Raw genomic sequence first — 112,950 nt, forward strand, 5'->3', positions numbered from 1 at the left:
CCCGGCCCTCGCGCAGGACGAGCACGCGGTCGGCCAGGCCCAGGACCTCGGGAAGCTCACTCGACACCAGCAGCACCGCCAGCCCGTTGTCGGCGAGCCGCCGTACCAGCGCGTACAGCTCGGCACGGGCGCCGACGTCCACCCCGCGGGTCGGCTCGTCGAGCAGCAGCACCCGGCAGCCGCGCAGCAGCCAGCGGGCCAGTACGGCCTTCTGCTGGTTGCCGCCGGACAGGGTCCGCACCGGCCGGTCCGGGTCGTCGGGCCGCAGCGACAGGTCGCGGGCGGCGGCGCGGGCGGCGGAATGTTCCGCCACGCGGTCCAGCCACCCGGCGCGGGAGAAGCGCGGCAGCGAGGAGACCGAGACGTTGCGGCTGACGGACTCCAGGAGCAGCAGCGCCTGCGACTTGCGCTCCTCCGGGGCGAGGCCGAGCCCCGCGCGTACGGCGGCGGGCACGCTTCCGGGGCGCAGCGGGCGCCCGTCCACGAGGACACGGCCCGCGGTGGGGCGGCGCGCGCCGAAGACGGTTTCCAGGATCTCCGAGCGCCCGGACCCGACGAGCCCGGCGAGCCCGAGGATCTCGCCCGGGTAGAGGTCGAAGTCCAGCGGCGCGAACTCGCCGCTCCGGGCGAGGCCTTGAGCGGTGAGGACGGGGGTGGGGGCGGAGGCAGAGGTGGGAGCAGGGGCAGGGGCAGGGGCGGGGGCGGAGGGGGCAGGGGTGGGAGCGGAGGCGGGGGCGGCAGTCGAGGCCGGGGCGGCAGCGGGAGCCCTGTCGTCCGTGGCGGCGGGGCCCTGCCATACGTTGAACTGCCGTACGTTGAACTGCCGTACGGGAAAGGTGTGCTCGACGGCGCGGCCCGTCATCAGGGTCACGATGTCCCGGGTACGGGTCGTCCGCGCGTCCAGCCCGCGGGCCGCGGCCCGGCCGTCCTTGAGGACGGTGACCCGGTCCCCGACCCGGCGGATCTCCTCCAGCCGGTGCGAGATGTACACGACCGCGACGCCCGCGCCGGTCAGGCCGTCGACGATCCGGAAGAGGTTGTCGACCTCGTCCGGGTCGAGAGCGGCGGACGGCTCGTCCATGACGATCAGCCGTACGTCGTGGGAGAGGGCCCGGGCCATGGAGGCGATCTGCTGCCCGGCGGCGGACAGCGAGCCCACCGGAGCACCCGGGTCGATCTCGGGGTGCCCGAGGCGGCCGAGGATGCCGGCGGTGGCGGCCCGGGCCGCGCGGGAGCGGACGAAGCCGGCGGTGGCCCGCTCGTGCCCGAGGAAGACGTTCTCGGCCACCGACAGGTGCTCCACCAGGTCGAGTTCCTGGTAGATGGTGGCGATGCCGAGCCGCATCGCGGCGGCCGGCGACTTCAGCACGACCGGTGCGCCCTGCCAGCGGATCTCGCCCGCGTCGGGCCGGTGGACACCGGCCAGCACCTTGATCAGGGTGGATTTGCCGGCGCCGTTCTGACCGAGGAGGCAGTGCGTCTCACCGGCCGTCACGTCGAGATCGACGCCGTCCAGGGCCCGGACTCCGGGGAAGGACTTGCTGATGCCGTGCATGGTGAGCAGGGGCCCGCCGGGACCCGGCGGTCCGGACGAGGGCCCCGGGCCGGCCGGGGCCGGCGGTCCGGGGTGGCGCTCTGGTGCCATGGCGTGCAGCCTCCTCGACGACGTCGGTGAACGGGCCGGGCGGTGGTGCGGGGCACTACGGGGCGGACGGGCGGGTGCGGGACGTACGGCGGGACGGGGGCGGTGCGACGGGACGGGAGCGGTACGACGGGACGGGAGCGGTACGACGGGACGGGAGCGGCGCGACGGAACGGAGGCGGTGCGACGGGACGCAGACGGAACGACGGAACGCAGACGGAACGACGGAACGCAGGCGGTACGACGGAACGCGAGCGGTGCGGCGAAACGGGGGCGGTGCGGCGGGTGGTGCCGTGAGCGGATGTCAGGCGGGTGAGAAGAGGTGGTCGCTGATGAGGCGGGCGGCGCCGGTGACGCCGGCCGCCTGGCCCAGCTCCCCCAGCACGATGGGCAGGTTGTTCGTCGCCAGCGGCAGCGACTGGCGGTAGACCTGGGTGCGGATCGCGGCGAGGAGGGTGTGGCCGAGGCCGGTCACCCCGCCCCCGATCACCACCAGCCCCGGGTTGAAGAAGCTGACGAGACCGGCGATGACCTGTCCGGTGCGGCTCCCGCCGGTCCGGATCAGGTCCAGTGCGACGGGGTCGCCTGCGGCGGCAGCGGCGGCCACCTCGGGCGCGCCGAGCGTACCGGCCGCCGCCAGTCGCGCCGCCAGCTCCGGCGAGGTGCCCTCGCGCGCGGCGGCCTCCGCGTCGCGGGCGAGGGAGGCGCCGCCGAAGTACGCCTCCAGGCAGCCGCGGTTGCCGCAGGCGCACGGGCGGCCGTCCGGTTCGACCTGGATGTGGCCGATGTCGCCGGCGCTGCCCGTCGTCCCGCGGTAGACCTCGCCGCCCACCACGATGCCGCAGCCGATCCCCGTACCGATCTTGACGAAGAGGAAGTCCCGCACGGTGCGGGCCACGCCCGCGTGCTGCTCCCCCACCGCCATCAGGTTGACGTCGTTGTCGACCATGACGGGGCAGCCCAGTTCCTGGCTGAGGGCCTCCCGTACGGGGAAGCCGTCCCAGCCCGGCATGATGGGTGGCGCCACCGGCACGCCTTCGGGGAAGCGGACCGGTCCCGGCACGCCGATGCCGGCGCCGTCGAACCCTTCGGCCACCCCGCTCGCCTTCAGTTTGCCCGCCAGCGCGAGGGCCTGCTCGAAGACGGCGACCGGGCCCTCGCGCACGTCCATGGGCTGGGTCAGATGGCCCAGCACCTCCAGCTCGGCATTGGTGACGGCCACGTCGACGGAGGTGGCGCCGATGTCGATGCCCAGGAAGCGCAGGGCGGGCGCGAGCCGGACGTTGTGCGAGCGGCGGCCGCCGCGGGAGGCGGCGAGGCCGTCGGCGACGACCAGCCCGGTCTCCAGCAGCCGGTCCACCTCCACCGCCAGCTTGGAGCGGGAGAGGTCGATGCGGTCGCCCAGCTGGGCACGGGAGTTGGGGCCGTGGTCGCGGAGCAGGCGCAGGAGCCGCGCCTGGTGCGCGTTGGCCGGCCTCGCCGTCATGCGCCTCACGCCACCCCTCCAGCCGTTGTCGGCCGTACGTGGTCCGGCACCGAGCGGCGCCGGGGCTTTCGAGGGGAACGTAGCAGCGCTTGTCCGGGCGGGGAAGAAGTACGGACAGGATCCCTGCCGACTTTCTCCCGTGTGAGGACAAAGCTCCCGGCCGCCCTCGATCGACAGCGGCTGGCGTCAGACGGTACCGGGCGGTACCGGGTGGCACCGGCCGACGTCGGGCAGCGGTCCGGGGAGAATGGGCCGGTGAACTACCGCTACCGCGTGCTCGGCGCCACGCAGGCGCGCCGCCCCGACGGCACCGAGGTGCCGGTGAAGGGGGCGCGGCTGCGTGCCCTGCTGGCCGCTCTCGCGGCGGGCGGCGGGCGGCCCGTACCGGCGGACCAGCTGATCGCCCAGGTGTGGGGCGCGGACGAGGAACCGCCCGCTGACGCCTCGGCCGCGCTCCAGGCTCTGGTCGGCCGGCTGCGCCGGGCCCTCGGCGGGCCGGCGGTCACCTCGTCGCCCGGCGGGTACGGGCTGGCGGCCGGGCCGGACGGCATCGACCTCTTCCGCTTCGAACGGCTGACGGCGGAAGGGACGGCCGCGCTGCGCGACGGCGCCCCCGCGCGGGCGGCCGCCCTGCTGATTGAGGCGCTGGCCCTGTGGCAGGGCCCCGCACTGGCCGACCTCCCGGGGCGGGACAGCGATCCGCTCGCCGTACGGGCCGAACGTCGGCACGGCGAGGCTCGCCGCGCCCGGCTGGCGGCCGAGGTCGCGATGGGCCGGGCGGCGGACACGCTGGCCGAACTGGCTTCGCTGGCCACGGCGGAGCCCTTGGACGAGCCCTTGCAGGCACTGCACATCCGGGCACTGTGGGCGGCGGGGCGGCAGGCCGAGGCGCTTCTGGCGTACGAAGGGGTACGGACGGGACTCGCGGAGCGGCTGGGCGTCGACCCCGGCGTCGAACTCCGCACCCTCCACGCGCATCTGCTGGCCGGGACCATGGAACCGTCCACCACAGCGGGGCCCTCCACCACGGGAACATCCGCTGCACCGGGCCCCTCCCCCACGGTCACGGGAACATCCGCCGCCCCGGGCCCCTCCCCCACGGCCACGGAATCGCCCACCGCACCGGGCCTCCCCAGCACGGCCACGGGGCCGTCCACCGCACCAGCCCCTTCCGCACCGGCCCCCGCCACCCCCACCCCGACCGGCCATCTCCGCGCCCGCCTCACCTCCTTCATCGGCCGATCCTCCGAACTGGACGCGCTCACCCGCGAGTTGACAACGCAACGTCTGGTGACACTGCTGGGCGCGGGCGGCGTCGGAAAGACCCGCCTGGCCCTGGAAGCGGCAGACGCGGCCGGTGCACAGGGCGCAGGGTGGCCCGACGGCATCCGGGTCGCCGAGCTGGCCTCCGTACGGGACGGGAAGAGCGTGCCCGAGGCCGTACTGACCGCGCTCGGCGGCCGGACGACCCAGGTACGGGCACCGGGCGCCGACGACCTGCGCGCCTCCGGGAGCCCCGCGACCCCTCTCGACCAGCTCGTGGAGCACTGCGGGCAGCGGCGGATGCTGCTGGTGCTCGACAACTGCGAGCACGTGATCGACGCGGCCGCCGAGCTGGCGGACTCCGTACTGGGCCGCTGCCCGGGCGTGACGATCCTGGCCACCAGCCGCGAACCGCTCGGTGTCCCCGGCGAGTCCGTACGCCCCGTCGAACCGCTGCCGCCGCAGGCCGCGCTCCGGCTGCTGGGCGAGCGGGGCGCCGCCGCGCGCCCCGGGTTCCGTACCGAGGACGACCCGGCCGCGTGCGCGGAGATCTGCCGCAGGCTCGACGGGCTGCCGCTCGCCGTCGAACTGGCGGCGGCACGGCTGCGCGCGCTGACCCCGCGGCAGATCGCGGAACGGCTGGACGACCGGTTCCGGCTCCTGACCGGCGGCAGCCGGACGTCCCTGCCCCGGCAGCAGACGTTGCGCGCCGTGGTGGACTGGTCCTGGGACCTGCTCACGGCGGACGAGCGCGCGGTGCTGCGCCGCCTGTCCGTCTTCTCCGGCGGCTGCGAGGCGGCGGAGGCGGAGTACGTGTGCGCCGCCCCCGCCCCCGCCCCCGCCGACGGCCACCACTCCTCCGCCGACGGTCCCCACTCCCCCGCCGACGTCCTGGCCGTACTCACCTCCCTCGTCGACAAGTCCCTGGTCACCGCCGCCCCCGAGAGTCCGCGCGGGATGCGTTACCGACTGCTCGAAACGGTCGCCGAGTACGCCGGTGAGCGGCTGGCGGGCTCCGGGGAGCGGGCGGCCGTGGAGCGGCGCCACCTGACGGCGTACCGGGAACTGGTCCGCACCGGCGAGCCCGATCTGCGCGGGCCGCGCCAGGCGGAGTGGCTGGAGCGCTTCGAGACCGAGCACGCCAACGTGCGGGCCGCGCTGAGCACGGCGGTCGCCCTGGCCGAGGAGCAGGAAGGGCTGTGTCTGGCGCTGTCCATGAGCTGGTTCTGGCAGCTGCGCAACCACCAGGCGGACGCCCGGCGCTGGGCCGCCGCCGTCGCGGACCTCGGCCCCGACCCCTTCGCGGACCCCGTACGGCCCGCCGAGCCACTGGCGGAGCGGTGCACGACGGTCCCTCCGCCCTGGTCGGGCGAGCGGCTGCGCGAGGCCCGGCGCGGCGTCCGGCTGCTGGTGCTGGCGAGCAGCAGCGACCAGGCCGGGCTGTCCGGGCCGGCCGCGCCGGTGCGGCCGGAGTCGGTGGTGGCCGCGTACCGGCCGGGGCTGCCGCAGACCGTGCGGCAGCCGGGCGTCATGTGGTTCTTCGCCCGGCTGATGACCGGCGGGTTCGCGGGGCTCGACGAGACCGTCGACGCCGTGGTGTGCCACTGCCGGGACCTGGGGAACGGCTGGGACCTCGGGTTCGCGCTGCTGCTGCGCACCAAGCTGCTCGGCGGCCGGCCGGGCACGCTGGAACGGTCGGCGCGCGACGCGGAGGAAGCGCTGGCGCTCTTCGAGGCGGCCGGGGACCTGTGGGGTACTGCCGAGTCCCTGTCCGCGCGCGGTGACACGTACGAGCGGCGCGGGCAGTACGCACTGGCGGACGCGGACTTCGAGCGCGCCATGGAGTCTTCCGCCCGGGTCGGGGCGGATGTGCAGGTGCCTGAGTTCAAGGCGAGGCTGGCGGCCGTACGGCTGGAGGGCACGTACGGGACGGGCGGCACGTACATGGCGGACATGTGCGGGACGGGCGACACGTACGGGGCAGGTGCAGAGGGCGGTACGGGCCTGGAGGACGGGACGGAGGACACGTACGGGGCGGGCAATGAGGGCGGGACGGGCCAAGAGAGCGGGACGGGCCAAGAGAGCGGTATCGCCGAAGGGATGGCCGGCGGTTCCCTCTCTCTACGGGTACGGGAGGCCGAGCGGCTGCTGCTGGAAGCCGTGGCCGAGTCGCGGCCCTCCTCCGGCGAGACGCTGAGCACGGCGCGCCTGCTGCTGGCCCGGCACTACGGCCGGACCGGGCGCACCGGCCTCGCCCGGGAGCAACTGCGGGAGGCCGAGCAGGCATTCACCACCGGCACCCCGGCCCTCTTCACCGGCATGGTGACCGGGCTGCACGGCTGGCTGGACTGTCTCGACGGGGAGTTCGTCCGGGCGCGTGAACACGTGCGCCGGGCCGTACGACAACTCGCCGACCTCGCGCCTCTGGTGGCTCCGCACCTGCTGACCCACCAGCTGCTCTGCGGCGGGTGGTCCATGGCCCACTCGGGCGCGGCCGAGGACGGCGCCCGTCTGCTGGGGGCGTACGACCGTCACGCGCCCGGCGCCGACGGCTTCGGGCTCCAGCCGCTGCCGCCCGAGGCCGAGGCCCGGGTCCGGCAGCAGGCCGGGGCGGCGCTGTGTGCCGTGCTGGGTACGGAGGCGTACCGGCGCGCCCGCGCCGAGGGCGGCGGCCTCGCGGTGAGGGAAGCCGCCGCTCTGGTCTGACGAGCGGCGCCGCCCGCGCTACCGCGCGTCGGCCAGCCGTTCCCGCGCGTCGGCCAGGTCGTCTTCCGTCGGCGCGTCGTCCTGGGTCAGCGCGCGCCGCCAGTAACCGGTGAAGTCGATGTCCCGCTTGTCCAGGCCGCGGTTCTCGACGAGGTGCCTGCGCAGCGCGCGCACCGCACCCGCCTCCCCGGCGAGCCAGGCGAACACCGACCCCGCCGGGAACCGCGCCTCGCGCACCGCCTCGACCAGCACCTCACCCGGCCCGGCCGTACCCGTACCCGTGCCCGTGCCCGGCCCCGCGCCCCGACCCGTTTCCCGGTGCAGCCAGTGCACCGTCAGATCCCCGCGAGTGACGAAGGTCTGCTCGTCCGCCGCGTCCGCGACCTCGATGTACGCCACCGCTCGGGCGCCTTCGGGCAGCCACTCGGCCAGGGTTCCGATGGCCGGCAGCGCGGTCTCGTCCCCGGCGAACAGCATCCAGTCGGTCGTGCCGAGCGGTACCGGCCTGGCGAAGTACGCCGACGGTCCGAACATGCCGAGCGTGTCGCCCGGCGCCGCGGTGTGCGCCCAGCGGGTGGCCGGACCGCTCGCCGATCCGCCCGCCGGGCCGCTCCCCTGGCCGCCTTCCAGACCACTCCCCTGGCCGCTCCCGTGGCCGCTCCCGTGGCCACTCCCGTGGCCGCTCCCTTGGCCGCTCTCCGGACCGCTCCCCTGGCCGCCCTCCGGGCCGCTCTCCGTGCCCGTACCGTGCAGCACGAAGTCGATGTCGATCGTGCCGTCCCCGGGGTGGTGCGCGCGGACGGTGTAGCTGCGCATCCACGGCCGCGCGTCCTCGGGGATCGCCTGGAACGCCTGGTACCACCGCATCAGGTCGCCGTCAGCCGGCGGTTCCGGGAGCCGCGGGGCACGCTGACCGTGCCGGGGGAAGTAGAGCTTCACCTGCTGGTCCGGCGCGTCGAGGCGGAACCCGGCAAGGTCGGGACCGCCGAAAGTGATCCTGACCAGGTGCGGCGAGAGGCGCCGGACCGCGGTGACCTGGACATACCGGACGGGGAGGGGCGCCGGCCGGGGATTCTGCTGCTGCATCGTTTCTCCTGAGGGCGGGCCACCGGCCGTCCACGGCGGTGGCCCGATGTGCGGGACAGGGAAACGACCGTCGCAGCCGCCGCCTACACGCTGCCTACAGCTCACCTGCACGGGCACGTACAGGCAGGCCACTGGCACGCACTCGCAGGCCCGGCCCCGTACGGGCGCGTACTGGCACGTACAGGACGGGCATGGACGCCGGCTCCCGCGTGCCCGGCACGGCCCAGCTATCCGGGTGATTCGCCGGCCGGGCCGTCACAGCGGGCGCTCCACCGTCAATACGTCTGCTGACAGGAAGAGCCGGCGCCGGCCACGTCCGGTGCCGCCCATCGCAGGCCGTCCCGCACGAGAACGGAACACCACACCATGTCCCTGCCCACGGACCGCCGCCGCCCGCACGCCCTAGCCTCGGCGGGCGCCATGGCCCTCGCCGTCGCCCTGGGCGCCGGAGCCGCCCTCGCCGCCTCCCCCGCGCACGCCATGCCGCAGTCCCCCCGGGACACGTCGGTGCGGGTGGGGACGGGCACCGCCGACTTCTGTCTCACCCCCGGAGCCACCCGCGCACTCGCCAAGGCCGGCATCCGCCTCACGGCGGTCGCTCCGGCGAAGCTCACCGGCCCGGCCGGGCGCCGGTGCGTGTCCGCGCCCGTCTCGGGCGGCGCGTTCGACCCCCGCTTCACCGCCGGGCACCTCACCTTCAGGGGCGGCTTCGACTTCGTACGCAAGGACAAGCGCCATCTGAAGATCGATTCCCTGCGGGCGGACCTCGCCACCTCGCGCGTCACCGCGAACGTGGGCGGCTCCAAGGCGCACCGGACCGACTTCCTGGGCTTCCGCGTGGACCGCAACCGGGTCAAGGTGGGCGGCGGACAGGTACGGGCCCAGCTGCCCTTCACCCTGACCGAGCGGGGTGTCGGCGCCTTCCGTGGCGCGTTCCAGGGACGTTCGCCGCTCGCCGCGGGCCAGCGGGTGTTCGACGGGGACGGTACGGTCCGGCTCGCCACCCCGGCTGCCGCCCACACGTCCCCCGGGACCTCCGGCACCGCGCGGAAGCAATCGCCCGGCGCCGCGCAGAAGCAGACACCGGGCACCGCCCAGAAGCAGACCCCCGGTACTCCTCAGAAGCAGACGCCGAGCACCGCCCGAAAGCAGACGCCCACCGCCGCGCAGAAGCAGACTGCCGGCACCCCGCGGAAGCAGGCCCCCGGCACCCCCCAGAAGCAGTCGCCCGGCACCCCGCAACAGCAGTCCCCGGCCGTCGCGCCCCGCCCGGTGAGCGACCCGTCCGTCGACCCGGTGAACGACGTGGCCATGAACCCACTGCGGCAGATGGTGTCCGACTGAGGCTCCGGCCGAGCGCCTCGGCCCCGTACGGCTCCGAAGCGCGCCTTCGAGGTGGCCTCCGATGCGCGCCCCGCACCGCGACGACGCGCGGCCGTCAGTCCCGATCGCGCTCGTGGTACGAACGCCGGGTGTGCTCGGTGTGCGCCCGCATGACGGCGGACGCCCGTGCCTCGTCCCGGTCGGTGATCGCCGCGATCAGCTCCCGGTGCTCGGCCCAGGACTGCCTTCCGCGCTGTCGGGCGACGGGCGTGTAGTACCAGCGCACCCGTCGCCCGACCTGCGCCGCCAGGCCGGCCAGTACGGCATTGCCGGCCAGCGCCATCACCTTGGCGTGGAACTCCGCGTTGGTGGCCACCGCGGTCTCCACCGCGTCGTCCCGTACCGCCTGTTCGCCCTTGTCGCACAGCGCTTCCAGCTCCGCGATGCCGGCCGACCCGGCGTTGGCGGCGGCGAGCCGGGCGGCCTCGGCCTCCAGCAGCGTCCGTACGGTGAACAGCTGGTCGGCCTCCTCCTCGGTGGGCTCGTGCACGAACGCGCCCTGCGCCGGGCGCAGATCGACCCAGCCCTCGGTGTTGAGCCGCTGGAGCGCCTCGCGGACCGGCTGCCGGGAGACCCCGAGATGGCCTGCCAGCTCGCTCTCGACCAGGTGCTGGCCGGGGCGCAGCGTGCGCGTGGTGATCAGCTCCAGGAGCGCTTCGTAGACGCGCTCGCGCAGCGGTCCGGGGCGTTCCAGCTTCGGTACGGCGCCCTGCGGCAGCCCTGTGGACAGCATCGAGTACCCCTCCGTGACGCGGCCGGGACGGTGTGCACGCGCGGGCGCCCGGTTCCCCGGACTCCCGGCGCCCGATTGGTTATCGTCTACAGTCTACCGATCGTCACCCGGCCCCGCCCCCACACGGCCGGCATGAGCGGCCATCGTCGGTCACCACGACCGGCCCACCGTCGGTCACCACGACCGGCCACCGTCGTCCGCCACCCCGGCCACCGTCGTCCGGCCCCCGGGCACCCGCAATTCCTGTAAAACTACGACCGCTTGCACACCCCCGAACCACCGCGGCTCCCTCGGGGCCGCCGAGAGAAGCGGGTTGCCGATGCACGGAGGAACGGTCGCCGTCGTGGGCGGCAGCATCGCCGGTTGCGCCGCCGCGCTCGCCGCACACCGGGGCGGCGCGGCGGAGGTCACGGTGTACGAACGGGCCGCCGGCCATCTGGCGGACCGCGGCGCCGGACTGGCCGTGCACAACGACCGTTACGCGGAACTGGCCTCGGCGGGCTACCTGGACACCGGTATGCCCTGGTTGCAGCTCTGCCGGCGCCGCTGGTACACGCGGGACGGTGAACTGCCGCTCGGCCGGCCGGTGGGGGAACTCCCCTTCCCGTTCCGTACGTACAACTGGGGGCCGCTCTGGCGTGAGCTGCGCGCCCGGATGCCCGAGACCGCCGTGTTCCGCGGGGACAGCCCGGTCCGTACGGTCGAGACCTCGCCCGACGGCGCGGCGGTGCGCCTTGAGGACGGCAGCACCCACCAGGCCGACCTGGTCGTCGGCGCGGACGGCTACCGCTCCGTGGTCCGTGGCGCCGCCTTCCCCGACGTACGGCCCGCGTACGCCGGGTACCTCGCCTGGCGCGGCGCGTTCCCCGCCGAGCGGCTGGCCGCGCTCGGCCCGGATCCGGACGACGCCTGGCCGGTCGAGGACTGCGTCTTCGCCGTCTTCACCGGCGGCCACGCCGTCATCTACCGCATTCCGGACGGCACCGGCGGCCACCGTGCCAACTGGGTGCTGTACGCCGTCCCGCCACCGAACGCCGCCCTCGGCCTGGACACCCCCACCAGCCTTCCGCCCGGCACCCTCAGCGAGGCACTGCACGCCTGCTTCACCCAGGTCACCGGGGAACTCCTGCCGCCCTACTGGGGTGGCCTGCTCCAGCTGACGCGGCCCGAGGAATTGTTCATCCAGCCGCTGTACGACTTCACGGCACCCCACTACGCCGCGGGCCGTCTGCTGCTCGCCGGTGACGCGGCCACGGTCGCCCGCCCGCACACCGGCGGCGGCGCGGTGAAGGCCCTTCAGGACGCCACCGCTCTGGAGGCGGCGTTCACCGCCGCGGACACCTGGTCCGAGGTGCCTGCCGCGTACGAGGCCGCGCGCGGTCCCGTAGGAGTGTCGATGATGGAGCTCGGCCGCCGGCTGGGCGAAGCCCTCGTCCTGCGGAGTCCGGACTGGCGGACGGTGGGTCAGGCACAACTGGACGCGCTGTGGGCCGGCGCGGGGGCGAGCGCGTTCGGCGGGCGGGGACTGTCCGGAGCGAGCGGTCCGGCGCCGCGCGCGGCGGGGCGGCGGACCCGGTACCGCACGTAAGGGGGCGGCAGGTCCGGCACCGCGCAGGACGGGGCGGTAGCGACGGCGGCCCCGTCCTGGCGGCGGGCAGTGGCCGGTGACGCGCGGCGGACCCCGTACGAGCAGCCAAGCGTGTACCGGACAATGGAACCGCCGAGACCGGCCCGCTGCCACGGGCCGGCGCACCAGGACGGACGGGACTGATCAGACATGGGACGGGTCACCGAGCGACGCCGCGTCATCCGCATCCGCGACGGAGCCGTGAGCACACGCCCGGACACCCTCGTCGGCGAGGAGCCGCTGGAGATCCGCCTCGGCGGCAAGCCGCTCGCCGTCACGATGCGCACACCGGGCGACGACTTCGCGCTGGCCGCGGGCTTCCTCGTCAGCGAGGGCGTACTGGGGAGCGCCGGGGAGCTGGCGAACATCGTGTACTGCGCGGGGGCCACCGAGGACGGGTCGAACACGTACAACGTGGTGGACGTGCAGCTCGCGCCCGGCGTCCCCGTCCCGGACATCTCGCTGGAGCGCAACGTCTACACGACGTCGTCCTGCGGCCTGTGCGGCAAGGCGAGCCTGGACGCGGTCCGCACGTCCGCCCGCTGGCATCTGGACCCGCCCGCCGACGCCGCGGCCCGCATCACGCCCGCGACCCTGTCCGCCCTCCCCGGCCGGCTGCGGGCCGCGCAGCGGGTGTTCGACCGGACCGGCGGGCTGCACGCCGCCGCGCTCTTCGACTCCGACGGTGAACTCCTCGACGTCCGCGAGGACGTGGGCCGCCACAACGCCGTCGACAAGGTCGTCGGCCGTGCCCTCCAGGAGGGGCGGCTGCCGCTGCGCGACACCGTCCTGATGGTCTCGGGCCGGGCGTCGTTCGAACTCGTGCAGAAGGCGGTCATGGCGGGCATTCCGGCCCTCGCCGCCGTCTCCGCGCCGTCCTCCCTCGCCGTCGATCTGGCCGTCGAGAGCGGACTGACGCTGGTGGGGTTCCTGCGGGGGACCTCGATGAACGTGTACGCGGGCGAGGAGCGGCTCGCACTGGGGGCGGCGGCGGGGAGGGCCTGAGAGCCCGGCACGGCTCGGGGCGGAGCGTCAGCCCGGCACGGCTCGGGGCGGAGCGTCAGCCCGGCACGGCTCGGGGCGGAGCGTCAGCCCGGCACGGCTCGGGGCGGAGCGTCAGCCCGGCACGGCTCGGGGCGGAGCGTCAGCCCGCCCCCGGCTCCCCCTTCGCGACCGCCCCCGGCTCCACCACACGCGCGAGCAGCGCCATCAGCTGCTCCCGTTCGGCGGGACTGAGGTCCGCGGTCAACTCGTCGTTGGCCCGGTCGCCCAGTTCCTCCGTACGCCGGAGCCGGCGCTCCCCCGCCGCGGAGATCTCGACGGCGTTCTTGCGCCGGTCCTTCGGGTCGGGGGTGCGGGTCACCAGCCCGTCGGCCTGGAGGTCGTTGACGACCGCGACCATGTCCTTGGGATCGATCCCCACACTGCGGCCCAGTTCGGCCTGCGAGACGGGCCCCAGCTCACCGACGGCCGAGAGCACCGCGTGATGCATCATCCGCATCCCCTCCTCGGCCAGCGCTTCCGCGACGAGGCGGTGGCCGCGGGCCGCCGCCCGGCCGAGCAGCCAGCTGGGGAGGGAGCGGATGCGGGAGGGGGCATACGGAGTCTCTGGCATGCCACCAGCCTACCCGGAAAACCATTGGTCTCCCCAATGGATACTGCTATCGTTGGGCCACCCAACGGCCCCCCGGTTCTCCTGGCTCTCCCGGCTCTCCCGGCTCTCCCGGCGCCCCTGGGGTGACCGTCCCTGCGTGGCGTCCGGCCCCTTCCCCTTCCCCTTCCCGTTCCCGTTTCCCGGAGGTGCCCGTGCGGCGAGTCCGTTTCCATTCCTACGGCGGCCCCGAAGTCCTGCGCGTCGAGGAGGCCGAGGCCCCCGAGCCGGGCCCCGGCGAGCTGCTCGTCCGCACGGAGGCCATCGGCGTGACCCTGCCGTCCGTCCGCCGGACGCGCGGCGACGGCACCGGCGGTGGCGTACCGCTGCCCGCCGTACTCGGCGGCGAGGTGGCCGGCGAGGTCGTCGGCCTGGGCCCGGACGTCACCGGTTTCGCGGTCGGCGACCGCGTCACCTCGCTCTCCTTCACCGGCTCGTACACCGAGGCGGCCACCGTGCCCGCCGCGATGGCCGCACGCATACCGGACGCCGCGTCCAGCGTGGACGCCGTCGCGCTGGTCCGCGGCGGGCAGGTCGCGCTCGCCGCGCTGGCCACCGCCGCCCCGGCCGACGAGGAGTCGGTACTGATCACGGGCGCGGCCGGCGCCACCGGGCACCTGGCGGTGCAACTGGCCAAGCTGCGGGGTGTGCCGCGGGTGGTGGCAGCCGTGAGCTCCGCCGCGAAGGCGGACTTCCTGTACGGGCTCGGCGCCGACGAGGTCGTGACGTACGAGGACGCGTCCTGGGGCGAGCCCGTCGACATCGTCCTCGACGGCGTCGGCGGGAACCTGCTGCCGCGCGCGGTGGCGGCCCTCGCGCCGGGCGGGCGGCTGGTCTTCTTCAACTCGGGCGGCGGCACGGTCCCGGCCTACGACCTTCTGGCGGGATCGAAGACGATCACCGGCCTCACCATGGCGCGGTTCGCCGCCACCCGCCCGGAGCGGTACGCGCGGCACGGCGCCGAGCTGTGGGACCACTTCTTCGCCGGCCGCCTGCGAGCCGCCGTGCACGCGCGGGTCCCGCTGGTGGAGGCCGCACGCGCTCACGAGATCGTCGAGGCGCGCGCCAACCTCGGCAAGATCGTACTGATCCCCTGACCGGCCTCGAAGCGAGGCCGCCCGTACGGATGTGCCCGCCGTGGCCCGTACGGGGGAAATCCGGCCGGGTGCGAAGAAGCGCCGCGCGTGGCTTGTGGCGGTGGCGGGGGTTCAGTAGCTTCCTGCGCACCGGAGCCGGACGTGGGACGTCCTATGTCCCACGTTGAACAGAGAACGCAACCCGTAGCACGCAGCACACACCGCCCCTCTCTCTTCCTCCTCCTTCTTCGTCTCTCCCCCACTCCTCCGACGCCTCGCCGATGCCTCGAAGGGCAGGTCGGATCATGACGTCACCACTCCGCGCCCATGACAACCACCGCCGCAGACCCGCCACCGGGACCGGCGGTCCCGCCCACGGCGGCCGCCGGCCCCGGGCCCGCACCCTGGCCGTGCTCGCCACGGCGGCCGCCGTCCTCGTCCCGGTGGCCACCGCCCAGGCCCGCCCGGCACCGCCCACCACCGCTTCCGGCACTACCACCCGTACCACCACCGGCTTCGAACAGCAGGTGCTGTTCAAGGCCTCCCAGGAGCGCGGTTACGCCTGCTTCCGCATCCCGGCGATCGTCCGGTCCGCCGACGGCACCCTGCTGGCCTTCGCCGAAGGCCGGGTACGGGACTGCGGCGACGCCGGCGACATAGACCTCGTACTGAAACGCTCCACCGACGGCGGCCGCACCTGGGGCCCCCTCCAGGTCGTCAACGAGGGCGGCGGGGACACCCACGGCAACCCCGCCCCCGTCGTCGACCGCGAGACCGGCCGCATCCTGCTCGCGGAGACCTACAACAAGGGCCGCCCCGACGCCGCGAACTGCGGCGTGCCCTGCGACCGCACCCCGCATCTCCAGTACAGCGACGACGACGGCGCCACCTGGTCCGCACCACGCGACCTGACCGCCGAACTCCGGCCTGCCGGATGGAACTCCTGGTACGCCACCGGCCCCGTGCACGGCGTCCAGCTTGCCCGGGGACGGCACGCCGGGCGCCTGGTCTTCACCGTCAACGCCGAGAGCTACGCGGGCGGCCGGATCACCGCCAACCACGCGGCGCTGATGCTCAGCGACGACGGCGGTGACCACTGGCGCGTCGGCGCCGTGGACAGCTACCCGATCGCCGCCGACGGCACGTTCCGCCAGAAGCCGTCCGAGATGAGTCTGCTGGAACGTTCCGACGGCTCGGTGTACGTCAACGCGCGCGAGCAGGACGGCACCGACCTCGGCCACCGCACGGCGGCCGTCAGCCACGACGGCGGCGAGAGTTTCGCCCGGCCCTTCCGCACCCTGCCCGGCCTGTACGCGCCGATGGTGCAGGGCTCGGTGCTGCGGCTGCCGCCCCACGGCTCCGGCAAGCCGGGCCGCACACTGTTCGCCGCGCCCGCCGATCCGGACCGCCGCCGCACCATGACCGTCCGCTCCTCCTACGACGAGGGCCGCACCTGGGAAGGCGTGGACCGGGGCGCCCGGGTCACCACCGACTGGTCCGGCTACTCCGACCTGGTGCCCGTCGCGCCCGGCCTGACCGGCCTGCTGTACGAGGGCGGCGCGGCCGACGCCCGCGACGAGATCCGCTTCGCGCGCTTCACCGACGGCTGGCTCGGCCCGCGCCGCGCGCCCGATCCGACGACGCCCGACCTCGGACGGCACGCCCGCGCGGCGCTCGTCCTGGGCGGCGCCCGGCCTGCCGCGGGCCGCTTCGGCGACGCGCTCTCCTTCGACGGCCGGGACGACGCCGTACGACTGCCCTTCCGCCGCTCGCTGCCCCTCGGCAGCGGCGACTTCACGTGCAGTCTCTGGTTCCGCTACCGCGCCACCGCCGGTGAGCAGCCCTTCCTGTGGATGGGCGGGGTGGGCAGCCGCAGTCCGCAGGTGGCGCTGCGCGGCGACCCCGCCCGTAACCGGGTCGTCGCCCACGTCACCGCGCTCGACGGTGCTCGGCCGCCCGCCACCGCCGAGGTCGCCACCACCGCCGCGTACAACGACGGCGCATGGCATCACCTGGCGCTGCGGCGCACCGGCGGACGGCTGACGCTCACCGTCGACGGCGCCGAGAACCGAACGGTCCCCGACGTGCCCGGTTCCGTGAGCCGCAATGCGGTCTTCGGTGTCCATGCGGGCCAGAAGGCGGACAGCCGCTCCCAGCTCTCCGGCGACCTGGACGAAGTACGGGTCTACGGACGCGCGTTGGACGACGACGAGCTGGCAGGCGTACGCCGGGACAACGCGCGCGTCCCCGGCCCCGTCGTCCTGCGCCTGCCGCTGGACCGTGTGGACGAGGAGGGCTGACGGTCCGTCACACCCCGCGCGCGCCGCCCGGATCGACGCCGAGCATCCCGTTCGCGATGCTCTTGCGTAGTCGTGCGGTCCGAGGACTAACGGGAGCCGCCCGCGTCGACGCTGTCGCCGCGCCGCGGCCGCACGCCCTCCCTCCGCTCGCCGGACCCGGGCAGAACGCCGGCCCCGTCCTCGGACTCGGCCCCGGATTCGTCCTCGGCCTCAGCCCCGTGCCCGCCCTCGGCCCCGGCCCCGGCTTCCCGCTCCTCGGGCGCCTGTGCCGCGTACCGCTTCGCGAGGACCGCGCAGACCATCAGCTGCATCTGGTGGAACAGCATCAGCGGCAGCACGGCCAGCCCGGCCTGCGCGCCGAACAGGACGCTGGCCATGGGCAGACCGGCGGCCAGGCTCTTCTTCGAGCCCGCGAACGTGATGGCGATCCGGTCGCCGCGGGCGAAACCGGCCTTCCTGGAACCGTAGGACGTGATCGTCAGCATCAGGGCCAGCAGAACGGCCTCGACGGCCAGCAGGCTCAGCAGGCGCCACGGCGAGACCTGGTGCCATATGCCCTGGACCATGCCCGTGCTGAAGGCGGTGTAGACGACGAGGAGTATGGAGCCGCGGTCGACGAGGCCGAGGATCTTCTTGTGGCGGGTGATGAAGCCGACGATCCAGCGGCGCAGCAGCTGGCCGGCGAGGAACGGCACCAGCAGCTGGCAGACGATCGAGACCAGGGAGCCGGCCGAGAACCCGCCGCCGTCGCCGCCCAGCAGGAGCGCCGCCAGCAGCGGCGTCACGACGATCCCGATGAGGCTGGAGAAGGAGCCCGCGCAGATCGCCGCCGCGACGTTGCCGCGCGCTATGGAGGTGAAGGCGATCGAGGACTGGACGGTGGACGGCACCAGGCACAGAAAGAGCAGGCCGGTGTAGAGGGGCTGCGTCAGGAGGTACGGAACGAGACCGCCGGCCGCCAGCCCCAGCAGGGGGAAGAGGACGAACGTGCACCCCAGCACCGTCAGATGCAGCCGCCACTGGCGCATCCCGTCCACCGCCTCCCGGGTGGAGAGCCGGGCGCCGTAGAGGAAGAAGAGCAGCGCCACGGCACCGGTCGACGCGTCGTCGGCGACGGTGGCGGCCGCGCCCCGGGCGGGGAGCAGGGCCGCGAGGCCGACGGTGCCGACGAGGGCCAGGATGAAGCCGTCCACGGGGAGCCAGGAGGGGATGCTGAGCTGAGGACGGCGCATGTTCTCTCTTCGCGGGTGGGGCGGGGGTGGACGGAGCGGAAGGGGCTGACGGTGCGGGTGGGGCGGACGGTGCCCTCTCCACCCTGCCTGGCGCCACAGCCATCGGGAAGCCCTCTTACCGTGGTGACTGTCATCATGAAGTGTGATGAATGGATGACGGGGTGCCGCTGTGTGCCGAGTGAGGGTGTGTGATGACCGACCAGGCCGGGACGATGTTCGACCCCGTGCAACTGCGCACCTTCCTCGCGGTGGCCCAGACGCTGAGCTTCACCCAGGCCGCGCACCGGCTCGGCCTGCGGCAGTCCACCGTCAGCCAGCACGTGCGCAAGCTGGAGGACGCGGCCGGGCGGCGGCTGTTCGCCCGGGACACCCATGCCGTGGACCTGACCGAGGACGGCGAGGCGATGCTCGGCTTCGCGCGCACCATCCTGGAGGCCAACGAGCGGGCCGCGACCTTCTTCACGGGCACGCGGCTGCGCGGCCGGCTGCGGTTCGGGGCCTCCGAGGACTTCGTGCTGACCCGGATGCCGGAGGTGCTGGAAGAGTTCCGGCGCGACCACCCCGAGGTGGATCTGGAGCTGACGGTCGAGCTCTCCGGGACGCTGCACGAGCTGCTGGCGGCCGGCCGCCTCGACCTCGTCCTGGCCAAGCGCCGTCCCGGCCCGGCACGCGGCCGGGCCGAGGCGCCCACCGGCCGGCTCGTCTGGCGGGACCGGCTGGTGTGGGTCGGCACGGACCGGCTGCGGCTGGACGCCCGGCGGCCGGTCCCGCTGGTGGTGTTCCCGCCGCCGGCGGTGACCAGGGCCCGCGCGCTGGAGGCGCTGGAGCGGCAGGGCCGCGACTGGCGCATCGCCTGTACGAGCGGCAGCCTCAACGGCCTGATCGCGGCCACCCGGGCCGGCCTGGGCGTGATGGCGCACAGCCTCGGCATGATCCCGCCCGGTCTGGTGCGGGTGCCGTCCCGGGCCGGTCTGCCGGACCTCGGCGGGGTGGACTTCGTGCTGCTGTACGGGGAGCGGGACGGCGCGGCCAAGGGCCCTGCGGACGCGCTGGCCGACGCGATACTGGCGGGCGGCGACCGGTTGCAATTGCCTTAGCGGCGCGCCCGGCCCTCCCCGGGGAGCTGCCGGGAGACGCCGGGAGACGCCGGGAGACGCCGGGAGACGCCGAGAAGTGCCGCGAGGTGCCGCGAGGTGCCGAAGGACGCCGGGAGCCACGGAGAGATTTGGTGCAGATCCGGTCCCGGCGTCGTGATCGTCGGGCGCGCGGCGCCCCCGACGATGTCCAAGCTTCTCCGGAGTAGCCCGTTTTCGCCGCATGACCAGCGACTACGCCACCGGCTCGGCCGGCTGGACGCCCCTCCCGCGGGCCCCGGTGTTGGGGTACGGTCTCGGCCCGGTGAGAAGCACGTCGAGGAGCTGGGTCATTGCGCGAGTTCACCGTCCCACCTTTGGCCACGGCGCCCCGCGTCGGCGGGTTGGCGGACGCTGTATTCGACCATGCCGACTCGGATCCCGGCCGGGTCGCGCTGGCCCGTAAGGACGCCGCCGGCCGGTGGCGGGACGTGAGTGCCGCGCAGTTCCGCGACGAGGTGCTGGCCCTGGCCAAAGGGCTGCTCGCCCAGGGCGTCCGCTTCGGCGACCGGGTCGGGATCATGTCCCGTACCCGCTACGAGTGGACGCTGTTCGACTTCGCCCTGTGGTCGGTGGGCGCCCAGTCCGTACCGCTGTATCCCACTTCGTCCGCCGAGCAGGTCTTCTGGATGCTGCACGACGCGGGGGTCTCGGCCTGCATGGTGGAGCACGAGGACCATGCGATGACCGTCGGCTCGGTCATCGACCGGCTGCCGCAGCTGCGCCGCCTGTGGCAGCTGGACGCCGACCCGGTCGCCGAGCTGACGGCGGCGGGCGCGCACCTGGAGGACGACGTGGTGCACCGCCACCGGATGGCGGTCACCCCGGACGCGACCGCGACGGTCATCTACACCTCGGGCACCACCGGCCGCCCGAAGGGCTGCGTGATCAGCCACGCGAACTTCATGGCCGAGGCCGACAACGTCGTCCAGCGCTACGAGACGGTGTTCCACTCCAGGCCCGGCGACGAGGCGTCCACCCTGCTGTTCCTGCCGCTCGCCCACGTCTTCGGGCGGATGGTGCAGGTGGCCGCCGTCCGCGGGCGGGTCAAGCTCGGCCACCAGCCGGACCTGTCGGCCGCCGCCCTGCTACCGGACCTCCAGTCGTTCCGGCCCAGCTTCGTCCTCGCCGTGCCGTACATCTTCGAGAAGGTCTTCGCGGCGGCCCGGCGCAAGGCCGAGGAGGAGGGCCGGCTCGGCCCGTTCGAGAAGGCCGTCGACGTGGCGGTCCGCTACGCCGAGGCGCTGGAGCACAAGGCGTTCGGCACCGCGTCCGGGCCCGGCGCGCCGCTGCGTATGCAGCACCAGCTCTTCGACAAGCTGGTCTACGGCAAGGTGCGGGAGGCGATGGGCGGCCGGGTGCGGCACGCCATGTCGGGCGGTTCGGCGATGGAGCGCCGGCTCGGGCTGTTCTTCGCCGGCGCCGGGGTGACCATCTACGAGGGGTACGGGCTGACGGAGTCCACCGCAGCCGCCACCGCCAACCCGCCCGAGCGCACCCGCTTCGGCACGGTCGGCTCCCCCGTCCCCGGGACGACCGTGCACATCGCCGAGGACGGGGAGATCTGGCTGCACGGCGGTCAGGTCTTCCAGGGCTATCTGAACAACGCCCGGGCCACCGACGCCGTCCTGCGCGACGGCTGGCTGGCCACCGGCGACCTCGGCGCGCTGGACGAGGACGGATACCTGACGATCACCGGCCGGAAGAAGGAGATCCTCGTGACCTCCGGCGGCAAGACCCTCTCCCCGGTCGTCCTGGAGGAGCGGGTACGGGCGCATCCCCTGGTCGCCCAGTGCATCGTCGTCGGCAACGACCGTCCGTACGTGGCCGCGCTGGTGACGCTGGACCCGGAGGCGGTCGGGCACTGGCTCAGGATGCGCGGCAAGCCGGAGCTGCCGCCGACCGACCTGGTGCACGACCCCGATCTGGAGACCGAGATCCGGCGGGCCGTCGTCGCCGCCAACACGCTGGTCTCGCAGGCCGAGTCGATCCGTACGTTCCGGATACTGGCGCATCAGTTCAGCGAGGAGCACGGCCTGCTGACGCCGTCGCTCAAGCTGAAGCGCAGGGCCATCGAGGCGGCGTACGCGACGGAGGTGGAGGCGCTGTACCGGACGTGAGGGGGTGCTGGGCGCCGTTACGGGTCACGCCCGCTCCTCCGCCGCGCGGCGGAGGCGGTTCATCCCCCGGCCGGAGGTGCCGTCCGCGCGCCGCCGGGAGGCTCGTGTCATGAACACCGATCAGCTCGTGGGCCGCCAGGTCCTCCTGGGGCGCGTGGCCGTCGCGGCCTGCGCCCCGTACCTCCTCCTGAAGCTGCTGTGGGTCCTGGGCCATGACATCGGCATCGTGGACGTGGGCAGGGTCGGCCGGGGCACCTGGATCGCGGGCAACGTCGTCACCTTCCTCATGGACGCCGTCGCCGCCGCCATCGCGTACACGCTCACCCGCCCGTCCGGCGTGCGGGCCCCCGCCTGGCTGCTCGCGCTGCCCCTGTGGATGGCGTCCGGGCTGCTCACCCCCTTGATGATCACCGTGCCCACCGGTTCCGCCGTCGCCGCCCTGACCGGCGCCGCGAACCCGATGGCGTCCGGCGACTTCCTCGAACCCTGGGTCTACGTCCTGGTCTACGGCGCCTTCATCGTCGAGGGCCTGACCCTGCTGGGCGCCTTCTGGTGCTACGCGCACCAGCGCTGGGGCACGCTGCTGCGCCGGCGGCTGGAGTCCGTACCCGCTCCCGCCCCTGGTGTACGGGCGGCACGGCGGCTGCTCGGCGTTCCCGCTGCGGTGCTCCTGGCCGTACTCGGCATCGTCGACGTGTTGTGGGGCCTCGGTGTGCCGACGGGTCCCGGAGCGGCGGCCCTGCCCGCGCGGAGCGTCGTGACGGCCACGTCCGGCGTGGTCCAGGGCCTGCTGGCGCTGGCCGGCGCGGCCGGACTGGCGGCCCTCCTCTTCCCCCGGTGGGGGCGCGTGCGGCGGCTGCGCACGCGGGTGCCGCTGGCGCTGGCCTGGCTGGGCTCCGCGACGGTGTTCGCGTGGGGCGGAACGATGTGGCTCTCGTGGGCCGTGGCCGACGCCCTGACCGGCGACGGCTCGGCTCCCACCCGCGGCCTGCCCGGCCTGGCGGGCGCCCTGGAACTGGTCGCGGGGCTGGTCGTGCTCTGCCTCGGTAGCCTCGCCCTCGCCGCGGAGACGGCCTGCCCGGTGCCCTCGTCCGCACCCGGGCGGAAACGTGTCGGCACCTTCTGAAGGTGCGCGGGAATGCTCCGTACCGGATGATCGTTGACGTTGGAGAACATGTACGACGACCTAAGGATCGAATCCGTCGTGAGCAAGGTCCCCCACATCACCCTCAACAACGGTGTCGCCATGCCGCAGCTCGGCTACGGCGTCTGGCAGGTGCCGGACGACGAGGCCGCCAAGGCCGTCGGCACCGCACTGGAAGCCGGATACCGCAGCATCGACACCGCCGCGATCTACGGCAACGAGGAGGGCACGGGGAAGGCGCTCGCCGCCTCCGGCATCGCGCGTGACGAGCTCTTCGTGACGACGAAGCTGTGGAACGACGAGCAGGGCTACGACTCGACCCTGCGCGCCTTCGACACCTCCCTCGGCAAGCTGGGCCTGGAGTACGTGGATCTGTACCTGATCCACTGGCCGATGCCCGCCAAGGACACGTTCGTGGACACGTACCGGGCGTTCGAGAAGATCTACCAGGACGGCCGCGCCAAGGCCATCGGCGTCTCCAACTTCCAGCCCGCCCACCTGGAGCGGCTGATGGGCGAGACGTCCGTCGTGCCCGCGGTCAACCAGATCGAGCTGCACCCGCAGCTCCAGCAGTCCGAGCTGCGCGCCTTCCACGCCCGGCACGGCATCGCGACCGAGGCCTGGTCGCCGCTGGGCCAGGGCAAGGACCTCCTCAAGAACACGACCGTCACCGGGCTCGCCGAGAAGTACGAGCGCACCCCCGCGCAGATCGTGCTCCGCTGGCACCTCCAGCTCGGCAACGTCGTCATCCCGAAGTCCGTGACCCCGTCCCGGATCAAGGAGAACGTGGACGTCTTCGGCTTCGAGCTGGACGACGCCGACATGTCCGCCCTCGCGGCCCTGGACTCCGGCACCCGCCTGGGCCCGGACCCGGACACCATGAACGGCTGAGACACCTCCCCGGACCCCGGTCCGGTGCAGCACCCTCCGGCGCCGCCGCCCCACCCGGGACGGCGGCGCCGCCTTTCCCCGCCCTCTCCGCTTCTCCTCCTCCGGTCCCTCCCAGCTCACGCCCGGTTTCCCGGTTTCCCACGCCCCGCGGGGGACGGGAAACCCCTTGGCCCGCCGCCCGGCACGGGACGAAGGTCAAGGTGCCGGGTCCGGGCAGCCGACGGTCCCGGCGCACCGAGAGTCACCCAACGGAGGAGACCCAGATGATCCGCATTCCTCGCGCCGCCGCCGCTCTCGCGGCCACCGCGGCCGTGTTCGCACTCGGCGGCGGCACCATGGCCACCGCCGCCGGTTCGGCCCCCGCCCGCCAGACCGCCTCGCCCGCGGTCCAGGCCGTCGTCTGCACCGTCAACGACAACGGCGTCAACTACCGCGGCGGACCGGGCACCGGCTACCCGGTCCTGGGCCAGGTCAACCGGGGCCAGAAGATGAACGCGCGGGGCACCGAGGGCTCCTGGGTCATGGGTGACCTGTGGGGCGGCCGTACCGGGGTGTGGATCCACCGCGCCTACCTGAACTGCTGAGGCTCAGCCCGCCGGCCCGGCCATCCGCCCTCGCCACGGGCCGGCGAGCTGATCACACGGCGGGGTGGTGGGGGTCTTCCCGGCCCGGGAGGGCCACCACCCCGCCCGGCACCGGCCGGCCGCCGTTCGGCCACGTCCTGCCCACCGCGCACGAGAGCACACCGACGGGGGCGTGCGCGGCGGGGCACGGACGTGGCTCCACGGGGGGCGGCGGCCGGGCGGTGCCGTCGCGTCCCGCCGCTCCCAGGGCGGGACGCGCGGGCGGCATCGTCGGCCCGGGCGCGGGCATCCACCGGGGGAGGCCGTGCGGTCAGGCCGCCCGTGCCGTGTGGAAGGTCTGAGCGGAGAGCCAGAAGAGGTCCGGGCGCAGGGCGATGCCCGCCGGGTCCTCCGGGTCGAGGAGGCGGGTGAGGATGGCGCGGTCCTCCTCGTCCAGGTCGTCGCCGGTCTTCTCGGCGAAGCGGGAGAGCAGCCCGGTGACCTGGGCGCGCTGGGCGGGGTCCAGCGGGGCGGGCAGGTCGAGCAGGAAGCTGCGGCTCAGCGGGGTCCGCAGGCCCGCGGCGGTCAGGAGGGCGGGCCAGTCCTCGACGACGGCCCGGGCGCCGGGCAGCGCGGCGCGCATCTGGGCGAACCAGTCGTCCTGCAGCGCGTCGAGACGGCTCTGGAAGCCGGGGCGTCCGACGCCGAAGTCGCGGGGCAGGAACCGGGGGGCGAGGCCGCCTTCGGACACGACGAGCAGCCCGCCCGGGCGGAGCAGGCGGGCCAGCGCGGCCACGGCGGCCGCCTGGTCGCCGACGTGGTGCAAAGCCTTGCTGGACCAGATGAGGTCCGCTTCCCCGATGCCGTCCATGTGGTCGGGCAGCTCGGCCACCCGGGTACGGAACCGGTCGCCGAGGCCCAGGTCTGCGGCGCGGTCCCGGGCGCGTTCGAGCAGCGCCTCGGTCGGGTCCACCGCCACGATCTCGGCCTGTGGGAAGGCCTGGGCGAGCAGGCAGCTGGTGACGCCGGGGCCGCTGCCGACGTCGAGCACCCGGCGGACCTCGTCGGGTCCGGGGCCGGGCGTCCGCGTCAGCAGGTCTCGGAGCCAGGCGGTGGCCTGTTCGAGGAGCGGGGTCTGGAACTCGGCCTCGCCTTCGAGGTAGGCGGCGAGGGCGTCCCAGTCCATGTGCGTGTTGTCGTGGTGGTGGCCGTGGCCCTGACCGTGGTCGTGGCCGTGCTCACGTGCCGGGGCGGTGGTGCCATGGTTGTGGTCCGTCATGGTGCGAGCGTCCGGCAGGGCGCACCATAAGGCAAACATCCTTGCCGGTCCGGCAAAGCACCCCGCCTCCGGGGGCGCCGGACCGCCCACCGTAAGGTTCTGCTCCGTGGGAACTCCAGGATGGATACCGCCGACCGAGACGGAACGGCGGTTGTGCGAGGCCGGTGCACGGGGCGACTGGGAAGGCCAGGTCGCGGCGGTGGCCGGTGAAGACCTGTATCTGGTGGTGCCCCAGCAGGGCCAGGACCCGCTGCCGGTCTACGAGGACCCGGCCGGCGGCGGTACGTGCATCCCCGTGACGACCCGCGGCATGCTGCCGCCGTGGCATCCGCAGCAGCTCTTCGACCGGGTCTCGGTGGAGGAGCTGGCCCAGGACTGGCCGAACGACAAGTGGAAGCTGGCGGTCAATCCGGGCACGCCGTGCGCCGCGTACCTGCCGGCCACCGCCGCGCACCGCAGCACCTGGACGCGGATCCGTGCCCAGTACGGTGTCCGGCCCGGCGGGCTGCTCACCACCCACCTCGGCGGTCCGCTGCACGGTCCGCTCGCCCAAGGACTCGCCTGCGGCGCACCGATCGCCGTGCACCACAGCGTGCCGTGGAACGAGCTGGGCACCGCCTTCCTCGACTACGCGGCCGACGCCCAGCTGCTGCACGAGCAGTGGTCGGTCACCGATCCGGCGTCCTGGCAGCAGCGTCTCGGCCAGTTGCTCGACGCCGGTTTCGTACCGGCCGAGACCGAGGCCGCGCTGCGGGCCCGCGACGGTGGGGAAGAGGCCGGGTCCGGCGGCGTACCGGAGCTGGTGGAGAAGTACGAGGAGCGCTTCCGTACGGAGGGGCTGCTGCCTGCGGACGGGCACGTGAAGTCGCTCGTCGCCCTGGACTACGCGCATGCCGTAGCTCTCGTCCGCTGGGGGCTCGGGGCCCGCTACTGCGCGCCCCCGGAGGCCGAACAGGCCGTGCTGCGCGCCGGTGAGCTGGCGCGCGCGGCGTACGGCTCCTGGCAGGAGTTCTCGGCGGGGTACGCGCTGGGCCGGGCGCTGGCCTTCGACAACGGCTGGTTCGGCACGGCGTACCAGGAAGCGGTGCACCTGCACCGGGTGCTCGGCCAGGATCCGGCCTCGCCGTGGGTGAATCTGCCGTTCGCCTGACCGGACGAGACACATGGCGGAGGTCCGTCAGGTGATGTCCGTGACGGTCACCGTCACGGCGACCTCGGGCGCGGCTTCGCCCGCCGTCCGCAGCGCCTCCTGGACCGCCGCCGTGACACGCGGCCGGACCGCGCGGACCACGTCCAGGGCCCGGTGACCTCGCCGGACCGCCAGGTGGACGCGGATCCGCCACGGTCCCGGACCAGGGCCGTGGTCGGCCCGTACGCCGGACACGCGGCCTCCCCGCCCGGGTGGGGAGGAGCCACCGCCGGAGCCGGTACCGGGGGCCGACCGGGAGCCGGAACCGGAAGCGGACCGGGAGTCGGGACCCGGGGCGGACCGGGAGCCGGAGCCCGTTCCCGCCGTCCGTGCCACCGTCCCCCGGAGCAGTTCGCCCAGGCCGGGCCGGAGGAAGGCGACACCGGGAGTGTCCTTGGCGGCCCCGGCGGCGGCACGGAGGACCGCCGCGTGCAGCTGCGCGTCGCCGCTCATGACCTGACTCATGACCTGCCCTCCTCGCGGGCTTCCGGATGCCCGCCGGAGCCCCCCGTCTCCCCCTCGGCGGCGTCCTCGACGAGGTCCACGACGGTGACGTCCACCTCCTCGACCTCCAGGCCGATGCCGTCCCGCGCCGCCGCGCGCACCCGTTCGCGTACCCGGTCGGCCAGCGCGGGCAGCGGCCACGCGTACCCGGCCGCCAGTTCGATCGCCACCTTCATGGGCCCCCGCGGCGCGAGCAGGGTGACCCGGCAGCTGCCCGCTTGAACGTCCGGCAGGGTCTCGGCCGCGGCGCGGAAGGACTTGGCCGCCGCGGCCTCGGTGATCCACGCGTCGTCCTCCGGGTCGCCCAGCGGCAGCGTCCTGCCGGGCCGGAGTTCGGTTCTGACCAGGTCCATCACCCGGGCCGTGAAGCGTTCGGTGCTCCGGTCCTCCTCGTCGCGGCCCGCCGCTCCCGCGGTCTGCCGGGCTTCGCGTACGTAGCGGTCGAGGACGCCGAGGCCCGCCAGCGCCTCCTGGCAGTACGGGCACCGGGCGGCATGCGGACCGCCCTGCGGACCGGCGTCCGGGCCTGCCTGCGGACCAACGTCCAGGGCACCGTCTCCGGCCGGGCCGCCCGCGAGGCCCGCTTCAACCGCTTCCTCCGCTTCGCTCTCCTCCCACACGGACGACAGCGCGCGGCCGCAGGGCAGGATCGGGTCGTCGTGCTCACCTAGCGCCATGCGCCCATCGCCTCCGTCAGATAGCGGCGTGCTCGGAAGACCCTGCCACGGACCGCCTGGTGGCTGATGCCCACCACCGCGGCGATCTCCTCGTACGGCAGGGCGTGCAGTTCGCGCAGCACCCAGCAGGCGCGCTGCTCCGGGGTGAGTCCGTCCATCGCCCGCATCAGCGCCTCGACGGCTGCGGTCGACTCGGCCGCCCGCACCGGTGACGACGCGTGCTCGGGCGCGCTCGGCTCGGGCACCGAGCCGAGGTCCTGGGTGGGTCTGCGGGCCCGCAGCAGGTTCAGGCACCGGTTGGTGACGATGCGATACATCCAGGTCGCGAACGCGGCGTCGCCGCGGAACTCCGGGATTCTGCGCCAGGCGCTCACGAAGGCGTCCTGCACGGCGTCCTCCGCGTCGGTACGGCTGCCGAGCAGCCGGGTGGCCAGGCGCAGGAGCTGAGCGCTGTGGCGGCGGACGAGCACCTCGAAGGCCCCCTCGTCCCCTTCCGCGGCACGTACGGCCAGCAGGGCGTCGCTGGGTTCGGGCACTCACCGGCTCCTTCCTTCCCCGACCATCTTCACCGGAGGCGGGCGCGATGCGCCGCTTTGATGCGATACGGGAGTAACCGGCGATTCCTCTCCGGCACCCGATCCGGCCGCAGAGAAGACGCCTACCACGGCACACCACCGGACGGAGTGCGCCACACACGCTTGTACGCTGCGCAAACGGGCAGACGGACCGGGCGCCCGGCGCGCGCACGGCACGAGGAGAGGACGGACACTCATGGGCGGTAGCGGTACGGACCGCGGACTGCACCCACCGATGCTCGCGGCCGGCACCGGCAGGCCACGCGCACGCCGCGCCACGCTGCCCAGCTGGCCCCGCATCCGGACCGCGGCCCGCCGTACGCCGGTCTCGATCTGGAACGACGACGTGTCCGACTGGGCGGCCAGCCTGACGTACTACTCGGTACTGGCCCTGCTGCCCTCGGTGATCGTCACCATCTCGCTCGTCGGCCTGGCCAACCCCGCGTCCACCGAGGAGCTGATCAACCACATCAGCGCCCTCGCCCCGGCCGGGTCGGGCGGTACCGTCCGCCGGGCCCTGGTCACCATGGCCCAGCAGCGGACCGCCGTCTGGATGCTGGTCGGGGGTGCGCTGGTCAGCGCCCTGTGGTCGTCGTGCAGCTACCTGGCGGTGTTCCGGCGGGCCCTGCACGCGATGTACCGCGTCAAGGACGACCGGCCGCCGTGGCGCAAGGCGCCGCGCATCCTGGCGACGGCGCTGCTGCTGTTGGCGCTGCTGATCAGCAGTGCGGTCGTGCTGCTGGTCAGCGGGCCGATGGCGAGTGCGGCCGGGCGGGCCCTGGGGCTCGGCGAGGCGGGCGAGGAGACGTGGAACCTGTTGCAGTGGCCGCTGCTGTTGCTGCTGGCCGTCGTGCTGGTGATGGTGCTCTTCCGTACGGGCCCGTCCCGGACGCGTGGGCGGCGCGCGGTGCCCGGCGGGGTCGTGGCGGTGCTGATGTGGCTGGTGTCCTCGGCGGGGTTCACGTTCTACGCCTCGTACGTGGGCACGTTCAACCGGCTGTACGGGTCGCTCGCCGGGCCCGTCGTCTTCCTGATATGGCTGTGGTTCTCCCATCTGTCCCTGCTGAGCGGCGCCCAGTTCAACGCCGAGCTGGCCCGTATGGAGAGCGGGGAAGCGGATGCGTCCGAGGGGGCGGCGGGCCCCGGCGAGACCGGTGAGTCCGATGGCAGCAAGAAGGCCAAGAGATGAGCACGCCCGCTCAGCTCGCCCGTTCGGCCCGCCGCCGCCCGTCCCTCAGCTCCCCCCGTGGCCGGTGGCGATCTCCTCGACCCGGTGGGCCAGGGTGAAGTCGAGGACGGTGACGGCGTGGCCGGCGCTGTGGGTGTTCACGGCGACGGTCAGCGTGTTGTAGCCCAGGGTCAGTTCGGAGTGGTGGTTCAGCTCCTCCTGGATCTGGGCGACGTGGATCACCATCGCGGCGGCCGGCAGGTGCCGCTCGAAGGTGTAGGTGCGGGTCAGGCTGCCGTCAATCACCGACCAGCCGGGCAACTCCGCGAGGCAGTCCTCGATCTCCTTGTCCGTCAGCAGGTCCACCTGAGCGTCCATCTCGCTCCGCCTCTCCGTCACAGCGCATGGCCGCGCGTACCGCCCGTACCACCGGGCCGTCCGCGCACTGTCGATTGCAGCAGTTCCAGCGTGGCACGCCGAGGACGCTTTCCCGCCAATGTGCGGACGGGCACGCCGCGGGCTTCCGGGGTCACGGGGCCACTTCTATGCTCCTGCGCCTGACGGGCCGTCCGTTACCGGGGGTAGTAGGGAGCAGCTGTGGACACCGAAGGCCGTACGGAGCACACGCGCGGAGCCGGCGGCGGGCAGCCCCGGCGGACGTTCCTGGGCGGGGCGGCGGCGATGGGCGGCGCGCTCGCCCTGGGCACCGGCGGTACGGCGGCCGCCGCGCCCGCCGCCCGGCGCCGTGCCGCGGGCCGGACCGTGGCCGTCCTCGGCGGCGGAGTGGCCGGGCTGACCGCCGCGCACGAACTGGCCGAACGCGGTTTCCAGGTCACCGTGTACGAGCGCAAGCCCAAGGGCCTCGGCGGCAAGGCCCGCAGCATGGACGTGCCGGACAGCGCGCGCGGCGGCCGCAAGCCGCTGCCCGGCGAGCACGGCTTCCGCTTCATCCCGGGCATCTACCACAACCTCCCGGACACCTTGCGCCGCATCCCGTTCCCCGGCAACGCCAACGGCTGTCACGACAACCTGGTGGCCTCCACCGAGGTGATGTTCGCCCGTACCGCCGGCCGGGAGGACATCCGTATCCCGTTCTCCACCGTCGGCACTCCCCCGCCGGTCCTCACCCCCGACGCGTTCCTGCGCATGCTGACCGGCCTGCTGGACACGGCGACCCGCCTCCCCGCCCACGAGATCGCGTACTTCGCCAACCGGCTGCTGGTCTTCCTCACCAGCTGCGACCGGCGCCGGCTGGACGTCTGGGAGCACACACCCTGGTGGCGTTTCCTGCGGGCCGCGTCGATGTCCCCCGACTACCAGCGTCTGCTGGCCATCGGCCTGACCCGCAACATCGTCGCGACCAAGGCGGAGATCGCCTCCACCCGGACCGTCGCGACCTGCGCCGAGGCCTTCGTCTTCAACCTGCTCGGCCGGGGTGCCGACGGACAGCCGGACCGGGTGCTGAACCTGCCCACCAACGAGGCGTGGATCGACCCGTGGGTGGCGTACCTGCGGTCGCTCGGGGTGGAGTTCAGGGTCGGGTGGGCCGTACGGGACCTGCGGCTGGCGGGCGGCCGGATCGCGGAGGCGGTCGTCACCGATCCACAGGGCGCGCGACAGGCGGTCGTCGCCGACCACTTCGTGCAGGCCATGCCGGTCGAGCACGCCCGTGCCACCTGGAACGCCGCCGTACGGGCCGCCGACCCGCAGTTGGCGCGCTGCGACAAGCTGGCCACCGACTGGATGACGGGCATCCAGTTCTATCTGACCGAGCCCACGCCGGTCATCCACGGGCACGTCAACCACATCGACTCGCCCTGGTCGCTGACCGCGGTCGGCCAGGCGCAGTACTGGAAGAACCGTGACTTCCCGGCCGACTACGGTGACGGGCAGGCCGCCGACTGCCTGTCGGTGGACATCTCGGAGTGGGACCAGCCGGGCATCCTGTACGGGAAGACGGCCAAGCAGTGCACGCGTGAGGAGGTCGCGCGAGAGGTCTGGGCCCAGATGAAGGCCGGCCTCAACGACACCGGCAAGACCGTGCTGCGTGACGCGACGCTGCACTCCTGGTTCCTGGATCCGGCGGTCTCCGGGCTCGGCACCCCGCACCCCGCCAACGACGAGCAGTTACTGATCCACCCCACCGGTTCCTGGCTGAACCGGCCCACGTCCCGTACGGCGATCCCCAACCTCTTCCTCGCCGGGGACTACGTGGCCGTCGACATCGACCTGGCGACGATGGAGGGCGCCAACGCGTCCGCGCGGCAGGCCGTGAACGCGCTGCTGGACGCGTCCGGTTCGGCCGCCGAGCGGTGCGCGGTCGTGCCGCTGTACCGCGCACCGGAGTTCGCACCGCTCAGGAGGCACGACGAAACGCGGCATCGGCTCGGGCTGCGGAACGTCTTCGACCTGGGGTGATGTGGAGATGCGCTGGGTGTGCGGGCCGTGTGGTCGGCCGGCACGGGTAGGGGCCCGGGCGTCCCGGCCGTACGGCTGCCGGGCGTCCCGGCCGTACAGGTCAGTCCGTACGGGGTCCGGAGCGGGACGCCCTGGCCAGGAGCAGTTTCCGTTCCCGGGCGTTACGGGCCAGGGCCGCCGCCCGTTCGAACTCTTCGCGCGCCTCGGACGCCCGCCCCAGGCGTTCCAGCAGGTCGCCGCGGACACTGGGCAGCAGGTGGTAGCCCTTCAGGGCGGGGTCGGCGACCAGGGCGTCCACCAGTTTCAGCGCGGCGGCGGGGCCTTCGGCCATCGACACGGCGACCGCCCGGTTCAACTCGACCACCGGGGACGGGGACTGTGCGAGGAGCCGGTCGTAGAGGGTGGCGATGGCGGCCCAGTCCGTGTCCTCGTACCGGGTGGCCACCGCGTGGTGCGCGGCGATCGCGGCCTGCAGCGAGTAGGGGCCGTGTCCTGCGCGGTGCAGGGCGTCGACACCGCGCCGGACGAGCATACGGTTCCACTTCGCGCGGTTCTGGTCGGCGAGCAGCACCGGCTCGCCGCCGGGGCCCGTACGGGCGGGGATGCGCGAGGCCTGGAACTCCAGCAGCGCCGCCAGCCCGTGCACTTCGGGTTCGCCCGACATCAGGTTCTCCAGCACACGGGCGAGGCGGAGCGCGTCCTCGCACAGGGCCGGGCGCACCAGGTCGTCACCGGCCGTCGCGGCGTACCCCTCGTTGAAGACGAGGTAGATGACCTCCAGGACGGAGGAGAGGCGGGCGGACCGTTCGGTGCCGTACGGGACTTCGAAGGGCACCCGGGCTTCGGCGAGCGCGCGCTTGGCGCGCACTATGCGCTGCGCCACCGTGGGCTCCGCGACGAGGAAGGCCCGGGCGATCTCCGGTGTGGTCAGCCCGCCCAGCAGCCGCAGGGTGAGCGCGATACGGGCCGGTGCCGCCAGCACGGGATGACAGGCGGTGAAGATCAGCCGCAGCAGGTCGTCGTCGATGTCCTCGGCGTCCGCGGGTTCGGGCGGCGGTACGTCCTCCAGTGCCCGCCCGACCTCGGCCAGTTTGCGCGCGTACGCCTCCTTGCGGCGGACGAGGTCGATGGCGCGGTGCTTGGCGGTGGCCATGAGCCAGGCGCCCGGCCGGTCCGGAACGCCTGACTCCGGCCACTGTTCCAGCGCGGCGACCAGGGCGTCCTGCGCGAGTTCCTCGGCGATGCCCACGTCCCGCACGATGCGGGTGACACCGGCGATGATCCGCGCGGACTCCATCCTGAACACCGTATCGACCGCGTCGGTCGTGCTTGCTGCCGTCACGGCCACATCAGATCAGCCGTGCGCGGGGGCGACAAGCACGGACGGGGTCAGCAGCCCTCGGCGATCTCCCGGACCTCGGCGGTGACGGTCCAGTGGTCCTCGTGGGTGCGCAGGAACCGCTTGGTCCACTCCAGGGCCTCCGCCTTGTCCTTGGCCTGGATGATGGAGTAGCCGCCGACGACCTCCTTCGTCTCGGTGAACGGGCCGTCGGTCGAACTGAGCTGCCCGCCGGACCAGGTGACCCGGGTGCCCTCGGAGGTGGGGGTGAGCCCGGCGGTGTCCAGCATGATCCCGGCCTTGGTGATCTCCTCCAGCAGCGCGCCCATCCGCTCCTGGAGTTCCGGGCTCGGGCCCTCCGCGGGGGCGTTCTTCTCGTCGATGCGGATCAGCGTCAGGAAGCGCGGCACGGTGACTCCTCGGTCGTACGGACGGGGTCTCTCCCCGCCTCTCACCCTTGCGTCGAACGGGAGACCGCCGGATCGACACGACCATCGAATCTTCTTCGGAGAATTCGTCCGGAGCTGCCACGCCCTGCCCCGAGGGGGGGCGCGCCCACCCCGTACCGACACAACCCGTACAGGCGTACGAAATCGGTTACGGTTCGGCCATGACGACTGCTGCGTTCCCCTCAAAGACGGCGTCCGACGCGCCGGGGGTGGGCGCGCTGCTACGCGAGTGGCGGGTCCGGCGCCGCGTCAGCCAGCTCGACCTGGCCCTGCGGGCCGACTCCTCGGCCCGGCACATCAGTTTCATCGAGACCGGCCGCGCCCGGCCCAGCCAGGAAATGGTGCTGCGGCTGGCCGAACACCTCGACGTACCCGTACGGGAACGCAACGCGCTGCTGATCGCGGCCGGTTACGCCCCCGGCTTCCCGGAGGCCCCCTTGGACGACCCGTCGATGGACGCGCTGCGCACCGGCATGGAGCGGCTGCTGACGGGTTACGAGCCGTTCCCGGCCCTGGTCGTCGATGCCACGTACCACGTCGTCGCCGCGAACCGGGGCATCCAGGCGTTGATGGCGGGCGTCGGCGCGAAACTGCTGGAGCCGCCGCTGAACGCCATGCGCATCACCCTGCACCCCGACGGGCTCGCGCCGCGCATCCGCAACTTCCTGGAGTGGCGCGAGCACCTGTTGACGCAGATGCAGCGGCAGTTGGCGGTCATGCGGTCGGCGCCGCTCCGCGCGGTCTACGAGGAGGTCAGCGCCTACCCGCTGCCCGAGGGCGGCCGGGAGACGGCCGCGGGCAGCGGTCACGCGCCGTACGCGCTGCCCATGGTCGTCGAACACGACGGACAGGTGCTGTCGTTCATCTCCACGATCGCCACCTTCAACACCCCGATGGACGTGACCGTCTCCGAACTCGCCCTGGAGACCTTCCTCCCGGCGGACCCGGAGACGGCCGGACATCTGCGGACGTGGCTGCCGTAGGGCGGCAATCCCGCACCGGCTCACATGGGAGGCACGCGGTCCAGAAAGCCGGCGACGGTACGGATCCGGCCGTCCGCCGCGAGCGTGGCGACGTCGAACCCGGCGACCGGGGCCGAACCGTCCGGCGCCACCAGCTCCCAGCCGAAGCGGACGACGTCGTGATGCCCGTCCGGCGTCCCCAGCCGCCGGAACCCGAACCCGGGGAACTGCGCGTGGACCCCGGCGATGACGGCGGCGAGCTGGTCGTGGCCCACGGTGTCGGCGAGCGGGTCGGTGTAGGTGGCGTCCTCGGTGAAGGCCGCGGCGACGGCCTCGACGGCACCGTCGGCGTCCTGCCCGGCCGAGTTCCACGCCGCCAAGTACCGCTCGACCGCGCCCTCGTAGCGCTCCGTGCCCGCCTGCCGGGTGTCTGTCTGCGTCATGACCGACCTCTCCTCGCGTCTCGTCGTCCGTCACGGGCTCGCGGTGCGCCACGGCCCTGGTGGGCCGGTTCGCGGGCCGGAGTGCGCCGGCCCGTGAACCGGTGCCTCAAAGATGCCGGGGCGCGGCGGGCGGGTCGATTACCCGGCAGGTAATGGGCCGGGCCGGGTGGCGCTCCGCCGTATTCAGACGTCCGTCAGCGTCCGGCTCATCTCCTGGCCCAGCAGCACGGCCAGCGTCCGCTCGACGGCGGTGCCCGGGTCGGCGGCGAGGCGGTCCGCGCCAGGCCACGAAGCGGTCGGGGCGGACGAGTAGGGCTGCTCCATCGGGCGCCAATCCGGGGAGGGTGTCGTCGGGGACGCTGTGCGCGCTCAGGGTGATACCGAGGGCGGCGGTCGCCTCCGTCGCGGCGGACGGCCAGGGCACGCCGTGCGGCCCGGCGAACAGGGCCCAGTCGGCGCCGACGAGGTCGAGGGTGGAGATCCGGCCGTTGTCAGGCATCTCCACAGGGCGGTGCGGCAGGCGGTGGCCCGGGTACGCGTGGTCGGAGAGGAGGTCGGGGGCGGGCGCGGCGTCGGGCGGGACCACCGCGCCCGAGGGGTACGCGTAGCGCATCATCGCCCGGATGTAGTCCTGCACGGCCAGCTCGTACAGCACGTTGGAGTCGCCGCCGCCCAGGGACCGGTAACCCTGGTGCATGGTGCGGGAGAGCGCCAGGGAGGCCCGTACTGCGGCGCGGCGCTCCGGCTCACAGGTGTCCAGCAGCCGTTTCGGTACGGGAGTGCGCGAAGCTGCGCGCGGAACTGGACCGGAACATGACGCAGGCGCTGGGCCACTGACGGGGCGTCGCCCGCACCAGCCATTATTGACCGATCGGTCTCGAAAGCCTAGGGTCCTTCCCATGGCACGGACCAAGGCATTCGATCCGGACGCCGCACTCCAGGCAGCCCTCGAACTGTTCTGGCGGCGCGGTTACGAGGCGACGTCGATGACCGACCTCGTCGACCATCTCGGCATCGCCCGCGCCAGCCTCTACGCGACCTTCGGCAGTAAGCACGACCTCTACCTCAAGGCCCTGGAGCGGTACAGCCGGCTCTCGGACCCGGGGCTCATCGAAGAGCTGTCGCAGCCGGGTCCCGCGCTGCCCGCCGTACGGGCGCTGGTGACCCGGTTCGCGGAGGAGGCCGCCTGCGACGACCTGGGGCGTGGCTGCTTCGTGACGAACACGGCCGCGGAACTGGCGGCGCACGACCGGCACGCCGCCCGGCAGGTCGAGGCGAGCTGGACGGTACTGGAGACGGCACTGACCTCGGCGCTGACCCGGGCCCGGGCCCAGGGCGAGCTGCCCGCCGATCGCGACCCGCGGGCGCTGGCCCGGATGCTGCTCGTGCTGATGCAGGGGCTGCGCCTGATGGGCAAGTCCGGGCAGGAACCGGGCCGACTGCGGGACGCGGCGGAGCAGGCGCTGGAGCTGCTCGGCTGAGAACGGCCGGGGACGGGGGCGGAGTGCGGCGCCAACCCTGCGCCACTCGCGTACCGCCGCACGCCCTCATTCAAGACCGATCGTTCTCGATACTGATCTTTCCTGGCACACCACAGAAGGGTTCACCACCATGGACACCACCGCACGCTTCACCGGAAAGACCGTGCTCGTCACCGGTGGCGGCACCGGCATCGGCCGGGCGGTCGCCCTCGCGTTCGCCGGGGAGGGCGCGAGCGTCGTGGTCGCCGGCCGTACCGAGGGGCCGCTGAAGGAGACGGTCGCGCTGGTGGAGGCCGCGGGAGGCCGGGCGGCGGCCGTGACCGCCGACGTGACCCGGGGTGCGGACGTGGCCGCGCTGGTCGCGGAGACCGTGCGCCGCTTCGGCGCGCTGGACGTGGCCGTCAACAACGTCGGCGTGTTCGTGCCCCCGGCGCCGACCGCCGACATCCCCGAGGAGGACTGGCGGCGCGCCCTGGACACCAATCTCACCGGCACGTTCCTGTCGATGAAGTACGAGATCGGCCACATGCGGGCGCACGGCGGAGGCGCGATCGTCAACATCGCGTCCAACCTGGGCGCCTCGCTGCGCCGCCCCGGGGTCAGCGCGTACGTCGCCGCCAAGGCCGCTGTGAGCGCCCTGACCCGCAACGCGGCGCTCGACCACATCGAGGACGGCATCCGCATCAACGCGGTCTCGCCCGGCAAGGTCGACACTCCCATGTCGACGCTGCCGGGCGAGACCGCGGATCAGAAGGCCGAGCGGATGCGGCGCGAGGTGCCCGCGGGCCGTTCGGCCGGTACCGCCGAGATCGCGGCGGCGGTGCTCCACCTGGCGTCCGACGCGGCGGCGTTCACCGTGGGCGCGGAGCTGGTGGTGGACGGCGGTGTCACCGCCTAGGGTCCTCCGGCCCTCCGGCCGCGGACCGCTCGACGGCCGTGGGCTCCTCGCCGGCCACGGATTCACCGACGGCCGCGGGCTCACCGGCCGCCGTGGGCTCCCCAGCGGCCGTCGGGTCACCGGCCGCCGTGGCCGCAGCCGCCGTGGCCTCGACCGCCGCGGGCTGCTGTCCGGCCGCCGCTTCCTCCGCGCGCCGGCGGCGGCCCGTGCGGCGGGCCGCCATCCAGGCGTAGACGAGGATGCCGGCGAACAGGAACAGCACGCCCTGGTAGATCGCGGCGTACCCGGCGCCGGCCACCAGCCAGAAGGTGAAGCCGAAGGCGACCAGCGCGAGCACCAGGTCCCGCACGAAGCGGGCCGGGCGGACCTTGTCACGCTCGCCGGTCAGCAGGAAGTAGATCTGGGCGCCCGCGGCGAGCAGGTAGGGCACGGTCGCCGAGAACGTCGTGATCAGTACGAGGATCTCGAAGACGCCGCCCGCGCCGATCAGGTAGTTGATCACGGTCAGGGCGGTGGCCAGCACCGAGGCGGCCAGCACGCCGAAGGTCGGCACACCGCGCTGCTTCTTCAGGAAGGCGGCCGGGAACAGGCCGTCCTTGGCGGCGGCGTACGGCGACTGGGCGCTCATCAGCGTCCAGCCGTTGAGCGCGCCGACGATGGAGACGACCGCCGCGACCGCGATGACCGTGCCGCCCCACTGGCCGCCGAACATGGCGTTGACCGCGTCGGAGAACGGCGCCTTGGAGTCCACCAGCTTGTCGTGCGCGACCGTGCCGAAGACCGAGACCGTACCGAGGAGGTAGACGACGGCGGCGCCGATCGTGCCGAGGACGGTGGCGCGGCCCACGTTGCGCTCGGGGTCGCGCACCTCGCCCGCGCTCATCGCCGCGGACTCCACGCCCACGTAGCTGTAGAGCAGGATGGCCGCCGCAGCCGACATGCCGCCGACCGCGCTGCCGCCGCCCTCGTTGAAGGCGCCCAGGTTGTCCGGGTCGAAGAAGAACAGCCCGACGATCGCGATGAAGAGCAGCGGGACGAACTTCAGGATCGTGGAGACCAGCTGGACCGCGCCGACGTAGCGGGTGCCGGCGAAGTTGGAGAGCGCCGGGAGCCAGAGCGCGACCAGCGCCACCAGCAGGTCCATGCCCTTGGAGTCGTGCCCGGGGAAGAGCACGTGGACGTAGCCGACCGCGGCGACCGCGAGGGCCGCGTTGCTCACCCACGTCATGGTCCAGTAGGACCAGGCCGACAGGAAGCCGGCGAAGTCGCCGAACGCCTCGCGGGCGTAGACGTAGGGGCCGCCGGTGTCCGGGTGGCGTGCGGCCAGCCGTCCGAAGACCAGGGCCAGCGCGATGGCGCCCACGGTCAGGACGCCGAAGGCGACCAGGCTCACGGTGCCGAAGGGGGCTACCGAGGCCGGCAGGAGAAAGATGCCGCCGCCGATGATGTTTCCCATCACCAGACAGATGGCGGTCCCTAGACCGAAGCGGCGGGTGTGCCGGTCGTGCATGGCTGGGGTGAGCCTCTCGTCGTGCTGTGCGCGCCCGGAGGTGCCGAGCGGCTGCTCATCGTCTTCGACCTGCAACGTTGCACAAAATCAGCGGGTTTTGTCCCGCACGGCACCGTCGGCCGGTGAAAATACTTCGGGCGTGGGCCCTTGCGGCCGCAGTTCGTCCGCCGGACCCCCGAGGGGTATCTGGGGCCCGTCCACCTCGCGCAGCCAGCGCCGCAGGATGGTGTGGATCTGCTCGGCGCCGACCGGCTCCGCGCCGTCGGCGGTGGGCGGGGACAGCTCCGCGGGCCACATCAGGAAGGGTCTGCTCTGCTCGCCGCCCAGCCCGCCGTGCGAGCCGATCTGCTCCTCGAAGGCGTGCACCGCGCCCGTGGCCGGGTCGCAGGAGGAGTTGACCATGATGTCCGCGGTGTGCGGGAAGCCGTCCGTGCGCCGTACAGCGTCAGCGGCGCCCGCGCCGAAGCCGGCCAGGGGGTCCTCGCCCACGATCCGGCCGGTGTCGAGGTGGTGCTCGGCGCCGCCGGGCCCCAGCACCACGGCGCCGTCCGTGGCGGAGCGGACGAGCAGGAAGCCGATGCCGGGATGGTTGGCGAGGGTGGCCAGCAGCGCGGGGTGCCGGCGTTCGATCTCCTCGCGGGTGACCCGCCCGGGCAGGTCGGGGAAGGACACCAGGCCCAGATTGCCCGAGGCCAGCACGACGGGGTCGGTCGGACCGCAGCCGTCCGCGCCCTCCGGGCGGTGCAGCGCGGCGCGGGCCGCCTCGCGCGCCTCGGCGCCGCTCGCGGTCCGCCCGGCACGCCGGGAGACCGGCAGGCCGCAGCCGGCCCGCACCAGGTCCTCCAGGCCGAGTCCGTAGCTGTCCAGGAAGGTCACGCCGGGGCTCTGGCCGTGGTCGGAGAGGAGGACGACGCGGTAGCGGCGGGGGGCGTACTGCGCGGCGTCGGCGATCAGTCCGACAGCGCGGTCCAGGCGGCGCAGCACCTGGTGGGTGTCGCGGTGCCGGGGGCCGGAGTGGTGCGCGACCTCGTCGTAGGCGACCAGGTCGGCGTAGACGGCCGTGCGGCCGGCGAGCAGATCGCCGATGACGGCGGCGACCACCACGTCCCGCTCGACGACGGTCGCGAAGGCCCGGATGAACGGGTAGAGGCCGCCGCGTTTGACCCGCGGGAACTCCCGGCGGAACCGGGACCGCAGGGACTGGCCCACCTCGCGGAAGATCTCGGCGACGAAGGAGACCGCCGTACGCGTCGCGTTGGCCGGGTCGGAGAAGTACGCGAAATAGCCCGCGCGCGAGCGGTTGTGCCGGCCGCGGCGGGCGGCCACCGACATCACCAGAGCGAGCTGGTCGGCGCCACCGCTGAAGAGGTTGCCGCGGCTGGCGCCGTCGAAACTGAGCAGCCCGGCGTCGCCCGTGCGGGCCTCGGCGCGCTGCTGGAGCTCGACCGCGCCGCTGGGCCGGTTGCTCACGATCAGCCGCCGGGTCTCCTTCTCGTACCACCGGAAGGCGGGCAGGTCGTGGTTGCTGCCGTGCAGGATGCCGAGCTGGCTGGCGCCGGTCTGGCTGGACCAGTCCGTACGCCACGGGGTCAGCCGGTGGGTGCTGCCGAGCCGGCCCGCGACCGTGGGCATCAGGGGCCGCTCACCGCTCGTCGCCTCCCGCAGCAGGTCGTGGCCGAGGCCGTCGAGCTGGAGGAAGACCGTGCCGGGCGCTATGGGGCCCGGGTCGCCGGGAGCACCGCGGCGGCGGCCGTGCCGGCGGCCGGCCAGGCGCACCAGACGGCGGCGATATGCCTCGTCGTCCCGCACCGCGAGGAAGGTGGAGGTGGCGGACGAGGTCGCGGACATCACCGCGGCGACGATCACGGCCGTCTCGGGCGCGGCCTGGCCGCGCCCCTCGGGGATCAGGCCGAGGGCGACCAGCAGCAGCGAACCGTTCAGGAAGAAGACCAGCAGCCCGAGGACGAGGGCGGGCACCAGCAGCAGGGCCCGTACGAGCAGGGGCCAGACCAGGGCGCTGAGCAGGCCGAAGGCTCCGGCGCCCAGCGCGGCGGTGAGGAACGTACGGGTGAGGCTGTCGCCGCTCGCGGACTGGAGGCGGAAGTCGGGCAGCAGGCCGGCGAGCACCAGGAGCGTCAGCGACGACACCACCCAGACCGCCGTCACCCGCAGCAGGGCTCCGCCCGCCGTCCGCCACCGGGGCCGCCGCATGGCACGCTCACCTCGCTCCCGCCGCTCGTCACGCTCCGACACCCTCGCCGGGCGTCATGCATACAGCGTGTCACAGCCCACTGACAGCGCGGCCGGACGACGGCGCCGGGAGGCCCGGCCCCGGGCACTGCCTCAGGCTCCCCCGGCGAACGGAATCCGCAGCTCCGGCGCGTCGGGCACACCCGCAGCCGTGGACGCCGCCGCCGTGGACGCCGCAGCCGTGGCAGCCGCCCCCACGGCCCCCGCCCCCGGCCGGCTCCAGAGCCCAGCCTTCGCCAGGCGCGGCAGCACACCCTCCCCGGACCAGTACGCCTCCTCGACGTGCGGGTGCCCGGACAGCACGAATGCCTCGATGCCGAGCCGGTGGTATTCGGTGATCCGCTCGGCCACCTCGGCGCGGCTGCCCACCAGAGCGGTGCCGGCGCCGCCGCGTACCAGCCCGATGCCCGCCCAGAGGTTGGGCGCGACCTCCAGCCCGTCCGTACTGCCGCCGTGCAGGGCCGGCATCCGCCGCTGCCCCTCGGACTCGCTGCGGCCCAGCCCCTCCTGCACGGCACGGATCGCCTCCGGCGATCTGCTGGCCGAACCGCTGATCGTGATGCGGTCCGGGTACGTCATGCACCGTTACGTCCACCGGCTGCTCAGGGGCCGTACACCGTCCTTCTCGTACTCGGCCGACGGCCCGTCTCGTACTCGGCCGACGGCGCGGAGACGGGCAAGCCGATATGGGCGAGGGGCTCGGCGCCACCGTGCTGCCCGACTACAGCGTGCTCGGCGACCCGCTGGAGCGCAGCGGCGCGCTCACCTGCCGCCCGCCGGCGGACGACGCCACCGAGGTCCGCATGGTGATCCAGCGCCGCCGGGCGAGCTCGGCGCCCCGGGCGGCGCGGGACCTGCACGCCGTCTTCGTCCGGCGGGCCGGGGAGCGGTCCGCGAGCGGGCCCGCCGGGGGACACGGCCCGGCCTGGCCCCGGCCTGACAGGCGCCGGAGCGGAATGAGGCAGGATCGGAGGGGGACGTACGGCGGACGGAGACCGTGTGCCCGCGCGCGGCACGTCGTTTCCGTTTCCGGTCGGGAGGTCAACGTGGCGGTGGAGGTCACCTGGTGGGGACATGCCACCGTTACGGTCGCCGATTCGGGCGTACGGGTACTGACCGACCCGCTGTTCACTCGGCGGCTGGCGCATCTGCGGCGCCGCCGGGGCGAGCTGCCGCCGCCGGGCGCGGCCCGCGCCGACGCCGTACTCGTCTCCCACCTGCACGCCGACCACCTGCACCCCGCCTCCCTCGCCCGCCTCGCGCCGGGCACCCGGGTGGTGGTGCCGCGCGGCGCCGTCGCCGCGGTGCCGGGGCTGCGGCGGGTGGCGGCGGCGCGGGGACTGCCGGTCACCGAGCTGCGGCCCGGCGAGTCGGTCACGATCCGCGCGGCGCACCCGGACGGGACCGGGAACGGAAACGGGACCGGGTACGAGTACGGGTCCGGTGAGGTGACCGTCCGCGCGGTGCACGCGGCGCACGACGGGCGGCGGCTGCCGTACGGCCCGCACCGGGTTCCGGCGCTCGGCTACGTGGTGCACGGCGCGGCGGCGACGTACTTCGCGGGTGACACCGGGCTCTTCGACACCATGGCCGAGGAGGTCGGCGCCGTAGACGTGGCGCTGTTGCCGGTGGGCGGCTGGGGGCCGTTCCTCGGCCACGGCCATCTGGACGCGCGGCGGGCGGCCGAGGCCGCGGCCCGGCTGGCGCCGGTCAGCGCGGTGCCGGTGCACTACGGCACGTACTGGCCGATCGGCCTGGACGCGGTGCGCCCGCACGAGTTCCACTCCCCCGGTGACGAGTTCGCGCGGCAGGCCGGGCGGCTGGCGCCCCAGGTGGCGGTGCACCGGCTCGCGCACGGCGAGTCCGTACGGCTGGCGGCGGCGCGGTGATCGGCGGCCCGGCGGGCAGCGTGCCCCCCGAGACGACCCAGCAGGTGGTGGGCTATCCGTCACTGTTCCTGCTGGTGGTGCTGGGGTCGCTGGTGCCGGTGGTGCCGACCGGCGCGGTGGTCAGTTCCGCCGCGGTGGTGGCCTTCCACCAGCGGTCACCGTGGGCCCTGCTGATCGTCTTCGGGCTGTCCGCGCTCGCCGCCTTCCTCGGCGACCTGGGGCTGTACTGGCTCGGACAGCGCGGCGTACGGTCCCGCAACGGCTCGCGCTGGCTGGAGCGGCTGCGCGACCGCGCGGCACCGGAACGGCTGGCGCAGGCGCAGACCAAACTGCGCGAACACGGCGTACTGGTACTCGTCCTGTCGCGGCTGGTGCCGGCCGGGCGGATACCGGTGATGCTGGCGTGCCTGCTGTCCCGGATGCCGCTGCGGCGCTTCGCCCGCGGCGACCTGCCGGCCTGTCTGGCCTGGGCGGTGACGTACCAGCTCATCGGTGTGCTGGGCGGCTCCCTGTTCGGCGAGCCGTGGCAGGGCGTGGCCGCGGCGGTCGGTCTGACGCTGCTGGTCAGCGGGGCGCCGGCGGTGTGGCGGCGGCTGCGTCACGGACGGGCCGACTGAGCGGGCTTACGCGGGGTCCGGCCGCCGGTGCCGCGCCGTACGCGTCCTCGGCCGGCCCGAGTCACCCGGTCCCCCGGATCGCCCGACACACCCGGATCACCCAGCTCACCCGCATCGCCCAACTCACCTGGACGACCCGGCTCACCCGGCCGCCTCCCCCTGCCCGACCCCGGCCCCGGCCCCGCCCCCAGCCTCCAACACCCGCGACCCGCCCACCGCCAGATCCCAGAGGTCCGCGCGCGGGCGCCCCGCGGCCTCCCAGGCGGCGCGTACGCGGTGCAGTGGCTCCAGGGGTGCCTCGGCGGACAGCAGGAACGTCGACCAGTGCATCGGAGCCATCGCCCGGGCGCCCACGTCCTGGCAGGCGCGGACCGCCTCCTCGGGATCGGTGTGCACCGGGCGCAGCATCCAGCGCGGGTCGTACGCGCCGATCGGCAGCAGCGCCAGGTCGATGTCCGGGTACCGGCCGCCGATCTCTTCGAACCAGTGGCCGTATCCGGTGTCGCCGGCGAAGTACACCCGCCGCCCGTCCGGCGCCGTCAGCACCCAGCCGCCCCACAGTGAGCGGCAGGTGTCGGTCAGGGTGCGCTTGCTCCAGTGGTGGGCCGGGACGAAGTCGAAACGGACCGGTCCGGCGGGGCCCGGCAGTTCGACCGCCTCCCACCAGTCCAGGTCGGTGACGTGGGTGAAGCGGCGCCGGCGGGCCCAGCGCGCGAGTCCGGCGGGCACCAGGAGCGGGGTGTGCGGCGGCAGCCGTTTGAGGGTGGGGGCGTCGAGGTGGTCGTAGTGGTTGTGGCTGATGACGACGGCGTCGACGGGCGGCAGGTCCTGCCAGCGGACGCCGACCGGGGTGACGCGGGGCGGGGTGCCCAGGATCTTGCGGGACCACACGGGGTCGGTCAGCACCGTCAGACCGCCGATGCGCAGCACCCAGCTGGCGTGGCCCGCCCAGGTGACGGCGATGTCCTGGGGGCCGGGCTCCGGGAGCGGGCCGGGCTCGAAGGGCAGGTCGGGGATGTCCAGGAGGGCCTGGGCGGACGGCCGCAGCTTGCCTTCGCGGGCGATGCGGGCCAGGGCGCGTACGCCGGGCAGCGGCGCGGTGAGCCGGTCGGTGAAGTCGCGGGGCCAGGTGCGGACCTCGCCCTGCGGGCGGACCGGCGCGGGTGCGGCGCCGGCCGGGTGCGGGCCGGCGGGCGGCGGGAGAGGCTCGGTGAGGGAACGTTCGGTCTGTTCGGTCATCGAGGGGCTCCATTCGGTGGGCATGACCGGCCGTACTGCCGGTCGGGACGGCCACCGGGGGAACGGGCGGAGGCCGGGGACCGAGGCCGGAGGGGAGGAGAGGGAGAGGGCAATAAGGAGGACCGGAGGGGCGAGGGCCGCAGAGGGCACGTGGACGGCGGCATGGCCGACGCCGACGCCGACGGGCTACGAGGAGCCGGTGTCCACGAGCGCGGCAAGGGTGGCGGACAGAGCGCTCAACGCCTCCGTCACATGAGGCAGACGCAGGGGGTCGGGAGCTTCGAGGACGCGTCTCCGGTGGCCGGTGTCGGGCCCGAGCAGTACTTCGGTGCTCAGCCGTACGCGCAGCGCGCGCGGATCGTCGCCGAACCGGTGCCCGCCGCGCGCTGCCCAGTGTGCGAGGACGCCTTCCAGTTGGGCCGGTCCGGTGATGCCCCGGGCAGTCAGTTGTGGGCGCAGCGGGTCGAAGTCGGCGTACAGGTGACTGCCCGCGTGCGGCGGGCGGCAGACGGCGCCCGCCTCCGTGAGGGTGCGGTGCAGCGCGCTGGCGAGCGTGCCGTGCACCCGGGCAGCGGCGGCGGTGCGGAGCCGTACGGGCTCCGGTTCGGTGAGCGCGTGGGCGACGGTGGCGGCGACCGGCCCGGCCACCGGGGTACGCAGCGCCTCCAGCCGTTCCAGGGTCGCGGCGCGCAGTGCGGCACCGCGTCCGGTGTCCGGGAAGCGGGCCAGTGCGACGGGCCAGGAGGCCGGCACCAGGGTGGCCCGCAGGTCGGCCAGGACGACGACGTCGTCCGGCAGCATCTCGGCCGGACTCAGCACGACCGTGTCATGCGGGTCGTGCAGCAGGTCGCGGCCGGTCTCGTCGCTCACGACCCACAGTCCGTCCGCCGCTGCCGCCTCGCACACCTCGTGCACCAGCTCGGGCGGCGGGCAGGTACCGCTGGGGTCGTCGGCGACGGAGACGAGCAGGACCCGCGGCCCCGCGCCGCTCAGCCGGGCCCGGCGTACGGCTTCCAGCAGCGCGAACGCGTCCGGTACGCCGCCGGACTCGGCCGGTACGGGGACGCGGTGCACCGTCCGGCCGAGCAGTCCGGCGGCCGGCGCGTACCACTGGGCGCAGGGCCGCGGGAGCAGCACGTCGCCGCCCGCGGCCGCGAGCAGCGCGAGGAGCAGGGCGGGCGCGCCCGGCGCGGCGAGCACCCGTTCCGGCGCGGTCTCCAGGCCGCGGCGCCCCCAGTAGTCGCAGGCGGCGGCACGCAGGGGCCGGGAGCCGCCGGGCGGCTCGGGTTCCGTGCGGTCCGCGGCGGCGGCGAGGTACGCGGCGAGTTCCGGGAGGACCGGCAGCCCCGCCGGCGGATCCGGCTCCGGGGCCGGCTCCGGATCCAGGGCCGTCCGCTGCATCCGTACCTCCACACTCCACGGCAGGTCGATCGTGGGCCCATCACATGAGTGCGGGCCCCGACCACCTTTGCAGATCGCGGGGGCCGGGAGGCGGGGCGACACGTCGCCGGTCGGCCGAGTGCCGGTGTCCGGGCGCGGCGGGAGGCGGGCGCGCGGCACCGGTTCCGTCCGGGTGCCGGGGCGCGGGGCCCCGGGACACAGCGTTCCGGCCGCCGCTACGGCGTGGGGCCGCCGTCCGGCGCGTCGGTGTCAGCGGTGTCGGCGGTGTCGGCGGTATCGGCGGCGGTGTCCGCGCGCTTGCCCCGGGCGGCCGCGCGGTGCGGGCGCCGGGCCTTCTCGCCCAGGCACCGCAGCTCCGCCTCCAGCCCGTGCCCACGGGTACGGACCAGGGCGCCGGCGAGATCGGACAGCTTGCGGTTGGTGCGCTGGGACAGCCGGCGCAGCGTGTCGAAGGCCGTGTCCGCGTCACACCCCAGCACGTACATGAGGATGCCGCATGCCTGGTCGACCACCGGCCGGGTGCGTAGGGCGGTGTCGAGCTGGTCCACCTCGACCAGCGCTTCGCGGTAGCGGCGTTCCCGCGCCAGTCCGGTCGCGGCCAGCTCACCGAGCACGTCCGTCGCCGTACAGCCCTTCTCGACCTTCAGGCCCGGCCGGAAGCCGTAGACGGTGAGGGTGAGGGTGATGCCGTCCCGGCGGTACGGGAGGGTGGCGCTGGAGCGTACTCCGGCCTCCAGTGCCTTGGCGCGGTACTCGGGCCAGCGGCTCTCGTGCAGCAGGTCGTCGGTGCCGGTGGCCCGGCCGGTGTCCAGCGCCGCGGGGATGGGCCCCTCGCCGGACTCCCACTGCACGCTGACCAGGGCGGACAGGTCGGGGTGGGTCACCGCGGTCGGGGTCTCGGCGGTGCCGTCGGCGGTGCTCACCGTCGCGGCGGCGCCGCAGCTGTCCGGGGTGCACCAGGCGGCCTGTTCGGCGAGGTGGGCGAGGCTGCGGGCGGCGGACCCCTCGGCGAGGTCGGACGCCCCGGTCTCGAAGCGGGTACGGGTCGGCGTTGTCGCGTCCACTGTGTGGTCAGTCCCTTCGGGTCCGTGGACGGGAAGTCATGGACCCCGTACCGGTTCGGCTGCCCGTTGCGGGCGGCCAAAAACGCCTGTTTCCCGTCGAGTTCGGGTGTGCGGGCCCGGCCACCGGTCGGCTTGCCGTCACCGGGGTACGGTCCGGTGGCGCACCGGTTAGCGTGAGGGCATGGCCGAGGTCGAGCGCGTCGCTGCGGAACTCGCGGATTTCCGCAGACGGGTCGAAGAGCTGCGCGCCGCACGCGCCCTGCCCTCCACCGAGCGGCTGTCCGTCCTGGACGCCGCTCTCTTCGAACTCCAGCACGTCGTGGACGTGTTCCTGCCCCGCCTGGAACGGAGCCTGCCGGCGGAGCGGGACAACGGCGCCCGGCGGGCCGCCGAGGAACAGCAGTTGCTGCGCGCGCTGTTCCAGCGGATGCCGTTCGCGGTGGTGCTGCTGGACCCGGACGCGGTCATACGGCGGCTGAACTTCGCCGGCACCCGGCTGTTCGGGATGCGCGCCGGATACGCCGCGGGACGCCCGCTGACCGCCTCGCTCGTCCCCGAGGAACGGGCCGCCTTCCGCTCCCAGGTGGCCGCGGTCGCCCGCAACGAGGGCGACCGCAGCCTGGTCGTCCGGCTGCTGCCGCCGCCGGACGGGGTCCGGCGCGCGGACGAGTCGCTGCGGGCCACCATGACGGCACTGCGGCCCCAGGGTGAGCCGGGCACGTCCGTCCTCACCGTCTTCCTCACCGGCCCGGAGGCGATGGCGGCGGACCGGCCCGGAGCCGGGGAGCGTGCGGGGGAAGCGGGCGGTACGGGAGACGCGGGCCGTACGGGGGAAACAGGTCGCGCGGCGGAGGCCGACCGTACGGGAGACGCGGGCCGTACGGGGAAATCAGGTCGCGTGGCGGAAACAGCCCGTACGAGAGACGCGAGCCGTACGGGAGCAGCCGGGCGTACGGCAAACCCGCGGCCCGGCCTGTCCGAGGTGACCCGCAACACCGAACTGATGGACCTCCTCGACGACATGACCACCGCACTCCTGGAGTCACCGAGGGACCCCACCGCCGTACTCGACCGGGCCTGCCGGGTGCTGCGCGGGCGTTTCGCCGACTGGGTGACGGCCGATCTGGTGACCCGCGGCGGGGGCCCGCTGACACGGGTGGCGGTGCACGGACCGGAGAGACCCGGGCCGTACGCCGGGGACGAGGCGTACGGCCCGGCAGCGGACGGCGCGGCGGACCCGTCCGGCACCGGGGGCCCGCACCCCCCGGACACCCTGGCGGAGATCCTGGCCGCGCAATTCCCCGGGGACTGCCCGGTCGTGGTCGAGGCGGCCCGCGCGGGCAACGCCACCCTCCAGGTGCGCCCGGAGGACCTCGGTGCCTTCGGACACGACGCCGCGGGGGCGCCCATCCTGGCCCGCGCCGAGGTGACGTCGCTGCTGTGCGTGCCGCTGCGGGCGAGGACCGGGCCCGTACGGGGTGTCCTGTCGCTGTTGCGTACCGGCGGGCGGCGGGCGTTCAGCCTGGCGGAGGCGGGCGCCGTCGACCGGCTGGCCCGCCACCTGGGGCGCGCGCTGCACCCCTGAGCCCCTGATGGAGCCCTTGATGGGTCCTTGGGCCCTGGGACCTGGCATCAGGCCGCTTCCCGTTCGCCCACCTGATCGCACAGCCGGGTGCAGGTGCGGTTGATGAGCCGGGAGACGTGCATCTGCGAGATGCCGAGCCGGTCGGCGATCCGGCTCTGCGTCATGTCGCAGAAGAACCGCAGGTAGAGGATCTGCCGCTCGCGCTCGGGAAGCATCTGCAGCTTGGGCCTGACCGCCTCGCGGTCGACGACGAGGTCGAAGCCGGGCTCCGGGCCGCCGAGGGTGTCCACGATGGCGTACCCGTCGTCCGCGCCGGGCAGTTCGGCGTCCAGGGAGAGCGTCGAGTAGCTCTCCAGCGCCTCCATGCCGAGCAGTACCTCCTCCAGCGTCATACCGGTGTGGTGGGCGATGTCCCGGGCGGCGGGGCGGTGGTCGTCGGGCGCGTGGGTGAGTTCCAGTGTGGCCGTACGGACGCGGTTGCGCAGTTCCTGGACGCGCCGGGGTACGTGCAGGCCCCACATGTGGTCGCGGAAGTGCCGCTTGACCTCGCCGACGATGGTCGGCACGGCGAAGCTCTCGAACGCGCAGCCGCGGTCCGGGTCGTACCGGTCCACGGCCTTGACCAGGCCGAGCGAGGCGACCTGCGTCAGGTCCTCGGTGGTCTCGCCGCGGTTGCGGAACTGCCGCGCGAGTCGTTCGGCCATCGGCAGCCAGGCACAGACGATGCTCTGGCGCAGCGCGTCCCGCTCCGGCCCGTCGGGCAGCGCCGTCAGCCTGCGGAAATCGGCGCCGGTGTCCGGCGCGTCGTCGTGCGGGTGCCTCTTCTGGGTGCGGCGCGCGCCCAGCGGACGGTCGGCGGGCCGACCGCACTGGTTGCTCGCGCGATGATGTGTGCGTACAGAGGGCATGGTCTCGGCTCCCTGATCGGTGGACTGGGGTCCTCCGCGGGAGCGCAGCCGGAGTGCACGCTCGGAGAGCAGGTTCGCTCCCACGGGCGTGCCTCCGGTCCGAAGCACACGGATCGCGTGCCCGGAGCCCGTGGCGGTAAACGCCTCGCGGACCGAATGGGGCGCGGCGCACACCGGTACGCGAGGTTTCCGGCCCGCGGGTCAGGTAACCCGTGCGGGACGGCCTGCTGACCACCGGTCACCGGCCGGGCGGCCGGGCCGGCCGACGGTGTACGCGCACTGGCGCGACCCCCTGCGAGCGGCGCGGAGCGGCAGGAACGCGTACGAGCCCCGGGTCCGCACCGAGACCGAAGAGGAGCCCTCCGTCACCATGAAAGTCGAGCGGCTGGACGTCACCGCCTACACCGTTCCCACCGACGCGCCGGAAGCCGACGGCACCCTCGCCTGGGACTCCACCACCATCATCGTCGTCGAGGCCCGCTCCGGGACGACCACCGGCCTGGGCTGGACCTACGCCGCCGCCGACGCCGGCTCGGTCGTCCGCGACCTGCTCACCCGTCCGGTCCTGGGCCGCAGCGTGCTGGACGTCCAGGGCGCCTACGAGGCCATGAGCCGGGCGGTGCGCAACGCCGGCCGGCCCGGGCTGGTCGCCTGCGCGCTGTCCGCGGTGGACATCGCGCTGTGGGACCTCAAGGCCAGGCTGCTGGAACTGCCCCTGCTGCATCTGATCGGCGCCGTACGCAGCACGGTGCCGGTCTACGGGTCGGGCGGCTTCACCACGTACCACGACACCCATCTGGCGACGCAGCTGAACGGGTGGGTGCACGGGCAGGGCATCGAACGGGTCAAGATCAAGATCGGTGAGGAGTGGGGCCGGGCCGTCGAGCGCGATCTGTCCCGCGTCCACCACGCCCGTACGGCCATCGGACCGCGCGCCGAACTGTACGTGGACGCCAACGGCGCGTACACCCGCAAGCAGGCCGTACGGGTCGGCCGGGCACTCGCCGACCAGGGCGTCGGCTGGTTCGAGGAGCCGGTCTCCTCCGACGACCTGGAGGGCCTGCGGGTCGTCCGTGACCTGGTGGTGTGCGACGTGGCCGCCGGCGAGTACGGCTACGACCTGCCGTACTTCGCGCGGCTGGCCCCGGTCGTGGACTGCCTCCAGATCGACGCCACCCGGTGCGGCGGCCTGACGGTCTGGCTGCGCGCCGCGGCCCTCGCCGAGGCGCACGGCCTGGAGGTCTCCGCCCACTGCGCACCGCACGTCCACGCCCACCCGGCCGCCTGCGTACCGAACCTGCGGCACATCGAGTGGTTCCACGACCACGTACGCATCGAGTCGATGTTCTTCGACGGCGGCCTCGACCCGTCCGGCGGCACGATCCGCCCCGGCGCGAAACAACTGCCGGGCCACGGCCTGCACTTCCATCACGAGGAGGCGACGCCGTACCGGGTGCTGTGAAGCGGCGGCCGGGCTGCCCGGTTCTCGCCCGTCAACTCCCCTCGCCGGGCCCGGTGGTGGCTTCCGGAGGGGCGAAGACGCAGAACTCGTTGCCCTCCGGGTCGGCGAGGACGTCCCAAGCGATGTCCTCGTCACGCTTGCGCACCAAGGTCGCGCCCAACCGCAGCAGGCGGCCGGTGTCGCCCCAGACGTCCAGGTGCATACGGTTCTTCACGGTCTTGAGCTCGGTGACCGGGTTGATCCAGATCAGCGGGCCGCGGCCGGCGGGATCGACGATCGGGACCGGCCGGGCGCGCGGCTGCTCCTCGCCCGCCGCGGCCGGGCGGCGGACGTAGCCCATGACCTCGCACCACCAGTCGGCGAGCGCGTGGTGGTCGCGGGCGTCCAGGGCCAGGTCCTTGAAGCGGGCGGGCGCGCCGGGTCGCTGCGACGTGTCGCCTGCCGTGGTGTGCCGGATGTCCGCCATGTGTCCCTCCTCGGAGCCGCCGGCCGACGGCCGGTCACCGCATTGGATCACGGCAGGACGGCGAACGGGCGAAGTCCCGTGCAGGATTCCTCAACGGAGCCGTGTGCGTTGCGCCGTACCCGAGCCGAAGCCAGTAACGGGCTGCCCTGGGCGCGCGGAGCTGGTGAAGGTGCGGGACTGGGCGTGTGCCGGCGGCGACAGGACAACGGTCAGCGATTGCAACGTGTTCCTCCGTCGGCACCCGGAGGGGCACGTACGATGACCGCCCCGGAAGCGCCACCTGCTGCCCCTGTCCAGTGGTACTGCGGGGGCTGCGCTGGGTGGCGCGAAGTGTGGTGCCCCGACTGCTCTGGGTTTTCCGGCTGCCTCACGTACCACCACGCGTTCAAGCTCCCGTGCCCCGTGTATGCGGGCGGGAAGCGGCCGGCCACCGCATCGGCCCCGCATCATGGCGAACCTGCCGTACAGAGCCAGAGCGGGACCCGGTGGCACGGGGCACGAAAGAGGCCCGGGCGCGCAACCCCACATTCCGCACCCGGGCGCTCCTCCCCACTGCCCCGTCGCCCTGGCGTTCCGGGGCCTTCTCCGTGGCCGCTCGGCCGGTCACCGGGTACCAGGCCGGCGTCCGGTCAAACGTCCCGATGTCACCGGGCGGTGGCGAGGGGCGGTGTCGCGGGCCGGTCAGCCGGTGCGGGCGCGGGCTCCGGAACGGGTGCGGCCGGCGGCGACCCAGCGGCGCGGGTGGCGGCGCAGGTACTCGCCCTCCAGCTCCGCCATGCGTGCGTTGTGGGTGGTCAGAGCGTCGGTGGAACCGTGCAGGAGCGTGTCGTGGCGGGTGCGGTGGATGGTTTCCAGCTCGCGCAGCAGCTGCTGCTCGTCGAGCCGGGCGGGCGGGACGCCCAGGGTCGCGGTGCCCGGTGCGGCAGCCGTCGTCTCCGCGGGCCGCGGGGAGTCCGTGGGCGTGTCGTGGGACGGCATCGGGGTTTCTCCCTCCGTGTCGGGTGCGTCCCTTCGGGTACCCGCTCGCACAACCACCCGGACACGTCCGGCGGCAGGCTCGGAGCGAGCCCCGGAGGCAGGCATGGAACTCGGATTCCTCACCCCACTCACTACCAGGCCGGGCCCCGGTCCCGCGGGCCGTTCCGGTACCTCGGACCACCCGGTCCGCCCGGTCGCCTCCTTCGATCGTACGAGGACCGCTCCGGCTCGGCGCGGCGACCGGCACCGCCACGGCGGATCCGGCGCCGTGGGTGCGCAGCCGCACGACGCCCCGGGGTGACCGGCCCCGGGGCGCTCCCGTGCCCCGGCGGCCCCGGACGCCCCGGCGGCCCCGGAGGCCCCGGCGGCCCCACCTGCCGCCCGCCGGCCCGACCGAGAGAAGGCGAACAGCAATGGCACAGTTCGTAAGGGACGTCATGACCCCGGACGTCGCGGCGGTCCTGCCGGACGCCTCGCTGGTCGAGGCGGCACAGCTGATGCGCGCACAGGACATCGGGGACGTCCTGGTGACGCAGGACGGCGTGCTGCTGGGGGTGGTGACCGACCGGGACATCACGCTGCGCGCGGTGGCGGACGGGGTCGATCCGCTCGCCGTGTCCTGCCGCTCGGTGTGCACTCCCGAGCCGGTCTGTGTCGGCCCCGACGACCACATCAGCGAGGCGGTCACGCTGATGCGCACCAATGCGGTGCGGCGGCTGCCGGTGGTCGAGAACGGGACGCCGGTGGGGGTGATCAGCATCGGTGACCTGGCCCGTGCGCAGGACCCGGACTCGGCGCTCGCGGACATCAGCCGGGCCGCCCCGGACAGCTGGCCGGACGTGGGGAACGGGGGGCCGGGGAGGGTCTGAGCCGTGGGTGCGGGTCGGGTACCGGGCCCGGACCCGGGCGTAGCCGCACTCAGGCCGTGGCTGTAGTCAGGCTGTGGCCGTAGCCGGGTCGTGGCCGTAGCCGGGTCGTGGCTGTATCGGGCTGCGCGGTCACGGTCCGCCGCCCGGACGCACCGAGCCGTCAGGCCGGGCCGCCGGGCCGCACCGGTAGGACCGCCGCGAGGCACACGAGGCACACGAGACGTACGAGACGTACGAGGCATCCGACCGACAGGAGCAGCTGCGGATGAAACGGACGACACGGGGAACCGTGGGGCTGCTGTATGTGCCCCGTTCTTCGGGGTACAGGTGGGCCATGCGAAAGCTGCTGAGCACCTGGGACCGCGAGATCTTCGACAGCGTCGCGTCACGGCACTGGCCGGGCGCGCAGCGCGTGCTGCCACGGCTGACGCGCACCGCCGACCACGGACTGCTGTGGATGGGGATCGCGGCGGGCGCGGCCGCCTTCGGCGGGCGGCCGATGCGCAGGGCCGCGCTGCGCGGGGTGGCCTCGCTGGCCGCGGCGTCGGCGACGGTCAACACCCTGGGCAAGCGCTCGGTGCGGCGCAACCGGCCGCTGCTGGAGGCGGTACCCGTCATACGGCAGCTGAACCGGCAGCCCTTCACCACCTCCTTCCCCTCCGGCCACGCCGCCTCGGCCGCGGCCTTCGCCACGGGCGTCGCGTTCGAGAACAAGTGGTGGGGCCTGGCGCTGGCGCCGGTCGCCGCCTCCGTCGCGTTCTCCCGCGTCTACACCGGTGTCCACTACCCGGGTGACGTCCTGGCCGGGGCCGCGCTCGGCGTGGGTGCCGCTCTCGCGGTGCGCGGGCTGGCGCCGACCCGGGCGCAGCTGGCGCCCCCGGCGCGGCCGGCGGCCGACGCGCCCTCGCTGCCGGGGGGCCGCGGGCTGTACGTGGTGGCCAACCACGCGTCCGGGCAGCGCACCGGGCCGCGCCCCGACCGGGTGCAGGAGGTGCGCGGCGTGCTGCCGGAGGCCGAGGTGGTGCTGTGCGGCGACCCCGAGTCCCCGCCGATGGACAAGGCGCTGGAGGAGGCCGCTGAGCAGGCCAAGCAGGCGGGCGGCGCGCTGGGGGTGCTGGGCGGGGACGGCACCGTGTGCGCCGCGGCGGCGGTCGCCGTACGGCACGGTCTGCCGCTGGCGGTGCTGCCCGGTGGCACCCGTAACCACTTCGCGTACGACCTGGGCATCGAGACGCTCACGGACGCCGCCCGGGCGGTGGAGAGCGGTGAGGCGGTCGCGGTGGACCTGGCCGGGTTCCGTGCCGCGCCGGGCGAGGACCCGACCTACTTCCTCAACACCTTCTCCGTCGGCGCGTATCCGGAGCTGGTGCGCGTGCGGGAGGAGTGGGCGGGCCGGATCGGCGCCTGGCCGGCCGGGGTGCTGGCCGCCTGGAAGGTGCTGCGGACGGCCGACCCGGTGACGGTGGAGGTCAACGGGAAACGGCGGGAGGTGTGGCTGCTGTTCGCGGGCAACTGCGCGTACCGCGGGCTGGGGCTGGCGCCGGTGCGGCGGCACGACCTGGCGGACGGCGTGCTGGACGTACGGGTGGTGCACGGCGGGCGGCTGGCCCGTACGCGGCTGCTGACCGCGGCCCTGACGGGTGCGCTGCGGCACTCCCCCGTGCTGAGCGAGTCCCGGATGCGGTCGGTCCGCCTGGGCGGCCTGGCCGAGGGCGGCGTGCTCGCGTACGACGGCGAAGTGTCGCCCGCGCCGCGTGAGCTGACGATCTGCAAGGAGAACGAGGCGCTGACCGTGTACCGGCTGCTGCCCGAATAGGGGAAGCGAGGCGCTGGCCGTCCATCGCCTGCCGCCCGAATGGCGAGACGGCGTTCTCATCATGCGGTCGCCCGGCGTACGGTGCTCACACCTGCCGACCGGGAGCGCGAAGGAGCCGTCCGCCATGCCGCACGAGTCCGCCGTCCACACCCAGGGCCACCGTGGGTCCGCCGCCCATGCCCCGAGCCACCGCGAATCCGCCGTCTACACCCACGGGCACCACGAGTCCGTCCTGCGCTCGCACACCTGGCGCACCGCCGCCAACTCGGCGGCCTACCTGCTGGACGTGGTCGAGCCGCACATGGAGATCCTGGACATCGGCTGCGGCCCCGGCACCATAACGGCCGACCTGGCCGCGCTGGTGCCGGACGGCCGGGTCACCGGACTGGAGCACGCACCGGACGTGCTGGAGCAGGCGCGGGCCACGGCCGAGCGGCGCGGCCTGGCCAACGTCCGCTTCGTGACCGGTGATGTCCACGCACTGGACTTTCCGGACGGCTCCTTCAGCGTCACCCATGCGCACCAGGTCCTCCAGCACGTGGGCGACCCGGTGCAGGCGCTGCGCGAGATGCGGCGCGTCACCAGGCCGGGCGGCGTGGTCGCCGTACGGGACGCCGACTACGCGGCCATGACGTGGTACCCGGCGACCGAGGGGATGGACGACTGGCTGGACCTCTACCGCAGGGTCGCCCGCGGCAACGGCGGTGAGCCGGACGCGGGGCGGCGCCTGCGCGCCTGGGCCCGGGAGGCCGGCTTCGCCGACGCCGCGATCACCTCGACGGCGAGTGCGTGGTGCTACGCGACACCGGAGGAACGTTCCTGGTGGAGCGGCCTGTGGGCGGACCGGACCGTGGCCTCCGCGTACGCCCGGCTGGCGGTGGACGGCGGCCATGCCACGGAGGCCGGGCTGGACCGGATCGCCGGCGCGTGGCGGGAGTGGGGCGCGCGGGAGGACGCCTGGTTCAGCGTGCTGCACGGCGAGATTCTCTGCCGGGTGTGACCCGACCGCCGGGCATGCCCGCGAACGGGGCGTGACCCGACCGCCACAACCAGCACGAACTATCCCGTTCCACCCGGTAAGAAGAAGCCGTGACAAGAACGCACGGACCGGCCGTCCTGGCGGTGCTGGCACTCCTGGCGGCGGGCTGCGGTCCCCAGCAGCCCGCCGCGGGACGCCACGGAGCCACCACCGGGCAGCCGGCGCAGGCCGCCGCGGCCGGCGGCTTCACCCTCCTGGCCACCGGTGACGTGCTCCCGCACACCGAAATCATCGAACAGGCCCGCAAGGACGCGCACGGCCACGGCCACGACTTCGGCCCGATACTCGCCGGTGTCCGGTCCCTGGTCTCCGGCGCTGACCTCGCGATCTGTCACATGGAGACGGTGTACGGCGAGGACGGCGGCCCGTTCACCGGCTACCCCGCGTTCAAGTCGCCGCCCCAGGTCGCCGCCGCGCTCCGGGCCACCGGCTACGACTCCTGCTCCACCGCCTCCAACCACACCCTGGACGACGGCCCCGCCGGGATCCGCCGCACCCTCGGCGCCCTGGACGCGGCAGGTGTACGGCACGCCGGCTCGGCCCGTACCGCCGACGAGGCCGCCCGCCCCACTCTCCTGAAGGCGGGACGGGCGAAAGTCGCCCAGCTCGCCTACACCTACGGCACCAACGGCATCGCCGTACCCGAAGGACGGCCCTGGTCGGTCAACCTCATCGACCGGGACCGGATCCTCACCGACGCGCGGGCCGCCCGGCGCGCGGGCGCCGACGTGGTCGTGGTCAGCCTCCACTGGGGCACCGAATGGCAGCAGGAACCCGACGAGCAGCAGCGCACCCTCTCCCATGCCCTCACCGCCGCCCGCACCGGCGGCCGGCCCGACATCGATCTCGTCCTCGGCACCCACGCCCACGTCCCGCAGGCCTACGAGAAGGTCAACGGCACCTGGGTCGTCTACGGCATGGGCGACCAGCTCGCCGGTTATATGTACAACCCGCAGGGCGCCGTCGACTCCCGCGGCAACCAGAGCTCGATGGCCCGCTTCACCTTCGCGCCGCCGGACGCGGCGGGCCGGCGCTGGACCGTGACCAAGGCGGAGTTCACCCCGCAACTCACGGATGTGGAGCACGCGTTCCGCGTCGTCCCGCTGACCGGCGGCGCACCCGGCGGCTCCGCGCACGCGCGGGCCCGGGACGCCGTACGCGAGGTGGTCCTCTCCCGCGGCGCCGCCGACGACGGTCTGTCGATGGCCGGTTGACCGCGCCCCGGCCCCCGCCACGGAATCATCCAACTGATCGCGCACGGCGAGGCGCCCCAACTACGCTCGGGCCATGGACATTCTGGGGACCTCATTGCGGGTGTGCGTGACCGACCTCGACGCGGCGATCGGTGTGTACGAACGGCTGACCGGCGCGGAGGCGATGCGCTTCGAGCACGGCGGCGTCTCGGTCGCGGCCGTCGGCTGCTTCTTCCTGATGAGCGGCCCGGCGGCGCAGCTGGAGGTGCTCAGCAAGATCACCGCGACGCTCGCGGTCCAGGACGTGGACGACGCGGTGGCCGACCTGACGGCGGTCGGCGCCCGGATCATCGCGGGCCCGCTGCCGACGCCGGTCGGCCGCAACCTCGTCGCCGTCCACCCGGACGGCTCGGTCTTCGAGTACGCCGACCGGAAAGCGGCCTGATGTCCGGCACCCCGGCCCCGGCGGCCGACTTACGCCCCCTGCACCGCGCCGTGCTGGACACCGCCACCGAACTGGTGGGCCGGGTGCGCCCCGAACATCTCGGGCTGCGCACGCCGTGCGCCGCGTGGAACCTCGGCGAGCTGGTCGCCCACATGACGGGCCAGAACCTCGGTTTCGCCGCAGCCGCGCGCGGACAGGTCACCTCGGCCGCCGACTTCGCGCCCCGCCCGGCGGGCGACGCGCCCGGCGCCGAGTTCGCGGACTCGGCACGCCGGGTGGTCGCCGCGTTCGCCGAACCCGGCGTGTTGCAGCGCCGGTTCGCGCTGCCCGAGCTGGGGCCGGACGTCACGGTCCGGGCCCGGCGGGGCATCGGCTTCCACTTCGTGGACACCGTCGTGCACGCCTGGGACGTGGCCAGGTCCCTCGGGACGCCGGTCACCTTCCCCGCGGAGATCCTGACGCCCGCCCTGGAGATCGCCCGCACCGTACCCGGCGGTGCGGCCCGGGAGGAGCCGGACGCCGCCTTCGGGCCCGTACGGGAGACACCCGCCGCCGGCACCGGTGCGGTACCCGCCCTGGGCCGGATCCTGGCCCTCCTCGGCCGCTCCCCGGCCTGGCCGGACGGAGACCGGCCGGGCGAAGCCTGACCCGCTGCCCCTGACCAGCCGGCACGCTCACTCCTTCGCACCCCGTTCGCCCGTCAGGAGACCTCCAGCACGATCTTGCCGCGCGTGCGGCCCTCCTGGCTGCGGCGGAACGCCTCGGCCGCCTGCGACAGCGGCAGCACCGTGTCGACGTGCACGGTGAGCTTTCCGGCGTCGGCGAGGTCGCCCAGCGCGGCCAGGCCGGCGCTGTCCGGGCGGACCCACACCATGTGTCCGCCCTTCTCCAGCACGTCGTTGTCGGCGATGGAGGCGACCCGCGAGGTGTCGCGCAGCAGCTCCTGCGAGACGTCGATGACGCCGTTGCCGACGAAGTCCGCGGCCGCGTCCACCCCGTCGGGCGCCAGCTCGCGCACCCGGCCGGCCAGGCCGTCGCCGTACGTCACCGGCTCGGCGCCCAGGGAGCGCAGGAAGTCGTGGTTGCGCTCGCTGGCCGTACCGATGACGCGGGCGCCGCGGGCCACCGCGATCTGCACGCCGAGCGACCCGACGCCGCCCGCCGCGGCGTGCACCAGGACCGTCTCCCCCTTGGTCACACCGACCCGGTCCAGCACCTGGCGGGCGGTGAGGCCGGCCAGCGGCAGCCCGGCGGCCTGCTGCCAGCTCAGGGCGGCGGGCTTGCGCGCCAGGGTCCGCACCGGAGCGGCGACCAGTTCGGCGAAGGTGCCGTGCTGGACCTCGTCCTTGCGCACATAGCCGACGACCTCGTCGCCGACGGCGAACTCGGTCGCGTCCAGACCGGTCCGCTCGACCACCCCGGCGACGTCCCAGCCGGGGATCAGCGGGAAGTGCACATTCATCAGCGGATCGAGATGACCGGCCAGGACCTTCCAGTCGACGGGATTGACTCCGACCGCCTTCACCCGCACCAGCACCGAGTCCGGCCCCACCTTGGGGTCGGGCCGGTCGGTGCAGGTGAGCTGGTCGGGGTCGCCGTAGCGGTGGGCGATGACTGCCTTCATGATCGTGTCTCCTGGTGGTCGGCCGACGGGGGTGGCCCGGTCTGCGCGGTGCCTGTCCCCGCGTTTTCCCCCTCGCACACCCGGCAAGGGGGCACACGCAGGCGGATCCGGCCGCGGATCACCCGCTTGGAAGACGTCCTCCGGCGGACCGGGACGCCGTCCCCGCCCCTCCTCCCCGTCACCCGAGCGGCCCGCGCGGTCGTCCGGGGCCCACGGTGTGTTCGCGTAGAAGGCGGGCGACCCGTACGGGGCGCGGGCCGGTGCAGCGGAGCGGACCGCTGGTCGCTGAACGCCGTCGACAGGAGTCGTCATGTCCTTACCGCGCTGGTGCCGCCGCGTCGTGCCGGTCTGCGCGGTGGCCGCCGGAGGCTGCGTCCTGTCCTGGGCCGGCGCGGCGACCGGGGTGACCCCGAACGTGCTGCCCGCTCCCCAGGTGAAGGTGAGCAAGGCCGAGATGGACTGTGTCCGGTACCGGCCGTCGCCAAGGCAATGGCCGACCAAGGGGTGACGATGGAAGCGCGGAGTCCGGGGCGGGTCGTCGACGTCGACGGCCGCCGGTGTGTGCGGCTGCCGATGACGCGGGATGAGTTCGCGCTGGACCTCAGCAAGGGGACCGTTCCGGCCGACGGCGGCCTGAGCTTCAGGAAGGCCGGGGGCGGGGCGGTGTCGGGGGTTGAGGAACATCCGAACGAAAACCGGCGCCAAGGATCAGTCGGCCCAGGTGGGCGGTTGACGGAGCTTCGGCGGACGGTCCCGTCTGAAGCCTTCCCGCAGATAACGCCCTATTCGACGGTCCGTCCGTCCCGACCTGGACGAAGCGGCTGGCGGTGCCGGACTCCGAGACCCCGGCCCGCTCGAAGATGGCCGTAGACCGGCCCATCGCCCGGCGCGAGGTGCGCCTGCGGGAGAAGACGCTGTGGCGGATGCTCTACGAGACCGCCGCCCGCGCGGAGGAGGTCCTCAGCGTGAACATCGAGGACTTGGACCTCGCCGCGCGCCGCTGTCCCGTAAGGCCAAGGGTGCTCGGAGCAAGGCCCGCCGCCGGGGCCAGGCACGCGAGGACTTCGTGCTGGAGACCGTCTACTGGGACGCCGGCACCGCCCGGCTCCTGCCCCGCCTGCTGCGCGGCCGGACCCGCGGGCCGGTGTTCGTCACCCACCGCTGCCCCGGCCCGGGGAAGGTCGTCAGCCCGCGCGACGTGTGCCCGGACACCGGCCTGGCCCGTGTCTCCTACGGCCAGGCCCGCGCGCTGCTGGACGAGCACACCGCCGTGCGCGGGCCGGGAACCGACTGGGATCTGCACGAGTACCGCCATTCAGCCCTGACCCACCCCGGTGAGCAGGGCACCTCCTTGCTGATGTAGATGGCGAAGTCCCGGCACAAGAAGCCGGAGAACGTCCGCCGCTACTTCAGCCCTCACCGGAAGCGATCGCCGAGCTCACCAGCCTGCTCGCCCCTGGCGACGCCGGGCGGTGACAACGCCGACCGGGACGGTGGCCGTCACTGGCAGCGGGGTCGGGGCGGCGGGTCACCGCACAGCTCACCAGCTCCCCGGCCAGCGCCGGGTTGCTTCGGCGGGGCCTACCGTAGGGCGGCGGCGACCAGGCCTTCGAGGGCCTCGCGCGGCACTTTGCCGCCGCTCACAAGCCGGTCGAAGACCAGTCCGTCGAGGCAGGTCAGCAGCGTGTGCGTGCGGTTCTCGATGTCGGTCACGCCGTGCTCGGCGAGGAACCGCCGGACGGCCTCCCGGCCGGCGTTCTCGCGGGGTACGAGGATTTCGCGCAGCTCCGGGTCGCGCGCGCTCTCAACGGTGCAGGCGTAGCGGGCGAGTGAGCGGCGGCGGCCCTCGCCGGTGAGACGCTGTCGGGTGAGCAGCGACATGCCGTCCACGAGTTCCTCGGCGGTGCGGAGGGGTGGGAGCTGTTCGGCCGTCGACTGCAATTCCGCTTGGTCGAGTTGGACAAGGCGCATGACGAGTGCGGTGAGCAGCGCGGCGCGGGTGCGGAAGTATGCCGGGGTGGTGCCGGATGGCAGGGCCGCTTTGCGGTCGACCGCGCGGTGGGTCAGACCGCGGATGCCTTCGTCGGCGAGTACGTCGAGAGCCGCGTCCGCGAGGAGGGCGCGCCGATCCGTAGCCATGGTTCCTTTTCTACACCTGTAGTGCCTCAGGTAGGGTCACCATTCTACAGATGTAGAAGGGCTGGGGGTTCGCCATGGGCAACACAGCAGTGGTCGTCGGAGGGGGCATCGGCGGGCTGGTCGCCGCGATCGGTCTGCGCCGCATCGGCTGGCAGGTGACGCTGGTCGAGCGCGCGCCGATGCTGGATGACGCGGGGGCGGGCATCTCGCTGGCCGCCAACGGCCTTCGGGCCCTGGACGGACTCGGCGTCGGCGATGCGGTGAGGGAGGCGTCGCGAGGCCAGTACAGCGGCGGGACCCGCACGCCGAAGGGCGGTTGGCTGACCCGGATGGACGGCGCGGAGCTGGAGAAGGCGGTGGGCACGCCGATCATGGGCATCCCCCGCTCCACGTTGCACCGGCTGCTGCGCGAGGCCCTGCCCGCCGAGACACTGCTGATCGGCTCCGAGGCCAGCTCGGTTGAGCAGATCAGCCCTGGAAAGGTTCGCGTAGGCTGCGGCGACACGGTGCTGGAAGCCGATCTGGCGGTGGCAGCCGACGGCATCAACAGCAAGGTCCGCAGCCTGCTCTTCCCAGCCCATCCCGGCCCGGTCTACAGCGGTTCGACCGTACTGCGCGCCATCACCGGGCAAGCGGTCGACCTACGCACCGACTTCGAGCTGACCTGGGGGCGCGGCACCGAGTTCGGGCACATCGCATTCCCTGACGGGCGCGCCGAGTGGCACGCGGTCCTCAACCTCCCCGCCGAAACGCGGTTCGCCGACCCCCTGGCCGAACTACGCCGACGATTCCACAACTGGCACGACCCGATCCCTGCCCTGCTCGATGCGACCCAGACCCACGCCGTGCTGCACCACGACGTCAACGAACTCCGCACGCCGCTCCCCTCGTACACCATCGGCCGCATAGCGCTGCTCGGCGACGCAGCGCACGCGATGACCCCGAACCTGGGGCAGGGCGCCTGCCAGGCACTGGAGGACGCGGTCTCCCTTACCGCCGCGCTCGCCACCGCGCCCACCATCGAAGCCGCGCTTGCCCGGTACGACGCCGAGCGCCGCCCGCGCAGCCAGGCAGTCGCACGGGCCGCCCGGCGGGCTGGGCGGATGGGCCAGCAGCTCTCCCACCCACTGACCGTGGCCTTGCGGAACACGGCGATGCGGATGACGCCCTCCCGCGCCGCAACACGCATGATCCTGCGGCATCACGCCTGGATCCCACCCCAGTTGCTCCAGGCCGCTGACCTGCGCTGATGCCGCAGGAGCCGGTGGGGTCAGCGGCTACTCGTCTTCGGGGGCGTCCGGGGCGCGCAACTGGTTCACCGCGGCGTTCATGTACCGCGTGTTGAACAGCACCAGGGCGTTGAGGACCAGTCCCAGGGCGCCGATCTGGTCTTCCATGCCGTCCTGGTAGCGCTGGTAGAGCTGCCCGGACCGGCCGTGGAAAATCTTCCGGGCGAGGGAGTGGCGGCCCTCCTGGAGGTTCGCCTGGCTCTTGGTCTGCCGCCGGTAGCCGGGATCGTCGGCCAGGCGCAGGATGTGCAGATGTGCAGGGTCTTGGCGATCCGCCCGTAGTGGGCGATCGCGTCGCCGGGCGGGGTGGGGCGGCCGTCGCGGGACAGCATGCGGATCACGTCGTACGCGCGCACGGCGCCGGTGTGGATGGAGCCGATGATCCGAAGGATGTCCTCCCAGTGGCGTTCGATCCTGGCGAGGTCGACCCGGCCGCGGGCCGCGTCCTGGAAGGCGCCGTAGTCGGCGGCGCGGTCGATGCGCCACATCTTCTGATCCGGCAGGTCAGCAAGCTGCGGTGCGTACGCGACTCCCGCCAGGGTGAGCAGCCCGAAGACCATGTCGCTGTAGCTCGCGGTGTCGGTGACAATCATCTCGGGGCGCTTGCCGCCGTCGCGGTCGTAGAGGACGTCCAGCACGTACAGCGAGTCGCGCGGGGTGCCGGCCACCACCTTCCCACCCAGCCCCGCCGCCTGGTCGTTGATCATGTTCAGCCAGGTCGCGCCGCCCCTGCGCCTGAAGTACTTCGAGTTCGGCCGCGCGTACACCGACGGCACGGGCACGACGAGCCGCATGCCGTCCACCGAGGCGACCAGGCCGCCGCCCCACGCCTGCGCGAGCGGGATGGCTGCCTGGTAGTCGATCAGCGTGGCGTTCGCGGCCCGGTACGTCGCCAGCCGCAGACAGGTCTGGTCGACATGGGACAGACGCCCGTACTTCAGCGCGTCCGCGGCCCCGATGACCGGGGTGTAGCCGACGTTGCAGCTGTGGGCGACCAAGAGCGCGGCGATCGTCACGTGCAGGTCCTTCAGCCTCGCCTCGCCCCCGGTGACCGAGGTGAACGCCTGATCGGCGCCGGTCCAGGAGAACACCTCCGGCAAGGCCTCCGGCAGGTCGACCCGGGGCAGCATCGCCTCCACCGCCTCGCGCCGCTGACGCAGGGAAGCGGGTTCGGGCTCCGGCTCCAGGGCGGCGAAGTGCAGCCGTCCGTCGTCGTCGAACACGATCTGGGAGTTCGCCGGCACCCGCACGGCGACCTCGCGGTAGGTGCCGTCCAGCAGCGCGGCCCGCGCTGCCAGGTGCTCACCCGCCTCGGCGGGCAGGTTGAGCGAGGCGAGCACGGTCGGCTTGGCCTGCTCCCACGCTTCCCCGTCCAGCAGCTTCGCCCTCGGGTCGCCCCCGGCACGGCGACCATGAGCTGGACGGAAATCATCGACGGTACGGAGATCCCCGGTGCGGCGATGGACTCACCGGCGGTACGCGCGCTGAACGAACTGGGCTTCACGATCGCGGCGTTCGACGACGACCTGTTCTCGTACGGCAAGGAACGCCGGCTGGCCGCCCGCAGCCCGCACGCTTCGCGCCGCCGGCTCAACCTCGTCGACGTCCTGGCCGCCGAACACGGTCTGGGCCTCGAAGCGGCGCTGGCCGCGGCCGTCGACCTGTGCGACCGGCTGACCTTGCGCTTCGTCCAACTGCGCGACCGCGTGCTGCCCACGGCCTGCGCGCCGCTGCGGCGGCACCTCGACCACCTCTCCCACCTGATCCGGGGCAACATCGAATGGGGGCTGCGCGCCGGCCGGTACACCAACCCCGACGGCCGGCACCCCGGCGCGGTCACCAACACCGGTTCCTTCACCCAGACCGCGCTGCGGGCCGACGCACCGCCGCCGCTTCCGTCCGTCGCCTGGTGGTGGGACCGGTTCTGAGGCCGCGGCGTTGATGGGAGCGGGGGACGGTTGGGGGCCGGCCCGTGCGCACGTGCCTCGTCAGCGGCGCGGGGTGAGCACCAGGCCGACACAGCCCCGCGTCCGCAGCGCGACCGCGGCCCTGGGCTCGGCCCGGCCCGGTACCGCGAAGTCGAACCGGCTGATCATCGCGGGCCACGACGAGGGCCGCCTGCTGGAAGAAGAACGCCTGGCCCACGCACCGGTGCGGCCCGTCGCCGAAGGGCAGGTAGGCCAGCGGGTGCCGGTCCCGGACGCGCTCCGCGGCGAACCGGCCGGGGTCGAAGCGCAGCGGTCGTTCCCAGAACTGCGGCAGCCGGTGCGTCAGGTAGGGGGACAGCACCACCGTGGCACCCGCCGGGACGGTCACCCCGTCGATGACGTCCTCGGTGACGGCCGTCCCCGGCACCGCCCACGCCATCGCGTACAGGCGGCAGACCTCGGCCAGGAACCGGCGGGTGAGCACCAGCCGGCGGGCGTGTTCCGGCCGGGCAGGGCCGCCGCACAGTACGGCGTCGGCCTCGGCACGTACCTCCGCCGCGAGGTCCGGATGCGCCGCGAGCGCGACCCAGGCCCAGGTCAGAGTCAGGGCGCTGGACTCCGAGCCGGCCACGAACAGAGCCACGACGTCCTGGGCGGCATGCTCGTCGCTCAGCGCACGGCCGTCGGCGTCCGCCCCCGCGAGCAGCACGCTCATCAGGTCGGGGCCGGTGTTCCGCTCGTACCGCGCCCGCCGGATCAGCGGCAGCAGGATCTCGTTGGCCGTACGGGTGGCACGCCCGAAGACGCGGTCGCCGGGCACCGGTACCGTGAGCGGCACAAAGGGCAGCGCCACCCGCCACAGCAGCGAGTCGAACGCGACGGCGACCGCGGAAGCGAGCCGGTCGCACCGGTGCTGCGGGATACGGGAACCGAAGAACGCCGGGTTGACGACCCGGAGCACGACGCGCGTCATCTCCGCCAGCGCGTCCACCGTCGCCCCGCCCGCCACGCTCCGCTCCAGCTCCGTCGCCGCGCCCTCGACCGAAGCGGCCGTGCCGTCGGCGTGCGCGGGCGCGCCGCCCGACAGGCCCTTGCACCACAGGTCCCGGCTGGCCCGCCATCGAGGCCTCTCGCCCGTGATCCCCCGTCCCGTGAGCCGGCTCGTCGCCTTCCACATCGCCGTGCCCCGTCGGTAGTTGCCGCCGTGGTCGCGCAGTACGTGCCGCAGGTGGTCGGGGTGGGTGACCAGGAAGGGCCGGAAGGTGCCCAGGTCGAGCCGGGTCAGCGCGCCCTGCGCCTGCTGTCCGGTGCGTTCCATCAGTGCCAGCGGGCCGCCCTCGCGCAGCCCGCCGAGGACGTGCCGCGGGGGAACGGTGTGGAGTTCGGCTGTCGGCACGGATCGGCATGGCGGTGCTCTTTTACGGCGGCACGGCGGCACGGCGGGACGGGTGAGGGCCGGGGCCGGGCGGCGTGCGCGAACAGTGCGCAGCACACCCCCGACCGCACCCTATGCCCCTTTGGCGGCTTTCACGCGCTTCCCGCCGCACGCATCCGGAATTCATAACGGTCCGGAAGGGGGTGTTCCGCGCGCGCCCGGGCCCGGACGTCGGGAGTCACGGGCCGAGCCCCCGCGACCAGGGCTTCGGCGACGGCGTACCAGGTGTCGCTGAGGGTTTCGTCGCCTTCCCGCAGGTCGGGAACGTCGAAGCCGCGGTCGAAGACGGCTCGGGCCGCGCGCGCGTCCCCCTGGGCGAGGGCCACCTGGGCCGTCAGCAGGGCGAGACGGCCGTCACCGCGGGCCGCCTCGGGCAGCCGGCCGAGAGCGGCCGCGGCCTCGTCGACGCGGCCGGCGGCGAGCAGCGCGGGGACCGCGGCGCGCACCAGGGCGGGGAGGAGAGGCCCGGTGCGGTCCGTGACGTCCACGGGGCCCGCACCGTCCGCGCCCTCCGCGCCCTCCGCGCCCTCCGCGCCCTCTGCACCGTCCACGCCGTCCACGCCGTCCACGCCGTCCACAGGCTCCTCGTCGGGTACGCACGCCAGCGCCTCGGCATAGCGTTGCGCCGCGCGCGCCGTTTCGCCGGCGGTCTCCTCCGCGACGGCGAGGCAGTAGAGCGGCCGGCAGTCCGCTCCGTGGGCCAGGGCCCGTTCCCAGCTACGGACGGCCTGGGCCCGGTCGCCCGCGTGCCACTGCGCGATGCCGAGGTGGTAGTCGGTGCCGGGTCCGGGCGGCGCGGACTCCAGCAGGTCGCGCCATGGCGCGGCGACCAGGGGCGCCGCGGGAATGCCGCCGCCGCGCGGGAAGTCGCCGGTGTGCAGCAGCGTCAGCCAGGGGCGCTGGTCGGGGCCGACGGTCGACTCGGCGAAGGGGGTGCCGGGCAGGTCATGGCCGGTGCGGGCCCGTTCCAGGGCTCCCCAGCCGGAGCCGGTGGCCAGTGTCTCCTTCGGCTCGGCGTCGGCGTACGGCCGCCAGGCGGCGAAGGCCGCGTCGACCTGCGCGCGCGGCAGTACCGCTTCGAGCCGGTCGCCGGTCGCGCGGCGGGCCGCGGCCCAGTCGGCGCCGTGCACCACGGCCGGGTCGGCGGCGAGCGGTCCGTACGCCTCCAGCCAGGCGCATTCCGCGCCGCCTTCGAGGCGTACGTGCTCCAGCTGGGTACGGGCCAGCCCCGCCTGGATCTCCGCATAGCCGCCGGTTCCGGGCTCGGTGAGCCACTGCTGCCAGCGCCGCCCGGCGCGTCCGGCGCCCCACAGGAACAGCTTGCGGCCGCGCAGCGTGTCGGTGGAGGTGTGGACGAGGCCGCGCCCAGTGCCGTCGAGCGAGGCGATCCAGCGGCGGTCGCCGTCCGGGATCTCGTAGAAGTAGTCGGCGGGGTGCTCGCTGCGCAGCGGGTATGTGCGGTCGGCGCCGTCCGACTCCGGTACGGGCACGCGGCGCAGCGTGCGCTCGTACCCGAAGTGCCAGGCGTCGTCCGCCGGGGCGAGGACGCGGGTGTGCTCGTCCTCCGGGACGGCGATGTTGGACCACCAGTAGGCGGGCACCGCGTTCAGATGCGGGTTGCGGACGCGGACGCCGACGAGGAGGAAGTCGGAGCCTTCCGGAAGCCAGAGGTCCACCTGGAAGGGAAGGTCGCGCAGCCGCTCCCACTCCCACAGGCGCAGCATCTCGCCGCCGCCGGGCGCCGGTACGGTCGCGGCGTGCACGGGGGCGCAGGACAGGGCGGTGTGTCCGGTGGCGCCGGTGTTCCACTCGATACCGCCGGAGACCCAGGCGCCGTTGAGGGCGAAGTTGGCGGGTTGCAGCACAGGGTTGCGGTAGAGCAGTTCGCGGTCGGTGGGCTTGTGGTGAAGGGAGTGCACACGGCCACCGAGACCCGGCAGGACGGTGGCGCGGAGCCGGTCGTTCTCGATGACGAGGGCGTCGAGGGTGGTCTCGGCGCGCGTACGGCCGTAACCGTCGTGGACGGCGACGGGCAGCAGCGAGTCCAGGGGGGCGTAGCGGAGCTGGCGGGCCATGTCGGGCGGCAGCTCCAGGTCCTCGGGCAGCTCGACGCGGTGGACGTCGCCCGGTGCGCGGACGGCGGGCAGCGGGCTGGCCGGGCCGACGGGCGCCGCGGGAAGGGTCAGGGTCGTGCGTCGTACGCCAGTGGCCACGGCTGCCTCGCAAGGTTGTACCGGGCCACCTCGGGTGCGGTGGCCGCCTGTTGACCATGGAACCCTGTCGGCGCGTGCCTGAAAAGGGCCTGTTGAGGCCATGTGTACCGGCACCCGCTGTCGTATGCCGGCCCAGCGGCGGCCAGGAACGGTCAGAAGCGACCGGAGGCGGCCGGAGGCAGTCAGGGCTGTGTGAGGACGCTTTCCAGGAGATCGGCGAGCAGGACCGCCCCGGTTCCTTCCGGGTCGAGGTCCGGGTCGTAGATGGTGAGGTCGAGCCCCGCGCAGCGCGGTGAGGCCGTCAACGGGGCGAGCAGTTCGCGCAGTTCCTCCGTGGACAGACCACCGGGGTCGGGGCTGTCGACGGCGGGCATCACCGACGGGTCGAGCACATCGGCGTCCAGGTGGATCCAGAAACCGTCCGGTGCCGTGTCCTGGAGGTCGCGCAGCGTCCTACGGGCGACGGCCTCCGGGCCCTGCCGCCGGATCTCGCCGGCCGTGCGGTGGGTGATGCCCAGCGAGGCCAGTTCGGCGCGGTCCTCGTCGTCGTCGCGGATGCCGAGGATGTGCAGGTCACTGTCGCGCACGTACGGCCCGAGGCCGTCGATGCCGGTGAGGTCGGCCTGTCCGCGGCCGGTGATCTGCGCGGTGCCCTCGCCGGCCGCCGCCCCGACGGGGCCGGTGCGGTCGGTGTTGCCCGGGTGGCGGAAGTCGCCGTGCCCGTCGAGGTAGGCGACGCCGTACCGGCCGGCGCGGCGCAGGCCCAGGACGGCACCGAGCAGGATGGAGCAGTCGCCGCCCAGCAGGACCGGGAACTCGCCCGCGCGCACGTGCGCTTCGACCCGGGCGGCGAGCCGGCGGGTGTAGTCCGCGATGGCGGCGGCGTTGAAGTCGCCCTCGCCTTCCCGCCAGCCGCCGAGGTCGTAACGGGGCGGCGTCACGACGCCGCCTTCCAGGGCGCCGAGCCGCCGTAGCAGCCCCTGTTCGCGCAGGGCACCCGCCAGCTTGTAGCAGCCGGGTACGGTGCCCGGCACCGGGGGTCGCAGCCCGAGGCTGGACGGGGCGTCGAGGAGGACGATGCGGCGCATCCGGCCATCCCACCGCACCGGCCCGCGGACTTCAACCGGGTTTCGGCGATGCGGGAACGGTGGCGGGCGGGTGCCGCGCAGCGGCGAGACGGATGCCGCGCAGCCGCCCGGCATGCCGTACCGTTGCAAGCGCATCGGTACGGCGAGGGCCGCCGCACCGGCGACGGAGACGAGGGAAGGCGATGGCGACGGAGCACACCTACCGGGTGATCGTGCGCGGCCGGTGGGACGGACTGACGGACGAGGCCAGGGACCGGCTGCTGGCCGAGGTGGACGACCACGGCCTGGCACAGCTGCGTTTCACGCCCGAGGGCTCGCTCGCCTACGACACGGCGCTGCGGTCGTTCACGTACCGGTACGTGATCGTCTCGGACGCGGCGGACGGCGAGGAGCTGGCGGCCGCCCTCGCCGAGGAGAAGGCGGAGGCGGCACTGACCGCGGCCGGATACGGCTACCGGGACCTGCGCTCGTCCGCCACCGACATGGACACCATGAAGGTCAACCGCAAGGGACGCTGAAGCGGGTGCCGGGCGGGCACAGGCGGGCGGACGCGGACGGCCTTCCGACGGCCGTTCACTTCGCCCGCAGCCTGTCTCAGTGCGCCGGCGCCTCGCCCCCGGCCGTCGGCGTCTCGCCCCCGGCCGCCGGCGGCTCGTTGAACCGCAGCTGGTTGCCGAACGGGTCGGTGACCGTCAGCGACAGCCCGATCTCGCCGTCCTCCTCCAGGCCGGGCTTCTGGAACGGGTAGTCCTTCGCCGCCAGTTCGGCGTGCAGCGCCCGTACGCCGCTCAGCTCGGCGTACACCACCGAGCCCGGCGTCCCGTCCCCGTGGTGCTCGGACAGGTGCAGGACCAAGCCGCCGCGGGACACCTGCGTGTAGAGCGGCAGATCCGGCGCGAAGCGGTGCTCCCAGTCGGCGGTGCAGCCCAGGTAGCCGAGGTAGAACGCGTGCGCCTTGGCCACGTCGAAGACGCGCAGCACCGGAACGGGGTGCCGGAAGGTGATCCGGCCGGTGGCCCCGGAGGTGATCTCGGACATCAGGTCCTTTCGAACATGTCACTGGTGATGGCCCAGCGTTCGTGGTCCCGCCAGGCGCCGTCGATGAACAGGAAGTCGGGCGAGTAACCTTCCAGCCGGCAGCCCGCGCGCTTGACCAGGGCGATCGAGCGTTCGTTGGCCGGCTGGATGTTGATCTCCAGGCGGTGCAGCCCCAGCTCGCCGAAGGCGTGTCCCATGGCGAGCCGCAGCCCCTCGCTCATCAGCCCCCGTCCGGCGGCGTGCGCGAACGCGCCGTACCCCACCGCCCCGCAGCGGAACGCGGCGTGCACGATGTTGTTGACGGTCAGGAAGCCGGCGATCCGGCCGCTCTCCAGCTCACAGATCAGGAACCCTTCGCGCGAGGGCTCCTGGAGCTTGGCGAAGTAGCTGTCGTAGGCCGCGTCGGTGGTCGGCGAGGAGAGCCACGGCCGCTGCAGCCGTACGCTCTCCCGGGCCCGCGCCGTGAACTCCGCACGGTCCGCCGCCGTGAAGTGCCGGAGCCCGACCCGCGGGCCGGTGGCGAGGTAGCGATCGTCAGCCATCGTCCGATCGTACGAAGTGGCGGGCCCGGCCGCCAGGTATATCGATCGTACGAGCGAGTGGTCGCCTCGGCGGCCCGGCGGAAGCCAGGGTTCCCGCGGTCGGTGTCCGGGCCGCTCCGGTCAGGACCGGTCAGTGAGTGACAGCCGCCGCACGGATCGCGCAGGCCGCCGCGTACCCCTCCGGGACCGCCACGTCCGCCATCTCCCACCCCGGCACGGTGACCGGCTCCGGCCCGGCGCCGACCAGTGTGGTGGTCATCAGATCGCCCGCCAGACCGCTGCCCGTGCCCTTGAGATACGCCTCCTTACGGGTCCAGCAGCGGGCGAACGCGGCCGGCCGCCCGTCCTCGGGCAGGGCGTCCAGCGTCGCGCGCTCCCGCGGGTGCAGCATGCCCGACACCTCCGCCACGGTCCGGGGCGAGGCCGGCTTCTCGATGTCCACGCCGACGGGCGTACGGGCGAAGCCGATCAGCGCCATGTCGCCGGTGTGGGAGAGCGAGAAGTGCAGCGGCGTCCCGGGTTCCGCCAGCGCCGGCCGGCCGTGCGGCTCGTCGCAGCAGGGGCAGGCCTCGCGTACGAACCGTATGCCGGCCGGGTCGCGGTCCAGGTACGCGCCGAGCAGGCGGCGCAGCGCGTTGTGCGAGGTGGCGTAGGTGTCGCGGTCGCCGGGCCGGACGAACGCGGCGGTCCGCTTGCGCTCGGCCGCGTCCAGCACCGCGATGTCGTGCAGCCCGGCCTCGGGCACGCTGCGGACCAGCCACAGCGACACCTCCCGGGCGCCGTCCGCCGGCAGCGGATCCGGCAGCGCGGACGCGTCGTACACCTCGGGGGTCAGGGCAGGCCGCACGGCGCCGCTCTCCTCGCTCGGGGCCCAGGTATCGCCCGTGGTCATCGGTCGCACTCCCTCGTCGTCGTCCTGCGCGGTCGCCCGGAGTCGTCCGGGCCGTCCGTCCGTCGGCGGCCCGTGCGGGCGGCCCGGCGCGGTGCGGGTGCCGGGAGCCGTTACGGCCGTGTCCGGTGACCGTACCCGGCGCGCGGGGCGCGTGCCTCCGACTCCCGCTCCCCCGCGCTCGGTGCGGCCAGCGCCAGCCTGCGGTGCGTACGGCGGAGCATCGCCCGGGCGAGGACGGGGTGTACGCGCCGGACGACCGCGAAGTAGAGCCGCCCGCCGGCGTGGTGGGTGCGCACGACCGTACTGAGCGTCACCCGGCCACCGTGGCCCGCGGTCCGCCCGTCCGCCCCCGCGGCCGGACTCTCGACCAGGAGCGACGCCCGGAAGTCCAGGTGCCGGGCGTCCTTGCCCAGCAGGATCTCCCCGCCGTCCTCGGTCGTGGCGCGACCCTTCTCGGGGAACGCGCCGCGCAGCACGCCCTTCCAGGCCGCCGGGTCGCGCGGCATGCCGGGCGGCAGCGGCAGTTGCCAGGCGTCCTGGAAGTCCGTACGCGCGAAGGCGGTACGGGCCAGCCGGGCGGCGGGCGGAACGGGTACGGCGACGGGGCGCTCCCACAGGAGCCGGTTCAGCAGCAGCACCCACCGCGAGCGGCGGACCGGGGTGCGGACCGTGCCGGTGGCGGCGCGTTCGACGTTGTCGAGCACCTCCTCGACGACGGTGGCGTGCAGCCGGCGGATCGCGAGCGGCCATGCCACCCGGCGCGCGCCCCTGAGCCGGTCCTCCAGGACGTGGGTCACCCGGCAGCTGCCGGTGCCGAGCGGGGACACCTCGATGGCGTGGTGGCCGCCCCCGGGGAAGTCGAACCGGACGTGGCGGCCGGGCTCGTGGGCGGTGACGCGGTAGCGCACGAAGCCGTGGCCGCCGGTCGCGCCGACGCCCAGCGGGCGGTCGAAGCGCATGGCGGGCCAGACGGGCACCGGGAAGAGCGGGTCGTCGTCGCCGGCCAGCCGGTCGAGCAGGGCTCCGACCGTGGCGGCGGGGGCCTGGACGGTGCGGGTGTGGACATCGCGGACCGTGCGCATCGGGCACCTCCATACGGTGGCGTATGTTTGACCGTACGGTAGCGTATGGTCATGGCGCGACGGAGCACGGACGATCCTCAAGTCCCCCACGGCAGCCCCTCGGACGGGCCCCGCCACCGCGGGAAGACCGGCGGCGGCACCGGCGGCGGCCGACGCCGCCTGACCGCCGAGGACTGGGCCGCGGCCGCCCTCGCGGCCATCGGCGAAGGCGGCCTGGCGGCGGTGGCCGTCGAGCCGATCGCCACCCGCCTCGGCACCACGAAGGGCAGCTTCTACTGGCACTTCGCCAACCGGGACGCGCTGGTCGACGCCGCGCTGGAGCGCTGGGAGCAGCTGCACACCGAGGCCGTCATCCGCACGGTCGAGGCCGAACCCGACCCGGAGCGGCGGCTGCGCGGCCTGTTCGCGCACGCGTCCGCCGCGTCGGCCGCGGACCCGCTGGAGGTCTCCCTCCTGGCGACGGCGGCGGAGCCGCGCGTCGCGGCGGCGCTGCGCCGGGTGACGGACCGCCGGGTCGGCTATGTCGCCGGCCTGTTCGCCGCGCTGGGCTTCCCGGCGGCCGAGGCGCGCCGCCGGGGCCTGCTCGCGTACACGGCGTATCTCGGCCACACCCAGCTGGGGCACGCCGTCCCGGAGAGCCTGCCCGGCGGGACGGACCGCGACCGTTACCTGGACTCGGTGATCGACACGCTGCTCTGCCGGGGGTGACCGGGAGGGACCGGGCGTAGCTGGATCCACCGGACAGCGACCTGGGGCGGCTGAAGGCAACCGACAGCGACCGAGCGCAGCCGAAAGCGACCGCACGCGACCGAAAGCGATCGATGGCGGCCGACAACGGCCGCTGACGACCGGAACGGCCCGCCACCACCCGACACCTCACCGCGCGGCCGGAATTGGCCGGTCTACGCATGGACGTATTACGTGCATAGGGCATGGAGTGGAAGGCGGTCCGGACCGGACCCTCTCCACCCCGGCTCCGCCCCACCGCCGCCCCGTCTCCGCCCGTCCGCTCCCCGCCCTTATCTCCCCCCGACCCGCCGTCCGCCAGCCTTGTCACAGGAGCCCATCGACCCCGTCGCCCACCCAGCCTTCCGCCAGGAGGTCCCATGACCGAGGCTCTGCCCTTCCCGCAGGACCGCACCTGCCCCTACCAGCCGCCCGACGGGTACCAGCCGTTGCGCGACGCCCGGCCGCTGTCCCGTGTGACGCTCTACAACGGCCGCACCGCCTGGGTGGTGACCGGCCACGCCGAGACCCGGGCGCTGCTCACCGACCCGCGCCTGTCCGCCGACCGGCAGAATCCGGCGTTCCCCTCCCCCGCGCCGCGCTTCGAGTCGCTGCGCGCCGTGCGGACCCCGCTGCTGGGGGTGGACGACCCCGAACACAACACGCAGCGCCGGATGCTGATACCGAGCTTCAGCGTCAAGCGCGTCGCCGCGCTGCGCCCCCGTATCCAGGAGATCGTCGACCGGCTGCTGGACGCCATGGAGGAGCAGGGCCCTCCGGCGGAGCTGGTGTCCGCCTTCGCGCTGCCCGTGCCGTCCATGGTGATCTGCTCGCTGCTGGGTGTCCCGTACGCCGACCACGAACTCTTCGAGGAGCTGTCCCGCACCCTCCTGCAGAGCGTCGATCCGCGGGAGGTCACCGAGGCCCGTGACCGGCTGGAGGACTACTTCACCGGCCTGGTGGCCCACAAGCGCGAACAGCCGGGCGACGGCCTGCTGGACGAGCTGATCGCCGAGCGCCTGGAGACCGGCGAGGTGGGCCACCGCGAACTGGTGCGGATGGCCTTGCTGCTGCTGGTGGCCGGCCACGAGACCACCTCCAACATGCTCTCCCTGGGCACCTTCACCCTGCTGGAACACCCGGAGCAGTACGCCGCGCTGCGCGCCGACCCGTCGCTCCTCCCGGACGCGGTGGAGGAGTTGCTGCGGTTCCTGTCGATCGCCGACGGGATGGTGCGGGTGGCGACCGAGGACATCGAGGTCGGCGGCGAGACGATCCGGGCGGACGACGGCGTCATCTTCTCCACCTCGGTCGTCAACCGGGACGACGCCGCCTACGACGCGCCGGACACCCTGGACTGGCAGCGCTCCGCCCGCCACCACGTGGCCTTCGGTTTCGGCGTCCACCAGTGCCTGGGCCAGAACCTGGCCCGCGCGGAGATGGAGATCGCCTTCGGGGCGCTCTTCGCCCGCTTCCCCGGCCTGCGGCTGGCGGTGCCCGCCGCCGAGGTCCCCCACAAGCCCGGCCACACCCTCCAGGGTCTGGTCGAACTGCCCGTCACCTGGTGAGCGGGCGGCCGGCCGCGCCCGGTGTGCCCGCCGACGAACGGAAGAGAGCCGTCATGAAGATCGACATCGATACGTCCGTGTGCATCGGTTCCGGCCAGTGCGTGCTGACCGCGCCGGGCGTGTTCACACAGGACGACGAGGGGTTCAGCGCCCTGCTGCCGGGCCGCGAGGACGGCGCGGGCGACCCGCTGGTACGGGAGGCCGCCCGCGCCTGCCCGGTCCAGGCCATCACGGTCACCGAGTCTCCATGACCACCGGCAGTTCGAGCGTGCCGGTCCGCTCGCGGGAGCTGCGTACGGTCACCGGCTTGCCGCCGCGGTTGCCGAAGTACGCGTTGTCGCTGGCGGCCACCACGAAGCGCAGCCGGTGCCCCGGCTCGAAGCGGTGCACGATCGCGGGCAGGTCGACGGTGAACTCCCTGGTCACGTCCGGCACCCGAACCGGCGCCACCAGGCGGTGGACCAGCGTCTTGCCGCCGTTCGGCGCCACGTCGTAGAGCTTGGCGAACAGGACCAGCCGGTCGGCCGCGTCGCCGGAGTGCTGCCCCCGCTCGGCCTCGGGCGAACGGACCCGGAGGGTGGCCCGCGGCGCGCCGACCACGTCCACGGGCCGCCCCCGTACCGGGTCGGACGTCCAGTCCAGGTAGGTGCCCCGGGTGTCGTACGGCTTGGGGTTGGGCAGCCTCAGGAGTTCGGCCAGCGAACTCTCCGAATGGCTGGACGAGACCCGCCAGTTGCGGTACGAGCGGCTGCCGGGCACCACGTCGGCGCGGCTGCCCACCAGCTTGCCGTCGCCGGAGAGGTACAGCCGGTGCGGGACGCCCCCGGGGAAGACCTCCGAGGTGCCGTACACCGGGCCGTGGCGCACCCAGTCCCGGTAGTACGCGAAGGCCGGGCCGGTGTCCGTCTCCCACCTCCGGTGCAGGTAACGGCCGAACCAGGCGAGGACGCGCCGCCCGACGTAACTGCTCTCGAAATTCCCCTTGGCGAGGTCGAGTTCGCCCTCCGCCGGGTCGGTCATGCCGCCGCTGTGGCCCCAGGCCTGCCAGATCATCTTCGTCTCGGTGCCCTGCGCCCGGAGGGCTTCGTACGTCGCGGCCGCCTCGTTGAGGTTGAAGAGGGTGTCCGCCTGCCCCTGGACGAGCAGGGTGGGGGCCCGGACCGCGCCGAGGTAGGAGGCCGGGGAGAGGCTGCGCAGGTAGCCGAGCACGGCGTCCGTGCGGGCCGCCGGGTAACGCCCCGAGTTCAGCAGTTTCTTGGCCTCGCACGCCCGCGCCACGAAGTGCACGCATCCGGCGCCGCCCCGCCCCGACTTGTCGAGACGCGGGTGGAGCAGCCCCTGCGCCTCGCCGATGAGGTAGAAGCCGTTGGTCCACTGGTGCTTGTACACGCCGGGCCACGGCCCGGACGTGCCGACGGTGCGGTCCGCGCCGTTGGGGGCCATGGAGTAGGCCAGGTCGTGCCAGGTGATCAGCGGGACCAGCGCGTCCACCCGCCGGTCCACCGAGGCGGTGGCCAGTTGGATGGCGCCGCCGTACGAGCCGCCGAACATCCCCACCCGCGGGTCCCCGGGGCCGTCCACGGTGACGAAGTCGACCCGGGTCCCGTCCTTGGCCGGCCGGGTGCCGGCCAGGAAGTCGAGAATCCGGCTCGCCGCCCGCCCGTCGACCTGCGGGTCGTCGAGGGAGATCGGACAGCCGGTCCGGCCGAAGCCGAGGCCCGAATAGGCCAGGGCCGCGTAGCCGCGGGAGGCGAAGGCGCGCGCGATGGCGTCCGTGGAGCCGTCCGACTTGCTGCCGCCGAAGCCGTTGGTGGTCAGGACGGCCGGGGCCGGGTGCGCGGCGTCCACGCCCTCGGGGCGGTAGAGGTCGGCGTCCAGGACGCAGTCGCGGCCGCCGGCCCGCACGGTCAGCTTCACGGTCTTGACGGTGTACGGAGGCTTCCCCTTGCGGGCCGCCGCGGCCGGCCCGGCGGCGGTGAGCGGTCCGATGAGGGCGGCGCACGCCGCGAGGCACACGGTGACGGTGACGGGCAGGCGGACGGAGCGGGTGCGCGACGCGCGCCGGACGGGTCGGGACTCGGCACCGGACAGGGCTCGGGACACGCTGGGCACGCAGACCTCCACAACGGCATGCCGTACCAAGCGGTCGGTACCGGCCGGCTCATGGTGTGACACGGGTAACAAACGTGTCAACGCTCGCAAAGGGGATTGTCCACCGACCCGGCCAGGACCATCCGGACGGCTCCGCCCGTACCACTCGTTGGGCTGCACGAACAGCGGAGCGCCGCCCCGCCGGACCACCCGTACGAGACCGGAGCGAGCACACCTGACGTGTGCGGCGGTCACCCGTCGGGGTGGCGGCCGGCGGCGCACACCGGACGGTCAGGAAACCGGAGCCACCGTCTTCTTGGCCAGTTCGTACGCCGGGAGCATCTCCTTGTGCTCGGTGTTGTCGAACCCGCCGAGATGGACGACGGTCGCGCCCTTCGGCGTCACCACCGCGAACGCCCGTTCCTGCTGGGGCTCGTCCCGGATCGGGCTCTTCGACGTATAGGAGACCTCGGCGGCGGGCAGGCCGCCGACCTTGATGTCGCTGATCTCCTTCTTGTCGACGCCCTTCTCCTCGGCCGTGAAGGCCTCCAGGACCTGGCGCGGCGACTTCTTTGTGCCGTCCGCGGTCCACACGCGGATGAACCCGATGTTGCCCGCCGGCTTGGCGTCGATCTCGCACGCGCCCCTGACCGACGTGCGGCCCATCAGCTGGGCGAGCAGTTCCCCGTCGTCGGCCGAGAGCCCCTTGGGCTTCCACGCCTTCGCCACGTCGAACGACACCGGCAGTTCACAGGCCGTCCCGGCGGCCCCGATCCGGGTGCCCTTCTTCCACGCGTCGGCCTTGTCGGCCTTCGCCTTCTCGTCACCCTTCGCTGCGTTCGCCGGAGCCGAGGCCGCCACCGAGGGCGAGGCCCCCTTGGCGGCGTCGCCGCCCTTGTCGGCGGTGGACGAGCAACCGGCGAGCACACCGATCGCCAGCACGACGGACACCGCGCCCCATTTGTCCTTACGCATACAGGCTTCCCCCCATAAATAGGACTACAGCGCGGTAACTTAACCCGACGACCGTGAAGTGCCCAAACCGTTATGCAAACGGAGGAGAGTCCCGAGAAATAGCGGGTATCACGCACCGGCCCCCCGAGCCCAGCCCTTTTCCCGTGCCTGCCAGGGGACCCGCTCCCGACGGCTCGGCCCTGAATGCGGCACCAGCCGCTCCGGATGCGCGCCTCCGGGCCCGGTCTCATCCGGAAGGGCCGGCGCCGGGTACTCCGGCACCGGGGCGCTCCATCAGCAGGCCTGCCCCAAGGCCGCCGGCCCTGACCACACCGCATGGGCGAAGCGCCACCGACACCGCCCGCTCCGCATGCTCCGCCCCCTGGCCCGGCCCCGCGCGGTCCGCGAACGAGCACCGCGTACCGCGCGCCGCGTCAGCCGTGTGCCGTATGCGGATCCGTCCTTGAGCGCGCTCGGAGCCTGACGCAGGCGGCTCTGTCGGCCGCGTGCAGCCGTGCGCCGCTACTTGGTCAGCTCCAGTACGGCGATGCCCGGGACGCTGACGCCGAAAGTCTGGGCGTACAGGGACAGTTCCGCTTCGACGGCACGGACGATGGTCTCCGCGCGGCGGAAGCCGTGGCCCTCGCCCTCGAACGCCAGATAGGCGTGGGCGACGCCGTGCCGGCTGACCTCGGCGAGGAAGGGTTCGCACTGGTCGGGCGGGCAGACGGCGTCGTCGAGGCCCTGGAGGAGCAGGAAGGGGGCGGTGATCCGGTCCGCGTGCCGCAGCGGGGAGCGCTCGCGGTAGCGGTCGGGCACCTCGTCGTACGGGCCGATCAGGCCGGTCAGGTACTGCGACTCGAAGTCGTGGGTGCCGTCCTGGGTCCAGCCCGCCAGGTCGAGGACCGGGTAGCTGATCGTGCCGCAGGCGTACAGACCGGTCGTCACCAGCGAGGCCGCGGTGGTCCAGCCGCCCGCGCTGCCGCCGCGGATCGCCAGCCGGTGCCGGTCGGCGGTGCCCTCGTCGGCCAGCGCCTCGGCGACGGCCGCGCAGTCCTCGACGTCCACCACGCCCCACTGCTCGCGCAGCCGCTCGCGGTAGGCGCGTCCGTAGCCGGTGGAGCCGCCGTAGTCGACCTCGGCGACCCCGAAGCCGCGGGAGGTGAAGTAGGCGATCGTCAGGTTCAGCACGAGCGGGGTGCGGCTGGTGGGGCCGCCGTGCGCCCAGACGACGTAGGGCGGCAGTTCGCCGTCGGGGGCGCGGTGGCCGGGGCTGTGCGGCGGGTAGATGTGGGCGTGGATGTCGCGGCCGTCCGGGCCGGTGAAGGTGCGGATCTGCGGCTCGGGGTAGTACGCCGGGTCGACCGCGTCGGTGTGCCGGGCCGCGATCACCCGGGCCCGGCCGGTGCAGGTGTCCAGCTCCACGATCTCGGACGCGCTGCGCGGGCTGGCGGCGACGCCGACCACCCGGCTGCCGTGCACGGCCAGCGTGGGCGCCCACTCCGTCCACGGCCCGGCCGCGTCCACCAGTTCGCCGCCGACCGGGTCGAGGATGCCGAGCGCCATGGCGCCGCGGCCGTGCAGCACCGCGATCGTGCCGCCGTCCAGCGGCAGGAACCAGCGCGCGCCGAGCTGCCACAGCGGGCCGCCGAACTCCTCCTGGCGGGGCCTGCACAGGCGCCTGCCGGGGGCCCCGGCGGCGTCCGGGTCGGCGCGGCGCAGTTCCCACCAGCCGTCCGCGTCGGAGACGTACAGCAGGGTGCCGTCCGAGTCCCACTCGATCTGCGGTACGGACTCCTCTGGGCCGCCGGCGAACGGCCGTACGCCGGTGAAGGCACCGTCGTCGGTGATGTCGGCGAGCAGCACGGTGGTGCCGTCCCACGGCATCCGCGGGTGGTCCCAGGCGATCCAGGCGGCCCGCCGCCCGTCCGGCGAGATCCGCGGGCCGGTGACGAAACGGTTCCGGTCGTCGCTCAGTTCCCGTACGGCCGCGCGGTCGCCGGCCGCCGAGCCGTCCAGCGGCACCGCGGCGATCACCCGGCGCACCTCGGTCGGCCGGGGGCCGGTGAACTCCTCCAGGACGCACCACACCTCGCCCCGGTCCAGCCGCAGCACCGGGTCGGCCCAGCGCAGCCCGCCGCCGACGGCGGAGACCGGGGTGAGCGGGCGGGGCGCGGCGTCGCCGTCCGGTGCATGGGCGTACAACCGCTGGTCGGCGAAGTGGCAGAACACCAGGACCGCGCGGCCGTCCGCGTCCACCGCGCCGGCCCAGGGCTGGCCGCCGTACTCCATGACCCGGCTGCGGACGTTCCAGGGCGTCGGCAGCGGCGTCTGTTCCGTGCCGTCGGGCCGTCTGCGGACCAGCGCGCGCCGGCCGCCCTCCGCGGGGCGGGCCTCGGTCCACCACACCTCGTCCCCCACCACACCGACGTACTCGGGCCGGCCGTCGTGCTCGGCGACCAGCCGGGCGTCGATCGGGGACGGCCAGGCTCCGTAGGGGGCCGTGGTCACCATGGTGGCGTTCCTCCTCAGGCGTTGGAGCCGCCAAGCCTGTCGTACACGGGCCCGGGCATCAACCCGTACGGTTTTCGTACGGAGGTCCTGTCCTGGCCGGGAACGACCGGTCCGGGCGGGAACGGGCGGGCTGCCCCCGGCGGTCGCGGGCCCGGCGGCTCCAACGTTCCTTCAGCCGCTCATCCGCTCATCCGGGCTGCGGCCGCCCCGTCGACGCCCGCAGGAAGTGGTCGAGGACCCGCACGCCGAAGTGCAACGCCTCCACCGGGACGCGCTCGTCGACCCCGTGGAACAGCGCCTGGTAGTCGAATCCTTCGGGCAGCTTGAGCGGCGAGAACCCGTATCCGGCGATGCCCAGCCGGGAGAACTGCTTGGCGTCCGTGCCGCCCGACATGCAGTACGGGACCACATGGCCGTCCGGGTCGAAGCGCTCGATCGCGTCCCGCATCGCCGCGTACGCGGGCGCGTCGACCGGCGCCTGGAGCGCCACCTCGCCGTGGTCGTACGCCCAGGACACCTCGGGCCCGGTCAGCCGGTCCATGGTGGTGCGGAACTCCGCCTCGCCGCCGGGCACCACCCGGCCGTCCACGTACGCGACGGCGTTGCCCGGGATGACGTTGACCTTGTAGCCGGCCTCCAGCATCGTCGGGTTGGCGCTGTTGCGGACCGTCGGCTCGACCAGCGCGGCCGACGGGCCGAGCTTGCTGAGCAGGGTGTCCACGTCGAAGTCCGGGGCGTCCGGACGGGCCTCGATGCCGTGCAGGGCGGCCAGTTCGGTGAGCGCCGCCCGCACGGTGTCGGTCAGGCGTACCGGCCAGCGGTGCTCGCCGATGCGGGCCACGGCCGCCGCGAGCCGGCTGACCGCGTTGGCGCGGTTGACCTTCGAGCCGTGCCCGGCCTTGCCCTCGGCGGTCAGTTTCAGCCAGGCCGTACCCCGCTCCCCCGCCGCGACCGGGTACAGCCGCATCCCGCCGCCCGCGTGGAAGGTGAACGCGCCGGACTCGCTGACCCCCTCCGTGCAGCCCTCGAACAGGCCCGGGTGGTGGTCGGCGAGGAAACCCGAGCCGTCGATGGCGCTGGCCTCCTCGTCGGCCGTGAAAGCCAGCACCAGGTCGCGCCGCGGCCGGACGCCGGCACGTGCCCACTGCCGGACGGCCGCGAGCACCATCGCGTCCATGTTCTTCATGTCCACCGCGCCCCGGCCCCACACGACGCCGTCCTCGATCTCGCCGGAGAACGGGTGCCTGCTCCAGTCGGCGGGCTCGGCGGGCACCACGTCCAGATGCCCGTGCACCAGCAAGGCCGCCGCGCCCGGGTCCGAACCCTCGACGCGCGCGACCACGTTCGTACGGCCCGGACTGCGCTCCAGCAGCACCGGCTCCAGACCGGCCTCGGCGAGCCGCTCCGCGACGTACTCGGCGGCCGGGCGCTCCCGGCAGTCGCCGCCGCCGCGGTTGGTGGTGTCGATACGGATCAGATCGGACGTGAACCGCACGACCTCGTCGAGGGCGCGCCCGTCCACCGCGTCGCCGGCGCGGTCCGCCGTGTCGTCGGCGCTGTCAGCCATATTGCTCCTCCACCGCCGACGACACGACGGTGGTGACCGTCTTGAAGCAGCGGATCGCTTCGTACATGTTCTCGCTGGTGTACGCGACGCGCCGCTCACCGGTGCGCTCGACTCCGGGGACGCAGGACGCCTGGCCCACCAGGTGCTCGGCGTCGAACTCGATCTCCACGGTGAACGGGCCGCCGCGCACCGGTTCGGTGCGCACCGCGAGGGCCGCCGCCTCGCGCGCGGCGGCTCTGATGTCCGCCGCCGTACGGGCCGGGGGCCGGCACACGGCCGCGTACCGCGAGACGTAGTCCTTGACCGCGACGGCCCGCGCCCCGGGCGCGTACCCGACGGCGTCCTCGCAGGTCCGGTCGTCGCCGGTCACCAGCACCACGGGCACACCGTATTCGGCCACCACCAGGGAGTTGAGGTACCCCTCGCTGGCGCGCGTGCCGTTCACCCACACGCCCGTCAGGGAGTTGGCGAGGTAGGTGTGGGCCAGCACGCCCTCGGTGCCGGCACCCGCGTGGTAGCCGACGAACGCGACGCCGTCCACGTCGCCGTGCTGGACGCCCTCGACCATGCTGAGCGCCTTGTGCTTTCCGGTGAGCAGCCGGGCCCGCTCGTCGAGCTGCTCCAGCAGCAGGTTGCGCATGGACCAGTGAGCCTCGTTGACCAGCACCTCGTCCGCGCCGCCGTCGAAGAACCCGGCGATCGCCGCGTTGACGTCACCGGTGAACACCGGCCGGAACCGCTGCCACTGGGCGTGGCCCGGCAGCACGTCGTCCGGCCAGGTCACTCCGGTGACGCCCTCCATGTCCGCGGAGATGAGGATTTTCACCATGCACCGTCCCGTCACAGCTAGCAGGCGGACCGCTCCGGCACCCGCCCGGCGGACCACGCCGTCAGGCGTGCCACCGGGCAGGCTTCCCACCATAACCAGGAGCGGCCGCCGCGCTCCCGGCCTCGGCCCAAGTGCGCCCGTACGGCGGGACCGGGCGGGGCCGGAAGCCGGGCCGGGGCCCCTTTGCTGTCATGTACGGACCCGGCGCCGGGTGCCGTGCGGACCCGGCGCCCGGACGCGGGCTCACCCCCGGGCGGCCTGGCTCTGCCGCCACTGCTCCATGGCTCCCCGGAGGGACTCGCTCACCAGGACGAGGAACGTGGCGCAGGACTCGAAGCGGGCCCCCGCCGGGGTTCCGGCCCCGAGAACCCCGGTCGCCCGCTGCGACGCGGCCAGCAGGGCGTCGTTCATCTCCAGCGCCGCCTGGATGGACCGGAGCCAGACGTCCTCGTCGACGACATAGCGTTCGCGGCGCGCGCCGGCGGCCCGGTCCCGTTCGAGCAGTCCCTGCTGTTCGAGGAAGGCGACGGCGTGCGAGACGGACGCCGGGCTGACCCGGAGCCGTTCGACCAGGTCGGCGGCGGTGAGGGCGCCCGAGTCGGTGACGCAGAGGCAGGCCAGCACCCTGGCCGCCATCCGGGGCAGCCCTTGCTGCGCCAGCAGATCGGTGAAGGATTCCGTGAACTCCTGGAGTGCCCGGGGGTCACGCCCGTGCCCGCTGTCCAGGACCGGCGGCGCCGGAGGCTGGGGCTGCTTGCGCCGGCGCGCGCGATGCCGCGTGGCCTCGTGCGCCCGGTCCGCCCGGTAGCCCTCGGGCCCCCCGTTACGGGTGACCTCCCGCATGACGGTCGAGGCGGGCCGCTCCAGACGCCGGCCGATCTCCGTGTATCCGAGTCCCTCGGCCAGTCCCGCGGCGATCCGCCGGCGGTCCTCCTCGGTGAGCCTGCCTCCGGGCACGGTACTCGTCCTCCCTCTGCCGTCCTGCGCGGTGCTCGGCGTCCGCGCACTCCGCCGCACAGTATGCGTTCGGATGCATCTCATTGCAATCCCCGCATCCACCCACCCGTGCATTCAACGTCATAGCCATTGCAACAGCGCGCCCCATGTCCCGTTTTTCACAGCACGTTTGGCGCATCGACTGCTTTGACGATTCACTGAACGCAATGTACTGTCGTCGTCGTTCAGGAATCTCTGAAAACTTTCGGCACTGCACCAGGGGGTTTGTGATGGCGAAGAGCACCAGCGGTTTCTCCGAAGCGGGGCTGCGCAGGATGCGCGACGTACTGGAAGGGCATGTCACGTCCGGGAAGATTCCCGGGCTGGTCGCCCTGGTCAGCCGGCACGGGGAGACGCACGTCGAAACGCTCGGCACCATGCGTCACGACGGCGGCGCGCCGATGCGCCGGGACACCGTCTTCCGGATGGCCTCGACGTCCAAGCCGGTCGGTATCGCGGCGGGGATGGTCCTGCTCGACGAGTGCAGGCTGCGGCTGAACGACCCGGTGGAGCCGTGGCTGCCCGAACTCGCCGGCCGCCAGGTGCTGAAGCGCGTCGACGGCCCCCTGGACGACACCGTGCCCGCGCGGCGGCAGATCACCGTGCGGGACGTGCTGACCTGCACGTTCGGGCTCGGGATGGACATGCTGTCGCTGCATCATCCGATCCAGGCCGCGCTGCAGGAGCTGGAGCTCACCGGTCAGCGGACACCGCTGCCCGACCCGGACGAATGGATGCGCCGCCTCGGCACGCTGCCGCTGATGTCCCAGCCCGGCGAGCGGTGGGGGTACCACATCGGCTCCGACCTGCTCGGCGTACTCGTCGCGCGGGTCACCGGCCAGTCGTACGAGACGTTCCTGCGGGAACGCGTCCTCGATCCGCTCGGGATGCGGGACACCGGCTTCCATGTGCCGGACGACAAGATCGACCGGCTGCCGCCCGGCTACGTGCCCGACCCGGAGACCGGAGACCTCATCATGTGGGACCAGGCCGCGGGCGGACGGTACAGCCGGCCCCCGGCGTTCGCCTCGGGCGGCGGCGGCCTGGTCTCGACCGCCGACGACTACCACGCGTTCTTCCGCATGCTGCTGAACGGCGGGACGCACGACGGCGAACGGATCCTGTCCCGGCCCGCGGTCCAACTGATGACCACCAACCGCCTCACCCCCGGGCAACAAGCGCTCCGTGAGGCCCAGGCCGCGAACTCCGAGGGCTCGTTCGGCATCGGACTGCAGGGCGGCTGGGGCCTCGGGATGGCAGTGCGCACCTACCGTGGTGACTACGCGCCCATAGGCCAGTTCGGCTGGGACGGCGGAGCCGGCACCTCGACGTACGCCGACCCGGACGGGCAGCTCACCGGCATCCTGCTCACCCATGTCGGGATGTCCACCGCGGATTCACCGCGGCTCATCCACGACTTCTGGACCATGCTGTACCAGGCGCTCGACGACTGATGCCGCGGCGGCCCGCGCCGGAGCCGCCCTCTGCTCGTCCGGGGCCGTCGTGCCCCGGCGAGCGCGGGTGGTGTTTTTCGGTGGTCAGTCCGCCGCCCCGGCCACCAGCCAGTTCGTCGGGATCTCGATGCGGGAGCCGTCCGCCCGGTACTCGGTCGTCGTCAGCGGGAGCCGGCCGGTGGCGATCACCCGCAGCCCGTAGGCGGCGAGCAGTCCGGGGACGACCGAGTCGGCCATCTCGCCGGGTGCGATGCCGTGCGCGAGGACCGCCCGCAGCTTGCCCGGTGGGCCGTCGGGGCCCTGCGCCAGCGAGGCGAAGACGTCCCTGGACGCCTCGGCCGGTTCGACGGCGAAGATCCGGCCGCGCCGGCCCAGCAGCGTCGCCACGTTCTGCACGATCCGGGGCCGGTCCTCGGAGGCGCACTGGTGCAGGACGCCGCGCAGGTACACGTTGACGTCGCCCAGTTCGCCGTGCAGCGCGCGGACCGCCGCCGGGTCGGCGGCGTCCAGACACCGGTATTCGGCCGTTGCCGACGGGTCGTCCGCACGGGCGCGGGCGACGGCCGCCTCCGAGAGGTCGACGCCGACCGCGCGCGGACAGTGCCCCGCCAGGAAGCGGGTCTGGGTGCCGTTGCCGCAGCCCAGATCGACGACCGGCAGCGCGGCGTCGAAGTGGTCGGCGAAGAGCGGCAGGTGGAGCTCGGCCGTCAGGGACGGGTCGGAGTCCCAGAAGACCTCGCCCGCACCGGCCGGGGCGTCCCGCCAGAAGCCTTCCCAGGCCCGCAGGTAGTGGCTCGAAGCGCTCATGGCCCCTTGCTACTGCGGCGCGCCGGACCTCCGCAAGTCTGTTGACCGTTCTTTCATGCGCCGTTGCGGACCGGCGTACGCCCGTCGCGCGGCCAGGTGCTTCCGTTACGTGACAGAGTCTGCTCGAACCACACCGTTTTTCCGGTCGCCGTCCGGCTCGTACCCCATTCCCGCGCGAGCCTGCTGACCACCCGCAGCCCGCGCCCGAACTCGTCGTCGTCCGCCGCGCTCAGCATCTGCGGCAGGGCGTGGTCGTCGTCCGACACCTCGCACAGCAAGGCGTCCGTCCGCACCAGCCGCAGCACCACGTACTGGGTGTGCGCATGCCGTACGGCGTTGGTGACGACCTCGCTGACCAGCAGCTCGGCGGTCTCCGAGGCCGCCTCCAGCCCCCACTGCGCCAGCCGGCGGCGGACCAGGCGGCGGGCGCGGCCCGCCTCGCGCGCGTCGATGGCCAGCCGCCACTCCGCGACGTCCTGCGGGGCGATGCCATTGAGCCGCGCCATCAGCAGCGCCACGTCGTCCTTGCGGCCGCCGCGGACGTTCAGCGCGCGGATGATGGCGTCACAGGCGTCGTCCATGGACGCGGCCGGGTGGGCGGCGGACTCGGCGAGCGCCGCCAGGCCCACGCCTATGTCCTCGCCCCGCACCTCGACCAGGCCGTCCGTGCACAGCACCAGCCGGTCGCCCGCCGCCACCGGGACCGTGACCGCCTCGAACGGCACCCCGCCGACGCCGATGGGCGCGCCCGTCGGCAGCTCCAGCAGCTCGCTGCGGCCGTCCACGGCCCGCACCAGGACCGGCGGGATGTGCCCGGCGTTGGCCATCACCAGCTGCTGGCCGATCGGGTCGTAGACCGCGTACAGGCAGGTGGCGAGGTAGTTGTCGCCGAGCCGCTGCGCGAGGTCGTCCAGGCTGCGCAGCAGCTGGGCCGGGTGCATGTCGATGGCGGCCATGGTCTGCACCGCCGTACGCAGCTGGCCCATCATCGCGGCGGAGTTCAGGCCGTGGCCCATCACGTCGCCCACCACGAAGGCGGTGCGCGACCCGGGCAGTTTGATGGTGTCGAACCAGTCACCGCCGACCCGGCCGAGGCGGGTGCCCGGGAGGTAGCGGGTGGCCGTGTCGCAGCCGGCCATCCGCGGCGCGATGTGCGGCAGCATGCTGTCCTGGAGTGTCTCGGCGACGTTCTCCTGGTAGGTGTACATCCGGGCGTTGTCCAGGACGAGGCCGGCGCGGGCGGCCAGTTCGGCGCCGGTGACCCGGTCCATGTCGTTGAACTCCATCCGCTCCGGATGGCGCAGCAGGATCATGAAGCCCAGGACCACGTTGCGCGCCTTGAGCGGGACCACCAGCAGCGAGCGCCGGTTGATCAGCGGGCTGATGTCGCGCTTCTCGAACTGGGCGGCGATCGCGTTGCCCAGCTCCTCGCTGATGCGCGGGATCAGCACCGGCTCGCCGGTGGTCATGCACTGGAAGAACGGCGTGTGCACGGGGAAGGGCATCGACTCGCCGACCGGGACGACGTCGTCCCACCGGCCCGGCTCGTCGTTGTGCTCCACCGCGACGCGGTGCCACAGGGTGGTGGCGTCCGGCGGGCCGTCCGGAAAGCCCTCGCCCGCGATGACCTGCTCGCGCAGGTACGTGCCGGCCACATCGGTGAAGCGCGGTACGACGGCCTCGCTGACCTCCTGGATGGTGTGCGCGAGGTCCAGGGACGAGCCGATCCGGCCACTGACCTCGTTCAGGAACTCCAACCGCTCGCGCACCGCGGCGTATTCGAGGTCGGTCTCCAGCTCCGCCGCGGCCTCGGCGGCGGTCTGCGCGTCCGGTGCGCCGCCCGCGTCCCGCAGCAGCCGGGCCCGGCGCTCCACCCGGCGCGGCACGCCCCAGTCCGGGGTGACCGGGAAGCGCTCCTGCTGGCTGACCTCCAGCACCGGATAGCCCAGTTCCAGCACCTGGGAGACGATCCGGGCGCTCTCCTGGGGGCTCATGCTCGGCAGGATCTGGGGCAGTTGGGCGGCCAGCACCTCGGAGCCCTCGAAGTCCGTGTGCAGCGCGAAGCCGGGGACGAAGCGCTCGTTCTCCGCGGCGTCGTCGGCCGCGGCTCCCGCGCCGCCGCGGCCGTGCAGCTGGTCGGCGTCGGCGGCCAGCACGAGCAGCCGCTCCGCGCCGGGGCCCACCAGCGGATACGCCCACCACAGGAGGTCGACCGTGCCCCGCTCCACGTCCGCCATACGGGCGCGCCCCGCGGTCGGGTAGCCGGTCCCGCCGCCCAACGACGCCCCCAGACCCGGCCCGTCGCACCGCCCGCCCGACGGCTCCTCGTCCCAGCTCCGGTCCGTCCACTCCTCGTCGCCGAGCGCGCCGGAGACCGGCATCAGATCGACGGCGGGTGTCCCCACCGCGTCCTCACGGGAGGGCCCGAAGAGCCTGCGGGCGCCCGTACTCCAGTGGGAGACCAGTCCGTCGGTGTCCACCACCACTACGGCGAGCGGGATCCGCCCGGGCACGGTGTCCCGTGGCGCCGGCACCTGAGGCGCCGCGCCCACCCTGTCGTCGCCGTGCGACGGGCCACGCTCCATGGGCGGTTGCTCCTTCGTACACCGATCTTGCACCACCGCTACCACGGTACGGCCGTGGGGTGACAGCGCGGGCCGCATTCACCGAATAGGTGGTGCGCCCCGCGTGAACGACCATGGCGCAAGGCGATCGGTCGCCCCGGGCGCCGCTGCCGCCCCTTCCCGCACCGGCGCCGCGCGCCGTGCGCCTGTACGCGGCCGCCCGGCGGAACCGGCCGTACCGGTCATGCCGTGACAGTCATGCCGTGACAGTCATGCGGGCCCGGCCGGCACCTTCCGGCCGCGCACCGGTCGAGCCGAACCGTTCCTCCCGTACCGGTCGCGGTCTTGCGGGCGCCCGTATGGTGAGGACGTGCCCAGACGGACCGAACAGGTGACCGCGGGGGCCCGCCGGACCGCCGCCCGCCGGGCCGGGCGGCGGGCGGGCCCCGCACCGGACGTCTTCGCCCCGCGCGGCGGCAACGACCAGGCCGACGGCCCCGTACCGCTGCACCGCCTCGACGTGCCGGCGCCCCACCTGCTGCCCTTCGCCATCGGCTCCTTCGACACCATCGGCCCGCTCTCCCGGGCCGGCTTCCCGCACCGGCACTCCTTCCACGAGATCGTGTACGTGACCGGCGGCACCGGCACCCACGTCCTCGACGAGGACCGCCGGCCGCTGCGCCCGCCCCACCTGTGCTTCATCACGCCGGGCCAGGTGCACTACTGGGACCGCGTGCACGGACTGCGCGGCTGGGTGGTCCTGTTCACCGACGACTTCCTGCTGGCCCACCCCGGTGACCGGGACGCGCTGGCCCGGCTGGGCGAACGCCCGTGGCTGCGGCCCGGCGCCGACGACGCGGCGCGGCTGTCCGGGCTGGTCGGCGAGATGCTGCGGGAGTACGGCGAGCGGGCCCCGTCGTTCACGTCGGTGCTCCAGGCGCAGCTGCACATCCTCATCGCCCGCGCGCTGCGGATGTCCGTACCCCGCAGCGCGCCGGGCCAGGACGGCGCACCCGGCCTCGGTTCCGGTTCCGGTTCCGGTTCCGAGGAAACCCGCCGTACCGACTTCGTGTCCGGCCGGTCCGCCCTGGTCGCCCGGGAGTTCACCCGGCTGCTGGCCCAGCCGGGCTCCCTGGGGCGGTCCGTGCGCTCCTACGCGGACGAACTGGGCGTTTCCGTAGGGCATCTGACCGAACTGGTCAAGCGTGGCACCGGCCGGACCCCGGGCCGGCTGATCCGCCACGCGCAGACCGTGGAGGCCAAGCGGCTGCTGTCCGGTTCCGAGCTGACGGTGACCCAGGTGGCCCGCCGGGTGGGGTTCGGCGACCCGGCGTACTTCTGCCGCTTCTTCCGCCGGGAGACGGGCCTGAGCCCCGGCGACTTCCGCCGGGCCACGGACGGCACCGGAGGAATTCACCATGACCCCGGTGCCGAGTCCATCGCAGCGCCGCGGCGGCCCGAATAGCGTCTGTCGCCGTCAGCCAGCCCCTGCGGCGCGGACGGTCCCGGCTCCTGCTGCCACCCCCGTGACCGGGCCGCCCCGCCCTTCCCCCCTGCTCACAGGAGCGCCCGATGGACGACGAACGCACAGACCGCACCGAGCCGGTGCAGGACGGCGGTCCGCGCAGACGGATCAGCCGCAAGAACGTGCTCAAGGCCGCTGTCGCGGCCGTGCCGTTGCCGATGCTGCTCGGCGGTGTCGCCCTGGCCCGCGACACCAGGCCCTCCGAAGGCCAGCTCACCCCCACCCCGTACTGCGACGACGGTGACGACCCCACCCCGCCGCAGATGGAAGGTCCCTACTTCAAACCGAACTCGCCCCTGCGGGACTCGCTGATACAGCCCGGCACCCAGGGCACCCGGCTCACCGTGAGCGGGTTCGTCTTCGGGCTGACCTGCCAGCCACTGGCCAACGTGCTGCTGGACTGGTGGCAGGCGGACGTCAACGGCGCGTACGACAACGTGGGGTTCCGCTTCCGCGGGCACCAGTTCACCGACCAGCGCGGCGCGTTCAAGCTCACCACGATCGTGCCGGGCCTCTACCCGGGCCGCACCCGGCACCTGCACGTCAAACTCCAGGCACCGAACCAGCCGATCCTCACCACGCAGCTCTACTTCCCCGGCGAGCCGCGCAACAACACCGACCCGATCTTCGACCCCGCGCTGCTGATGAACGTACGGCAGAACGGGTCGGCCAAGGAGGCGTCCTTCGACTTCGTCCTGCGGGTGCGCGGCGGTACCACCCCGACGCCGACGGGCAAGCCGACCGATCCGCCCGGCGGCACCTGGTCCGCGGGGACCGACTACCGCGCGGGTGACCAGGTCACCTACGACGGCGCCAACTACGCGTGTCTCCAGCCGCACACGGCGCGCGCCGGATGGGAGCCGCCGGCCGTCCCGGCGCTGTGGCGCCGCACCTGATCCGGGACACCGGTGTCCGGCCCGCGTACCCGGGCCGGGCAGGCCGGTGCCGGCCCGTGCGGCCGGCACCGGTCGTACAGGCGGCACCGGCCGTACGGGTGCCATCGGCCGTACGGGTGCCCCCGGCCCTACGGGCGGCCGGTCAGTCCCCGTACCCGAGCTGGAGGTCGCGCTCGGTACGGCCGCCACCCGTGACCTGGAGGACCGTCGCCACCGGCGGGTAGCCCGCCGCGACGACGGTGTACTCGCCCGCCGACAGGTCGACGAACCGGAACAGCCCGTCCGGCCCGGTGGTCGCGGAGTCCACCACGTTGCCGGCCGCGTCCAGCAGGGTGACCCGGGCGTCCTCGACGGGTCGCCCGCCGCCGGACCGTACGGTGCCGCGCAGCACCGCGCCGCCCGCCAGCTCGATGTCCTGCCGGGTCTCCCGGGCCGACCCGACGGTGACCGGCAGGGCGGCGGGGCGGTGCGCGGGGGAACTCGCGGCGAGGGTGTACTCGCCGGCCACCAGCTCCGTCAGGACGTAGCCGCCCTCGCGCCCGCTGCGCCCGGTGGCGACGACCTCGCCGCGCACGTCCGTGAGCGTGACCGCCGCGTCGCGCACCGGCGTGCCGTCCGCCGTGGTGACCGCGCCGGACAGCCGGCCGGCGCCGCCGAGCAGCAGGTCGAGCCCGACCGGCCGCTCGCCGACCGTGACGGCGACCGCCTGCGGCCGGTGCCCGCCGGCGGCGGCGATCAGCACGTACGCGCCGGGGCCCGGCGCGCTCAGCGCGTACTGCCCGTCCACCCCGGTCGCGCCGCGGGCCACCTGCCGGCCGTCGGTGCCGACCAGGGTGAGGGCGGCGTGCGGCACCGCGCTGCCGTCGCGGTGCCGGACCGTGCCGCCCATCGGGACGCCGGGCACGTACGGGTCGGCGACGGCGGCCGGTGCCCGCGGCGTGCGGTCCGGTTCCGGGCGCTCCGGCGGGCCGGGCGGCGCCGCCTCGGTACGGGCCTGCGGCACGGAGAGCGCGTCCCGCTGCCCGGCGGGCGGCGGGACCGGGACGGGCGGAAAGGGTGAGGGGTGGGTCACCAGGGGTTTCTCTTTCAGGAGGACGGCGAGCAGCAGGCCCAGAAGGAGCACCGGCAGGAGGTAGAGGAGGACGCGCGGCACGGGCTGCGCGTAGGCCGCGGCCGGGCTGTCACGCAGTACGGCGGGCAGCGCGCCCAGCAGTCCCGGAACAAGTGACTCCGGTTCGGCGGCGTGCCGCCCGGACCCCGGCAGGCCGGGCCCGATGTGCCCGGCGAGCCGGTCGGCGAGGAAGGTGAGGAAGAGCGCCGCGCCGACGCAGCCGCCGAGCTGCCGGAGCGTTACGTGGGTGCTGGTCGCGTGGGTGCTGTCGGCGTGAGTGTCGGTGGTGGCGGCCCCGGCGCGCCGTACGGAGTCGCGTACGGCCAGCACGAGCACCGGCAGCACGCAGCCGACGCCCAGGCCCAACACCCCCGTCCCGAGGGCGTGCAGGGGCTGCCCGGCGTCCTGCGGCGCACGGCACAGCAGCCACACCGCCCCGCCCGCCAGCGCGCAGCCGACGACGGGGAGCACGCGGTGCCGGCCGGTACGGCGTCCGAGGTGGCCGCAGAGGACCGCGCCGAGCGCGAGACCGGCCGTCGCGGGCAGCATCAGCAGGCCCGACCGGGCCGGCGACGCGCCGTCGGCCACCGGCAGGAAGGTCGGCAGGTATGCGGCGGCGCCGAACAGGGCGGCACCGAGGGTGGCCCCGACCAGTCCCGGGAGGGCGAACACCGTGTCCCGCACGACACGGAGCGGCAGCAGCGGGTCGGTGCCGAAGTACTCGACGGCGAGGAACATCAGGGCGGCGCCGAGCGCGCCCAGCCCGAGGCCGACGACGGCCCGCGAGGTCCAGGCGTACTCCGTACCGCCCCAACTCACCAACACCGCGAGGCAGGTGGCGCAGGCGGCGAGCAACAGCGCTCCTGACAGGTCGAGTCGGCCCCGTACCGCGGGCTTGGGCAGCCTCGGCACGCACGCCGCCACGAGCAGCGCCAGGACACCGAACGGCACCCCGGAGAAGAAGCACCAGCGCCAGGACGCGTGGTCCGTGAGGAAGCCGCCGAGCAACGGCCCGGCCGCACAGGCGAGTCCGCAGGCGGCGCCCGCCCCGGCCATGATCCGGCCGCGCAGTGCGGGCGGTACGAGGCTCGCGACAACCGCCTGCACCCCGATCAGCAAGCCCCCTGCCCCGGCCCCCTGGAGGGCACGGCAGGCGACCAGCTCCCCCATGGAGTGCGACCGGCCGGCCAGCACCGAACCGGCGGTGAACAGAGCCGCGGCGAGGACCAGCGCCGCCTTGCGGCCGAAGGCGTCACCGAGCTTGCCGTGCAGCGGCAGGCCGGCCGCGGCGGCGAACAGGTACGCGGTCACCACCCAGGACACCGTGTCCGGGCCGCGCAGGTCGCCGGCGATCCGCGGCAGCGCGGTGACGGCGACCGTCGCGCCGAGGGCGCCGGGCAGCAGGGCCGCCAGCAGCCCGGACAGGAGGGCCGGCGCCCCGCGGGGGCCCTGCGGTCCGCCGTCCTCCGTCCAGGCCGGACGGATGTCCGGTGCCGCCGCCCACCGCCCCGGTTCGGTCAAGGTGGTACCGCCCACGTAATGCTCCCCTCGTCACGCCTGCGCCGCCGCCCCTTTCTCGCATCGGGGACAACGGCGTTCAAGCGCGGCGAGCGGCGGTGGACGGGGAGGTACGGGGCCCAACTGCGGTGCCGGAAGCGCCCGTCGGTCGCCCATCAGGCGTTTCCCGCCGGTGGCGGTACGTTCCGGCACGGACGGCGGGCCGACGGAAACCACCCGAACCGGTGAGCGTGCCGCGCCCCTCCCGGGGGCACGGCACCGCCCGGTCCCCCGGCGTCAGCGCCGGGTCACTTCTTCTCCGTCTCCTTGGCGAGGTTGGCGAGCAGCTCGTCGTAGATGCGGCCCAGCCCCTTGGGCGCGAAGGTCCGCTCGAAGAAGCCGCCGACGCCGCCCGCGCCCTGCCAGGTCGTGGTGACGACGACGTTGGCACGGCCCTGGCCGGCCGGGGTGACCACCCAGGTCGTCACCATGGAGGAGTTGCGGTCCTTCTCCACCAGCTGGCCGTCGGTCGGCTCGTCGACCTCCAGCAGGCAGTCGCGCACCCGCTTGCTCGTGGCCTGGAGCTTCCAGTGGACGAGGGTGCCCTTGCCGTCGCCGCCCTCGCGCACCTCGTACTCGCTGAAGTGCGCGGGCAGCAGCTTCTGACGCGTACCGCTGTAGTCGGCGAGCGCGTCGAACACGTCTTCCGGGTCCGCCGCGATCTCGCGCTGCGTACTGGCCTCGACCTGGCCCATGTGTCTCTTCCTCCGGTGCTCGTCTGCTGTTCCCGCGGCCCGCGAGCCGTACCGGCGCCGCGCTGCCGCAGGGCCACCACCTTAGGCGGGGCCCGGGCTCCCGGACGCCGCGGCCGGACCCGAGGGCTCCCGGCCCCGGCGGCGCGCCGGGAGCGGAGCGACCTACTCGCGCGAACGCAAGTTCTATTATCGCGCTCAGGCCGAGCTGCCGGGGCCCACAGCCTCAGCGACTCAGGCGAGGCACACCGCGCCGGGCGGAACCAGCCACTCGCACCCCCCGCCCACCGGCCGCAGAAAGGCGACCGCCTGCACAGGACGCCCGTCCGGGCGGACGGTCGGATCCTGATGTCCCTCGATCACGTCACACAGGATGCCGACGCGCCCGGCGTCGTCCTGGACCCGCTTGCCGATGTCGTCCGACGTGACCATCAATGCCCCTCGGGGTGGCGTCGCAGGTAGACGTTGCAGTCGGTCACGGTCGTTATATCGCCGACGGCGCGCGCACGGATCCGCACGTTGACCAGTTCGGCGCACCCCGCGCACCCTTCCACCGGAGTCGGCTCCAAGTCGAAGCGCAGCGGCAGTTCAACCGGCGCGGACGGGTATGTCTTCGGCTCGCTCACGACACGTCGCCTCGAAACGTCTTACGGCCGACCCCTTTCGGGTCGGTGATCTAGTTCAGTATCGGAGTGACCGAAGCACTCTCGCTACGGTTACCAGTGCACTGGTGTGCCGACCCTGGCAGCGAGTCAACTCACGTGAGGGGCAAACGGTATGGCCACTCCGAAGACATTCACGAAGATCGCCGATCACTTCCGGGAGCGCATCCTGTCGGGGGAGCTCGAACCCGGCGCGCAGCTACCGACCAACCGGGAGATCGCCGGGCAGTGGCAGGTGGCAGCCGCCACCGTCTCCAGGGCCTTGCAAGCCTTGCAGGTCGAGAACTACATCCGGACCACCCCCAGGGGCACCTACGTCGCCGACGACCCCAGGTGGACCCTCTCGGCACGTGACCGGCTGGCCCGTGTCCAACGGGTCAAGTCGTTCCTGGCGGAGGGCGAGACGAGCCGGGTCACTGCTGCCGGGCTGGTTGCCCCGCCGCTGTACGTCGCCGAGATCTTCGACCTCGGCGCCGGAGATCAGGTCGTGCGCCGGGAGTGGCTCGCCGGCCGGGGAAAGACCCGGACCGTGTTCGCCGTGACGTGGTACCCGGCACCGTTCGCCGCCCTGGTGCCGGACTTGCTGAACACGGCTCCGGGACGGAACCACGGGCTGACCGCGCGGGTCCTGGAAGCCACCGGGCGCACCGTCACGCACGCCAGGGACGACATGCACGCCCGGAACGCCGACGCGCGGGAGGCCGGTGCTCTCGGGCTCGCGGTGGGGGCTGCCATCCTGGCGGGCGCTCACAGGTGGTCGGACGCCGAAGGAGTCATCGAGTACGGGGAGTGGTGCCTGCCGCCGCGGTTCACGATCGGTTACGAGTACCGGTCCTGAACCCGTACGCGGGCCGTGCTGCCAGCATGTTCCGGCCCTCGTGTCTCAGCGGTCCCGATACCGGTCCCGGACCTCCGGCAGCCGCCGGAAACCGGCCGACATGTAGGTGGCGACGGCGCCCCTGTTGGAACTCGGGGTGCAGACCAGCGCGCTCGACGAGCCTAGTTGTCGGAGTGCGGCCGCCGCGGCGGCGGTGATCGCCTTGCCGTGGCCCTGACCGCGATGTTCCCTGTGCACGCCCATCGGTTCGAGCAGTCCGGGCCTCCCGGGGCCGGCCGACCACACCGTCACCGCCGCCACCGCGTCGCCCCGGTCGTCGTACGCGATCAGGCACCGGGCGTCGGTGTACGGCGTCCCGGCCGCCATCGCGTGCCAGTTCCCGTCCGTGAACGTCGACCCGTCGAACGCCGCCCGCTGCACGGCGGCCCGTACGGCTGCCTGCTCCGGCCCGGCCACCTCGATCCGTACGCCCGGGTCCTCGACCGGTTCCGTGAGGTCGCGGCGCAGCGGTGTCCACGGGTCGTCGGTGCGCCAGCCGTCCTCGGCCAGCAGGGTGTGGAGCAGCGCGCCCGCCGGTGCGTCGACGTGCGCCTTTCCCGCCGGCAGGACGCCGCGCTCCGGATTGGTCAGGTCCTCGGCCAGCCGACGCGCCAGTTCTCCGTCCTGCCGGGCGTCGGGGGCGATCGCCAGTCGCAGCAGTCCGGGGCCGTCCAGCAGTCCCACGGCGCGCGTCCGTCCGTCCCGGCTCCAGGTCCGCACTGCCGCGGCCGTCGCCTCCGTGCCGAACCGCCAGTACCAGCCCAGGTCTCCCGGATGCAGTTGCATCGGAGCCGCGTCGTCCTGCCATTCCCGCAGGGCGGCCACCGCCTCGTCCAGCCCGTCGGTCCCCGGTTTGCCCAGCACCATCGTCATGCCCGGCATCACACACCACACGTCGGTCCCGCGCACCCGAATTGGGGCGGGGGTGCGCTCCTCGCGGCCGATGCCGGTAAATGGCCGGTGGCTGGAGGACCGCTGAGCCTAATCTGTCGGCCATGGCGGAACCGATACGGATACGGGACATGGAACAGGCCGACATCGACGCCGTGGCGGCCATCCGGGTGCGCGGCTGGCAGACCGCCTATGCGGGGCTGATGCCGCGGGCGTACCTGGACGGGCTGAGCGTCGCCGAGGACGCGGCCGTGCGCCGGGAGTTCTTCGCCGCGGCGCCGCCCGAGGTGGTCAACCTCGTGGCGGAGCAGGACGGCGGCCTGGTCGGCTGGGCCGCCTTCGGACCCGCCCGGGCCGAAGACGGAGCACCGCCGCCCCCGGCGACCGAAGGCGAGTTGTACGCCCTCTACCTGCCTCCGGAGCGCATCGGTACGGGTGTCGGGCGCGCCCTGACGGACGCCTGCCTGGCGCGCGCCGGGCAGAACGGTTTCCGCGCGCTGCGCCTGTGGGTGCTCAAGGGCAACGCGCGCGCCCGGCGCTTCTACGAGCGCGCCGGTTTCCGGGCCGACGGCGCCGAGGAGGCGTACGAGGTCGCGGGGGTGGCCGTACCGGAGGTGCGCTACCGGCGGTCCCTGCCGGCCGCCGTGACGCTCGCGGCGGGTCCTCAGGGCCCGGCCCGCTCCTCCGGCTCCTCCTGAACGCCCAGGCGGGCCAGGGAAGCGGCCGCCGCGGCGGCCAGGCGGGGGTGGTCGCGGGCCGCGGTGAGGGCGGGGACCGCGCGGCGGTCGCCCAGGGCGCCCAGGCCTTCGACGCAGGCGAGGGCCACGCGCCAGTACGGGTTGTGCGGGGTGAGCAGGCGTTCCAGGGTGGCGATCAGGGCCGGTACGGATTCGGGGGCGCGCAGTTCGGCGAGCAGGCGGACCGGGTGCAGGGCGTAGGCGGTGCGCAGCGGGTTGGTGGCGAGTGCGGCGGCGGCGCGGGCGGTGCGCGGGTCGCCGAGGCGGCCGAGGGCGTGGGCGGCGGTGGCGCACCGTACCGGGTCGCGGTAGTTGAGCAGCAGGACGAGCGTCTCGAAGGCGCGGCGGTCGCCCGCGGTGCCCAGGATGAACGCGGCGATCTCGCGGGCCCACAGCGGGCGCTCGACGGCGGTGAGCACCTGGGCCAGTTCCTCGCGCCCCGCCGTGGTGTTCTTGCGGGCCAGCCCGAGGAGCCGCTCGTAGGCGACGAGGTCCTGCGGGGAGCGGAGTTCGGCCCGCACCCGGTCCGTCAACTCGTGGAATTCATCTTCCATCTGCCACTCCCCTCCGGCGGATTTCTCACGGTACGTCCGACGTGGCCCGGGCCACAGCCTAAATCCCCGCGCCACCCCTGGCGCTCCTGGTTACCGGCGAGTTAATCTGCTGAGCACGGGCAGCACCCCTGCCCGGGCGGCCTGGTGACGCAGCCGCCACAGCGTGCAGTCGGTTCGGCGTCCAGCACGACGCTCACGGCGCGGCCCCGGGACAGGGCCCGCCGCCGCACCACCCGCCTCGTACATGCCGTCCGCGCATGTGCCCGGCCCCTCCTCAGTCGTCACTTCCCGCCTGCGCTCACGGGCTTCGCTCCTCGGGAGCCCCTTTCGCACGGGATCCACTCTCTGGAGTCTCGCGATGGACCGTAAGTCCACCCCTGACCTCTCAACCGATGTCTCCACCGTCCCCAAGGTCTCCACCTCCTCCACCGGTTCTTCGCCTGCCGGGGCGCCCCAGGCCCTTGCCACCGTGGCCGTCGTCGGTCTCGGCACGATGGGCACCGGCATCGCCGAGATCCTCACTCGCGCGGGCCGCGAGGTGATCGGCATCGACATCGACGACGCCGCCGCCCGCCGGGCCGTCGCGGCGCTGGAGGCGTCCACCACGCGGGCCGTGCGCCGGGAGCGCGTCACCGCACGCGAGCGGCAGGACGCGCTGGCCCGCTTCCGTACGTTCCGCGACCTCCAGGCCGCCGCCGAGGCCGATCTCGTCATCGAGGTGGTCCCGGAGGAGTACGAGCTCAAGCGGCAGATCTTCACCGCGCTGGACGGCATCGTGCGGCCCGACGCGATTCTCGCCACCGGCACCAACGCGTTGTCCGTGACCCGGCTGGCCGCCGACTCGGCGCACCCCGAACGCGTCCTGGGCCTGCACTTTTTCAACCCGGCGCCGGCCATGAAGCTGGTCGAGGTGGTCTCCTCCGTCCTGACCGCGCCGGCCGCCGTCGCCGCCGTCACCGAGCTGGCCCGCGAGCTGGGCAAGAACCCGATCGCGGTCGGCGACCGGCCCGGCTTCGTCGCCGACGGGCTGCTGTTCGGCTACCTGAACCAGGCCGCCGCGATGTACGAGTCCCGGTACGCGTCCCGCGAGGACATCGACGCCGCGATGAAGCTGGGCTGCGGCCTGCCGATGGGCCCGCTGGCGCTGCTGGACCTGATCGGCGTGGACACCGCCCGTACGGTCCTGGAGGCCATGTACGCCGCCTCCCACGACCGGCTGCACGCCCCCGCGCCGATCCTGGGCCAGCTCGCCGAGGCGGGGCTGACCGGCCGCAAGGCGGGCCGCGGCTTCTACACGTACGAGGCGCCGGGCAGCCCGGTGGTCGTGCCGGACGGCCGGACGCCCACCGCGACCCACGACCTGGACGCCGGGCGCACGGTGCGCAGCGTCGGAGTGGCCGGTTCCGGGACGATGGCGAGCGGGATCGCCGAGGTCTTCGCCAAGTCCGGCTTCCAGGTGGTCTTGGCGGCCCGCAGCCTGGAGAAGGCCGAGGCGGCCAAGGCCCGTGTCGCCAAGTCCCTGGACCGCTCGGTGACCAAGGGTCGGCTGACCGCCGAGGCGCGCGACAGCGCCCTCGCCGCGGTGACCGCCGCCGGGTCGCTGGAAGCCTTCGCCGACGTGGACCTGGCGGTGGAGGCGGTCGCCGAGGACCTGGGCGTCAAGCAGCAGATGTTCGCCACGCTGGACAAGGTGTGCAAGCCGGGTGCCGTGCTGGCCACGACGACCTCCTCGCTGCCCGTGGTGGCTTGCGCGCGGGCCACCTCCCGCCCGCAGGACGTCGTCGGCATGCACTTCTTCAACCCGGCGCCGGCCATGAAGCTGGTGGAGGTCGTGCGGACGGTCCTGACCGCGGACGACGTGCACGCGACCGTGCGCGCGGTCTGCGCCCAGGTCCGCAAGCACCCGGTGGACTGCGGGGACCGGGCCGGGTTCATCGTCAACGCCTTGCTGTTCCCGTACCTGAACAACGCGGTCAAGATGGTGCAGGAGCACTATGCGACCCCGGACGCCATCGACGCCGCGATGAAGCTGGGCGGCGGTTACCCGATGGGCCCGTTCGAACTGCTGGACGTGGTGGGCCTGGACGTGTCGCTGGCCATCGAGAAGGTGCTGCACGCCGAGTTCCGCGACCCGGGGCTGGCGCCGGCGCCGCTGCTGGAGCACCTCGTCGCGGCGGGCTGCCTGGGCCGCAAGACCGGCCGCGGCTTCCGTGAGTACGCCCGGCGCTGACGCGTGGCGGACGGCCCGGCCGGCGGGCGGCGGATGGGGCGGGCTGCTGGAACCCTCCGGCGGCCCGCGCCCGCGCGAGGGGGCCCGCGCGACGGCTGATGCCGCAGGCCGCGGGAATATGCAGTACCGTCCCCACATGTCCCAGCCCGCCCGTACGCAGCCGTCCGACGGATCCGAAGCCACCACTCCCGGCACCCGGAGGGCCGCCGCCCAACGTCTGAAGATGCGCCGCGAACTGGCGGCCGCCGCGATGGAGCTGTTCGCCGCCAAGGGCTACGAGGCGACGACGGTGGACGAGATCGCGGCCGCGGCCGGCGTCGCCCGCCGTACTTTCTTCCGCCACTTCCGCTCCAAGGAAGAGGCGATCTTCCCGGACCACGACGACACCCTCGTACGGGCCGAGGCCGTCCTGGACGCCGCGCCGGCGCACGAGAATCCGCTCGACACGGTCTGCCGCGGCATCAAGGAAGTCATGCGGATGTACGCGGCCTCCCCCGCGGTCTCCGTGGCGCGCTACCGGCTGACCCGGGAGGTCCCCACCCTCCGCGAGGCCGAGATCGCGTCGGTGGCCCGCTACGAACGGCTCTTCACCCGCTACCTGCTCGGCCACTTCGACGAGGGCGCCCACCACGAGGGCGACGACGACCCGCTGCTCGCCGAGGTCGCCGCGTCCGCGGTCGTCACCGCCCACAACCACGTGCTGCGACGCTGGCTGCGGGCGGGCGCCGAGGGCGACGTGGAGGCCCAGCTCGACCACGCCTTCGGAATCGTCCGCGCCACCTTCGGCACGGGGATCGGCGCGGGCCGCGGGCTGGGCGGGGACCACCAGGAGCCCCCGGCGCGGGCCGCGAAGCAGGGCGAGGTGCTGGTCACGGTGGCCCGTACGGACGCGCCGCTGGACGAGGTCATGCGCACGATCGAGAAGGCGCTCAAGCAGCGGTGATGAGGAGAACTATTGGCGTGCGCCATTCGCCTTGACGCCCCGAATGCATCGATTCGCCGGTTCCCTCGAAAGTGAGTAAAAAACCGCATCCGGCACGGTGAACGGGCAGGTCAGTTCCTGTGGTCCCCGCGTGTGCGGGGGTGGTCCCCCCCCTCGCTTTATCTCTGAAGTTCGGATCAGAGTGGTCCCCGCGTGTGCGGGGGTGGTCCCCCGGACATTCGCACACCCGCACCGCGCCCGTCGTGGTCCCCGCGCATGCAGGAGTGATCCCATGTTGATGATCTCCGCGCGGGGAAAGAGCCCGTGCTCCCCGAGCATGCGGGTGTGGCCCCCGAAGAACGCACAGACGCCCCCGAAAAGCTCGGCAGCCCTGGCACTGAGGTGGCATACGCCACGCCCAGCGCCAGGGCTGCCTGGCGTCGCACGCCCCTCATGAGGGGACATTTCACCATTACGTACATCCACCTAGCCGCTCATGCGTGCCCCCCCAGATGACATCTGAGAGAAATTGTTGGCACTCAGTGTCTTGTCGGCTGGCACGCGGTGTCATACGTTGATGTTGTCCGGGCGGCCGGCGGACGGCGATCACCGTTCGCCGGCTGTCCCAGCAGGCCACTCGTGCCTGCCCGCCCGGACGCCTGCGTCACAGGCACCCTCACCGCGCTCACCAGCGCTGCCGGAACACCCCTCAGCCGAACCGACGGCATCGCCTCTGCACCACCCCCGACGTTCCCTCAAGCCGTTTCCCTCGACTGGCTTCGCCGGAGGCACACCGTGAACCAGATACTTGACGCGATCCTCGCGCCAGAGAGCACCCGCGAAGACTTCGCCGCTCTGCCCCTGCCCGACTCCTACCGCGCGGTGACCGTGCACAAGGACGAGGCCGACATGTTCGCCGGCCTCGCCACCAAGGAGAAGGACCCCCGCAAGTCGCTCCACATCGAGGAGGTGCCGGTGCCCGAACTGGGCCCCGGCGAGGCCCTGGTGGCCGTGATGGCCTCCTCGGTCAACTACAACAGCGTCTGGACCTCGATCTTCGAGCCGGTGTCCACGTTCTCCTTCCTGGAGCGCTACGGCAAGCTGTCGCCGCTCACCAAGCGCCACGACCTGCCGTACCACGTCATCGGCTCCGACCTGGCGGGCGTCGTGCTGCGCACCGGCCCCGGCGTGAACTCCTGGAAGCCCGGCGACGAGGTCGTCGCACACTGTCTGTCCGTCGAGCTGGAGTCCGCCGACGGCCACAACGACACGATGCTCGACCCCGAGCAGCGCATCTGGGGCTTCGAGACCAACTTCGGCGGCCTCGCCGAGATCGCGCTCGTCAAGTCCAACCAGCTGATGCCCAAGCCGGACCACCTGAGCTGGGAGGAGGCGGCGGCGCCCGGACTGGTCAACTCCACCGCGTACCGGCAGCTGGTGTCCCGCAACGGCGCCGGGATGAAGCAGGGCGACAACGTGCTGATCTGGGGCGCCAGCGGCGGACTCGGCTCGTACGCCACGCAGTTCGCGCTGGCCGGCGGCGCCAACCCGATCTGTGTGGTCTCCAGCGACCAGAAGGCGGAGATCTGCCGGAAAATGGGCGCCGAGGCGATCATCGACCGCAACGCCGAGGGGTACAAGTTCTGGAAGGACGAGCGCAACCAGGACCCCAGGGAGTGGAAGCGCTTCGGCAAGCGCATCCGTGAGCTGACCGGCGGCGAGGACGTGGACATCGTCTTCGAGCACCCCGGCCGCGAGACGTTCGGCGCCTCCGTCTACGTCACGCGCAAGGGCGGCACGATCGTCACCTGTGCCTCCACCTCCGGGTACACCCACGAGTACGACAACCGCTACCTGTGGATGTCGCTGAAGCGCATCGTCGGCTCGCACTTCGCCAACTACCGCGAGGCGTGGGAGGCCAACCGCCTGATCGCCAAGGGCAAGATCCACCCGACGCTCTCGAAGACGTACACGCTGGAAGAGACCGGGCAGGCCGCGTACGACGTGCACCGCAACCTCCACCAGGGCAAGGTCGGCGTCCTCGCGCTGGCACCCGAGGAAGGCATGGGCGTGCGCGACGAGGAGAAGCGCGCGAAGCACATCGACGCCATCAACCGCTTCCGGAACGTCTGATCCGGACGGACGGACCCCGAGAGTACGGACCAACATGACCGAACGTCACAAGGATCGTCCGTGGCTGATGCGGACCTACGCCGGGCACTCGACCGCTGAGGCGTCCAACGCGCTCTACCGGCGCAACCTCGCCAAGGGCCAGACGGGCCTGTCGGTCGCCTTCGACCTGCCGACGCAGACCGGTTACGACCCGGACCACGTCCTCGCCCGCGGCGAGGTCGGCCGGGTCGGGGTCCCCGTCTCGCACCTCGGCGACATGCGCCGGCTGTTCCAGGACATCCCGCTGGAGCAGATGAACACCTCGATGACGATCAACGCCACGGCCATGTGGCTGCTGGCGTTGTACGAGGTGGTCGCCGAGGAGCAGGGCGCCGACATCGCCAAGCTGTCGGGCACCACGCAGAACGACATCGTCAAGGAGTACCTCTCGCGCGGGACGCACGTCTTCCCGCCGGGCCCGAGCCTGCGGCTGACCACCGACATGATCACGTACACGGTGGCGCACCTCCCGAAGTGGAACCCGATCAACATCTGCAGTTACCACTTGCAGGAGGCGGGCGCCACACCGGTGCAGGAGATCGCGTACGCGATGAGCACCGCCATCGCCGTGCTCGACGCCGTACGGGACTCGGGGCAGGTGCCGCCGGAGAAGTTCGGTAACGTGGTCGCGCGGATCTCCTTCTTCGTGAACGCCGGGGTCCGGTTCATCGAGGAGATGTGCAAGATGCGCGCCTTCGGCCGCATCTGGGAGCAGGTCACCCGCGAGCGGTACGGCGTGGAGAACCCCAAGCAGCGCCGTTTCCGCTACGGCGTGCAGGTCAACTCCCTGGGGCTGACCGAGGCGCAGCCGGAGAACAACGTCCAGCGGATCGTCCTGGAGATGCTGGCCGTCACCCTCTCCAAGGACGCGCGCGCCCGCGCCGTGCAGCTGCCGGCCTGGAACGAGGCGCTGGGCCTGCCCCGGCCCTGGGACCAGCAGTGGTCGCTGCGCATCCAGCAGGTGCTGGCCCACGAGTCGGACCTGCTGGAGTACGAGGACATCTTCGCCGGGTCGCACGTCGTCGAGGCCAAGGTCGGGGCGCTGGTCGAGGAGTGCCTGGCGGAGATGGCGCGGATCGAGGAGATGGGCGGGGCGATGGCCGCCGTCGAGTCCGGCTATCTGAAGTCGCAGCTGGTCTCCTCGCACGCGGAGCGGCGGGCCCGGATCGAGGCGGGCGAGGAGAAGATCGTCGGAGTCAACTGCTACGAGTCGACCGAGCCGAACCCGCTCACCGCCGACCTGGACACCGCCATCATGACCGTCGACCCGGACAACGAGGCGGGTGTGGTGCGGGCGCTGCACCGGTGGCGCGACGACCGCGACGAGGCACGGGCGCAGGAGTCCCTGTCGGCGCTGAAGAAGGCCGCGGCCGGTGACACCAACCTGTTCGCCGCGACGCTGGAATGCGCCCGCGCGGGCGTCACCACGGGCGAGTGGTCCTGGGCCCTGCGGGACGTCTTCGGCGAGTTCCGGGCGCCGACCGGCGTCTCGGGCGCGCCGCTGGCCGTCACCGCGGAGGCGGGCACGCCGCTCGCCGCGGTCCGCGCCAAGGTCGAGCGGACCGCCGCCGACCTGGGCACCGGACGGCTGCGGCTGCTGGTCGGCAAGCCGGGGCTGGACGGCCACAGCAACGGCGCGGAGCAGATCGCCGTACGGGCCAGGGACGCCGGCTTCGAGGTCGTCTACCAGGGCATCCGGCTGACGCCCGAGCAGATCGTCGCGGCGGCCGTCGCCGAGGACGTGCACTGCGTGGGCCTGTCGATCCTGTCCGGCTCGCACGCCGAGCTGGTGCCGGACGTGCTGCGGCGGCTGCGCGAGACCGGCGGCCACGACATCCCCGTCATCGTCGGCGGCATCATCCCCAACGCCGACGCGGCGGCCCTCCGGGAAGCCGGAGTGGCGGCCGTGTTCACCCCGAAGGACTTCGGTATCACGGAGATCATCGGCCGTATCGTCGACGAGATCCGTACCGCGAACAAGCTCGACCCCTTGGAGATCCCCGCATGACTGCTGTGAACCGCCTTCGCCCCCGCCGTTCCTGCCTCGCCGTCCCCGGCAGCAACCCGCGCTTCCTGGAGAAGGCCCAGGGCCTCCCCGCCGACCAGGTCTTCCTGGACCTGGAGGACGCCTGCGCGCCGCTGGCCAAGGAAGGCGCCCGGCACACCATCGTGGACGCGCTGAACAACGGCGACTGGTCCGGCAAGACCCGCGTCGTGCGGGTCAACGACTGGACCACGCACTGGACCTACCGGGACGTCATCACCGTCGTCGAGGGCGCCGGGCAGAACCTGGACTGCATCATGCTGCCCAAGGTGCAGGACGCCCAGCAGATCGTCGCGCTGGACCTGCTGCTCACCCAGATCGAGACGACGATGGGCTTCGAGGCGGGCCGGATCGGCATCGAGGCGCAGATCGAGAACGCCAAGGGCCTGGTGAACGTGGACGCCATCGCCACCGCGTCGCCGCGCCTGGAAACCATCATCTTCGGCCCGGCCGACTTCATGGCCTCCATCAACATGAAGACGCTGGTCGTGGGCGAGCAGCCGCCCGGGTACGGCGCGGACGCGTACCACTACATCCTGATGCGCATCCTGATGGCGGCCCGCGCCAACGACCTCCAGGCGATCGACGGCCCCTACCTCCAGATCAAGAACGTGGACGGCTACAAGGAGGTCGCCGGGCGCGCCGCGGCGCTGGGCTTCGACGGCAAGTGGGTGCTGCACCCCGGTCAGGTCGAGGCGGCCAACGAGGTCTTCTCGCCGTCGCAGGAGGACTACGACCGTGCCGAGCTGATCCTCGACGCGTACGAGTGGCACACCTCCGAGGCGGGCGGCAAGAAGGGCTCCGCGATGCTCGGTGACGAGATGATCGACGAGGCCAGCCGCAAGATGGCGCTCGTCGTCAGCGGAAAGGGCCGCGCCGCCGGCATGACCCGTACCTCGAAGTTCGAAGCCCCGGAGGCGTGAGCGCGATGCAGTTCGGCCGTACCTACGAGGAATTCACCGTCGGGGACGTCTACAAGCACTGGCCGGGAAAGACGGTCACGGAATACGACGACCACCTCTTCTGTCTGCTCACGATGAATCACCATCCGCTGCACATGGACAGCAACTATGCCGAGCGGACCACCGACTTCGGCAGGAATGTCGTCGTCGGCAACTACATCTACTCGCTGCTGCTGGGGATGTCGGTACCGGACGTGTCGGGCAAGGCGATCGCGAATCTGGAAATCGAGTCGCTGAAGCACGTGGCGCCCACTTTTCACGGGGACACGCTGTACGGCGAGACGACGGTGCTCGACAAGACGCCGTCGAAGTCCAAGAGCGACCGCGGGATCGTGTATGTGGAGACCAAGGGCTACAAGCAGGACGGCACCCTGGTGTGCGTCTTCCGGCGCAAGGTGATGGTGCCGACCGCCACGTACGTCAAGGAGCGCGGCGGGGAGCAGCCGGGCCGCCCCGAGCTGCGGGAACCGGCCCGGAAGGAGAAGTGAGATGAGCGGACGCCTCGCACAGACCGAGGGCCTGACGGACATCCAGCGGGAAATCCTGTCGACGGTGCGTGACTTCGTCGACAAAGAGATTCTGCCGGTCGCGACCGAGCTGGAGCACCGCGACGAGTACCCGACACAGATAGTCGAGGGGCTGAAGGAACTCGGCGTCTTCGGGCTGATGATTCCCGAGGAGTACGGAGGCCTCGGCGAGTCGCTGCTGACGTACGCGCTGACGGTGGAGGAGATCGCCCGCGGCTGGATGAGCGTGTCGGGCATCATCAACACGCACTTCATCGTTGCGTACATGCTCAAGCAGCACGGCACGCGGGAGCAGAAGGAGTATTTCCTGCCGAGGATGGCGGCCGGCGAGATCCGTGGCGCCTTCTCGATGTCGGAGCCGGCGCTCGGCTCGGACGTCTCGGCCATCACCTCCAAGGGGGTGGCGGACGGCGGGGATTATGTACTGACCGGCCAGAAGATGTGGCTGACCAACGGCGGTTCGTCAACTCTCGTCGCGGTGCTGTGCCGTACGGACGAGGGCCATCCGGAGGGCACCGCGCCGCACAAGTCGATGACCACCTTCCTCGTGGAGAAGGAGGCGGGCTTCGGCGAGGTCCGGCCGGGGCTGACCATCCCCGGCAAGATCGACAAGATGGGCTACAAGGGGGTCGACACCACCGAGCTGATCATGGACGGGCTGCGCGTCCCCGCCGACCGGGTGCTCGGCGGCGAGACCGGACGTGGCTTCTATCACATGATGGACGGCGTCGAGGTCGGCCGGGTGAACGTGGCCGCGCGCGGCTGCGGCGTGGCGCAGCGCGCCTTCGAGCTGGGCGTTTCCTACGCGCAGCAGCGGCACACCTTCGGCAAGCCGATCGCCCAGCACCAGGCAATTCAGTTCAAACTTGCCGAAATGGCCACAAAGGTGGAAGCGGCCCATGCGATGATGGTCAATGCCGCACGCAAGAAGGACTCCGGGCAGCGCAACGACCTGGAAGCGGGCATGGCCAAGTACCTGGCCTCCGAGTACTGCAAGGAGGTGGTGGAGGACGCGTTCCGCATCCACGGCGGCTACGGCTTCTCCAAGGAGTACGAGATCGAGCGCCTCTACCGGGAGGCACCGATGCTCCTCATCGGTGAAGGTACCGCCGAGATCCAGAAAATGATCATCGGTCGACGGCTACTGGAGGAGTACCGAATCCAGGGGTGAACGCCCGATTTGGGGTGTTTTATTCAGGACGAAGATCACACCCCGTCATCGCGCTTCGGCCACGGATTGGCTCTGGCTCTTGGCCAGTTGCCGCTCGCAACCGATACCATCCCGGGAAAGCCGCCGTCCCCCATTGCATATGCGGCATCCTCCGCTACGAAGGTCATCCATGCCCCACAGCCAATCCTCTGCACAACGCGGTCGTGTCCGCCTCGCGCGCGGAGCGTCGCCGTGGCTTCTGCCGACCGTCGCGACGGCAGCGGTCAGCCTGGCCCGTTCCCGTCGCTCGGGACGCTGGGCCGCCGCCGCCGTCCCCGCCACCGCCCTGGCCGCGGGCATGCTGTGGTTCTTCCGCGACCCTGAGCGGGAGATCGCTCAGGGCCGGGTCATCTCCCCGGCCGACGGCGTGGTGCAGAGCATCATGCCGTGGAAGGACGGGCGCACCCGCGTCGCGATCTTCATGAGCCCGCTGAACGTCCACGTCAACCGCGCGCCGCTGGCCGGCACGGTGACGTCCGTGGAGCACATCCCCGGCGGGTACGTCCCGGCGTTCAACAAGGAGAGCGAGAACAACGAGCGGGTGGTCTGGCACTTCGACACCGAGCTCGGCGACATCGAGATGGTGCAGATCGCCGGCGCCGTGGCCCGCCGTATCGTCCCCTACGTGCCCCAGGGCTCGAAGGTGGAGCAGGGCGAGCGCATCGGCCTGATCCGCTTCGGGTCGCGCGTCGACGTCTACCTCCCGGCGGGTGTCGAGGCCGCGGTCGAGGTCGGCCAGGCCACCACCGCGGGGGTGACACGCCTTGACCGTGATTGATCCCGACACACAGCCCGGCTGGGTCGCGGAGGTCGAGGAGGACGACGCGGCCGACGACATGCCGCTGTCGACGCGGTTGTCGATAGCGGACACGCTCACGCTCGGCAACGCGATCTGCGGCTTCATGGCCGTCTACTTCACCACCACCGGCGTGCTGATCCCGCACCTGACGGGCAACGAGGACGGCGGGATGGCCCGGCACAGCGCCGCCATGGCGGTGATCCTGATGCTGCTGGCCTCCATCTTCGACCTGTTCGACGGACTCGTCGCGCGCAAGCTGCGGGCCTCGGCGATGGGGGCCGAGCTCGACAACCTCTCCGACCTGATCAGCTTCGGGCTGGCGCCGGCCTACTTCGTCGTCACCTGGGGCATGGTCGCCCCGGACTCGCACCAGCGGGTCTCGGTGGTCGCCGCGGTGGTGGTGCTGCTGGCGGTGATCCTGCGGCTGGCCCGGTTCTCCTGCGTGACGCTGCGTGACGGCATCTTCCAGGGGATGCCGAGCCCGTTCGGCGCGCTGACCGTCGTGGCGATCGTCCTGCTGGAGCTGCCCTTCGTGCCGACGCTGCTGGCGATCGTCGGGGTGGCCTGGCTGATGGTGAGCCGGGTCGAGTACCCGAAGCCGCGGGGGCGGCTCGCGGTGGCGATGCTCAGCTGGATCGTGCTGAGCATGGGGATGCTGGCGGCCTGGGCGCTGGACGCCCCCGGCGGTCAGATGCTGCTCCAGACCGGCTGCTCCCTGCAGATCGTGCTGGGCGCGATGATCCCGGTCTTCGCGACGGCCCGCCGGGTCAACACCTTCCGCGACAACCGCCGTGAGGCGCGCAGCGCGCAGATTCAGTAGCGGTGTCCGGTCCCCGGACCGGAAAGGCCCCCGCCGAGCGCAAGAGCTCGGCGGGGGCCTTTTGTCGTATCCGGGTGCACGGGGGCGCAGGGGGCGCATCGTGAGGCCGCTGAGCCCCTCGGCGCGCTCCCTGGCCCGTACGTCAGCGCCTCACAGCAGGAAGTCCCGTCCCAGCGCTTCCGCTGCCCGCTCCAGGAGCGGGCCCGCCTCGGCCATGCAGCGGGCCGGGTCCGGCTCCAGGTCGGTCAGCGGGTAGGCGCGGCGGATGCCGGCCCGGCCCAGGGCCTCCGGCGGCAGGGCCAGGCGGCCGCAGACCGCCGCCACCTCCAGGCCCGCCGCGCGGGCCGCCGCCGCGACGCCGGCCGGGGCCTTGCCGTGCAGGGTCTGCGCGTCCAGTGAGCCCTCGCCGGTGACGACGAAGGTGGCACGGGCCAGCGCCGGACCGAAGCCCAGCACCTCCAGCATGACGTCGATGCCCGGCCGGAAGGCGGCCCCCAGGCCGACCAGGGCGCCGTAGCCGATGCCGCCCGCCGCACCCGCGCCGGGCGCGGCGGCGTGCTCGGCGGCACGGGGCCCCACCGCGGTCTCCAGGACCTTGGCGTAGTGGGCCAGGGCCGCGTCCAGTGCCGCGACGTCCTGCTCGTTCGCGCCCTTCTGCGGCCCGTAGACGGCGGGAGCGCCCTTGGGCCCGGTGAGCGGGTTGTCCACGTCGCTGGCGAGGACCACCTCCGTGCGGGCGAGCCGCGGGTCCAGGCCCGAGAGGTCGGCGGTGGCCAGGTCGCGCAGCGGCCCGCCGCCCGGTGCGAGCGGTGCCCCCGCGGCGTCCAGGAAGCGGGCCCCGAGGGCGGCGAGCATGCCGGCGCCGCCGTCGGTCGTGGCGCTGCCGCCGACGCCGAGGACGAGGGTGGTGGCGCCCGCGTCCAGCGCCGCGCGCAGCAGCTCGCCGGTGCCGTACGTGGTGGCCGTGAGCGGCGCGAAGCGGCCCTCCGGGAGGTGCTGGAGGCCGGACGCCTCGGCCATCTCGACCACGGCCGTGCCGTCCTCGCGCAGCGCGAAGGTGGCCGTGACCGGCTCGCCGGTCGGGCCCGTGACGCGTGCCCGGTGCCGGGCGAAGCCCGCCGCCAGGGCGGCCGCGACCGTGCCGTCGCCGCCGTCCGCGACCGGGACGGACTCCACCGTCAGGCCGGGGACGGCCCGGCGCAGCCCGGCGGTGACGTGCCGGGCGACCTCGGTGGCCGTCAGGGAGCCCTTGAATTTGTCCGCGGCGACCAGGACCCGGGGTGCCCGGTCCCGGTCCGCCGCCGGTGTCCTTGCTGCGTCCGCCACTGTTTCCCCTTGCTTTCGAACTGGCAGTCGCGCCGCTGCGACCTTATCCGGCGCGGGCCGCGGCGAACAGGGACCGGTGACGCCGGACGGCGCGCCCATCCGGCGAAGCATCGTTTTTCCGGCCATAGTGGGACGCCATGAGCGTGCAGACGTCCGAGGAACCGACGCCGAATTCCGAGCCGGGAAACACGGAACACGATCCGCCGCCCGATCTGATCCTGGTCGGCGCCGGGGTCGCCGCGGTGCTCGCGGTGGTGGCCTGGGCGGCGCTGGGCAAAAAGAATTTCGAATCGGTCACCGACAGCGCGCTGAATTGGGTGCTGGGCAATTTCGGCTGGCTGTTCGTGGTGGCCGCCGACGTCTTTCTCGTCCTGTGCTTCCTCATCGCCTTCAGCCGGTTCGGCCGTATCCGGCTCGGCAAGGACGACGCGGAGCCGGAATTCGGCAATCTCGCGTGGATCGCGATGATGTTCAGCGCCGGTATGGGTATCGGCCTGATGTTCTACGGCGTGGGCGAACCGCTCCAGCACTACGTCACCCCGCCGCCCTCCAGCGGCGTCACCCCGCACACCGGCGCCGCGGCCCGTACCGCGCTGGAGTACTCGTTCTTCCACTGGACCCTGACCCCGTGGGCCATCTACGGCATCGTCGGCCTGGCCCTGGCCTACGCGGGCTTCCGCAAGGGCCGCAGCAACCGGCTCAGCTCCGCCTTCGTCCCGCTGATCGGCGAGCGGCGGGCCGGCGGGCGGCTGGGGCACCTGATCGACCTGCTGGCCGTCTTCGCGACCGTCTTCGGCACGGCCACCAGCCTGGGCCTCGGCGCCCTCCAGGTCAGCAAGGGCCTCCAGCTCACCACCGGCACGGCGGACAGCACCGCGGTCCAGCTGATCATCATCGTCGCGCTCTCCGCCGCCTTCGTGGCGTCCGCCTTCTCCGGTCTGCACAAG

The 112,950-nt window shown here is 73.4% G+C and carries 95 protein-coding genes and 4 pseudogenes (2 of these 99 only partly in view); 50 read left to right on the top strand and 49 right to left on the bottom strand.

Annotation, left to right across the window (positions count from 1 at the left end):
* Both JXZ78_RS08645 and JXZ78_RS08650 read right to left on the bottom strand, forming a co-directional pair.
* Nucleotides 1-1,555 carry the 5' portion of a sugar ABC transporter ATP-binding protein gene (locus tag JXZ78_RS08645; RefSeq protein ID WP_238782782.1) on the bottom strand. Its footprint begins 98 nt before the window's first position, so the window shows 1,555 of its 1,653 coding nt (coding positions 1-1,555); its start codon is at nt 1,553-1,555; its stop codon lies beyond the left edge, outside the window.
* Nucleotides 1,556-1,946: 391 nt separating this feature from the next.
* Nucleotides 1,947-3,128 carry an ROK family transcriptional regulator gene (locus JXZ78_RS08650; RefSeq protein WP_030020506.1) on the bottom strand — a complete coding sequence of 394 codons (1,182 nt, stop codon included), beginning with the start codon at nt 3,126-3,128 and terminating at the stop codon, nt 1,947-1,949.
* Nucleotides 3,129-3,383: 255 nt separating this feature from the next.
* On the opposite strand from JXZ78_RS08650, the gene JXZ78_RS08655 reads away from it, so the two are divergent.
* Nucleotides 3,384-7,097: an AfsR/SARP family transcriptional regulator gene (locus tag JXZ78_RS08655; protein ID WP_030020505.1), complete on the top strand. Its 3,714-nt coding sequence runs from the start codon at nt 3,384-3,386 to the stop codon at nt 7,095-7,097.
* Between the two features lie 18 nt (nt 7,098-7,115).
* On the opposite strand, the gene JXZ78_RS08660 is transcribed toward JXZ78_RS08655, so the two are convergent.
* Complete coding sequence (locus JXZ78_RS08660; RefSeq protein WP_030020504.1) at nt 7,116-8,183, bottom strand: siderophore-interacting protein; 1,068 nt, start codon at nt 8,181-8,183, stop codon at nt 7,116-7,118.
* A 366-nt stretch (nt 8,184-8,549) separates the two neighbouring features.
* Here JXZ78_RS08660 and JXZ78_RS08665 point away from each other — a divergent pair, with 366 nt between their 5' ends.
* Nucleotides 8,550-9,527: a hypothetical protein gene (locus JXZ78_RS08665; RefSeq protein WP_030020503.1), complete on the top strand. Its 978-nt coding sequence runs from the start codon at nt 8,550-8,552 to the stop codon at nt 9,525-9,527.
* 94 nt (nt 9,528-9,621) lie between these two features.
* Here the strand turns inward: JXZ78_RS08665 and JXZ78_RS08670 are convergent, their stop codons facing one another.
* Complete coding sequence (locus JXZ78_RS08670; protein ID WP_030020502.1) at nt 9,622-10,299, bottom strand: GntR family transcriptional regulator; 678 nt, start codon at nt 10,297-10,299, stop codon at nt 9,622-9,624.
* 319 nt (nt 10,300-10,618) lie between these two features.
* On the opposite strand from JXZ78_RS08670, the gene JXZ78_RS08675 reads away from it, so the two are divergent.
* Together JXZ78_RS08675 and fdhD are read left to right on the top strand one after the other, a co-directional pair.
* Nucleotides 10,619-11,887 (top strand): FAD-dependent monooxygenase, encoded by a 1,269-nt coding sequence (locus JXZ78_RS08675; protein ID WP_050502527.1) that lies wholly within the window; start codon nt 10,619-10,621, stop codon nt 11,885-11,887.
* A gap of 189 nt (nt 11,888-12,076) precedes the next feature.
* Entirely contained in the window at nt 12,077-12,931 is an 855-nt protein-coding gene (fdhD, locus tag JXZ78_RS08680; protein WP_030020500.1) for a formate dehydrogenase accessory sulfurtransferase FdhD, read from the top strand.
* A gap of 139 nt (nt 12,932-13,070) precedes the next feature.
* On the opposite strand, the gene JXZ78_RS08685 is transcribed toward fdhD, so the two are convergent.
* Nucleotides 13,071-13,541, bottom strand: a complete 471-nt coding sequence (locus tag JXZ78_RS08685) for a MarR family winged helix-turn-helix transcriptional regulator (protein ID WP_030020499.1) — start codon at nt 13,539-13,541, stop codon at nt 13,071-13,073.
* 191 nt (nt 13,542-13,732) lie between these two features.
* Between JXZ78_RS08685 and JXZ78_RS08690 the strand changes: the two genes are divergently transcribed.
* Complete coding sequence (locus JXZ78_RS08690) at nt 13,733-14,674, top strand: quinone oxidoreductase family protein (RefSeq protein ID WP_030020498.1); 942 nt, start codon at nt 13,733-13,735, stop codon at nt 14,672-14,674.
* 284 nt (nt 14,675-14,958) lie between these two features.
* The gene (locus tag JXZ78_RS08695; RefSeq protein WP_030020497.1) at nt 14,959-16,953 is read left to right on the top strand and encodes a sialidase family protein; all 1,995 of its coding nucleotides are present in this window, start codon (nt 14,959-14,961) and stop codon (nt 16,951-16,953) included.
* A gap of 86 nt (nt 16,954-17,039) precedes the next feature.
* Here the strand turns inward: JXZ78_RS08695 and JXZ78_RS08700 are convergent, their stop codons facing one another.
* On the bottom strand, nt 17,040-18,185 hold the full coding sequence (locus JXZ78_RS08700; protein WP_050502526.1) for a bile acid:sodium symporter family protein: 1,146 nt from the start codon (nt 18,183-18,185) through the stop codon (nt 17,040-17,042).
* A gap of 212 nt (nt 18,186-18,397) precedes the next feature.
* Between JXZ78_RS08700 and JXZ78_RS08705 the strand changes: the two genes are divergently transcribed.
* The 5 genes from JXZ78_RS08705 to JXZ78_RS08725 all read left to right on the top strand — a co-directional run bounded on the left by JXZ78_RS08705 (nt 18,398) and on the right by JXZ78_RS08725 (nt 24,057).
* Nucleotides 18,398-19,282, top strand: a complete 885-nt coding sequence (locus tag JXZ78_RS08705) for a LysR family transcriptional regulator (RefSeq protein WP_238782783.1) — start codon at nt 18,398-18,400, stop codon at nt 19,280-19,282.
* A 353-nt stretch (nt 19,283-19,635) separates the two neighbouring features.
* Nucleotides 19,636-21,438, top strand: coding sequence for an AMP-dependent synthetase/ligase (locus JXZ78_RS08710; RefSeq protein ID WP_033037942.1), 1,803 nt, complete (start codon nt 19,636-19,638; stop codon nt 21,436-21,438).
* A 109-nt stretch (nt 21,439-21,547) separates the two neighbouring features.
* Nucleotides 21,548-22,564, top strand: coding sequence for a hypothetical protein (locus tag JXZ78_RS08715; protein WP_050502525.1), 1,017 nt, complete (start codon nt 21,548-21,550; stop codon nt 22,562-22,564).
* A gap of 78 nt (nt 22,565-22,642) precedes the next feature.
* Nucleotides 22,643-23,473 (top strand): aldo/keto reductase, encoded by an 831-nt coding sequence (locus JXZ78_RS08720; RefSeq protein WP_030020492.1) that lies wholly within the window; start codon nt 22,643-22,645, stop codon nt 23,471-23,473.
* 263 nt (nt 23,474-23,736) lie between these two features.
* Nucleotides 23,737-24,057 (top strand): SH3 domain-containing protein, encoded by a 321-nt coding sequence (locus JXZ78_RS08725; RefSeq protein ID WP_030020491.1) that lies wholly within the window; start codon nt 23,737-23,739, stop codon nt 24,055-24,057.
* Between the two features lie 310 nt (nt 24,058-24,367).
* On the opposite strand, the gene JXZ78_RS08730 is transcribed toward JXZ78_RS08725, so the two are convergent.
* Nucleotides 24,368-25,315 (bottom strand): methyltransferase, encoded by a 948-nt coding sequence (locus JXZ78_RS08730; protein ID WP_030020490.1) that lies wholly within the window; start codon nt 25,313-25,315, stop codon nt 24,368-24,370.
* 106 nt (nt 25,316-25,421) lie between these two features.
* Between JXZ78_RS08730 and JXZ78_RS08735 the strand changes: the two genes are divergently transcribed.
* Entirely contained in the window at nt 25,422-26,465 is a 1,044-nt protein-coding gene (locus tag JXZ78_RS08735) for a DUF1266 domain-containing protein (protein WP_238782764.1), read from the top strand.
* A 27-nt stretch (nt 26,466-26,492) separates the two neighbouring features.
* On the opposite strand, the gene JXZ78_RS08740 is transcribed toward JXZ78_RS08735, so the two are convergent.
* Genes JXZ78_RS08740 through JXZ78_RS08750 form a run of 3 tightly spaced genes read right to left on the bottom strand, consistent with a single transcriptional unit; the run spans nt 26,493 to nt 28,221 of the window.
* Nucleotides 26,493-26,969, bottom strand: coding sequence for a hypothetical protein (locus JXZ78_RS08740; protein ID WP_050502524.1), 477 nt, complete (start codon nt 26,967-26,969; stop codon nt 26,493-26,495).
* Nucleotides 26,966-27,685, bottom strand: coding sequence for a hypothetical protein (locus tag JXZ78_RS08745; RefSeq protein WP_050502523.1), 720 nt, complete (start codon nt 27,683-27,685; stop codon nt 26,966-26,968). Before JXZ78_RS08745 ends, JXZ78_RS08740 begins: the two co-directional genes overlap by 4 nt.
* Nucleotides 27,676-28,221 (bottom strand): RNA polymerase sigma factor, encoded by a 546-nt coding sequence (locus JXZ78_RS08750; RefSeq protein WP_030020487.1) that lies wholly within the window; start codon nt 28,219-28,221, stop codon nt 27,676-27,678. The genes JXZ78_RS08745 and JXZ78_RS08750 overlap by 10 nt, the downstream gene beginning before the upstream one ends.
* A gap of 235 nt (nt 28,222-28,456) precedes the next feature.
* Between JXZ78_RS08750 and JXZ78_RS08755 the strand changes: the two genes are divergently transcribed.
* The gene (locus JXZ78_RS08755; RefSeq protein ID WP_238782765.1) at nt 28,457-29,449 is read left to right on the top strand and encodes a YihY/virulence factor BrkB family protein; all 993 of its coding nucleotides are present in this window, start codon (nt 28,457-28,459) and stop codon (nt 29,447-29,449) included.
* Nucleotides 29,450-29,494: 45 nt separating this feature from the next.
* On the opposite strand, the gene JXZ78_RS08760 is transcribed toward JXZ78_RS08755, so the two are convergent.
* Nucleotides 29,495-29,806: a 4a-hydroxytetrahydrobiopterin dehydratase gene (locus JXZ78_RS08760; RefSeq protein ID WP_030020485.1), complete on the bottom strand. Its 312-nt coding sequence runs from the start codon at nt 29,804-29,806 to the stop codon at nt 29,495-29,497.
* A gap of 303 nt (nt 29,807-30,109) precedes the next feature.
* Between JXZ78_RS08760 and JXZ78_RS08765 the strand changes: the two genes are divergently transcribed.
* Complete coding sequence (locus JXZ78_RS08765) at nt 30,110-31,846, top strand: hydroxysqualene dehydroxylase (RefSeq protein ID WP_050502534.1); 1,737 nt, start codon at nt 30,110-30,112, stop codon at nt 31,844-31,846.
* Nucleotides 31,847-31,946: 100 nt separating this feature from the next.
* Here JXZ78_RS08765 and JXZ78_RS08770 read toward each other — a convergent pair whose 3' ends face one another.
* Together JXZ78_RS08770 and JXZ78_RS08775 are read right to left on the bottom strand one after the other, a co-directional pair.
* Nucleotides 31,947-33,143: an RNA polymerase sigma factor gene (locus JXZ78_RS08770; protein WP_050502521.1), complete on the bottom strand. Its 1,197-nt coding sequence runs from the start codon at nt 33,141-33,143 to the stop codon at nt 31,947-31,949.
* A 92-nt stretch (nt 33,144-33,235) separates the two neighbouring features.
* Nucleotides 33,236-33,595 (bottom strand): YciI family protein, encoded by a 360-nt coding sequence (locus tag JXZ78_RS08775; protein ID WP_030020482.1) that lies wholly within the window; start codon nt 33,593-33,595, stop codon nt 33,236-33,238.
* Between the two features lie 200 nt (nt 33,596-33,795).
* Here JXZ78_RS08775 and JXZ78_RS08780 point away from each other — a divergent pair, with 200 nt between their 5' ends.
* Entirely contained in the window at nt 33,796-34,617 is an 822-nt protein-coding gene (locus JXZ78_RS08780) for a helix-turn-helix domain-containing protein (protein WP_030020481.1), read from the top strand.
* Between the two features lie 20 nt (nt 34,618-34,637).
* On the opposite strand, the gene JXZ78_RS08785 is transcribed toward JXZ78_RS08780, so the two are convergent.
* Both JXZ78_RS08785 and JXZ78_RS08790 read right to left on the bottom strand, forming a co-directional pair.
* A complete protein-coding gene (locus JXZ78_RS08785; RefSeq protein ID WP_050502520.1) occupies nt 34,638-35,039 on the bottom strand; it encodes a nuclear transport factor 2 family protein in 402 nt (133 codons plus the stop codon).
* Between the two features lie 106 nt (nt 35,040-35,145).
* On the bottom strand, nt 35,146-35,736 hold the full coding sequence (locus JXZ78_RS08790) for an aromatic-ring hydroxylase C-terminal domain-containing protein (RefSeq protein WP_157851604.1): 591 nt from the start codon (nt 35,734-35,736) through the stop codon (nt 35,146-35,148).
* A gap of 202 nt (nt 35,737-35,938) precedes the next feature.
* Between JXZ78_RS08790 and JXZ78_RS08795 the strand changes: the two genes are divergently transcribed.
* Nucleotides 35,939-36,520 carry a TetR/AcrR family transcriptional regulator gene (locus JXZ78_RS08795; protein ID WP_030020478.1) on the top strand — a complete coding sequence of 194 codons (582 nt, stop codon included), beginning with the start codon at nt 35,939-35,941 and terminating at the stop codon, nt 36,518-36,520.
* Nucleotides 36,521-36,650: 130 nt separating this feature from the next.
* Nucleotides 36,651-37,418 carry an SDR family NAD(P)-dependent oxidoreductase gene (locus tag JXZ78_RS08800; protein WP_030020477.1) on the top strand — a complete coding sequence of 256 codons (768 nt, stop codon included), beginning with the start codon at nt 36,651-36,653 and terminating at the stop codon, nt 37,416-37,418.
* Here the strand turns inward: JXZ78_RS08800 and JXZ78_RS08805 are convergent.
* The 3 genes and pseudogenes from JXZ78_RS08805 to JXZ78_RS08815 all read right to left on the bottom strand — a co-directional run.
* Nucleotides 37,408-38,928, bottom strand: coding sequence for an amino acid permease (locus JXZ78_RS08805; protein ID WP_238782784.1), 1,521 nt, complete (start codon nt 38,926-38,928; stop codon nt 37,408-37,410). The genes JXZ78_RS08800 and JXZ78_RS08805 overlap by 11 nt on opposite strands.
* Nucleotides 38,929-39,015: 87 nt before the next feature.
* On the bottom strand, nt 39,016-41,139 hold the full coding sequence (locus JXZ78_RS08810; RefSeq protein ID WP_030020475.1) for a phage holin family protein: 2,124 nt from the start codon (nt 41,137-41,139) through the stop codon (nt 39,016-39,018).
* A gap of 132 nt (nt 41,140-41,271) precedes the next feature.
* Nucleotides 41,272-41,709, bottom strand: a pseudogene (locus JXZ78_RS08815) (hypothetical protein); the annotation flags it as partial.
* Between the two features lie 515 nt (nt 41,710-42,224).
* Between JXZ78_RS08815 and JXZ78_RS08825 the strand changes: the two are divergent.
* The gene (locus JXZ78_RS08825; RefSeq protein WP_030020473.1) at nt 42,225-43,067 is read left to right on the top strand and encodes an MBL fold metallo-hydrolase; all 843 of its coding nucleotides are present in this window, start codon (nt 42,225-42,227) and stop codon (nt 43,065-43,067) included.
* A complete protein-coding gene (locus tag JXZ78_RS08830; protein WP_030020472.1) occupies nt 43,064-43,684 on the top strand; it encodes a DedA family protein in 621 nt (206 codons plus the stop codon). Before JXZ78_RS08825 ends, JXZ78_RS08830 begins: the two co-directional genes overlap by 4 nt.
* A 141-nt stretch (nt 43,685-43,825) precedes the next feature.
* On the opposite strand, the gene JXZ78_RS08835 is transcribed toward JXZ78_RS08830, so the two are convergent.
* The 3 genes from JXZ78_RS08835 to JXZ78_RS08845 all read right to left on the bottom strand — a co-directional run bounded on the left by JXZ78_RS08835 (nt 43,826) and on the right by JXZ78_RS08845 (nt 47,388).
* Nucleotides 43,826-44,923, bottom strand: coding sequence for an MBL fold metallo-hydrolase (locus JXZ78_RS08835; protein WP_030020471.1), 1,098 nt, complete (start codon nt 44,921-44,923; stop codon nt 43,826-43,828).
* Nucleotides 44,924-45,109: 186 nt separating this feature from the next.
* A complete protein-coding gene (locus JXZ78_RS08840; RefSeq protein ID WP_030020470.1) occupies nt 45,110-46,324 on the bottom strand; it encodes an aminotransferase class I/II-fold pyridoxal phosphate-dependent enzyme in 1,215 nt (404 codons plus the stop codon).
* A gap of 215 nt (nt 46,325-46,539) precedes the next feature.
* Nucleotides 46,540-47,388, bottom strand: coding sequence for an ANTAR domain-containing response regulator (locus JXZ78_RS08845; RefSeq protein ID WP_078624295.1), 849 nt, complete (start codon nt 47,386-47,388; stop codon nt 46,540-46,542).
* A 181-nt stretch (nt 47,389-47,569) separates the two neighbouring features.
* Between JXZ78_RS08845 and JXZ78_RS08850 the strand changes: the two genes are divergently transcribed.
* Nucleotides 47,570-48,973 carry a PAS domain-containing protein gene (locus JXZ78_RS08850; protein ID WP_030020468.1) on the top strand — a complete coding sequence of 468 codons (1,404 nt, stop codon included), beginning with the start codon at nt 47,570-47,572 and terminating at the stop codon, nt 48,971-48,973.
* Between the two features lie 47 nt (nt 48,974-49,020).
* Here JXZ78_RS08850 and JXZ78_RS08855 read toward each other — a convergent pair whose 3' ends face one another.
* Nucleotides 49,021-49,881 (bottom strand): SigB/SigF/SigG family RNA polymerase sigma factor, encoded by an 861-nt coding sequence (locus tag JXZ78_RS08855; protein WP_050502533.1) that lies wholly within the window; start codon nt 49,879-49,881, stop codon nt 49,021-49,023.
* 370 nt (nt 49,882-50,251) lie between these two features.
* Between JXZ78_RS08855 and JXZ78_RS08860 the strand changes: the two genes are divergently transcribed.
* Nucleotides 50,252-51,343 carry an enolase C-terminal domain-like protein gene (locus JXZ78_RS08860; RefSeq protein WP_030020466.1) on the top strand — a complete coding sequence of 364 codons (1,092 nt, stop codon included), beginning with the start codon at nt 50,252-50,254 and terminating at the stop codon, nt 51,341-51,343.
* Nucleotides 51,344-51,374: 31 nt separating this feature from the next.
* On the opposite strand, the gene JXZ78_RS08865 is transcribed toward JXZ78_RS08860, so the two are convergent.
* Both JXZ78_RS08865 and JXZ78_RS08870 read right to left on the bottom strand, forming a co-directional pair.
* Nucleotides 51,375-51,809, bottom strand: coding sequence for a VOC family protein (locus tag JXZ78_RS08865; RefSeq protein WP_050502519.1), 435 nt, complete (start codon nt 51,807-51,809; stop codon nt 51,375-51,377).
* Between the two features lie 681 nt (nt 51,810-52,490).
* Nucleotides 52,491-52,787, bottom strand: a complete 297-nt coding sequence (locus tag JXZ78_RS08870; RefSeq protein ID WP_238782766.1) for a DUF6158 family protein — start codon at nt 52,785-52,787, stop codon at nt 52,491-52,493.
* A gap of 413 nt (nt 52,788-53,200) precedes the next feature.
* Between JXZ78_RS08870 and JXZ78_RS08875 the strand changes: the two genes are divergently transcribed.
* From JXZ78_RS08875 to JXZ78_RS08900, 6 genes are all read left to right on the top strand, one after another.
* Nucleotides 53,201-53,656, top strand: a complete 456-nt coding sequence (locus JXZ78_RS08875) for a CBS domain-containing protein (RefSeq protein ID WP_030020463.1) — start codon at nt 53,201-53,203, stop codon at nt 53,654-53,656.
* Nucleotides 53,657-53,990: 334 nt separating this feature from the next.
* Nucleotides 53,991-55,472, top strand: coding sequence for a bifunctional phosphatase PAP2/diacylglycerol kinase family protein (locus JXZ78_RS08880; RefSeq protein ID WP_030020462.1), 1,482 nt, complete (start codon nt 53,991-53,993; stop codon nt 55,470-55,472).
* Nucleotides 55,473-55,596: 124 nt separating this feature from the next.
* Nucleotides 55,597-56,472, top strand: coding sequence for a class I SAM-dependent methyltransferase (locus JXZ78_RS08885; protein ID WP_078624293.1), 876 nt, complete (start codon nt 55,597-55,599; stop codon nt 56,470-56,472).
* An 89-nt stretch (nt 56,473-56,561) separates the two neighbouring features.
* A complete protein-coding gene (locus JXZ78_RS08890) occupies nt 56,562-57,725 on the top strand; it encodes a CapA family protein (RefSeq protein WP_030020460.1) in 1,164 nt (387 codons plus the stop codon).
* A gap of 73 nt (nt 57,726-57,798) precedes the next feature.
* Nucleotides 57,799-58,149, top strand: coding sequence for a VOC family protein (locus JXZ78_RS08895; RefSeq protein ID WP_030020459.1), 351 nt, complete (start codon nt 57,799-57,801; stop codon nt 58,147-58,149).
* A complete protein-coding gene (locus tag JXZ78_RS08900; RefSeq protein ID WP_238782767.1) occupies nt 58,149-58,796 on the top strand; it encodes a TIGR03086 family metal-binding protein in 648 nt (215 codons plus the stop codon). Before JXZ78_RS08895 ends, JXZ78_RS08900 begins: the two co-directional genes overlap by 1 nt.
* 53 nt (nt 58,797-58,849) lie before the next feature.
* Here JXZ78_RS08900 and JXZ78_RS08905 read toward each other — a convergent pair whose 3' ends face one another.
* The gene (locus JXZ78_RS08905) at nt 58,850-59,773 is read right to left on the bottom strand and encodes an NADP-dependent oxidoreductase (protein ID WP_238782768.1); all 924 of its coding nucleotides are present in this window, start codon (nt 59,771-59,773) and stop codon (nt 58,850-58,852) included.
* Nucleotides 59,774-60,083: 310 nt separating this feature from the next.
* Between JXZ78_RS08905 and JXZ78_RS08910 the strand changes: the two genes are divergently transcribed.
* Both JXZ78_RS08910 and JXZ78_RS08915 read left to right on the top strand, forming a co-directional pair.
* Entirely contained in the window at nt 60,084-60,281 is a 198-nt protein-coding gene (locus JXZ78_RS08910) for a hypothetical protein (protein ID WP_030020456.1), read from the top strand.
* Nucleotides 60,282-60,558: 277 nt separating this feature from the next.
* A pseudogene (locus JXZ78_RS08915) lies at nt 60,559-61,249 on the top strand (site-specific integrase); the annotation flags it as partial.
* Nucleotides 61,250-61,354: 105 nt separating this feature from the next.
* Here JXZ78_RS08915 and JXZ78_RS08920 read toward each other — a convergent pair.
* Nucleotides 61,355-61,912: a TetR/AcrR family transcriptional regulator gene (locus JXZ78_RS08920; protein WP_030020455.1), complete on the bottom strand. Its 558-nt coding sequence runs from the start codon at nt 61,910-61,912 to the stop codon at nt 61,355-61,357.
* A 74-nt stretch (nt 61,913-61,986) separates the two neighbouring features.
* Here JXZ78_RS08920 and JXZ78_RS08925 point away from each other — a divergent pair, with 74 nt between their 5' ends.
* Nucleotides 61,987-63,162, top strand: coding sequence for an FAD-dependent monooxygenase (locus tag JXZ78_RS08925; protein ID WP_238782769.1), 1,176 nt, complete (start codon nt 61,987-61,989; stop codon nt 63,160-63,162).
* A 51-nt stretch (nt 63,163-63,213) separates the two neighbouring features.
* Here the strand turns inward: JXZ78_RS08925 and JXZ78_RS41015 are convergent.
* Nucleotides 63,214-64,598, bottom strand: a pseudogene (locus JXZ78_RS41015) (Tn3 family transposase); the annotation flags it as partial.
* Between the two features lie 15 nt (nt 64,599-64,613).
* Here JXZ78_RS41015 and JXZ78_RS08940 point away from each other — a divergent pair.
* Nucleotides 64,614-65,129 (top strand): terpene synthase family protein, encoded by a 516-nt coding sequence (locus JXZ78_RS08940; RefSeq protein ID WP_208870157.1) that lies wholly within the window; start codon nt 64,614-64,616, stop codon nt 65,127-65,129.
* Here the strand turns inward: JXZ78_RS08940 and JXZ78_RS08945 are convergent.
* From JXZ78_RS08945 to JXZ78_RS08955, 3 genes are all read right to left on the bottom strand, one after another.
* Nucleotides 65,056-66,525, bottom strand: coding sequence for a cytochrome P450 (locus tag JXZ78_RS08945; RefSeq protein ID WP_238782770.1), 1,470 nt, complete (start codon nt 66,523-66,525; stop codon nt 65,056-65,058). The two genes, JXZ78_RS08940 and JXZ78_RS08945, sit on opposite strands and share 74 nt — an antisense overlap.
* Nucleotides 66,526-66,656: 131 nt before the next feature.
* Nucleotides 66,657-68,777 carry a DUF5107 domain-containing protein gene (locus JXZ78_RS08950; protein WP_238782771.1) on the bottom strand — a complete coding sequence of 707 codons (2,121 nt, stop codon included), beginning with the start codon at nt 68,775-68,777 and terminating at the stop codon, nt 66,657-66,659.
* A gap of 182 nt (nt 68,778-68,959) precedes the next feature.
* Nucleotides 68,960-69,865 carry an arginase family protein gene (locus JXZ78_RS08955; protein ID WP_030020451.1) on the bottom strand — a complete coding sequence of 302 codons (906 nt, stop codon included), beginning with the start codon at nt 69,863-69,865 and terminating at the stop codon, nt 68,960-68,962.
* A gap of 182 nt (nt 69,866-70,047) precedes the next feature.
* Between JXZ78_RS08955 and JXZ78_RS08960 the strand changes: the two genes are divergently transcribed.
* Nucleotides 70,048-70,383, top strand: coding sequence for a DUF6204 family protein (locus tag JXZ78_RS08960; protein ID WP_030020450.1), 336 nt, complete (start codon nt 70,048-70,050; stop codon nt 70,381-70,383).
* Between the two features lie 76 nt (nt 70,384-70,459).
* Here JXZ78_RS08960 and JXZ78_RS08965 read toward each other — a convergent pair whose 3' ends face one another.
* The 4 genes from JXZ78_RS08965 to JXZ78_RS08980 all read right to left on the bottom strand — a co-directional run bounded on the left by JXZ78_RS08965 (nt 70,460) and on the right by JXZ78_RS08980 (nt 73,419).
* On the bottom strand, nt 70,460-70,903 hold the full coding sequence (locus JXZ78_RS08965) for a glyoxalase superfamily protein (protein ID WP_050502517.1): 444 nt from the start codon (nt 70,901-70,903) through the stop codon (nt 70,460-70,462).
* Nucleotides 70,903-71,445, bottom strand: coding sequence for a GNAT family N-acetyltransferase (locus tag JXZ78_RS08970; RefSeq protein ID WP_030020448.1), 543 nt, complete (start codon nt 71,443-71,445; stop codon nt 70,903-70,905). The genes JXZ78_RS08965 and JXZ78_RS08970 overlap by 1 nt, the downstream gene beginning before the upstream one ends.
* Nucleotides 71,446-71,575: 130 nt before the next feature.
* Nucleotides 71,576-72,337, bottom strand: coding sequence for a 4'-phosphopantetheinyl transferase family protein (locus tag JXZ78_RS08975; RefSeq protein ID WP_030020447.1), 762 nt, complete (start codon nt 72,335-72,337; stop codon nt 71,576-71,578).
* Between the two features lie 110 nt (nt 72,338-72,447).
* Entirely contained in the window at nt 72,448-73,419 is a 972-nt protein-coding gene (locus JXZ78_RS08980; RefSeq protein WP_030020446.1) for a DUF2867 domain-containing protein, read from the bottom strand.
* A 51-nt stretch (nt 73,420-73,470) separates the two neighbouring features.
* Between JXZ78_RS08980 and JXZ78_RS08985 the strand changes: the two genes are divergently transcribed.
* The 3 genes from JXZ78_RS08985 to JXZ78_RS08995 all read left to right on the top strand — a co-directional run bounded on the left by JXZ78_RS08985 (nt 73,471) and on the right by JXZ78_RS08995 (nt 75,964).
* Entirely contained in the window at nt 73,471-74,127 is a 657-nt protein-coding gene (locus tag JXZ78_RS08985) for a TetR/AcrR family transcriptional regulator (RefSeq protein WP_106968800.1), read from the top strand.
* Nucleotides 74,128-74,525: 398 nt separating this feature from the next.
* The gene (locus tag JXZ78_RS08990; protein ID WP_030020444.1) at nt 74,526-75,713 is read left to right on the top strand and encodes a cytochrome P450; all 1,188 of its coding nucleotides are present in this window, start codon (nt 74,526-74,528) and stop codon (nt 75,711-75,713) included.
* Between the two features lie 53 nt (nt 75,714-75,766).
* Nucleotides 75,767-75,964: a ferredoxin gene (locus JXZ78_RS08995; RefSeq protein ID WP_030020443.1), complete on the top strand. Its 198-nt coding sequence runs from the start codon at nt 75,767-75,769 to the stop codon at nt 75,962-75,964.
* On the opposite strand, the gene JXZ78_RS09000 is transcribed toward JXZ78_RS08995, so the two are convergent.
* From JXZ78_RS09000 to JXZ78_RS09025, 6 genes are all read right to left on the bottom strand, one after another.
* A complete protein-coding gene (locus JXZ78_RS09000; RefSeq protein WP_078624299.1) occupies nt 75,948-77,825 on the bottom strand; it encodes a CocE/NonD family hydrolase in 1,878 nt (625 codons plus the stop codon). The two genes, JXZ78_RS08995 and JXZ78_RS09000, sit on opposite strands and share 17 nt — an antisense overlap.
* A 270-nt stretch (nt 77,826-78,095) precedes the next feature.
* Entirely contained in the window at nt 78,096-78,779 is a 684-nt protein-coding gene (locus tag JXZ78_RS09005; protein ID WP_030020441.1) for a lipoprotein, read from the bottom strand.
* A gap of 501 nt (nt 78,780-79,280) precedes the next feature.
* Nucleotides 79,281-81,272, bottom strand: a complete 1,992-nt coding sequence (locus JXZ78_RS09010; RefSeq protein ID WP_238782772.1) for a S9 family peptidase — start codon at nt 81,270-81,272, stop codon at nt 79,281-79,283.
* Between the two features lie 187 nt (nt 81,273-81,459).
* On the bottom strand, nt 81,460-82,839 hold the full coding sequence (locus JXZ78_RS09015; protein WP_030020438.1) for a M20/M25/M40 family metallo-hydrolase: 1,380 nt from the start codon (nt 82,837-82,839) through the stop codon (nt 81,460-81,462).
* Nucleotides 82,832-83,665, bottom strand: coding sequence for a M55 family metallopeptidase (locus tag JXZ78_RS09020; protein WP_030020437.1), 834 nt, complete (start codon nt 83,663-83,665; stop codon nt 82,832-82,834). Before JXZ78_RS09020 ends, JXZ78_RS09015 begins: the two co-directional genes overlap by 8 nt.
* Nucleotides 83,666-83,911: 246 nt before the next feature.
* Nucleotides 83,912-84,625 carry a GbsR/MarR family transcriptional regulator gene (locus tag JXZ78_RS09025; protein ID WP_030020436.1) on the bottom strand — a complete coding sequence of 238 codons (714 nt, stop codon included), beginning with the start codon at nt 84,623-84,625 and terminating at the stop codon, nt 83,912-83,914.
* A gap of 269 nt (nt 84,626-84,894) precedes the next feature.
* On the opposite strand from JXZ78_RS09025, the gene JXZ78_RS09030 reads away from it, so the two are divergent.
* The gene (locus JXZ78_RS09030) at nt 84,895-86,118 is read left to right on the top strand and encodes a serine hydrolase domain-containing protein (RefSeq protein ID WP_030020435.1); all 1,224 of its coding nucleotides are present in this window, start codon (nt 84,895-84,897) and stop codon (nt 86,116-86,118) included.
* An 84-nt stretch (nt 86,119-86,202) separates the two neighbouring features.
* On the opposite strand, the gene JXZ78_RS09035 is transcribed toward JXZ78_RS09030, so the two are convergent.
* Nucleotides 86,203-86,925 carry a class I SAM-dependent methyltransferase gene (locus JXZ78_RS09035; protein ID WP_030020434.1) on the bottom strand — a complete coding sequence of 241 codons (723 nt, stop codon included), beginning with the start codon at nt 86,923-86,925 and terminating at the stop codon, nt 86,203-86,205.
* Nucleotides 86,926-86,978: 53 nt separating this feature from the next.
* Nucleotides 86,979-89,510: a SpoIIE family protein phosphatase gene (locus JXZ78_RS09040; protein ID WP_033037934.1), complete on the bottom strand. Its 2,532-nt coding sequence runs from the start codon at nt 89,508-89,510 to the stop codon at nt 86,979-86,981.
* A 484-nt stretch (nt 89,511-89,994) separates the two neighbouring features.
* On the opposite strand from JXZ78_RS09040, the gene JXZ78_RS09045 reads away from it, so the two are divergent.
* Nucleotides 89,995-90,954, top strand: a complete 960-nt coding sequence (locus JXZ78_RS09045) for a helix-turn-helix domain-containing protein (RefSeq protein WP_033037957.1) — start codon at nt 89,995-89,997, stop codon at nt 90,952-90,954.
* A 107-nt stretch (nt 90,955-91,061) separates the two neighbouring features.
* Entirely contained in the window at nt 91,062-91,910 is an 849-nt protein-coding gene (locus JXZ78_RS09050) for a dioxygenase family protein (protein ID WP_030020431.1), read from the top strand.
* 142 nt (nt 91,911-92,052) lie between these two features.
* Here JXZ78_RS09050 and JXZ78_RS09055 read toward each other — a convergent pair whose 3' ends face one another.
* The 4 genes from JXZ78_RS09055 to JXZ78_RS09070 form a co-directional block, all read right to left on the bottom strand.
* Nucleotides 92,053-94,557, bottom strand: a complete 2,505-nt coding sequence (locus JXZ78_RS09055; protein ID WP_030020430.1) for an MFS transporter — start codon at nt 94,555-94,557, stop codon at nt 92,053-92,055.
* A gap of 269 nt (nt 94,558-94,826) precedes the next feature.
* The gene (locus tag JXZ78_RS09060) at nt 94,827-95,273 is read right to left on the bottom strand and encodes an SRPBCC family protein (protein WP_030020429.1); all 447 of its coding nucleotides are present in this window, start codon (nt 95,271-95,273) and stop codon (nt 94,827-94,829) included.
* Between the two features lie 231 nt (nt 95,274-95,504).
* Nucleotides 95,505-95,702, bottom strand: coding sequence for a hypothetical protein (locus tag JXZ78_RS09065; protein ID WP_030020428.1), 198 nt, complete (start codon nt 95,700-95,702; stop codon nt 95,505-95,507).
* Complete coding sequence (locus JXZ78_RS09070; RefSeq protein WP_078624291.1) at nt 95,702-95,896, bottom strand: hypothetical protein; 195 nt, start codon at nt 95,894-95,896, stop codon at nt 95,702-95,704. The genes JXZ78_RS09065 and JXZ78_RS09070 overlap by 1 nt, the downstream gene beginning before the upstream one ends.
* Nucleotides 95,897-96,047: 151 nt before the next feature.
* Here JXZ78_RS09070 and JXZ78_RS09075 point away from each other — a divergent pair, with 151 nt between their 5' ends.
* Nucleotides 96,048-96,770 (top strand): GntR family transcriptional regulator, encoded by a 723-nt coding sequence (locus JXZ78_RS09075; RefSeq protein WP_030020427.1) that lies wholly within the window; start codon nt 96,048-96,050, stop codon nt 96,768-96,770.
* Between the two features lie 45 nt (nt 96,771-96,815).
* Here JXZ78_RS09075 and JXZ78_RS09080 read toward each other — a convergent pair whose 3' ends face one another.
* Nucleotides 96,816-97,682: a GNAT family N-acetyltransferase gene (locus JXZ78_RS09080; protein ID WP_030020426.1), complete on the bottom strand. Its 867-nt coding sequence runs from the start codon at nt 97,680-97,682 to the stop codon at nt 96,816-96,818.
* Nucleotides 97,683-97,804: 122 nt separating this feature from the next.
* Between JXZ78_RS09080 and JXZ78_RS09085 the strand changes: the two genes are divergently transcribed.
* A complete protein-coding gene (locus tag JXZ78_RS09085; RefSeq protein WP_238782773.1) occupies nt 97,805-98,398 on the top strand; it encodes a GNAT family N-acetyltransferase in 594 nt (197 codons plus the stop codon).
* Here JXZ78_RS09085 and JXZ78_RS09090 read toward each other — a convergent pair.
* Nucleotides 98,365-98,991 carry a HEAT repeat domain-containing protein gene (locus JXZ78_RS09090; RefSeq protein WP_030020424.1) on the bottom strand — a complete coding sequence of 209 codons (627 nt, stop codon included), beginning with the start codon at nt 98,989-98,991 and terminating at the stop codon, nt 98,365-98,367. The two genes, JXZ78_RS09085 and JXZ78_RS09090, sit on opposite strands and share 34 nt — an antisense overlap.
* Nucleotides 98,992-99,349: 358 nt before the next feature.
* On the opposite strand from JXZ78_RS09090, the gene JXZ78_RS09095 reads away from it, so the two are divergent.
* The 9 genes and pseudogenes from JXZ78_RS09095 to pssA all read left to right on the top strand — a co-directional run bounded on the left by JXZ78_RS09095 (nt 99,350) and on the right by pssA (nt 110,677).
* Nucleotides 99,350-101,221, top strand: a complete 1,872-nt coding sequence (locus JXZ78_RS09095) for a 3-hydroxyacyl-CoA dehydrogenase family protein (protein WP_275127601.1) — start codon at nt 99,350-99,352, stop codon at nt 101,219-101,221.
* Between the two features lie 136 nt (nt 101,222-101,357).
* Entirely contained in the window at nt 101,358-102,164 is an 807-nt protein-coding gene (locus tag JXZ78_RS09100; RefSeq protein WP_208870156.1) for a TetR family transcriptional regulator, read from the top strand.
* 774 nt (nt 102,165-102,938) lie between these two features.
* Nucleotides 102,939-104,276, top strand: a complete 1,338-nt coding sequence (ccrA, locus tag JXZ78_RS09105; RefSeq protein WP_030020420.1) for a crotonyl-CoA carboxylase/reductase — start codon at nt 102,939-102,941, stop codon at nt 104,274-104,276.
* 13 nt (nt 104,277-104,289) lie between these two features.
* Nucleotides 104,290-106,323: pseudogene (locus JXZ78_RS09110) on the top strand (ethylmalonyl-CoA mutase); the annotation flags it as partial.
* Complete coding sequence (locus tag JXZ78_RS09115) at nt 106,320-107,282, top strand: HpcH/HpaI aldolase/citrate lyase family protein (RefSeq protein ID WP_030020418.1); 963 nt, start codon at nt 106,320-106,322, stop codon at nt 107,280-107,282. The pseudogene JXZ78_RS09110 and the gene JXZ78_RS09115, both read left to right, overlap by 4 nt.
* A gap of 5 nt (nt 107,283-107,287) precedes the next feature.
* The gene (locus tag JXZ78_RS09120) at nt 107,288-107,809 is read left to right on the top strand and encodes a MaoC family dehydratase (RefSeq protein ID WP_030020417.1); all 522 of its coding nucleotides are present in this window, start codon (nt 107,288-107,290) and stop codon (nt 107,807-107,809) included.
* A gap of 1 nt (nt 107,810) precedes the next feature.
* Nucleotides 107,811-109,019, top strand: a complete 1,209-nt coding sequence (locus JXZ78_RS09125) for an acyl-CoA dehydrogenase family protein (protein WP_030020416.1) — start codon at nt 107,811-107,813, stop codon at nt 109,017-109,019.
* A 169-nt stretch (nt 109,020-109,188) separates the two neighbouring features.
* Nucleotides 109,189-109,836, top strand: a complete 648-nt coding sequence (locus tag JXZ78_RS09130; protein WP_030020415.1) for a phosphatidylserine decarboxylase — start codon at nt 109,189-109,191, stop codon at nt 109,834-109,836.
* Nucleotides 109,823-110,677: a CDP-diacylglycerol--serine O-phosphatidyltransferase gene (gene pssA, locus JXZ78_RS09135; protein WP_030020414.1), complete on the top strand. Its 855-nt coding sequence runs from the start codon at nt 109,823-109,825 to the stop codon at nt 110,675-110,677. Before JXZ78_RS09130 ends, pssA begins: the two co-directional genes overlap by 14 nt.
* Nucleotides 110,678-110,827: 150 nt before the next feature.
* Here pssA and JXZ78_RS09140 read toward each other — a convergent pair whose 3' ends face one another.
* On the bottom strand, nt 110,828-112,003 hold the full coding sequence (locus JXZ78_RS09140) for a glycerate kinase (protein ID WP_050502516.1): 1,176 nt from the start codon (nt 112,001-112,003) through the stop codon (nt 110,828-110,830).
* Between the two features lie 137 nt (nt 112,004-112,140).
* On the opposite strand from JXZ78_RS09140, the gene JXZ78_RS09145 reads away from it, so the two are divergent.
* Nucleotides 112,141-112,950, top strand: partial view of a BCCT family transporter gene (locus JXZ78_RS09145; RefSeq protein ID WP_030020412.1) — the 5' end (the start) only. Its footprint extends 912 nt past the window's final position; the window shows 810 of its 1,722 coding nt (coding positions 1-810); the start codon lies at nt 112,141-112,143; the stop codon falls past the right edge of the window.

The organism is Streptomyces monomycini (genome assembly GCF_022271435.1).
Lineage (GTDB): Bacteria > Actinomycetota > Actinomycetes > Streptomycetales > Streptomycetaceae > Streptomyces > Streptomyces monomycini.

What these genes read in the sequence shown, in the direction of transcription:
- JXZ78_RS08650 (WP_030020506.1), bottom strand. Translation starts at nt 3,128, where the DNA reads ATGACGGCGAGGCCGGCCAACGCGCACCAGGCGCGGCTCCTGCGCCTG.
- JXZ78_RS08660 (WP_030020504.1), bottom strand. Translation starts at nt 8,183, where the DNA reads ATGCAGCAGCAGAATCCCCGGCCGGCGCCCCTCCCCGTCCGGTATGTC.
- JXZ78_RS08665 (WP_030020503.1), top strand. Translation starts at nt 8,550, where the DNA reads ATGTCCCTGCCCACGGACCGCCGCCGCCCGCACGCCCTAGCCTCGGCG.
- JXZ78_RS08670 (WP_030020502.1), bottom strand. Translation starts at nt 10,299, where the DNA reads ATGCTGTCCACAGGGCTGCCGCAGGGCGCCGTACCGAAGCTGGAACGC.
- JXZ78_RS08675 (WP_050502527.1), top strand. Translation starts at nt 10,619, where the DNA reads ATGCACGGAGGAACGGTCGCCGTCGTGGGCGGCAGCATCGCCGGTTGC.
- fdhD (WP_030020500.1), top strand. Translation starts at nt 12,077, where the DNA reads ATGGGACGGGTCACCGAGCGACGCCGCGTCATCCGCATCCGCGACGGA.
- JXZ78_RS08685 (WP_030020499.1), bottom strand. Translation starts at nt 13,541, where the DNA reads ATGCCAGAGACTCCGTATGCCCCCTCCCGCATCCGCTCCCTCCCCAGC.
- JXZ78_RS08695 (WP_030020497.1), top strand. Translation starts at nt 14,959, where the DNA reads ATGACGTCACCACTCCGCGCCCATGACAACCACCGCCGCAGACCCGCC.
- JXZ78_RS08700 (WP_050502526.1), bottom strand. Translation starts at nt 18,185, where the DNA reads ATGCGCCGTCCTCAGCTCAGCATCCCCTCCTGGCTCCCCGTGGACGGC.
- JXZ78_RS08705 (WP_238782783.1), top strand. Translation starts at nt 18,398, where the DNA reads ATGTTCGACCCCGTGCAACTGCGCACCTTCCTCGCGGTGGCCCAGACG.
- JXZ78_RS08715 (WP_050502525.1), top strand. Translation starts at nt 21,548, where the DNA reads ATGAACACCGATCAGCTCGTGGGCCGCCAGGTCCTCCTGGGGCGCGTG.
- JXZ78_RS08725 (WP_030020491.1), top strand. Translation starts at nt 23,737, where the DNA reads ATGATCCGCATTCCTCGCGCCGCCGCCGCTCTCGCGGCCACCGCGGCC.
- JXZ78_RS08730 (WP_030020490.1), bottom strand. Translation starts at nt 25,315, where the DNA reads ATGACGGACCACAACCATGGCACCACCGCCCCGGCACGTGAGCACGGC.
- JXZ78_RS08740 (WP_050502524.1), bottom strand. Translation starts at nt 26,969, where the DNA reads ATGAGTCAGGTCATGAGCGGCGACGCGCAGCTGCACGCGGCGGTCCTC.
- JXZ78_RS08745 (WP_050502523.1), bottom strand. Translation starts at nt 27,685, where the DNA reads ATGGCGCTAGGTGAGCACGACGACCCGATCCTGCCCTGCGGCCGCGCG.
- JXZ78_RS08755 (WP_238782765.1), top strand. Translation starts at nt 28,457, where the DNA reads ATGGGCGGTAGCGGTACGGACCGCGGACTGCACCCACCGATGCTCGCG.
- JXZ78_RS08760 (WP_030020485.1), bottom strand. Translation starts at nt 29,806, where the DNA reads ATGGACGCTCAGGTGGACCTGCTGACGGACAAGGAGATCGAGGACTGC.
- JXZ78_RS08765 (WP_050502534.1), top strand. Translation starts at nt 30,110, where the DNA reads ATGGGCGGCGCGCTCGCCCTGGGCACCGGCGGTACGGCGGCCGCCGCG.
- JXZ78_RS08770 (WP_050502521.1), bottom strand. Translation starts at nt 33,143, where the DNA reads ATGGAGTCCGCGCGGATCATCGCCGGTGTCACCCGCATCGTGCGGGAC.
- JXZ78_RS08780 (WP_030020481.1), top strand. Translation starts at nt 33,796, where the DNA reads ATGACGACTGCTGCGTTCCCCTCAAAGACGGCGTCCGACGCGCCGGGG.
- JXZ78_RS08785 (WP_050502520.1), bottom strand. Translation starts at nt 35,039, where the DNA reads ATGACGCAGACAGACACCCGGCAGGCGGGCACGGAGCGCTACGAGGGC.
- JXZ78_RS08790 (WP_157851604.1), bottom strand. Translation starts at nt 35,736, where the DNA reads ATGCACCAGGGTTACCGGTCCCTGGGCGGCGGCGACTCCAACGTGCTG.
- JXZ78_RS08795 (WP_030020478.1), top strand. Translation starts at nt 35,939, where the DNA reads ATGGCACGGACCAAGGCATTCGATCCGGACGCCGCACTCCAGGCAGCC.
- JXZ78_RS08800 (WP_030020477.1), top strand. Translation starts at nt 36,651, where the DNA reads ATGGACACCACCGCACGCTTCACCGGAAAGACCGTGCTCGTCACCGGT.
- JXZ78_RS08805 (WP_238782784.1), bottom strand. Translation starts at nt 38,928, where the DNA reads ATGCACGACCGGCACACCCGCCGCTTCGGTCTAGGGACCGCCATCTGT.
- JXZ78_RS08810 (WP_030020475.1), bottom strand. Translation starts at nt 41,139, where the DNA reads ATGCGGCGGCCCCGGTGGCGGACGGCGGGCGGAGCCCTGCTGCGGGTG.
- JXZ78_RS08835 (WP_030020471.1), bottom strand. Translation starts at nt 44,923, where the DNA reads ATGACCGAACAGACCGAACGTTCCCTCACCGAGCCTCTCCCGCCGCCC.
- JXZ78_RS08840 (WP_030020470.1), bottom strand. Translation starts at nt 46,324, where the DNA reads ATGCAGCGGACGGCCCTGGATCCGGAGCCGGCCCCGGAGCCGGATCCG.
- JXZ78_RS08850 (WP_030020468.1), top strand. Translation starts at nt 47,570, where the DNA reads ATGGCCGAGGTCGAGCGCGTCGCTGCGGAACTCGCGGATTTCCGCAGA.
- JXZ78_RS08855 (WP_050502533.1), bottom strand. Translation starts at nt 49,881, where the DNA reads ATGCCCTCTGTACGCACACATCATCGCGCGAGCAACCAGTGCGGTCGG.
- JXZ78_RS08860 (WP_030020466.1), top strand. Translation starts at nt 50,252, where the DNA reads ATGAAAGTCGAGCGGCTGGACGTCACCGCCTACACCGTTCCCACCGAC.
- JXZ78_RS08865 (WP_050502519.1), bottom strand. Translation starts at nt 51,809, where the DNA reads ATGGCGGACATCCGGCACACCACGGCAGGCGACACGTCGCAGCGACCC.
- JXZ78_RS08870 (WP_238782766.1), bottom strand. Translation starts at nt 52,787, where the DNA reads ATGCCGTCCCACGACACGCCCACGGACTCCCCGCGGCCCGCGGAGACG.
- JXZ78_RS08875 (WP_030020463.1), top strand. Translation starts at nt 53,201, where the DNA reads ATGGCACAGTTCGTAAGGGACGTCATGACCCCGGACGTCGCGGCGGTC.
- JXZ78_RS08880 (WP_030020462.1), top strand. Translation starts at nt 53,991, where the DNA reads ATGCGAAAGCTGCTGAGCACCTGGGACCGCGAGATCTTCGACAGCGTC.
- JXZ78_RS08885 (WP_078624293.1), top strand. Translation starts at nt 55,597, where the DNA reads ATGCCGCACGAGTCCGCCGTCCACACCCAGGGCCACCGTGGGTCCGCC.
- JXZ78_RS08895 (WP_030020459.1), top strand. Translation starts at nt 57,799, where the DNA reads ATGGACATTCTGGGGACCTCATTGCGGGTGTGCGTGACCGACCTCGAC.
- JXZ78_RS08900 (WP_238782767.1), top strand. Translation starts at nt 58,149, where the DNA reads ATGTCCGGCACCCCGGCCCCGGCGGCCGACTTACGCCCCCTGCACCGC.
- JXZ78_RS08905 (WP_238782768.1), bottom strand. Translation starts at nt 59,773, where the DNA reads ATGAAGGCAGTCATCGCCCACCGCTACGGCGACCCCGACCAGCTCACC.
- JXZ78_RS08910 (WP_030020456.1), top strand. Translation starts at nt 60,084, where the DNA reads ATGTCCTTACCGCGCTGGTGCCGCCGCGTCGTGCCGGTCTGCGCGGTG.
- JXZ78_RS08920 (WP_030020455.1), bottom strand. Translation starts at nt 61,912, where the DNA reads ATGGCTACGGATCGGCGCGCCCTCCTCGCGGACGCGGCTCTCGACGTA.
- JXZ78_RS08925 (WP_238782769.1), top strand. Translation starts at nt 61,987, where the DNA reads ATGGGCAACACAGCAGTGGTCGTCGGAGGGGGCATCGGCGGGCTGGTC.
- JXZ78_RS08940 (WP_208870157.1), top strand. Translation starts at nt 64,614, where the DNA reads ATGAGCTGGACGGAAATCATCGACGGTACGGAGATCCCCGGTGCGGCG.
- JXZ78_RS08955 (WP_030020451.1), bottom strand. Translation starts at nt 69,865, where the DNA reads ATGCGCCGCATCGTCCTCCTCGACGCCCCGTCCAGCCTCGGGCTGCGA.
- JXZ78_RS08960 (WP_030020450.1), top strand. Translation starts at nt 70,048, where the DNA reads ATGGCGACGGAGCACACCTACCGGGTGATCGTGCGCGGCCGGTGGGAC.
- JXZ78_RS08965 (WP_050502517.1), bottom strand. Translation starts at nt 70,903, where the DNA reads ATGTCCGAGATCACCTCCGGGGCCACCGGCCGGATCACCTTCCGGCAC.
- JXZ78_RS08970 (WP_030020448.1), bottom strand. Translation starts at nt 71,445, where the DNA reads ATGGCTGACGATCGCTACCTCGCCACCGGCCCGCGGGTCGGGCTCCGG.
- JXZ78_RS08975 (WP_030020447.1), bottom strand. Translation starts at nt 72,337, where the DNA reads ATGACCACGGGCGATACCTGGGCCCCGAGCGAGGAGAGCGGCGCCGTG.
- JXZ78_RS08980 (WP_030020446.1), bottom strand. Translation starts at nt 73,419, where the DNA reads ATGCGCACGGTCCGCGATGTCCACACCCGCACCGTCCAGGCCCCCGCC.
- JXZ78_RS08985 (WP_106968800.1), top strand. Translation starts at nt 73,471, where the DNA reads ATGGCGCGACGGAGCACGGACGATCCTCAAGTCCCCCACGGCAGCCCC.
- JXZ78_RS08990 (WP_030020444.1), top strand. Translation starts at nt 74,526, where the DNA reads ATGACCGAGGCTCTGCCCTTCCCGCAGGACCGCACCTGCCCCTACCAG.
- JXZ78_RS08995 (WP_030020443.1), top strand. Translation starts at nt 75,767, where the DNA reads ATGAAGATCGACATCGATACGTCCGTGTGCATCGGTTCCGGCCAGTGC.
- JXZ78_RS09005 (WP_030020441.1), bottom strand. Translation starts at nt 78,779, where the DNA reads ATGCGTAAGGACAAATGGGGCGCGGTGTCCGTCGTGCTGGCGATCGGT.
- JXZ78_RS09010 (WP_238782772.1), bottom strand. Translation starts at nt 81,272, where the DNA reads ATGGTGACCACGGCCCCCTACGGAGCCTGGCCGTCCCCGATCGACGCC.
- JXZ78_RS09015 (WP_030020438.1), bottom strand. Translation starts at nt 82,839, where the DNA reads ATGGCTGACAGCGCCGACGACACGGCGGACCGCGCCGGCGACGCGGTG.
- JXZ78_RS09030 (WP_030020435.1), top strand. Translation starts at nt 84,895, where the DNA reads ATGGCGAAGAGCACCAGCGGTTTCTCCGAAGCGGGGCTGCGCAGGATG.
- JXZ78_RS09035 (WP_030020434.1), bottom strand. Translation starts at nt 86,925, where the DNA reads ATGAGCGCTTCGAGCCACTACCTGCGGGCCTGGGAAGGCTTCTGGCGG.
- JXZ78_RS09040 (WP_033037934.1), bottom strand. Translation starts at nt 89,510, where the DNA reads ATGGAGCGTGGCCCGTCGCACGGCGACGACAGGGTGGGCGCGGCGCCT.
- JXZ78_RS09050 (WP_030020431.1), top strand. Translation starts at nt 91,062, where the DNA reads ATGGACGACGAACGCACAGACCGCACCGAGCCGGTGCAGGACGGCGGT.
- JXZ78_RS09060 (WP_030020429.1), bottom strand. Translation starts at nt 95,273, where the DNA reads ATGGGCCAGGTCGAGGCCAGTACGCAGCGCGAGATCGCGGCGGACCCG.
- JXZ78_RS09065 (WP_030020428.1), bottom strand. Translation starts at nt 95,702, where the DNA reads ATGGTCACGTCGGACGACATCGGCAAGCGGGTCCAGGACGACGCCGGG.
- JXZ78_RS09075 (WP_030020427.1), top strand. Translation starts at nt 96,048, where the DNA reads ATGGCCACTCCGAAGACATTCACGAAGATCGCCGATCACTTCCGGGAG.
- JXZ78_RS09080 (WP_030020426.1), bottom strand. Translation starts at nt 97,682, where the DNA reads ATGACGATGGTGCTGGGCAAACCGGGGACCGACGGGCTGGACGAGGCG.
- JXZ78_RS09085 (WP_238782773.1), top strand. Translation starts at nt 97,805, where the DNA reads ATGGCGGAACCGATACGGATACGGGACATGGAACAGGCCGACATCGAC.
- JXZ78_RS09090 (WP_030020424.1), bottom strand. Translation starts at nt 98,991, where the DNA reads ATGGAAGATGAATTCCACGAGTTGACGGACCGGGTGCGGGCCGAACTC.
- JXZ78_RS09095 (WP_275127601.1), top strand. Translation starts at nt 99,350, where the DNA reads ATGGACCGTAAGTCCACCCCTGACCTCTCAACCGATGTCTCCACCGTC.
- JXZ78_RS09100 (WP_208870156.1), top strand. Translation starts at nt 101,358, where the DNA reads ATGTCCCAGCCCGCCCGTACGCAGCCGTCCGACGGATCCGAAGCCACC.
- JXZ78_RS09115 (WP_030020418.1), top strand. Translation starts at nt 106,320, where the DNA reads ATGACTGCTGTGAACCGCCTTCGCCCCCGCCGTTCCTGCCTCGCCGTC.
- JXZ78_RS09120 (WP_030020417.1), top strand. Translation starts at nt 107,288, where the DNA reads ATGCAGTTCGGCCGTACCTACGAGGAATTCACCGTCGGGGACGTCTAC.
- JXZ78_RS09125 (WP_030020416.1), top strand. Translation starts at nt 107,811, where the DNA reads ATGAGCGGACGCCTCGCACAGACCGAGGGCCTGACGGACATCCAGCGG.
- JXZ78_RS09130 (WP_030020415.1), top strand. Translation starts at nt 109,189, where the DNA reads ATGCCCCACAGCCAATCCTCTGCACAACGCGGTCGTGTCCGCCTCGCG.